Below are 83361 nucleotides of genomic sequence, written 5' to 3' on the forward strand. Positions count from 1 at the left end.
GTGGGTGCCGGCGGTGACCACCGAGGCATAGAGGGCGTCGATCAGGTCAGCGGCTTCCGGCGTGGACCCGGCAGTGACCTTGGTGATGGTCGCCAGGCGATGCTGCTTGTCGCCGGGGTTGGCCCGCTCTGGGCTGTAGCCGACAAAGAAGTCCTTGTTGAACGTCAGACCCGACACCTGCTCCAGGATCGGGACGCAGACCTCCTCGGTGCAGCCGGGATAGACGGTGGATTCATAGACCACCACCGCGCCGGGGGTCAGGTGGGCGCCGATGCTTTCACTGGCGTGGCGCAGGGCGGTCAGGTCGGGTCGCTTGGCATCGTCGATCGGGGTGGGGACCGTGACGATGAACAGGTTGCGGCCGGCGAGATCGGCGGCATCGTCGCTGAAGGCCAGGCGAGAAGCGGCGGCCAGCTCCTCGGCCGACACCTCAAGCGTGTGGTCCTCGCCCCGGTGCAGGGCGGCGATGCGCGGCTTGGAGAGATCGAAGCCGAGCGTGTCGTATCTTCCGCCAAAGGCCACGGCCAGCGGCAGGCCGACATAGCCCAGGCCGATCACGGCGATGCGGACATCGTTCAGGGACAGCATCGGATCGGGATAGTCACCGGGAGGTGGTGGAGCAAGAGCTCAACAGTGAAGGGTCCACTTACGCCGCTGAAGGGGTCCTTGGGCTTCCGATCATCCGGACACGGAAAGAGCCGCGAGGACGTTCATCCTCGCGGCTCTCCAAACTTGATCAGCGATCTGGCCGCAGCCAGCCGTCCTACGGGGAGGTCGGCTCGTCGCTATCGTTCAGCGCGACAGCGGTCACGCCGATGGTGATCACGCCGAAGGTCGCCCAGGTCCAGAAGTCCCAGCCTTGGCCGGGCGGGTCGGTCGGGCCTTCGCCGTAACCTTCTTCTTCGTCCTGGTAGGCGCGGACGATGTTGTTCGAGCCACCGGCGCAGGGCGAGGCGGCGGAGATGGTGGCCATCGAGCGGGCGCCGACGGTCACGACGCAGTCGGCGCCGTAGGTCACCTTGGCGGCGCCGTCCATGGCCATGACCTTGTCGCCGGCCTTCAGCACGGTCGAAGCGGTCATCGGCACGAAACGGCCGTTCTGATTGACCAGCACGGAACCTTCGACGCCGCCGAGGCTGACGGATTCAGCAGCCAGAGCCACTTGGCTCGACAGCAGGAGGCCGACCGATGCGGCGACAACAACTTTGCGGATCATCTCGTACCCCTCGAATGCGACTGCCTCTGTGCGACGTTGCGCCACAGGAGACAACCAAGCCAATACCTCAGGCCCCTCAACACTACAACCGGTCTAAGACCGAAAGATCGTGTTTTTCGAACCCCGCGCGGCGAATATGCCACGCCTTTAAGCGCCGGCGCCTCCCAATCGTTCCATTCGGCGGGAAGCCAACCATCACAAGGGCTTATACGCGCTTAATGTGACAGTCCGTCGCCGCGTTTCAAGGCAATCGCCTTCACAAACCGTTAAGTCTGCGTCGAAGGCGACCACCTTCCCCGCACGACGCCGCTGCAGTTTGGCGAAACCTCCGGCCAGATGCCGGCGCCGGCGAGAAAATAATTCCATCCCGCTACAGGACGGGGACGAACATGCTCATGATCGGCACCGAGGAGATCACATCGCGCCACAGGGTCTTGGCCCCGGAGCGATCGACGAAGATCACGTCATTGGGGAAGATCTGCGGGTCGTCCATGCGGCCGGTGCGGATCATGTTAAGGTCGAAAACCGCAACCATTCGTTGATTGTTGACCATCCGGAAGACGGCAACCTTCTTCTCGTTGGCCTGGGCGTTGACCCCGCGCGCCATGGCGATGGACTGCACCAGGGTGGTCTTGCCCATCAGGGGATAGACGCCGGGCTGGGTCACAGAGCCATCGACGGTGACCTTTTGGCTGGCGAATTCCTTCACCGAGACCGTCACCTCGGGCGACTTCAGATAGCGGGCCTTGAGCCGGACGGTGATGTCTTCTCGAATCTCGGGAACCGTCTTGCCGGCCACGGGGAACGAACCGATCAGCGGCATGCCGATCTGGCCGGCGGCGTCGACCTGGACCTCGCGGGTCAGCTCGGGGGCCTGGTATACGGCGACATCGAGCTTATCCATCGGCCCGACCCGGTACTCCTCGGCGCCGACCACGGCGCGTGTCGGGTCGGGGGGCGGCAGGTTCTGTCCGTAGACTGCGTTCTCGGTGAGCTTGCCCGCGCCGCCGCCGCTGCAGGCGACGAGCAGCAGACTGGTGGTGACCGCCAGAACCAGGGCCCGGATCATCGGATGCTCTCCAAAAGCGACATATGCAGGTCTCTATACGTCATTTCAGGCCGGGTGGAACAAACGACGCAGGAAACCGAGGCCGCCCGTCGGCTTGGCCGCGCCGACCGTGTCGGGCAGCCGCGAGGGCGAGGTATCGTCGAGCACCGCCTGGGGCCGGGTCAGAACCATGTCGATGGCGGCCTTCTCGCCCAGCCGGGCGGCCACAGCGTCGCGGGCCTGGGACATGAGCGGGCTGCGGTTGCGCAGGTTGTGGCCGTCGCTGGCAATGATGTGAACCAGCCCCTCGTCGAGCATCCGCTCTGACCAGTACTGCGGCCGCTTGCCGAAGCGGCCGACGATGGAGCCGCTGGTCAGCTGCATCCAGGCGCCGGCCTTGGCCATCCGCTGCATGGTCTCATAGTGGCTGTCGATCCAGTGCAGCCGCTCGGGGTGGGTGATGATCGGGTGATAGCCGGCGGCCATGGAGGCGAACACCTGGTCCTCGATGCGCGGCGGGGCGGTGTGATGCGGCGGCTCGAACAGGAAGTAGCGGGAATCGGCCAGGGTCAGGATGCGGCCGGACTTCAGGCCCGACACCAGGTCGCGGCAGAGCTGCACGTCGGCGCCGGTGGTCAGCTTCAGAGGGATCTCGGCCCTGTCGATTTCGACCTGCAGGACGGCGACCGCCTCGCGGATGCCGGGACCGGTGTTCTCGTACAGACCGGGGAAGATGTGGGGGGTGCAGGCGGTGACCTGGATGCCGTCGGCGACCGCGCACCGGGCCATGCCCAGCGCGGTCTCCAGGTCCGGCGCGCCATCGTCGATGGCCGGGACCATGTGACAGTGAAGGTCGATCACTCCGCCACTCCAACACGACGAACCGGCTTGCGAAATCGACCGATCCGGGGCGCGCGTTTCAAACGTGCGCCACCACCCCAATGCCAAGCCCCCACCCGACCGCTGCGTTATCCCGCCGCACCCCCGTGGGGTCAAGGCGCAAACACCGTCCGCAGCCCTTCTGGACGATATACGCACAGGTCCGGTGATCCCGGCGCTCGGATTTGGTCAAAAAGGGGGGGCGAAACCGCAAACACCACCCGGCCGGCGACAAATACATGAAGGATACCCGACAGTTATTGTTAGCATCCCGTTGGTTGCCATGCTCCGGCGGCGCCTCTAAGGGAGGGCGCGGAACGTCGGTCGCCAGGCTGCGTTTCCAAAAGCCAGACAGGCGGGGGCCCTCTAGTTTTGTTTCCGACAGCCGAGTTTCTAAAGACGGCGGCGCTGGCGTTCGTCGCGGCGTTCAGCGCCGTGACGGCGATCATCTTCCTGTTGCAGCCCTTCGCCGCGCGGCTGGGACTGGTCGACAAGCCCACTGGCGGGCGCAAGGATCATGGGGTGCCGATCCCGGTGACCGGCGGCATCGCCATTGCCGTGGGCACTATCCTGCCGGCCGTTCTTCTGACCCCTCCGGACGCCCAGCTGATCGGGCTGGGGGTGGCGGCGGTGATCCTGCTCGTCACCGGCGTGCTGGACGACATCTATGACATTCCCTGGCCGCTGCGAGTGCTGGCCCAGGTGGCCGCCGCCCTGGCCATCGTGCTGATCGGCGGGGTGAAGGTGGCCAACATCGGGCCGCTGTTCGGGCTGGGGCCGCTGGCATTGGGGTATCTGTCGATCCCGTTCACGGTGCTGGCCACCGTGGGGCTGATCAACGCCCTGAATATGGCGGACGGGATCGACGGGCTGGCCGGCTCGCTCTGCGTCTGCGCCCTGGCGATGCTGGTCGCCGCCTGCTTTTATTCGGGCAATACCGAGCTGGCCAACGGGCTGATGGTGATCATCGGGGCCGTGGCCGCATTCCTGGCTTTCAATATCCGGCTGCCCTGGCGAAAGCGGGCGCGGATCTTCCTGGGCAATTCGGGCAGCGCCTACCTGGGCCTGATCATCGCCTGGGCCACTTTCCGCCTGACCCAGAATCCGGTGCATCCGGTCACCCCGGTGCTGGCCCCGTTCCTGATCGCCCCGCCGGTGATCGACTGCCTGGTGCTGATCGTCCGCCGGCTGTTGAACCGCCAGTCGCCGTTCCACGCCGACCGCACCCACGCCCACCATCTGATGCTGGACGGCGGCTTCAGCGTCACCGGGGTGGTGCTGACCATGTGCGCCCTGTCCCTGATCCTGGGCCTGGGCGCGGCGGTGGCGCTGAAACTCGACGTGCCGCAGCCCTGGCTGCTGGCCGTGTTCGTCCTGCTGACCCTGTCCTACCTGTTGTTCAGCCGGCGTCCGGAATTCGCCATCGCGGTCTATCGGCGGATCACTGCGCCTTTCCGCAAGGCCTAAGGCCGCAAGGCGGCCTCGAGCGCCGAGACCACCCGGTCGACATCGGACTCCGCCATGCCCGGAAACAGCGGCAGGCTGAGGCAGCGAGCATACCAGGCCGAGGCGCCGGGCAGGTCCAGCTCGCCGTTGTGGGCGCGCCAGTAGGGCTGGCTGTCCACCGGGATGTAGTGGACCTGGCTGCCCACGCCCGCCTCGGCCAGGCGTTGCATGACCTGCGCGCGGGAGACGCCCAGCGCGTCGAAGTCGATCAGCACGCAGAACAGATGCAGCGCCGGGTCGGACCAGGCGGGGCGGGCGGCGATCGCCACTCGGTCGCTCAGCGGACCAAGGCGCTGGGCATAGAGGGCGGCGAGGGCGCGGCGACGGGCGGTGAAGCGGTCCAGCTTCGAAAGCTGCGATAGGCCCAGCGCACTGTTGATGTCCGCCAGGCGGTAGTTGAAGCCCGGCTCCGCCATCTCATAGACCCAGGGCTCGGCGCCCGGCGGACGGGTCATCCCGTGGCTGCGCAGGGTGCGCAGTCTTGCGGCCAGGGCGGCGTCGTTGGTGGTGATCATGCCCCCCTCCCCCGTCGCGATGGTCTTGACCGGGTGGAAGGAGAAGCTGGCCATGGCCGCGTGGGCGCAGTCGCCGACACGCTCGCGCCCGGCGCCGAAGTCCATGGTCGTGCCCAGGGCGTGGGGCGCGTCCTCGACCAGCACCGCCCCGGCCTCGGCGGCCAGCCGCGCCAGCGCCGGCAGGTCGCAGACATCGCCGCGCAGATGCACGGGCAGCACCGCGCGAACCGGCCCGTCGGCCCGGGCCAGCGCCGCAGCCAGGGTGGCGGGCGTCATCAGGCCGCTGTCCGGATCGACATCGGCGAACACCACCCTCGCGCCGACATAGGCGGCGCAGTTTGCAGTGGCCAGGAAGGTGATGCTGGGGACGATGCAGGTATCGCCCGGCCCCACCCCCAGGGCCAGCATGGCCAGGTGCAGCGAGGCGGTGCCGTTGGAACAGGCCACCGCATGGGCAGCGCCCACAGCCTGGGCGAAGGCCATCTCGAAGGCCTCCACCTTCGGCCCGGTGGTCAGGTAGTCGCCGCGCAACGCCTCAGCCACGGCGGCGATGTCGTCCTCCTCGATCGTCTGGCGACCGTAGGGCAAGAAGTCCATCAGACCCCGTTCGCCTCGAGCATGGCCCGCAGGCCGTCCGGGGTCAGCCAGTCGTCATTGCTGTCGCTGGCATAGGCGAAGTCCTCGGCCACGGGCGTGGCGCCGTCAGCCTGGCCGAACGGCTGGCGGGCGTATTCGACGAAGGCCGGCTCGATGACGTAGCGGTCGGCCAGCTCCACCGTCTGGCGGGCGTCGTCGGCCCCGACCATGGTCTCGTGCAGCTTCTCGCCGGGACGGATGCCGATGATCGAGATTTCCGCCTCCGGCGCCATGGCGCGGGCCAGGTCCGGCATGGTCATCGAGGGGATCTTGGGCACGAAGATCTCGCCGCCGCGCATGATCTCCAGCGAGGAGAGGACGAACTCCACGCCCTGGTCGAGGGTGATCCAGAACCGGGTCATGCGGGAGTCGGTGATCGGCAGGCTCCGCGCGCCTTGTGCGATCAGCCGGCGGTAGAGGGGCACGACGCTGCCGCGGGAGCCGACCACATTGCCGTAGCGGACCACGGTGAACCGGGCGCCGATATCGCCCGACAGGTTGTTGGCGGCCACGAAGGTCTTGTCCGAGGCCAGCTTGGTCGCCCCATAGAGATTGACCGGGTTACAGGCCTTGTCGGTCGACAGCGCCACCACCTGGCGCACCCGGTTGGTCAGCGACGCCCAGACCACGTTCTCGGCCCCCACCACATTGGTCTGGATGCATTCCGAAGGGTTGTACTCGGCCGCCGGAACCTGCTTCAGGGCCGCGGCGTGGATGACGATATCTACCCCCCGCAGGGCCAGGGTCAGGCGCGAGCGGTCGCGCACGTCGCCCAGGAAGAACCGCATGCGGGCGTAGTCCTCGGCCGAAAACCTTTCCCGCAGGTCCTGCTGCATCTCCGACTGCTTGAGCTCGTCGCGGCTGTAGATGATCAGCTTGCGGGGCCGGTAGCGGCTGAGCACGGTTTCCACGAACCGGCGGCCGAACGATCCGGTGCCGCCGGTGATCAGGATCACCTGTCCGTCGAGGTCGAGGGATTTGGGGGCGAATCGGGTCATTCGCGCGAGAATCGACCCTGCGGGCCGCCCTGTCGACTGCGCGTAAAGCGCGCGTCAACCAAACCCGGCTATCGAGACGGCATGAACCGTCGCCTCGCTCTCGCATTTGGCCTCACCATGATCCCAGCCGCCGCCATGGCCGGTGGCGGCGGCGAGAAGAAGAAGGGCGGCGGCGCCTCCTTCATCCAGATCCAGACCCTGACCGCCTCCATCCTTCGCCGCAGCGGCGCGCGGGGCGTGCTGACCATGGAGGTCGGGGTCGATGTGCCGAACGAACAGCTGCGCGGCCACGCCCAGGCCTCGGTCCCGCGGTTGCGGGCCGCCTATGCCCAGATCGTCCAGATTTACGCCTCCGGCCTGCCCACCGCGACCGCGCCGGATGCCGACTTCCTGGCCTTGAAGCTCCAGAGGGAGACCGACCGGGTGTTGGGCAAGCCCGGCGCCAAACTGCTGGTCGGGACCATCCTGATCAACTGATCCGGCTCACATCGCCGAAATGCCGCCGTCCAGCTTCAGCTCCGCGCCGGTCATGAAGCGGCTCTCGTCGGAGGCCAGGTAGAGCACGGCATCGGCGATATCCTTCGGCGTGCCGATCCGGCCGAGCGGCACCTGGCGGCCCAGCTTGGCCTCGCCCTCTTCCTTGCCGAACCGCTGGCGGATCGGGTCGAGGATGGGGGTGTCGATGAAGGTCGGGTGGATGGAGTTGGAGCGGACGTCGATCTTCTGCTTGGCGCAGTAGAGGGCGATGTTCTTGCTGAGCAGCCAGACCGCCGCCTTGGAGGCGTTGTAGGCCGGGCCGTTGTGGTTGGCGATCAGGCCGGCAATCGAAGAGATGTTGATGATCGAGCCCGGCTGGTTCTCCCGCAGGTACTTGATCGCGTGCTTGGCCCCCAGGAAGACGCTGTCCACATTGACGCTCATGGTCACGCGGAAGTCGTCGAGGGTGCAGTTCTCGATATCGGCGCCGCGGCTGATGCCGGCGTTGTTGAGCAGCACCGAGACGCCGCCCATGTCGGCATTGGCCCGCTCCAGGGTGTCGATCCAGCCCTGCTCGTCGGTGACATCCAGGCGATAGGCATAGGCCGTGCCCCGGCCGTGGGCGGCGTTCAGCTCCTCGGCCACCGCCTGCGCGCCTTCGAGGTTGAGGTCGGCGACCGCCACCTTCGCCCCCTCCTCGGCCAGCCGCCGCGCGGCGCCGGCGCCCAGGCCCTGGGCCCCGCCGGTGATGAACGCCTTCTTGCCTTCGACCCGCCCGCTCATTTCGCCGCCTCGTCCATGATCTTCGCCAGGGTGATGTCCAGTTCGGTGACGCCGTCCGCGTCGTGCGTGGCCAGCAGCACCTCGACCCGGTTGTAGACATTGAACCATTCGGGATGGTGGTCGAGCTTCTCCGCCGCCAGGGCGACGCGGGTCATGAAGCCGAAGGCGGCGTTGAAATCGTCGAATTGGAACGTGCGGACAATGGCGTCGCGCTCGCCGTCGGCGGCCTTCCACTCCGGCAAGGACTTCAGGGCCTCGGCGGCGCCGATCTTGGTGGGTCGGGTCATCTCAGGCTCCGAAGGTCAGGCCGGTGGCCTTGGCCAGGTCCGCCAGCGCCTGGTCCTGGCCGGTGACCTTGATGGCGGTCATGCCCAGCGCCGCGGCCGGCTTGCAGTTGATGCCGAGGTCGTCGAGGTAGATGCAGTCGGCGGGCTCCACCGACAGCAGCTCGCACATCATGTGGTAGATGCGGGGGTCGGGCTTGCGGATGCCGGCCTTGGAGCTTTCGATCACCGCGTCGAACAGTTCCATCACCCCGGCGACCTGGGCGGCCTTGTCGCTGGTCCCGGCCATGCCGGCGCCGTGGCCGGTCTGGACGTTGTTGGTGATACAGCCGACCTTGAACTGCTGCTTGCAGGCCTTGAGCGCCGCGACCATGGCCGGCCGCACATCGCCGGACAACAGGCCCAGCACCTCGGCCCCGCGCACCGGGTGGCCCAGCGCGGTGGATTCCTCGAGGAACATCGCATCGAAGCCGGCGCCGTCGATCTCGTTGCGCTCGAACAGGGCCCAGGCGTTGCTGTCGGGGTTGGTCGAATTGACCGTCCGGAACAGGTTGTGCGGCAACCCCTTCTCCGCCTCGTAGCGGTTGAACGCCTCGAACGGCGAGGAGGTGATCACCCCGCCGAAATCCCAGATCACCGCCTTGACCGCCATGCCTGTCCCTCCTCGATGCTGGCGGCAGCCTTAAGCGGCTTTCGGTGTGGAAGGCAAAGCCTCTGCGCTGAAACTCCACTTGCGGCTGGTGATGGAAACCCCACCTTGCCGCGATGTTCGTTGCCGCCCCCATCCGCATCGGCCTGTTCGCCGTCGCCTGCGCCGTCATTGCCTGGCTATCGCTGAGCCCGTCCCAGACCCTGCCGCAGGGCCTGACCTTCTGGGACAAGGCCGAGCATGCCCTGGCCTATCTGGGTTTGGCGCTGTTGGGCGCGTGCGCCTTCCCGACGCGCCTCGGGCGGCTGGCAGTCGGGCTGTTCATCGGCGGCGTCGGGGTGGAGATCCTGCAGTCGACCATGGGGCTGGGGCGGCAGGGGGACGCCTTGGACGCCTTGGCCAACAGCGTCGGGATCGCGGTCGGGCTTTCCATGGCCCTGGCGGCGCGGGTCGTGCAACGGGGACGGGTGGATTAACCCTATCCCTCCCTCGCCGGGTGAATGGCGCGGCCAGGGCGACGCGGAAGGCGCAGTGTTCAGGCGGACCGAACCGTCTGGCGAGTGTTTTTCATGCGTATCCTGCCTCTTCTCCTGGTCGGGCTGTCTGCCCTGGCGCTCAGCGCCTGTGACGAGCTGAAGGGCTCGCGGCAACAGGCGAGCGCCGACTGCTGCTGCAAAACCTGCCCGACGCCGCCGCCCGCCAAGCCAGCCGCCACGCCCGTGGCCGAAGACGAGGCCAAGGTGGAGACGGTGAAGGCGACGGAGGCGCGGACGACGGTGCGCAAGCACAAGACGGTCGGCCATCGCCGGGTTCAACGGACGGACGGCGGCTATCGCGCGGGGGGTTATCGGTATCGCACGGGGACCGAGGGGGGCGGCTATCTCGATGAAGAGTTGGCCGGCGGTCCCCGTGGCGGCTCCTACCGCCGGGTGGAGATCGATGATCGGGAGACCTATTCCGAACGCTACAGCAGCTCTGAGAGCGGCTATGCCTATGGCGGCTCGCGGTATTCGGAGAGCAGCTCTGGTTATGCCGGCGGCTATTCGGAAGGGTCCTACGAGAGCTACGACGGCGGCAAGCGGCGGGGGGGCCACAAGCGCCAGCGGGACCGCAGCTATGTCGGGACGGACCGCGACGGCTACCTGACCTGGCCGGGCAAGACGCCCTAGGGTTTCAGGAAGCCCTGGCCGCTGAATAGGCGCATCGCCTCGGGGCCTGAGAAGTAGTTCAGCACCGCCCGGCCAGCCGGGGTGTCACGCACCAGGGCGGCCGGATAGCGGATCGGCGGATGGCTGGCGGGCGGAAAGACCCCCACCACCCGCACCCGCCGCTCAGCTTGCGCGTCGGTGGCGTAGACGATGCCCAGGGGCGCCTCGCCCCGCGCCACATAGGCCAGGGCGGCGCGAACGTTTTCCGCCGGGGCCAGGCGGCCCTCGACACTGGACCAGACCTTCAGGTGGGTGAGGGCGGCGCGCGCATATCGGCCGGCGGGGACGGCGGCAGGATTGGCCACGGCCAGCCGGCCGCCGCCCAGCGCCTTGGCCAGGGGCATGCCGGGGGCGATGCGCAGGGATACGGTCGAATTCCGCGGCGCGATCAGCACCAGCCGGTTTGCCACCAGGTCGCGCCGGGTTCCCGCCACCACGAGACGACGCTGAGCTACCCAGTCCATCCATTCCTGGTCGGCGCTGATGAACAGATCGGCCGGAGCGCCCTGGGCGATCTGGCGGGCCATGGCCGAGGAGGCGCCGAAGCTGAGGCGCAGCGGGCCGCCGGGGCGAGAGCCGTAATGCCGGGCAATGGCGGTAAGGGACGTCTCCATCGAGGCGGCGGCAAAGACCGTGACCTCGCCGGCCCAGGCCGTGGCGGGAAACGCCGGGGCCAGCGCTAGGCCGGCGAGCAGGGAGCGGCGCGCGATCATCGCCGGACCCTGCCAGACGCCCACGGCCGCGACAACGGGCCGCTGGCGCGACCCTTGCGCTGACCTGTCCTGGTTGGATCAAAATGGGACAGGGGGAGTAAACCTCATGCGTTCGCCGAATGGGCCGATGTTCAAGCGTTACGAGATCGCCGCGATCTTGTGTTTCCTGGCCGCCGCCGCCGTCGTGACGGGGTTCCGGCTGGTCTACTGACTTTATCCTTCGCAAGCTGAGGGGAACCTCTGGGGCGGCCTCAAGGTTAGGCCACGATGGCGCATGGCGCGCCCCGAGGATTCCTTGAGCGAGGACACCGCACAGCCGAGGGGCGGTCGCCTGGACCGCGTCTCCGCCGGCCTGAAGGCGTGGTGGCGGCGCGGCTTCGAGGCCGAGACGCCGGAGCAGCGGGTGCAGCGCCGCGTCAGCCACGACCCGAAGCGGGGTCGGCGGATCATGATCGCCGTGGCCGCCGTGCCGGTGGCGCTGGTGGTGCTACTGGTGCTGTTCGACTGGAACTGGCTGCGCGGGCCGATCGGCCAGATCGCCTCGGCCCGGCTGAACCGGACGGTGGCCATCGTCGGCGACCTGGACGTGCATCCCTGGTCGTGGACACCGACGGTCGAGGCCCATGACCTGCGGATCGGCCAGCCCGCCTGGGCCAAGGACAAGAGCCCGGACGGCGGCCAGATGGCCACGGTCGGCAGGCTGGCGTTGCGGCTTCAGCTGCGCGACCTGCTGGGCGGCCGGACGGTGCTGGGCCTGATCGAGGTTCAGCGCGCCGATGTCCGCCTGGTCCGCGCCGCCGATGGGCGGGGCAATTGGGAGTTCGGCGGCAAGAAGGGCAGCTCGGCCAAACTGCCCGCCATCCGCCGCCTGATCATCGACCAGGCCAAGGTCCGCCTCGACGACCGGCAGCGCAAGGCGGTGTTCGAGGGGGTGGTCTCCACGCAGGAGAGCACCACCGGCGAAGGCGCGGGCCGGTTCCTGCTGATCGGCGACGGGCGGCTCAACCGCGCTAAGTTCACGGCCCGGATCGAGGGCCAGCCGCTGTTGGATATCTCGCCCAGCCGACCCTACCGGTTCAACGCCCGGGTCAGGGCCGGGGCAACCCGCATCTTCGCCGATGGCCAGATCGACCGCCCCTTCGACCTCAACCGGTTCGGAGCGCGGTTTTCACTGTCAGGCTCGGACCTGAACGACCTTTATGTGCTGACCGGCCTGGCCCTGCCCAACACCGGGCCATACCAGGTCAGCGCCGGGTTGGTGCGCGACTATGGCCGCTGGCACCTCAACCGCCTGAAAGGCCGGGTCGGGGATAGCGACATCGGCGGCCAGATCACCGTTGAGACGGCCCGCGAAAAGCCCCTGTTGATCGCCGATCTGCGCTCGCGCCGGCTGGATTTCGATGACCTGGCCTCGGTGTTCGGCATGGCCCCGGCCACGGGCGCCGGCGAAACGGCGTCCGCGGACCAGAAGGCCATGGCCGTCGAAAGCCGCGCCAAGGGCCGCTTCCTTTCCGACGCCACCCTGCAGGTCGACCGCATCCGATCGATGGATGCGGAGGTTCGCTATCGGGCCGAAGCGGTCAATGCGCCGGGCCTGCCGCTGCGCCGGGTCGACCTGACCGTCGATCTGAAGGACGGCGTCCTGACCGGCGATCCGGTCGGCTTCAGCCTGGACCGGGGCGACATCCGGGGCGTCTTCAAGCTGGACGCCAGCCGGGATGTGCCCAGAACCGATGTCGACCTGCGGATGACGGGCGCGCGGCTGGAAAACTGGATACCCACCAAGGTCCAAGGCCTGCCGGTGATCCAAGGCGGGCTGGTGGCGCGGCTGAAGATCAGCGGGACTGGCAACAGCGTCCACAAGACCGCCTCCAGCGCCAACGGCTCGATGACCTTCGTTTCCAACGGCGGCGAGGTTCGCCAGGCCTTCGCCGAGCTGCTGGGGGTCAACGTCTCCAAGGGGCTGATCATGCTGCTGTCGGAGGACCCGAAGAAGACGCCGCTGCGCTGCGCCGTGGCCGACTTCCAGGTCCGCAACGGGGTGGCCCGCGCCAACCGGATCATCGCCGACACCGGCGTGGTGCTGGTCGAGGGCAGTGGCACGATCAACTTCCGGCAGGAGACCATCAACCTGCGGATCGAGGGCGATTCCAAGAAGCCGCGCCTGTTGCGGGTGTTCGTGCCGATCACCGTCTCCGGCCCATTGGTGTCGCCGAAGGTGGGCGTGGAGACCGGCCAGGTCCTGGCCCAGGGCGGGGCTGCGGTGGCGCTGGGCGCCCTGTCGCCCTTCGCCGCCATCCTGGCCTTCGTCGATCCCGGCCTTGCGGACGACGCCAACTGCGCCGGCCTGCTCCGCGAAGGTCGCCGGAAGGGCGCGCCTTCGGTGGCGCCGACGACCTCGCCCACGGCAGACGCCAAGGCGGCGGAGAAGGATGCGGAGAAACGCGAGGACGAGCGCGAGGAGAAGCGAAAGGAAAAGCGGCGCGAGGATCGCGACCGCGAGCGCCGCGCGTCTCGGGAGCGGGATTAAACCCCCGTCATCCCGGACGGCCCGCAGGGTCGATCCGGGACCCAGGAGTGACGGAGCACGGCCCGAAAAGCTGCGTTCGATACCGAGATCACGCCCCCCCTGGGTCCCGGCTCTCCGCGCTTCGCGCTCCGGCCGGGATGACGGTCTATGGGGTTCGAGTCTCCCGCTTCGAAATCAAGCGCTTATGTGATATGGGGTCCGCTTCAACCCAAAGAACGCCGCCTTGACCACGACCCTCGATCTCTCCCGGGCCGCAAAGCCTGTTTCAGCCGTCAACCTGTCGGGCCTGACCCGCGAGGGCCTGCGCCAGGCGTTGGTCGAGGGCGGCGCCGTGCCGGCCGACAAGGCCAAGATGCGGGCCAGCCAGATCTGGCGGTGGATGCACCAGTTCGGGGCCACCGACTTTTCGGCCATGACCGACGTGGCCAAGGAGACGCGGGCGAAGCTGGCGGAGACCTTCACCATCGCCCGGCCGGAGGTGGTCGAGCGGCAGGTGTCAAAGGACGGCACCCGCAAGTGGCTGATCCGCACCGCCCCGGGCATCGAGATCGAGACCGTCTACATTCCCGACGTCGGCCGCAGCGGCGCCCTGTGCGTCTCCAGCCAGGTCGGCTGTACGCTCAACTGCACCTTCTGCCACACCGGAACCCAGGCCCTGGTGCGCAACCTGACCGCCGCCGAGATCGTCGCCCAGGTACAGGTGGCCAAGGACGATCTGGGGGAATGGCCGTCGGACAAGGCCGACCGGCTGCTCAGCAACATCGTCTTCATGGGCATGGGCGAGCCGCTCTATAATCTCGACGCCGTGGCCGACGCCCTGGACATCCTCAGCGACAACGAGGGTATCGGCATCAGCCGCCGGCGGATCACCGTCTCTACCTCCGGCGTCGTGCCGCAGCTGCAGGCGCTGGGCGAGCGCACTCAGGCGATGCTGGCCATCAGCCTGCACGCCACCAACGATGAGCTGCGCAACGAGCTGGTGCCGCTCAACAAGAAGTACAACATCGCCGAGCTGATGGCCGGCATCCGCGCCTATCCGGGCCTCAGCAACGCCCGGCGGGTGACCTTCGAATACGTCATGCTGAAGGGCGTCAACGACAGCCCGGCCGAGGCCCGCGCCCTCGTCGCCCTGCTCAAGGGCATTCCGGCCAAGGTCAACCTGATCCCCTTCAACCCCTGGCCGGGCAGCCCGTACGAATGCTCCAGCTGGTCGGCGATCGAGACCTTCGCCGCCATCCTCAACAAGGCCGGCTTTGCCTCGCCGATCCGCACGCCGCGCGGACGCGACATCCTGGCCGCCTGCGGCCAGCTGAAGAGCGAGAGCGAAAAGGTCCGCGCCAGCGCCCGTCGGAAGGCCGAAGCGGCGGCTTGAACTTGGTCGCGCGTCTGATCCGATAACCGGTTTCCACTTATCGGGACGCGCTCAGGCGCTCGCCCGCCGCTAGAAGCTTGTCAGACCTGTCCCGGTACGTGCTAACCATCGCACGCGCCAGCTTAGAGACCCGCGATGCCGCCTGAACTCCAGTCCCCGGAAATCGCCGCCTTCGCCAACGGCTTTCCCATCGCATTGCTGCAGGCGGGGATCACCCTGGTGATGCTGATCGCCGGCGCGGCCCTCTATGCGCTGCTGACCCCGCACAAGGAAATCACCCTGATCCGCGAGGGAAATTCGGCGGCGGCCCTGTCGTTCGCCGGGGTGCTGATCGGCCTGACCATCCCGCTGTCGACGGCGCTGAGCACCTCCTCCTCCCTGCTGGAGATCGTCATCTGGGGAGCGGGCGGCATCTTTGTGCAGCTGCTGGTCTTCCGGCTGACCGATTTCGTGCTTCACGGCCTGCCGCAACGCATCCAGGACGGTGAGATTTCCGCCGCCCTGCTGTTGGTCGGGGCCAAGGTGTCCACCGCCCTGATCCTGTCGGCGGCGATCACCGCCTGACGCCGCGATGAACTTTCCGCGCCTTCCCGACTGGACGATCTACGGCGCGGTGGTGCTGGCCCTGGTGATCGCCTCGATCGGCCGGCGCGAACGGGCCGACGCCCCCGCCCCGCCGCCGCCGGTGCCCGGCGAGGAAGGCGTGCCTTTGGGCCCCGCCTCCCCCTTCGACCCGGCTGTGGTGGTGGAGATGAACGACAAGCCGCAGCCCAGCAGCGGCACCGCCTTTTCCATCGCCGACCGGGGCGTCTGGGTCACCGCCCGACACGTGGTCGAGGGCTGTCCGGCCGTGGCCATCGTGGTCGCCGAGGGCCGAGGCGTGGCCACCCGCGTCAGCATCGACATGGCCGGCGACGCCGCCGTGCTGACCTCCGACGGCGGGGCTCCGGCCCTGCCGATCCTGCCGCAAGCCGAGGCCAGCAATCTGCGCCGCGGCGCCCGCGCCTTCCATCCGGGCTACCCGCAGGGCAAGGCCGGTGAGGTCACCTCCCGCCTGCTGGGCCGCGAGAACCTGGTGGTGCGCGGCCGCGGCGCCCGCACCGAGCCGGTGCTGGTCTGGGCCGAGGTCGGCCGCACCAATACCCTGAAAGGCACCCTGTCCGGCCTCTCCGGCGCGCCCGCGCTAGACGCGGCCGGCCGGGTGGTCGGCGTCACGGTGGCCGAGGCCCCCCGCCGGGGTCGCATCTACACCACCACGCCCGAGACCCTTCTGGCCGCCATGGAGGCCGCCCGCCAGCCGGCCTCCACCTTCGCGCCGGGCGAAGCGGTGAACACCGAGAACTACGGCCGCGTCGCCGACGCCCTGCGCCGGGACCTGCGGGTGGCTCAGGTGGTCTGCTTGGCCTAGGCTTTGGGGGCCTGATCCTCTCCGGCCCCATCTCCGACCGTTTCGGGCTTGGGCTGCCGCGCGGCCACGTAGAAGACCAGCATCATCCCGATGATGCCGACCACCGTGGTGTAGAGGTAGAAGACGAAGTAGCCGACGCCCAGGGCGGCGGGTGTCACCTGGCTCTTTTCCATGGCCGCCGCATAGCTCTCCGGCGGGACTCCGCTGAGCAGGCCGCGCAGGCCCGCGAGCGGCCCATTTCCCTCCGCCGCCTTTGCCGACTCCTCGACGATCCGGCCCGACTGGCTGGCCAGCAGCTTGCCGATCAGGGCATAGAGGGAACTGAACAGGGCGTACTGGGTGGCGGTGAAGCCCATGCTGGTCAGGCTGGACATGTAGGCGATCAGGGCCGTGCCGGCGTATCCGCCACCGATGTTGTCGGCCGCGATGGCCCCCATCAGGGCGTAGATGTTGTGGCCCTCCAGGGCCAGCCAGGCGAATGACAGGTTGCTGAGCGAGCCCAGGAAGGCGCCGATGATCAGGGTGCGCATCAAGCCGAGCTTGAGCACCGACCAGCCGCCCAGCGAGATGCCGACGATCGACATCACCGCCCCGAACACCTTCCGAACCTCGGCGATCTCGGGTTTGGAGAAGCCGGCGTCGAGATAGAAGGCGTTGTTGATATTGATGACGAAATCGCTGACCCGGTAGAAACAGATCAGCGCCAGGATGAAGAGGGCCATGCGCTTGTAGCGGTCGACGAAGTCGATCACCGGCTGGAACAGGGCGGTGAACAGGTAGGTCCCGGGCCGGGTCGGGAAGTTCCGGATCGGCAGGGCCGCCAGACCGATCAGGCCGAACCCGCCGATCACTCCGCCCAATTGCCACAGCGCCTTCCAGTCACTCTTGAAGGCCTCGACGATCCAGGCGCCGCCCGCCTTCTCACCCCCGAGCAGCCAGGCCGGCAGGCTGGCGTCGCCGGTCAGGCCGACCCCCAGGAACAACGCCCCCAGCAACAGCAGGGCGAAGCGGACGACGTACTCGGCAACCTCGAAGGCCGGGCGGACGGGCACACCCTCGACGGAGATCGGCCGGACGCGATGCTCGGCCTCGCGCGGGGCCGCCAGGGTGGCGGCGATGCCGATGCCCATGACGGCGGCCATCACAGCGTACGAGATGCGCCAGTTGAACACCTCGGCCAGGATCAGCGGCACGACCCCGGCGATGATCATCGCCACCCGATAGCCCCACTGATAGGCGGCGGCCATCGCCCCCTGCTTCTCGCTGCCGACCACCTCGATCCGCCAGGCGTCAATGACAATGTCCTGGGTGGCCGAGAAGAAGCCGACCATGACGGCCAGGGCGGCCATGGTGACCAGACTGTTCTTCGGGTCCTGGCCGGCGATGAGCCACAGGGCGACCACGATGATCGACTGGGCGACCAGCATCCAGGAGCGGCGGTGGCCCAGCCATTTGGTCAGCAACGGCACACGCGTGCGGTCGATGATCGGGGCCCAGAGGAACTTCAGGGCGGTGAACAGGGTCGCCAGGCTGAAGAAGCCGATCACCGTCAGCTTGATGTCCGACTCCCGCAGCCACAAGGACAGGGTGTCGTAGATCAGCAGGGCCGGCAGGCCGGCGGCGAAGCCGAGCACGAACATCGTGGAGACGCTGCGGATGTCGTGGGTGGCCTCGCCCTCGGCGCGGACCGGCTCGCCGAAACGGTTGGACTCCACGGCGCCGTCGCGCAGGCCGAGCTCCCAGATCAGCCAGGCCCAGCCGACCACCGGGACCAGGGCGGCCAGCATCCACCAACCGCTACGGCCTCGGTCGTGCAGCCGCTTCACCCCGATGGCGACCAGCGGCCAGATGAGGCCGATGCCGATGATCCAGGGCATGGCCTCGAGCAGCTCGGCGCCCGGCGGGCGCGGCGGCGGCGGGGCGCCCGGCTCCGGCGGCGCCTTCAGGTTCACCAGCGCCCAGAACAGGCCGAAGATGAAGCTGGCGCCGAGCATGACCAGCCAGAACTGCAGCCGGGCGGCGCGTCCCTGGAAACCGAACAGCAGTTGGTTGGCGCTGGGGCCCTTGGGCTTGTCGGTCTCGGCGGCGGCTGCGGCCATCTACGGTCCCCTCCCGAAGGCGGGACCCGCCCCGCGCTAGCCCGCCAACCTGCCTTGCGCCGGGGTTTCCGTCCAGCGGGCCCAACGAGCCAGGGCGGCGCGCAACGACGCAGGCGTCAGGGGTTTGACGAGAAAGTCGTCCATCCCCGCCGCCAAGCAGGCGCGGCGGTCGTCCTCGAAGGCGTCAGCGGTCAGGGCGACGATGGGCGTGGAGACACCGCGCGCGCGCAGGGTGCGCGTGGCCTCCAGACCCGACAGGCCGGGCATCCGCACATCCATCAGGATCAGGTCATAGGCGCCGGCCCCCATGGCGGCCAAGGTCTCCTCGCCGCTGGCTGCGCGGTCGACGACGCAGCCTTCGCGCTCCAGCAGGGTGCGGGCCAGGAGGGCGTTGATCGGGTTGTCCTCGGCCAGCAGGATGCGGGCGCCCGGCGCCGCGGCCGGGGCGATCCGTTCGTCGTCGGGGATCTGGGCCGGCGCCGGCGAGGCGGCGTCACCCCGGCTAGGCTCCGCCGCCGCCAGGACGCGGGCGGCCAGGGAGGCGCGTCGCAGGGGCTTGATCAGGTAGCCGGCGAACCCGGCGGCCCGCGACGGCTCGATCCGGTCGCGCTCATCGGGGCGCAGCAGGACGATGGCGGTGCGGCCGGAAGGGGCCCGGGCGCCGCGCCGGCCGGTCATCAGGGCCTGGTCGATCAGCAGCACTGCGTCCTCCGGCGCCTTGGCCAGCAGGCCGGCGACCCCGCCGGCGATCACCGCCGTCCCGCCGCAGGCCTCGACCTGCCGGGCGGCGGCCATGCGCAGGGCGACGTTGGGGCTGGCGATACCGACCACGCGCCCGGCCAGGCTGGCGTCGACGGCGCTGGGACCGGCCGCCGGCAGATCGGCGGTGAACCAGAAGCGGGCGCCGCCGCCGGACGCATCCTCCACCCCGATGTCGGCGCCATGCGCGTCGGCCAGCCGCCGCACGATGGCCAGGCCCAGGCCGGCGCCACCGAGGGCCGAGCCGCCATGGCTGGGGTCGGCATGGGTAAAGGGCTCGAAGATCCGCTGCTTGGCTTCGTCGGGCACGCCGGGACCGCTGTCGGTGACGGTGAACCGCACGCGGTCGCCATCAGCCTCGGCGGCGATGACCACCCCACCCTTGTCGGTGAACTTGACCGCGTTGCCGGCGAAATTGAGCAGCACCTGGCGCAGCCGGCCTTCGTCGGCCATCACCGCGCCCAGGCCCGGACTGGCCGCCCAGGCCACCTCCACCCCCTTCTCATGGGCCTTGGGGCTCATCAGCTCGGCCACCTGCCGCAGCAGGTTCTCGATCTCCATCGGCCCCGGATGCAGCTCGACCTTGTCGGCGCCCAGGCGCGCCAGATCCAGCACATCGTTGATCAGCCCCAGCAGGTGATCGCCGCTCTCCTTCAGCGCCGCCACGTAGGACCGCTGCTCGGGGCTCAGGTCCGTGCCGTCCAGCAACCGGGTCATGCCCAGAACCCCGTTCAACGGCGTGCGGAACTCATGGCTCAGGGTGGCCAGCTGCTCGGGGGTGATGGCGCGATCAGGCATGGGCAAACGCTATCCCGCCGGGAGTTAAAGCCGAGTATGGCCCCGGGTTGACAGGCCCTGCCCACGCCGGGACAAACCGGCCGGGCGCCCGGCAGAGGCGCGAGGGGACTTGAGGATCATGGCGCCGCGGCAGGCCGTATTGGGGATGGAGGGCGCCAGCTTCTTCCACGGCGCCGCCAGGGTGTTCGAGGACGTGTCCTTCCTGCTCGACGACGCCCGCACCGCCCTGGTCGGCGAGAACGGGGCCGGCAAGACCACCCTGCTCAAATGCCTGACCGGCGAGCTGGAGCTCGACAAGGGCCAGGTCCTGCGATCGCGCTCGCTGCGGGTCGGGACCCTGCCGCAGGACACACCGCAGGGGCTTAGCGACCTCACCGTTCGCGAGGTGCTGCGCCGGTCGCTGGAAAAGATCGGGGCGGGGGAGGACGACTGGCGAATCGATGTGTTGCTGGATGAGATCGGCGTCGATCCGGCCATGGGGGAGCAGCGGTTCGGGGCGCTGTCGGGCGGCTGGCAGAGGTTGATGCTGATCGCCGGGGCGGCGCGGCTGGAGGAGCCGGACATCCTGATCCTGGATGAGCCGACCAACCACCTGGATCTGGGCAACATCGGGGTGCTGGAGGACTGGCTGAGCGGGGCCTTCGACATCCCCATGCTGATCGTCAGCCACGACCGCGAGTTCCTCAACCGGGTGACCGACCGCACCCTGTTCCTGCGCGCCGACGGGGTGCATGCCTTCAAAAGCCGGTTTGATATCGCCCGCGAGGAACTGCTGCGCCGCGACGCGGCCGCCGCCGCCCAGCGCCGGCTGGAGGAGAAGGAGGTGCGCCGCCTGGAGGCCGCCGCCGCCCGCTATAAGGTCTGGGCGGTGAAGAACCCCGAGCTGAACAAGCGCAAGAAAGCCATCGAGAGCCGCATCGCCCGGATCGAGGAGGACCGCACCGAGACCTACAGCGGCCGGGAGCGGCGGCTGGAGCTGGCCGAGGGGGAGATCGACGCCAAGGTCGCGCTGCGGCTGGCGGGACTGACGGTATCCACGCCGGACGGCCGAAAGCTGATCGAGATCGACCGGTTGACCATCGCCGCCGGCGACCGGGTTGCGATTTTGGGCGCGAATGGCGCGGGCAAGTCGACCCTGCTGACCGCCTTGGCCAAGGCGTTTGACCCGGCGCTGGAGCACTACGACGGCCAGGCGGCGGTGCGGTTCAACCCGGCGACGCGCCTGGCCTATTTCGACCAGTCGATGCGCGAGCTGCCGCTGAAATCCAGCCTGCTGGCCTATATCGCCGCCGCGCCGGAGGCCACCGAGAAGGACGCCATCCGCCTGCTGGCCCAGGCCGGATTCGCCTATGTGCGGATCGGCGAACCGATCTCGCGGCTCAGCTATGGAGAACGGTCGCGGCTGATGTTCCTGCGGCTGAAGCTGGAGCGGCCCAACCTCTACCTCCTCGACGAGCCCACGAACCACCTGGATATCGAGGGCCAGGAAGCGCTGGAGGCCGAGCTGGAAGGCGGCGAGGTGTCCTGCCTGTTCGTCTCCCACGACAGGTACTTCACCCGCACGGCGGCGACGCGGTTCCTGGAGATCCGTCGCGGGCGGCTGGTCGAGGTGGACAGCCCCGACGCCTTTTTCGCGGCCCAGCATTCCTGAAAAAGAAAGCGCCGCCGGAGGGGGGATCCGGCGGCGCGGGTCCCGCGAACGGGACTTCTTTTGAGGGTCGTCTTCGGGGGGAGAAGAACGCCTCTTTGTCCGGGGAACAGGGGGGGAGGGGGCCCCGGACAGGACTACAGATAGTAACCGGCCTCCGGCGTTCAAGAGGCCGGTTTTCGGGGCTCGGGTGAATCTTTCTTAATGGTTTTCGATGCCGCCCGGGCGCGAGCATTGGGCCGGGACCTCTCCTCGTCCGCCAGGGCGCCGCGCCCGTGTGGTCCGGCCGGGTTGCCGTTGGAGGACAGCAGCACGGCGATCCAGTGGCTGCCCTTGAACTGGGCCAGGATGATCATCGCCATGACGGTCAGCGGGGTCGACAGGAACATCCCCGGCATCCCCCAGACCAGGCCCCAGAAGGCCAGGGATAGCAGCACCACCACCGGGTCGATGTTCAGGCTGTCGCCCTGCATCTTCGGCTGGATGACGTTGCCGACCACGAACTGCACCGACTGCAGCACCGCGAAGATGATGATCGCCGGGATGATGGTCGGGAACTGGACCAGGGCGAACAGCGGCGGCAGCGCCACCCCGATCACTCCGCCGATGATCGGGATGTAGGAGGCCAGGAAGATCAGGAAGGCCCAGAACAGGGCGTTGTCCAGGCCGACCACGGCCATGCAGATGTAGGAGCCGACAGCGATCATCAGCCCGGTCACCGTCTGGACCCAGAGGTACTGCTCCACCCCGTTGCGGATGCGCTGGAAGATGACGATGGCCTCGTCCCGCTCGGCATTGTGGGGGAACATGGCGACGATCTTGCGCCGGAAGCCCCGCCGGGCAGCGATGATGAAGGCCAGGTAGATCAGCACGAAGAAGGTGTCTGACAGGATCGACTGGGTCTGTTTGGCGATGTCCTGGGCGTACTGGCTGGGATTGGCCCGGCGGATCAGCTCGCTGAGGCTGGGCACGTTCTCGATCCCGACCGAATGGGCGGTGCTGGCCACCAGGCCTTCCAGGCGCGGGGCGTAGCCGGTCACCTGATTGGCGAAGCCGGCCCCCTGCAGGGCGATCAGCCACACCACCCCGATCAGCACCAGGATGGTCAGCACGATGGCGGTCGGCAGGGCGGCGGCCTTGGGGAATTTCGGGATGCGATGTTCCAGCACCCGGGAGAAACCGTCGATGGTCACGGCCAGGAATACGGCCAGCGCCAGCTGGGTGAGGATGCCGCGCAGCAGCCACAGCGCGCCGCCGACCGCGATCACCGCAATGATCACGACGGCGTTGCGGGCGACGCCGTCGGAAGTCGGCTGTGCGGGCATGGAGGCTCCTTGTTGCAATGCGGGAATGTCTGGCTGCGAAAAGGGTTCGTCAATGCCGCGCCGACTGGTCCGTTTGCGACGCCCGCGCTAAGCCTTGGCCGAAGCACAAGGAGCGCCCCATGGTCCAGGTCCCGGACGGAACCCTCTTCGTCGGTGCGGCGCCGCAGGGCGAGGGCGGACCTCAGCTGCTGCGGCTGGACCGGGCCAACCGGCACGGGCTGGTGGCCGGCGCCACCGGCACCGGCAAGACGGTCACCTTGCAGATCCTGGCCCAGGCGTTTTCCGACAACGGCGTCCCGGTGTTCGCCGCCGACGTGAAGGGCGACCTGTCCGGCGTCTGCATGCCCGGCGCCCCGAATGAGAAAATGCTGGCCCGCGCCGCCGGCATGGACCTGGAGCTGCGCCCTGACGCCCCGCCGACCGTGTTCTGGGACCTCTATGGCGACAAGGGCCACCCGGTCCGCACCACCATCTCGGAGATGGGGCCGGTGCTGCTGTCGCGGCTGCTGGAGCTCAACGAGGTCCAGGAGGGGGTGCTGAACATCGTCTTCAAGATGGCCGACGACGAGGGCCTGCTGCTGCTCGACCTCAAGGACCTGCAAGCGGCCCTGAAGTATGTGGCGGACAACGAGAAGGAGATCGACGTCAAGTACGGCAACGTCTCCGCGGCCACCATCGGCACCATCCAGCGTGGCCTGCTGCAGCTGGAAACCGCCGGGGCCGAGAACCTGTTCGGCGAGCCGGCGCTGAGCCTGAACGACCTGATGCGGGTGGATGGCTCGGGCCGCGGGATCGTCTCCATCCTGGCCGCCGACAAGCTGATCCAGAGCCCCCGGCTCTATGCCACCTTCCTGCTGTGGCTGCTGTCGGAGCTGTTCGAGGAACTGCCGGAGGTGGGCGATCCGGAGAAGCCGCGCCTGGTGTTCTTCTTCGACGAGGCCCACCTGCTGTTCCGCGACGCGCCCAAGGCCTTGCTGGAAAAGGTCGAACAGGTGGTGCGGCTGATCCGCTCCAAGGGCGTCGGCATCTATTTCGTCACCCAGAACCCCGCCGACATTCCCGAGACCGTGCTGGCGCAGCTGGGCAACCGGCTGCAGCACGCCCTGCGCGCCTATACGCCAGCCGAGCAGAAGGGGCTGCGGGCCGCGGCGGCCAGCTTCCGGCCCAATCCCGCCTTCGACACCGCCGAGGCCATCCAGGGCCTGGGGGTCGGCGAGGCCCTGGTCAGCGTGCTCGATGAGAAAGGCGCGCCGACGGTGACCGCCCGCACCCTGATCCGCCCGCCGGCCTCGCGACTTGGCCCGGCCACGCCGGAGGAGCGGGCGGCGGTGCAGTCACGCAGCCCGGTCAAGGGCCTCTACGACACCGCCCAGGACCGCGAGTCGGCCTTCGAACGGCTGAACCAGCGCACCGTCGAGAATGCCCGCAAGGCCGAGCTCGACGCGGCCGAGGCCGATATCGCCAAGCGTCGGGAGGCGCAGGAAAAGGAATGGGCCAAGGAGGAAGCCCGCCGCGACCGCGAGGCCAGCCGCCCTGCCCCGCGCGCCCGCACCTCCAACCGCCAGGGCATGGGCGAGGCCTTCATCAAGTCGATGCTGCGCACGGCAGGCAGCCAGATCGGGCGCGAACTGCTGCGCGGGGTTCTCGGCGGGCTGAAACGGCGGCGCTAACCCTGGTCAGTTGCCGAGCCGGGTCCAGGTCTGGCTCTGGCAAAGCGGCTTGGCGACACAGCCGGTCACCTTCAGCTTGCCGTTCGGCATCAGCTTGACCTCGGCCTTGTAGGTCTTGCCGTCCTCGGGATTGTAGACCCAGCCCTTGTGCCACTCCCCGGCCCCCGTGGGGCTGACCTGCAGGGTGCGCAGGCCCTTGATGGCGCGGCCGCGCAGGGCGGTGTTGGCGTTGAGCACGTCCTTCTGGTCAGGATTCTTGCTCAGGTGCGGCGAGCCGACGACGGTGCCGCAAAGGTCGGCGCCGCAGGGAGCCATGCGGATTTGTCCGCCGGCGGGGGTCTTCCACAGCCCATGCGGCGAACCGGCGGAAGCGGCCGCCAGGGCCAGGGCGATCAACGTCGACAGCACGGAAACCTCCTGGGCAGTGAGAGGCCGACTATGCCCGGCCGCTGCAACAGTGCAAGGGCGGAGTGTGGCGATGGATGTCAGCTTGACACGACATGATGTCTGGTTAAACGTACATTCAAGCCTGGGAGCCCCCCCTTGATCCGCATCGCGTTCGCCCTGTTCGGCAGCCTGGCCTTCGGCACCCTGCTGGCCGCCGCCGACTGGCCGTTTCCGGCGGGGGCGCTGGGGGCGGCGGCAGTGGTCGTCGGGGCGGTGGTCAGTCGCCGGGTCTGGGATCAGCGGCGCAAGGCCGAGCAGTCGGTTCCCGGATGGCGGGAAGTCGCCGCCTGGCATGCGCTGATCGGCTGGGGCGTGGTCTGCGGCCAGTTGGCCATGGCCCTGGCGCGCGGGGTCGACCTGCATATCGGCCAGGACGACAGGCTGGCCTTCGACAACTGGCTGCTGGGGGTGGCGGCGGTGGTCGCCTGGCTGGTGGTCCGGCCGCGCGACCGCACCCGCGACGAGCGGGACCGGGAGATCGACGCCCTGGGCGCCCGCGTCGGCTTCTGGACCCTTCTGGGCCTGCTGGCCGTCGCCTCGCCGCTCATCGGGCTGGCGCCGGTGGCGATCCAGGAACGGCTGACCCCGTTCGTGATCGGCAACATCCTGATCGTCCTGCTGCTGCTGGGCGCCCTCGCCTATTCGACGGCCCAGCTGGTCGGCTACTGGATCGACGCGCGGCCGGGCGACGGCCTCGATGCCTGACAGCCCGATCGGCAACCACCTGCGCCGCCTGCGCTTCGAACACGGCGAGATGACCCAGGAGGCCCTGGCCCGGGCCGTGGGGATCACCCGCCAGACCGTCATCTCGCTGGAGACCGGCCGCTACGCCCCCTCGCTCGAACTGGCCATGCGGCTGGCGGGCGTATTCGGGCGTGGGGTGGACGAGGTCTTCTTCTGGAAATCACCGCCCAAGGACTGACCATGACCCTCGACAGACGCCGCCTGCTGATAGGCGCCGCGGGCTTCTGCGCCCTGGCCGCGCCCGCCGCCGCCGCCGGAGCCCGGTTCCGCATCACCCCGGCGGAGGCTCTGCAAGGCCGCGCCGTTTCCGTGCGGCTGGAGGGCCTTCTGGCCGGCCAGCCGGTGGAGGTCCGCGCCGAGCGCCGCTTCGGCCGGCCCGCCGTTCGCCACCGGGCCGTGGCGATGTTCATGACCGACGCCAGGGGAGCGGTGGACCTGACCCGCCAGGCTCCGACCTCCGGGGACTATTCGGGCGCCGACGCGGCCGGCCTATTCTGGTCGATGCGGCCGGTGGAGGACCCGCTGCCCGCCGACTGGAAATCCGGAGAAGTTCGCTTTGAGGCGCGGATCGACGGGGTCGTGGTGGCGGAAGGCATGGTCCGGCTGCTGGGCGCCAAGCCCGAAGTGGTCGACGAGGCCATCCCCGGCTTCCCGGCCGCGCGTCTCTACAGGCTGCCAGGGGGCGGCAAGCGGCCCGTCGTGGTGGTGCTGCATGGGGCCGACGGCGGAACGGGGGCCAGCGAGCGCTATGGCCGCAAGCTGGCGTCCGAGGGCTATGCCGTCGTCGGCCTGCCCTATTACTCGCCGGACTGGGGACAGTTCGGCCCGCCCAAGGCCATCGCCGAGTTGCCCGGCAGCTTCATCGACATCCGCATCGACCAACTGGCCGAGTTGCGCGACTGGATCATGACCCGGCCGGATCTGGACGCCGGCCGCATCGCCCTGTTCGGCGGCTCAAAGGGCGCCGAGTTCGCCCTGATCGCGGCCAGCAAATACCCCTGGCTGACCTCGGTGGTCGCCTTCGCCCCGTCGGACCTGGTTTGGGAAGGCTGGGGCTTGGAGACCCTGGAGGCGGAGGGGACCCGGTCCTCCTTCAGCTTCGAGGGCAAGCCCCTGCCCTTCATGCCCTACAAGGGCTTCGTCGAGGGGCTGCTGGCTGGGCCCAAGGCCGACCTACTGAAGATCCACGAGGACGGCCGGGCCGCCCATCCGGAGCGCGAAGACGCCGCCCGCATTCGCATCGAGGCCTTCAAGGGCCCGGTCATGCTGGTCGCCGGCGACCAGGATCGCCAGTGGAAGTCCGGGACCATGGCCCGCAACCTGGCGGCGGCGCGCAAAGGCCTGCCGACGGAGCTGCTGCTCTATCCCGAGGCCGGCCACGACATCGGCGGCGATGGCTGGGTCCCGACCCTCGGCGAGGTGGCGCGTGGCGGCGGCACGGCGCGCGCCAACGCCCGGGCTCAGGCGGACGCCTGGCCCAAGGTGCTGGCCTTCCTGAAGAGGACCCTGAAGCCCTAAGCCGCCCGCCTGCGCCGGATGGCCGGCTTCTTCTGCTGTGGCGGCGCGGCGGCGGCCGGGACATCGGCATTGGTCCAGGCGCCAAGGGTTTCGGCCGGCGCGGGGCGACCGATGGCATAGCCCTGCAGCTCGGCGCATTCCTCTCCGCGCAGGAACTGCCGCTGTTCCTCGGTCTCGACACCCTCGGCGACCACCGGGATGTTCAGGCTGCGGCCCAGGCCCAGCACCGCCTTGACGATGACCGTGGCCCGCTCGTCCCGGTGGATGTTCTCCACGAAGCTCTTGTCGACCTTGATCTTGTCGAACGGGAACGACTGCAGGGTCGAGAGCGAGGAGAAGCCGGTGCCGAAGTCGTCCATGGCGATGCGGACGCCCAGGGCCTTGAGCCGGCGCAGGTTGTCCAGCGCCCGCTGGTAGTCCTTGAACAGGGCGCTTTCGGTGATCTCCAGCTCCAGGCGGGTCGGGGACAGGCCGGTGTTGATCAGCACTTCGTGCACCAGGGCCGGCAGGCCCGGATTGTTCAGCTGCAGCGGCGAGAGGTTCACCGCGATGCGCAGTGGCTTGTCCCAGCTGGCGGCGTCGGCGCAGGCCCGGCGCAGCACCCATTCGCCCAGGGGGGCGATCAGGCCGCTTTCCTCGGCCACCGGGATGAAGTCCAGAGGCGGGACCATGCCGCGCACCGGATGCTTCCAGCGCACCAGGGCCTCGAAACCGCAGACCTCGCCGTCCGAGGCGCGGGCCAGCGGCTGGTAGTGGACGATCAGCTCCTCGTCGGCGATCGCCTGGCGCAGCTCGCGGGCCAGGTTGCGGCGTTCGCGGATGGTCTCGTCCATCTCCCGCTTGAAGAAGCGGTAGGCGCCCCGGCCGCTGTCCTTGGCCCGGTACAGGGCCATGTCGGCGTTGGCCAGAAGGGCCTCGGCCGTCCGGCCATCGTCGGGATAGAGGGAGACGCCCAGGCTGGCGCCCATGGTCAGGTCCTGGCCCTCGTAGCTCATTGCGCCTTTCAGCGACTCGAGAAGGGCGCCGGCCAGTTCGGCGGCGGCGGTCGGCTGGTCCTGGTCGGTGATCTGGACAACCACGAACTCGTCCCCGCCGAGGCGGGCGGCGAAGCTGGGCGCGGACAGCTGGGCGGTCAGGCGCCGGGCCGCCTCGACCAGCACCAGGTCGCCGGCGATGTGGCCGTGCAGGTCGTTGGCTTCCTTGAAGTGGTCGAGATCGACGCAGATCACCGCCAGCGACTCATGGGAGGCCTCGACCCGGTCGAGGGCGGCTGCCAGCTTGACCTGAAGGGCGTTGCGGTTGGGCAGGCCGGTGAGGCCGTCGTGTTCGGCCAGGTAGCGGATCTTCTCCTCGGCCGAGCGGCGCTCGCGCAGGTCGCGGATGGCCAGCACGGTGAGGCCGGACGTCTCGATGCGGGCCCCATCGTCCATCAGGCGCGAGAACACCTCGACAGGGATGGGGGCAGCGGCTCCGACCGGCTGCAGGTGGGCCTCGCGGCGCTCGTCGCTGGCCTGGGGCTCGTCGTCGAAGACCAGCATGGCGCCGATCAGCGGCTTGTCGACCAGGTCTTCCAGCGGCGCGCCCATCAGGTCGCAGAAGGCGGAGTTGGCGTCGTTGATAAGGCCGTTCTGGACGACCACGATGCCCTCGTAGGCGGCGTTGGCCAGGGTGCGGATGCGATCCAGAGCCGAGCGGTTGGCGCCGCTCTCGATCAGCATGGCCCCGAGCCCGCCCAGGATGATCAGGCCGGTGATCGAGGCCACGGCCAGGGTCATCATGCCGACACCCATCAGGGCGGCGGGCACCTCGACGGCGCTGTCGGGCTGGATGGTGATGGCGCCCATGCCGGTGAAGTGCAGGGCGCAGACCCCGACGGTCAGCAGTCCGGCTGCCGCCAGTTGCTGCCAAAGCTTGCGGCCGCGACCGATGATCATCAGGGCCGAACTGGCGCCGGCGACGCTGAGCACGCCCGAGGCGGCGATGTAGGCCGGTTCCCATTGAATGTGGCCCTGGGCGACGAAAGCGCTCATGCCGGTGTAGTGCAGGGCCGCAACCCCGAACCCGACCAGCAGGCCGCCGGCGAATTTGCTGAACTTGTCGTCCTCGACCATGATCGAGGCGAAGAAGCCCGCGGCCATGAAGGGCACCGAGACCATCAGGGAGGCGATGGTGCCGGCAGAGGTGAAGCCGGTCTCCATGCCGGGCTGATAGGCCAGCATGGCTAGGAAGTGGGTCGCCCAGACCCCGGCGCCGGCCACCAGGGCGGTCAGCAGCAGCCAGGCGGCGCGCACCAGGCCCTTGGCCCCGGTCATCCGGCCATAGAGACGGAACGCTGTCAGCGTGGCGCTGAAACAGACGATGCCTGCGAGAAGCACCAGCCGCAGGTCGTGCTCGGTAACGAGACACGAAAGAACCTTGAACACACCCCACCCCTTCAAACGAGGATTATGAGGCGAGTATCAGGGGCAGTTACAAAAAAAGCGTTTCAGATCGGGACGGCGCGTCGCCACATCCTCAAAATAGGTGTGGCGCGCGGGCGTCCGCCGCCGCCGGCGAAACCGGGGCGGCGTCCAGGACAGCCGGTCAGGCCGCCTGGGCGGCCTTGCGGACTTTGCCGGTGGCCAGGGCGCGGGCCACGGTGACCACGGCGCCGCGCGAGGTGGCGTCGTCGATGGCCGTGTAGGCATGCAGCAGGTCGATGGCGCCGGGGAAGGCGAGCATGGTCAGCAGGGTCTCGTCGGTCGGGAAGCCGCCAGGCTCCTCGCCCACCAGGAAGGCCACCGGGCAGTCCAGCCGCTTGGCGGCGCGGACCAGCATCGAGGCGGACACGCGGTTGGCGCCGCGCTCGTACTTCTGAACCTGTTGGAAGGTGATGCCGAGGGCTTCGGCCAGCGCGGTCTGGGTCAGGCCCAGGGTCTTGCGACGCATGCGCATCCGGGCGCCGACGGCCACATCGATCGGATCGGGCGCAGAATGCTGGGAACGGGGCAAATCAATCTCTCCGGTTTGAACTCGTCCCTCGAAATCATGAACGAGCACAGTAGAAAGCTAGGGCAAGGAAATCGCTACACAACCACTGCCCGGCTTCTCAACCTAAACGGGGACCAACGCAAGGGGTTTGAAGGCCGATCAGCCCCCCAAATAGACCCGATTTGCGTACAAATACATCCACTTGCTGGTATTGCTCGCGCTCCGCGCGAGCGAACAATTGATACAGATTGGCGCCTCTTGTCATTCGGCAACATGACGTTGCGGAAGCCGTTCGGGCCTGGTCGCCTGTCGCCGTGGACAGCGGCCGACAGGCCTGCCCGTCGCCGCCGGCGAACCGGCGCCGGGTGACCTGATTTTGGGAAGGGATGGTGGACGTGACAGGGATTGAACCTGTGACCCCTACGATGTCAACGTAGTGCTCTCCCGCTGAGCTACACGTCCGTACCGGCAGGAAGGCGGGGTCTATAGCGGGGGATCCCGCCCCGCGCAACCGGCCTTTTGCAGCGACCTCAGGCGGCCGCCATCATCCGGTCGACCTCGGTGACGATCTCGCGCAGGTGGATAGGCTTGGACAGCACCTTGGCGCCGGCCGGGGCCCGCTCGCCGGCCGACAGGGCGACGGCGGCGAAGCCGGTGATGAACATGATCCGCAGGCCCGGATGCCGGGCGGCCGCGTGGCGCGCCACCTCGATCCCGTCCATGCCGGGCATGACGATGTCGGTCAGCAGCAGGTCCCAGTCCTCGTCGAGGCAGGCGGCGGCCTCTTCGCCATCGGCGCAGGCGCGCACGTCATAGCCGGCGCGCTCGAGGGCGCGGGCCAGGAAGTTGCGCATGGAATCGTCGTCTTCGGCCAGCAGGATGCGGGGCATGGGCGTTCTTGAGAGCCTTCGCGAGAATTTGTCGCCTTAACCTTATGCCGGCAGACGTAAAGGGCCGGTGAACTCTCCCGCCGGGCGATTTGGCGAAAGCCTTTGACGGGGCGCCGGGGGCGGATGAAATAGGCCCATGACCCTGATCGATCCGGCCCGCGGCAAGACGGCGACCGGTCCCGAGGCGCCCGTTTCCGGGCCGGACGCGGGGCCGGCCTTCCGCATCGCCAGGCCGGCGGCGGGGGCGGCGCGCACCCCGCTGATCTTCGCCTCGCCCCATTCGGGCAAGGTCTATCCGGCGGAGATGACAGAGGCCATGGCGGTGGCCGAGGACCAGGTGCGGCGCAGCGAGGACGCCTTCGTCGACCGGCTGATCGCCAGCGCCCCCCAGGCCGGGGCGAGCGTGATCACGGCGGGGTTCGGCCGCGCCTATATCGACCTCAACCGCGATCCCTGGGAGCTTGACCCGGCGATGTTCGAGGACGAGCTGCCGCCGCACGTGCAGGGGCGGACGGCGCGGGTCGCGGCGGGCCTGGGGGCAATCGCCAAGCTGGCCGGCGAGGGCCAGAAGATCTACGCCCGCAAGCTGCGGTTCGAGGAGGCCAGGACACGGATCGAGACCGCCCACCGGCCCTATCACGACGCCCTGACCCGGCTGATCGGCGAGGCCTGCTCGGCCCATGGGACGGCCATCCTGATCGACTGGCACTCGATGCCGTCGGCGGCGGCCAAGGGGGTGGTGACGCCCCGCCACGGCAAGGGCTGCGACATCGTGCTGGGCGACCGGTTCGGCGCCGCCTGCGCGCCGGGGCTGACCCGGCTGGTGGAGAAGACGCTCGAGGAGCTGGACTATAGAGTCGTGCGCAACGCCCCTTACGCGGGCGGCTATACGACCGAATTCTATGGTCGGCCGGGCCGGCGGGTGCATGCGCTGCAGATCGAGATCGACCGGGGGCTTTATCTGAATGAGACGACCCTGGAGCCGACCGAGGGGCTGGCGCGGCTGAAGGAGAGCGTCGAGCGGCTGACGGCTGTGCTGGCCGAGAGCTGGCAGGGGATTTAGGGGACTGGTTGGCCGCGTAGCGGCTACCTGTCCCCGGTCAGCGCGGAAGGTCAGCGATGGGGCGCGGTCCAGCCGCCAAGGGCGCTGACCGTCTTCAATGCGTCTGGATTGTGCGCGGCCCTTGAAGCCAGCGCTGATCGGGGACAGGTAGCCGCTGCGCGGCAACCGGTCCCCAGACAAAAAAACGGCCGAGCCCGAGGGCCCGGCCAGTTCATTAGGGAGGAAACGCCCAGGAAGGGCAGAGGCGGCGAGGCCGCCTCACGAGGTCAAAGTAGGTTGCGGCGCACAAAACGGCAAGGGCAAAATGTGCGGTGCAGCGAAGTTTTTCTGCATCAACCTTGAGGAAACGCCCGTAACGTAAGGGCATATCTTGCAACAATCCGTCATATTGCAGCGCACAAAAATAGGGCGACGGCTGCGCTTATTCACGGATCAGTGAATAAAAACAAGCGTTTGAAGGCGCCTCGGACCGCGCCACCAGGCGACCGCCTGCCCGGGGTGGCTTTGTGCGCCGCACTCAGGTAGAAGCGCGCGCCTCCCAAGAGCGCCTTTCGGCGCCGCTCCAAAATTCCCCCAGGTCTCTCATGTCCCTGCGAAATATCGCGATCATCGCCCACGTCGACCACGGCAAGACCACTCTGGTCGATCAGCTTCTGGCCCAGTCCGGCATCTTCCGAGCCAATGAGGCGACGACCGAGCGCGCCATGGACTCCAACGACCAGGAGCGCGAGCGCGGGATCACCATCCTGGCCAAGTGCACCTCGGTGTTGTGGAACGGCGAGGCGGGCGAGACCCGGATCAACATCATCGACACCCCCGGACACGCCGACTTCGGCGGCGAGGTGGAGCGGATCCTGGGCATGGTGGACGGCTGCGTCCTCCTCGTCGACGCCGAGGAGGGGGTCATGCCCCAGACCAAGTTCGTGCTCGGCAAGGCGCTGAAGATGGGCCTTCGCCCGATCCTCTGCCTCAACAAGGTCGATCGGCCGCACGCCGATCCCGACCGGGTGCTGAACGACGCCTTCGACCTGTTCGCCTCCATCGGCGCGACCGACGAGCAGCTCGATTTCCCGCACATCTATGCGTCGGGCAAGAACGGCTGGGCGACCCTGGACCTGGACAAGCCCAACGACACCCTGGCCCCGCTGTTCGATCTGATCGTCCGCCATGTGCCCGAGCCCAAGGCCGCCACCCGCAAGGACGAGCCCTTCCAGATCCTGTCGGTGCTGATCGAAAGCGACCCCTTCCTGGGCCGATTGCTGACCGGCCGGATCGAAAGCGGCAAGGCCGTTCCCGGCATGGCCATCCACGCCCTGTCGCGCGACGGCAAGGAAATCGAGCGCGGCCGCATCACCAAGGTGCTGGCTTTCCGCGGCCTGAAGCGCCAGCCGGTCGATGACGCCGAGGCCGGCGACATCGTAGCCATCGCGGGCCTCAGCAAGGCCACCGTGGCCGACACCCTCTGCGCCATGGACGTGACCGAGGCCCTGCCGGCCCAGCCGATCGATCCGCCGACCATCTCCATGACCGTCTCGGTCAACGACAGCCCCCTGGCCGGCCGCGAAGGCGACAAGGTGCAGAGCCGGGTCATCCGCGACCGGCTGATGAAGGAGCTGGAGCAGAACGTCGCCATCCGGGTGACCGAAACCTCCGAGAAGGACGCTTTCGAGGTCGCCGGCCGCGGCGAGCTGCAGCTGGGCGTGCTGATCGAAAGCATGCGCCGCGAAGGCTTCGAGCTGTCGATCAGCCGTCCGCGCGTGGTGTTCCAGCAGGACCCCGAGACCGGTGAGCGGCTGGAGCCCATCGAAGACGTGATGATCGACGTGGACGACGAGTTCAGCGGCATCGTGATCGAGAAGCTGTCGGCCCGCAAAGCCGAGCTGAAGGACATGGGCCCGTCCGGCGCCGGCAAGACCCGCCTGACCCTGAAAAGCCCCTCGCGCTCGCTGATCGGCTACCAGGGCGAGTTCCTGACCGACACCCGGGGCACCGGGGTGCTGAACCGGGTGTTCAGCCACTATGAGCCCTACAAGGGCGCCATCGAGGGCGGCCGCAAGGGCGTCCTGGTGTCGAACTCCGACGGCGAGACCCAGGCCTACGCCCTGTGGAACCTGGAAGAGCGCGGCGTGATGTTCGTCGGCGGCAACGAGAAGACCTATCAGGGCATGATCATCGGCGAGAACAGCCGCCAGGACGACCTGGACGTCAACCCGATGAAGGCCAAGCAGCTGACCAACGTGCGGGCCAGCGGCAAGGACGAGTCGATCCGCCTGACCCCGCCGCGCCGCATGACCCTCGAACAGGCCATCGCCTACATCGAGGAAGACGAGCTGGTCGAAGTCACGCCGAAGAACATCCGGCTGCGCAAGAAGGTGCTGAACCCCAGCTTCCGCAAGCGGCGCGTCAAGGAAGAGTAGCGGTTACCCAGGGACGATGCTGTCGTTGAGCGCCTGAACGCGGTCGACGAATGCAGCCCACTTTTTCCCAGGCTTCTTCTCGTTGAGCAGCAGTCGGGGGCACTGCTTGCCTGACCAGTGGTAGTGGGTCCGCAGCACGTCGCGCGGCTCGACCCCCATGTCGAAGGTCAGGCATGCCAGCAGCTTGACGGCCCGGTCGAACGCGGCGTCCTGGTCGCCATCGCTGTTCATGCAGACCTCGACACCGATGCTGGTGGCGTTGCCCTCCCTGGTCCCGGCATGCCAGCCGACTTCGTTCAACGGCAGGTGCCGATAGGTCTCCTTGTCGTCGACCGTGTAGTGCCAGGAAATCCAGACCTGCCTGTTGTTGTGCATGTAGTAGCCGGTCTCTCGGACGAACCGGGCATGGGCGGCCGCGCCGGCGCCGGCGTGGGTGTTGTCGGTGTTGTGGACGGTGATGAACATCGGCATCAGCGGCGTACCCGGTCGGTTGGGCCGCCCCGAGGCGATGTGGGCGATGGTCAGATTGAGTTGCTTGCCAAGTTCACTACGCAGCATCGGAGCCTCCGTGGTTTGCACGCAGATTCCTCGATGGCCGCCCGCCGTTCCGTGATGGCGGTCACGCTGAGCCGCTACTCTCCGAAACCCTCTCCCGGCGTCAGGGGCGCAAGCCGGATCAACCGGCTGTCCGCGACGCCGGCGGTGCGGTGCTTGACGATCTCCCGATAGGCAGGGTCGGTGACCATGGCCAGGAAGGCGCCGGCGTTCGGATATTCGGCGATGAAGGCCAGGTCCCAGCGCTCGTCGTTCGGCCCGGTGACCACGGCTTCCGGCCGGCCGGCCCAGATCTGTTTGCCGCCGACGCGCTGGAACACCTCGGCGCTCTCGCGGCCATAGGCGCGGTAGGCGTCGAGGCCGCTCATGCCCTTGCCGTGGTTGGGGTGATCGGCCGGATAGTCGGCCAGGGGTTTTACCCGGACTAAATTCAGCATCTGGATCGGCGTGTCGCGGGGCAGGGCCTTGAAGGCCTCGAACTGCGGGCGGGTTGGGTCGATGCTGCCGGTCATGGTAAGTTTTCCTCCTTCACCCAGACCGTGCAGCGGGCGATCCAGAGTTCGAGTTCCTGGATCAGCGCCGGGTAGGACCGGGTCTCGAAATGATGGACCACCTCCGCGTCCGCGTCGAATGCGAACGGCACGTTCTTCATCCGACGGCCTTTCTCGGACCGTGGCCAGGGCTGGTAGATGATCGTGATGTGAAAGGCGCCTGCCGGATCGAACTCGGGCAGGAATTCGACGTCGATGTTGAACCGCGTACCCCGGTTGGTGGCGTTGAACTGCGACGAGCCGCCGATGCCGGCCAGGTTCTCCGCCATGCCGACGTCAAGGGTGTTCCAGCCGATGGTCCAGCCGGAAGGGATGCGAAGGGGCTGCATGCCCCGATAGGCCGGGGAGTCCGGATAGCGGTCGGCGAACGGATCGGCGCCCATCAGTCCTTCGTCGGGTCCGCGCCGGGCGCGGCGTAGGTCAGGGACAGGAAGACGTCTTCCAGGTCCGGATCCTCGGTGGCGATGTCCTTGATGTGCAGGCCCTGGGCGCGCACGGCGGCCAAGACCTGTTCGACGCTGGACTCGCCGGTCTTGTAGGTCACCGCGAAAGCGCCGCCGGCGCGAAGCTTGGTCTCGAAGCCGCTCAGCGCGGGGGCGTTGTCGACCGGCTCGTCGGGGGTGACCACGACGTTGCGGGTGTCCAGCCGCTTGAGCAGGGTGTCGGTGGTCTCGCAGGCCACCACCTCGCCCCGGTTCACGATGGCGATCCTGTCGCAGAGCTCCTGGGCTTCTTCCAGATAGTGAGTGGTCAGCACGATGGTCACGCCCTGGCGGTTCAGCTCCAGCACATAGGCCCACAGCTGCTTGCGCAACTCGACATCGACCCCGGCGGTCGGCTCGTCGAGGATCAGCACCGGCGGGTTATGGACCATGGCCTTGGCCACCATCAGCCGCCGCTTCATCCCGCCCGACAGCTGCCGCACGTAGGCCTTCGCCTTGTCGGATAGGCCGAGCGCGGCCAGCAGCTCGGCGGTGCGGCGCTCCGATTTCTTGACGCCGTAGAGGCCAGCCTGGGTCTCCAGCGACTCCTCGGGCGTGAAGAAGACGTCGGCGGCCAGCTCCTGCGGCACCACCCCGATGGCGGCGCGGGCGTCGCGCGGACGTGCATCGATATCGCGGTCCCAGATCTTCACGGTTCCGGCGGTCTTCTGGGTCAGGCCGGCCAGGATGTTGATGAAGGTCGACTTGCCCGCCCCGTTCGGCCCCAAAAGGCCAAAGATCGAGCCGCGCGGCACCTGCAGGTCGATGCCGTTCAGCGCCCGCTTCTCCGGCGTGGTCTTGGTGGCGGCGTAGGTCTTGAAGACCCCTTTGGCCTCGATGGCGTAGTCGGGCAGGTCCATGGGTGTCCGATCAGGCAGAAACTAGTGACCCGGCGGCGAACAGATATTTCCACAGCCCCGGACCCGCTCTAGGTATGCTTCGCCGAGGCGCGCGCCAAGGCGCTGACGCGATTTTGCCCGAGACCGAGCCATGGCCCCCAAAGCCCCCGCCACCCGCCCGACCAACACGCCCAAGGCCGCGCCGGTCATGGCCGCGCCGGAAACGGTGACCGTGACCAGCCACCGGATCGCCTGCGACGGCGTCGGCGGGGCCCTGGGTCATCCGCGGGTGTGGCTGGAGATGGGCGCGGCCGGCTGGGTCGACTGCGGCTACTGCGACCGCCGCTTCGTGGCGGCGACCGGGCCGGGCGACGAGAACGAACGGCTGGCGCCGGGCGTCTATGAGGGCTCCGGCGGGCACTAGGCCCGCACTGGTCACAGCCGAAAACCGCCAGCGGATGTCACGTCCGCCTCCTATGTATCGTCCAGCGAACAAGGAGCACGACATGTCCAAGGCCCAGACCTTCCACGACCTTCACGCCGGCCCGGACGTGCTGGTGCTGCCCAACGCCTGGGACGCGGCCAGCGCCGCCCTGATGGAGGACGCCGGGGCGAAGGCGGTGGCAACCTCCAGCGCCGCCGTAGCCTGGGCGCGGGGCTATGCCGATGGCGACCTGTTGCCGGTCCCGGTGCTGCTGGATGTGATCGGCGGCATCGCCCGGGTGATCAAGGTCCCGCTCACCGCCGACATCGAGGGCGGGTTTACGGACGACCGGGAAACCCTGACCCAGACGGTGGCCGCCGTGATCGGCGCCGGGGCGGTGGGGATCAACCTGGAGGACGGCGGCCGCGACCCGGAGCTTCACGCCCGCAAGATCGAGGCGGCCCGCGAGGCGGGCGCGCGGAGCGGGGTGGATGTCTTCGTCAACGCTCGGATCGACGTCTACCTGCGCGGTCTGGCCGAGGGCGAGGCGGCCTTGGCCGAGACCTTGCGCCGGGCGGAACTGTACCAGGCGGCCGGGGCCAGCGGGATCTTCGTGCCCGGTCCCATCGAAGAGGGCCTGATCGCCCAGCTGGCCGAGGGGATCACCCTGCCGCTCAACATCATGGGCCGGGGCGGCGCGCCGAACGCGGCGCGGCTGAGCGCGCTGGGCGTGCGGCGTCTGAGTTCGGCGACGGGACCGTTCCGGGCGGCGTTCGGAGTCCTGAACCGCACCGTGGCGGAGTACCTGGCCAGCGGGGAGGCCAATGCCTTCGTCGAGGCCGGCCAGGGCCTGCCGGACCTCAATAAGCGGTTTGGCTGAGCTCTGCGGTGATTGTCCTCAGGCGCCGCCGGATGATGGTCGCCTACTTCGCCGCCTCATCAGCCAGGTTGAAGTCGATCGGAAGCTTGACCCTGGCCCCGACGACCGGGCGGCCCTTGTCGCTCCAGGGGTTCATCTGCATCAATTGGGCGATGGCCACGGCGGACGCGCCAAAGCCCATGTTCTCCGGCTTCTCACGCGCAACCTTGCAGTCGGTCAGCTTGCCGTCCTGCGCGACCAGGCAGTCGGCGACGCCCCGGCCTGACTTGACCCCAGCTTCGGCGGCCTTGGCTGGATAGACACTGATCACCTTCTCGGCGTCGATGGTGGTGATCCACCAGGGGTCCTTCACCGACGGGGTGCGGCCCTCGATGCTGGCCGGATTGAGAAAGTGGAAGCCGATCAGCACATCTGACCGGGCGTAGGTCTTGGCCTCCTCCGGCGTCAGCTTGACCTGGAAGCGGTCGACCAGGTTCCTGGCCGCCTTGCCGAAGCCCCCGTCGCTCTGCCGCACGACGTCACAGGCCTCCAGCTCGCCATCGGCCTTGAGCGAACAGCGCAGCACGGCCACGCCGTCCTCGCCATCACGGCCCTCGGGCCAGGCAGCGGTCATCTCCGCGAAGCCGGGCGCGCGGCTGAAGACCGGCTGGTAGATCACGTATCGGGCCCCCTGAGAGGGGGAGGAGAAGGCAAAGCTGACGGTCATTTCGGCGCCGTCGACCGGCTTGCCGTTGACCTTGCCGGGATAGAACAGCGACCGCTCGGCCAGCCGGATCGCCGCCTCGCCGAAGCCCAGGCCCCAGGGGCCTTCCTGCAGGATCTCGCAGTCGCGGGCCCGACCATTAAGGCCGATCTTGCAGCTCATCTTGACCCTGCCGCTGATGCTGCGATCCGCCAGGCTGGCCGGATAGGCCTTGGCGACCTCCATGCCGCTCGGCTTTGCGCGCCAGTCCGGCGCCTCGACGATATCGGCCGGTCGCTGAGCCATGGCCGGCGTACCGACGAGCAGGGCGAGCGTCAGGATCGGGACAATCTTCATGGCTGGGCCTTGGCGGCCGGTTCGTCGGCCTGGTTGAAGTTGATCGGCAGGCGGATACGGGCGCCGTCGACCGGGCGGCCGGCATCGGTCCAGGGGTTCATCTGCATGACGCCGGCGATCGCCACGGCGGCTTTGCCGAAGCCGAGGTCGGCCGGCTTCTCGCGGGCCACCTTGCAGTCGGTCAGTTTGCCGTCTGCCGCAACCAGGCAGTCGGCGACGCCCTGGCCCGACTTGACCCCGGCGTCGGCGGCGATGTCGGGGTAGAGGGCCAGCACCCGGTCCTGCTTGATCTGCACGATCCAGCGCGGATCGGCGACCTTCCGCGCCTGGCCGGCGGGCGTGGCTGGGTTGAGGAAGTGGAAGCGGACGTTGACCAGCCCGTTCTTGACCTGGGCAGCGCTCTCGGGGGTCAGAAGCAGCTGAAAGCGGTTCACCAGCCCCATGGCGGCGTCGCCGAAGCCCGGCTGGGGGCCTTGGGCCAGCCGGCGGCAGTCCTTAAGATAGCCGGTCGACATGACCTTGCAGCGCAGGGTGACCGAGCCTTCCGGCAGATCACCGGCCGAGGACGGCCAGGCCGCGGCCATGTCGGCGAAGCTCGGAGCCTTGGCCCAGATGGGTTCCAGCAGGGCGGGCACGGTTGCCCCCGAGACCTTGTAGCCGTCTCCCATGAAGTTCAGCGGGATGCGCACCGTGGCGCCCGCTACCGGCGCCCCGTCGACGGTCTGCGGTTTCATCTGGAATGAGCCCGAAAGCATCAGGGCCGAGACGCCGAAGCCATAGCCCTCGGGAGTCTCGCTGACGACCGTACAGTCACTCATCGTGCCGGTAGCGGTCACAGTGCAGGACAGCACTGCCTTGCCGCCGATGCCGGCCTTGGCGGCGCCGGCCGGCCAGACGGCGGTCACGTCTTCACCGCTGGGCTTTCGGATCCATTCGGGCTTGGTGACCACCGGCTCGCGCTTCGTCGATTGGGCGGGCGGCGTCTGGGCCGACACAGACCCTGCAAAGGCGGCCAGAAGGCCCGCCATCATGACTCTACGCACGGTGATATCCCCCTCCGACACACCCCTAACCCGTGGCGCAACCTGCCAATTTCCACACCGCTTGCAAAGGGGCGCTGACGTCGCGCGCGGGGGTGACTATCTTGGCCGCCATGACCGACACCACCGCCGACGCCGACCACCGCCACCTGACCCAGGACGGCCCGCCGATCCGGCTCTATCTGGTCGACGCCTCGGCCTACATCTTCCGGGCCTATCACGCCTTGCCGCCGCTGACCCGCAAGAGCGACGGCCTGCCGGTGGGGGCGGTCAGCGGCTACTGCAACATGCTGTTCAAGCTGTTGCGGGACACCAAGGAGGACGCGCCGACCCATTTCGCGGCGGTGTTCGACCATTCGGAGAAGACCTTCCGCAACGACATGTACGACCAGTACAAGGCCCACCGGCCGCCGCCGCCGGAGGACTTGATCCCGCAGTTCGCCCTGGTCAGGGACGCCACCCGGGCGTTCGGCGTGCCCTGTATCGAGCTGCCCGGCTACGAGGCCGACGACCTGATCGCCGCCTATGCCTGCAAGGTGCGGGACCTGGGGGGCGAGACGATCATCGTTTCCTCCGACAAGGACCTGATGCAGCTGGTCGGCGACGGGGTGACCATGCTGGACACCATGAAGAACGTCCGCATCGGGCCGGACCAGGTGGTCGAGAAGTTCGGGGTGACCCCGGACAAGGTGGTCGATGTCCAGGCCCTGTGCGGCGACAGCGTCGATAACGTGCCGGGGGCGCCGGGGATCGGCGTCAAGACCGCCGCCCTGCTGATCAACGAATACGGCGACCTGGACACGCTGTTGGAGCGGGCCGGTGAAGTCAAACAGGAGAAGCGGCGCCAGACGCTGATCGATTTCGCGGACCAGATCCGGCTGTCCCGCGCCTTGGTGCGGCTGGATTGCGACACCCCCCTGCCCGAGGCGATTGATGACCTGACGGTGCGCGATCCGGACAAGGACGCTTTGGCCGGCTTTCTGGCGGACATGGGGTTCAACACCCTGCTGCGCCGCATCGGGGCGGCGGCCGACGGGACCGGACCGGCGCCGACCCCGCTGCCGACCTTCGCCGGGACGCCGAGCGAGAGCGAGCCGGCGCCGGCCACGCCGGAAGATCCGGTCATTGAGATCGACGTCACCAAGTACGAATGCGTCAAGGACCTGGAGACGCTCGATCGTTGGATCGCCGAGGCCTACGAGGTCGGCGTCATTGCGTTCGACACCGAGACCGACGCCCTCGGCTCCGCCACCGCCGGCCTCTGCGGCGTGTCCCTGGCCACCGCGCCGGGCCGCGCCTGCTACATCCCCCTGACCCACGAGGCCCAGGGCGGCGATCTGTTGACCCAGGCCGCGCCGGTCGAGGGCCAGATCGACAAGGCCACGGCCCTGGCGCGCCTGAAACCCCTGCTGGAATCGCCTGCCGTTTTGAAGGTGGCCCAGAACGCCAAGTACGACATCGCGGTGATGGCGCTGCGCGGGATCAACGTGGCGCCGATCGATGACACCATGCTGATCTCGTACGTCCTGGAGGCGGGGCTGCATAACCACGGCATGGACGAGCTTTCCGAGCTGTGGCTCGGCCATAAGCCGATCCCGTTCAAGCAGGTGGCCGGAACCGGCAAGGCCCAGATCAGCTTCAAGCATGTGCAGCTGAACGAGGCGACCTGCTATGCCGCCGAGGACGCAGACGTTACCTTGCGGCTATGGCGCAAGCTGAAGCCGCGCCTGGCCCGCGAGGGCCTGCTGAGCGTCTATGAGACCCTGGAGCGGCCCCTGCCGCCGGTCATCGCGGCCATGGAAAACGCCGGGATCAAGGTCGACACCAACGAGCTGCGCCGGCTGTCCCACGATTTCTCCCTGCGCATGGCCGAGTTCGAGGCAAAGGCCCATCAGGTGCTGGGCCGGCCGTTCAACCTGGGCAGTCCCAAGCAGATCGGCGAGGTGCTGTTCGGAGAGCTGGGCCTGGAGGGCGGCAAGAAGACCGCCACGGGCCAGTGGGCCACCGACGTGGACGTGCTGGAGCGGCTGGCGAACCAGGGCGCGGAGTTGCCCCGCCTGATCCTCGACTGGCGCCAGCTGTCGAAGCTCAAGGGCACCTATACCGACAACCTGATCTCGGCCATCTCGGAGAAGACGGGCCGGGTCCACACCGCCTATGCCCTGGCCTCGACCACCACCGGGCGGCTGTCGTCCTCGGACCCCAACCTGCAGAACATCCCGATCCGCACCGAGGAAGGCCGCAAGATTCGAAAGGCCTTCATCGCCGAGCCGGGCCATGTGCTGATCAGCGCCGACTACAGCCAGATCGAGCTGCGCCTGCTGGCCCATGTCGGCGACATCCCGCAGCTGAAGCGGGCCTTCACCGAGGGTCTCGACATCCACGCCATGACCGCGTCCGAGATGTTCGACACGCCCATCGAGGGCATGCCGTCGGAAATCCGCCGCCGGGCCAAGGCGATCAACTTCGGGATCGTCTATGGCATCAGCGCCTTCGGCCTGGCCAACCAGCTGTCGATCCCGCAGGGCGAGGCGGCCGACTACATCAAGACCTACTTCGCCCGCTTCCCCGGCATCGGCGACTACATGGAGGAGATGCGCAGCCAGGTCCGCCAGTACGGCTATGTCCGCACCATCTTCGGCCGCAAGATCAACATCCCCGACATCAACGGCAAGAGCGTCGGCCAGCGTCAGTTCGCCGAGCGGGCGGCGATCAACGCCCCGCTGCAGGGGGCCGCGGCCGACATCATCCGCCGAGCCATGGCGCGGATGCCGGACGCGCTGAAGGACGCCGGGCTGTCATCACGGATGCTGCTGCAGGTGCACGATGAACTGGTGTTCGAGGCGCGGGAGGAAGAGGCCGAGGCGACCATCGCCGTGGCCCGCCGGATCATGCAGACCGCCCACGAGCCGGCGGTGGAGATCAGTGTGCCGCTGGTCGTCGAGGCCCGCGCCGCCGCCAACTGGGACGAGGCGCACTAACCGCGGGGCAGGTGGGGGCTGACCTTCGCCTTCAACAGGCGGACCAGCGCCTCGTCCATGAAGTCGTAGTCGTCCGGGATGTCGAGGCAGATCACCCGGCCGCGCAGGGCCTTGCGGTATTTCTGTTGCAGCTTGGTGCGGTGCATCCGCTCCATGACGAAGATCAGGTCGGCCCAGGCGACCAGTTCGGCGTCCAGCGGGTTCTCCGCATCGTGGTTCGTCCCGGCCGAGGAGGCCTCGATCCCCGGCCAGTCGGCGAACACCTGTTCCGCCGTCGGGCTTCTCAGCCGGTTCTGGCTGCAGACGAACAGAACCGTCTTCACCAGCGGCTACAGCCCGACGGTGGCCAGGACGTAGATCGCCTTGCCCAGGGCGCCGAACAGCAGCACCGCCGTGGCTAGAGCCTGGATCAGGAAACCCATCTCGCGCTTGCTCGGGTCCTTCACATAGCCCAGCGCATAGAGCACCCGCCCGACCACCCACAGCAGGCCGGCGCCGACAGCGATCATCTCGTTGAACGGAAAGCCCTTGTAGACCAGGGTGAACAGCCAGAGGCTGGTCAGGTAGATGGGCAGCCATTCCAGGGTGTTCAGCTGCACCCGCAGGTGTCGCTCCAGGTCCGCGTCGCCGGTCATGGCGGGGGCGGCGATGCCGCTGCGCCGCCGGGCCCCGCCGACCCGCAGGATCATCCAGACATAGACGAGCAGAGACAGGCAGGTGACGATCGCCACCAGGCTGTGCGGATGATTGGCCATGTTGTTCGCTCCCCGCCGGCTTCCTGCCGGTCCGCCGCGAAGCTGGCACGGTTCGGCGCCGATGCAAACCGGGGCAAACCGGGGGAAACCTTTGGCCATGCAGGCGTTAGGATTGGGTACGGAGCAATTCCGGGAGGACGCCCGATGCCCTCAGACGCCGCCCCCTCAACCGCCATCGCCAAGATTCGCTACAAGCCGACACACGGAAAGCTGTTCGTGCGTTTCCGCGAGGGCGGCGAGTACGTCTACGTCGGCGTGCCCGGCGAGGTGCATCGCAGCTTCGTCGAGGCGGAGTCCAAGGGTCAGTTCTTCCAGGCCGAGATCCGCGACCGGTATCCCTACAACCGCGTGGACGACGCCCCGTAGACGTCCCGCCTTGACGCCGCGCCTGGCCGGCCGCCCAATCGGCCTATGCGCGCCCTTGCCCTCTTTGCTCTCCTCGTCACCCTGTCGATCGCGGCGCCGGCCGCGTCACAGGTTCAGCGCACCTGCGACGGCTATCCCCGCGCCGACATCGGCATGGCGCCGGGCTTTTGCGCGGGGGTGGTGGTGGCGCCCGCCGCGCCGCGCCTGCTTCGCCGGCCCCGTTCGCTCGTCCAGCTCTCGAATGGCGACTGGATCGTCAGCGATCTCGGCGCCTGGGGCGCGCCGCGCGGCGCCCTCTATCGCCTCCGGGCCCGGCCGGGTCGGCAACCGGAGCTGACCCGGCTGATCGACGGGCTCTACCTGCCGCATGCCCTGGCGCTCGGCCCTGGCGGCCGGGTCTATGTGGGTGAGATGAGCCGCATCTTCCGGTTCGATCCGATGGCGCCCAACCCCGCCGCGACCATTGAGCCGGTAATCACCGGCCTGCCCGACAACCGGCTGCACGACAATCGCCACCCGCTATCGAAGTTCGTCTTCGCCCGCGACGGCGCCCTGATCGTCAATGTCGGGGCGCGCTCGGACCAGTGCCTGAACGCCGACGGACGCCGGCCGGGCGAAGCCTGCCCCGAGCGCAGCGTCGCCGACCGGGACGCCGAAGCCGGGGTCCTGCGCCGCTATGCCCCCAACGGGGCCGGCGGCTGGCGCAAGGACTTCACCATCCTGGCGCGAGGTCTGCGCAACTCCGTGGCGCTGGCGATGCATCCGTCCGGGACGCTGCTGCAGGGGGAGAACAGCTATGACATCCCGGCCCGCTGGGCGCCCTATGACGAGATCAACCTGATCGCCGGCGGCCATCGCGGGCCGCCCGACTTCGGCTGGCCCTACTGCGACGCCCAGAACAACCCCTCTCCGGGCTGGCCGGCGCCGACCCGGTCTCTGCCCCATTGCAGCGACCGAACCCTGCGCCCGGTCCTGCTGTTGCCGCCCCACGCCGCGCCGCTCGATATGCTCTGGTACGACGGGGCGATGTTCCCACAGCTGCGCGGCCGGCTGCTGATGACCTGGCACGGCTATCGCTCGACAGGCGGACGGGTGGTGGCGTTCGAGACCGATGCGCGCGGCGTGCCCATTGCCCGGCCGAACGCCCGCTATCCCATCTATGGCGGCGCGCCGCGCGCCTACCGCTGGTCGCCCTCCGCCGACGCCCTGGTCCTGACCCCGGGCTGGGGCGCGACAAAGACCCGCAAGCAGGGAACGCCCGTGGGTCTGGCGGTCGCCGCCGACGGGGCGATATGGGTGGCCGACGACAAGGCCGGCCGCATACTCCGGATCGCGGTCGACCGGCCCTAGAGCAGGCTCGATTTGATGGAATCAAATCCAGCCTGCTCCAGGCATTTTGCTGGTCGCGCGTTTGAACCGATTACCGGTCCCCACTAATCGGAACGCGCTCTAGCCTTCGCGCTTGTCCCGCTTGGCCGCCACGCGCAGGCGCAGGGCGTTCAGCTTGATGAAGCCGGCGGCGTCGCGGTGGTCGTAGGCCACGGCGCCTTCCTCGAAGGTGACCAGTTCCTGGTCGTAGAGGCTGTAGGGGCTGGTGCGTCCGATGATGCTGACGTTGCCCTTGTAGAGCTTCACCCGCACCTGGCCGGTGACCTTTTGCTGGCTGTAGTCGATCGCCGCCTGCAGCATCTCGCGCTCGGGCGCGAACCAGAAGCCGTTGTAGACCAGCGATGCGTACTTCGGCATCAGCTCGTCCTTCAGGTGCATGGCGCCCCGGTCCAGGGTGATGCTCTCGATGCCGCGGTGGGCGGCCAGCAGGATGGTCCCGCCGGGGGTCTCGTAGACGCCGCGGCTCTTCATGCCGACGAAGCGGTTCTCGACCAGGTCCAGGCGGCCGACGCCGTTGTCGTGGCCCAGTTCGTTCAGCTTGGTCAGCAGGGCGGCGGGCGAGAGGGCCACGCCGTCGATGGCCACGGGGTCGCCGCGCTCGAAATCGATGGTGAAGACATGCGGTTTATCGGGGGCGTCCTCCGGCGCGATGGTGCGCATGTGGACGAACTCGGGGGCCTCGACCGCCGGGTCTTCCAGCACCTTACCCTCGGACGAGGAGTGCAGCAGGTTGGCGTCGACACTGAACGGGGCCTCGCCGCGCTTGTCCTTGGCGATCGGGATCTGGTGCTTTTCGGCGAAGTCCAGCAGGGCCTCGCGGCTCTTGAAGTCCCACTCGCGCCAGGGGGCGATGACGTGGATGTCGGGCTCGAGCGCGTAGTAGCCGATCTCGAAGCGGACCTGGTCGTTGCCCTTGCCCGTGGCCCCGTGACAGACGGCGTCGGCCCCGACCTGACGGGCGATCTCGATCTGCTTCTTGGCGATCAGCGGCCGGGCGATGGAGGTGCCGAGCAGATACTGGCCCTCATAAACGGTGTTGGCGCGGAACATCGGGAAGACGAAGTCGCGGACGAACTCCTCCCGCAGGTCCTCGATGAAGATGTTTTCCGGCTTGATGCCCAGCAGCAGGGCCTTCTCGCGGGCCGGGCCCAGTTCCTCGCCCTGGCCGAGGTCGGCGGTGAAGGTGACGACTTCCGCCTGGTACTCGGTCTGCAGCCATTTCAGGATGATCGAGGTGTCCAGACCGCCCGAATAGGCGAGCACAACCTTGTTGATCTTCTTGTCGGCCACGGCGCAGTCCTTCGACGTCGGGGAGGGGGAATCGGCTGGCGCGCGTTCAACGCCGAAGGGGCCGCCCCGTCAACCCCGCCAGCGGAAATGGCCGACGATCGGCCAGGCGGTGATCACGTCCTCCCGCTTCGCCCCGGCGCCGACGTTGTGGATGGCGAACGGACGGCCCGGCGCCGCCATCCGGCCATCGACCACCAGGATGTGCGGCAGGTTCCCCGGCAGCCGCTGGGTGATCAGGTCCCCGGCCCGCCACGACGTCCCCGCCGGCAGGCCGGCGCCGGCGCGCTTCAGGAAGGTCTCGAGGTTGGGCACGCGGCGATGGTCGATATTGCGGTCGGGCCGGCGCAGGCCCCAGGTCTTCGGGTAGGCGGTGAAGTTGGCGGCCATGTCCTGGTGAACGCGGCTTTGCAGATCGATACCCAGCCCGTCGCGATAGGCCCGGATCACCACATCGGTGCAGACCCCCCGGTCGCGCGGCACGTCGCCGCCAGGGTAGGTGAGGGTCACGTAGGCCGGATCGTAGGTCAGGGTCTGGCCAATCTGCGCGGCGGCCGCTGAGACCAGTCGGTCGGCCCAGGCTTCTTGCGCCTGCCCCCAGGCAGGCAGGGCCAGGAAGGCGGGCGCGGTGAGGACCAGGCGGCGGGAGATCATCGGTCGATCTGGCGAAGGGATTGCGGCGCGGTTGGGGCGTCAGGTTCCCCGAAGCAATGCCGTCAGGTCCCGTCCGCCCCAGACGACGCGGACAATGGTCACAGCGCGGCCCTCGACGCGGTGCAGGACGACGTAGTTTCCGACCGGCCAAAGTCGCATGCCAGGCTCGAGGTCGTCACGCTGGACTCCAACCATCGGAAAGTCCGTGAACAGCCGCACCAAGTCGTAGAAGCGATCGATAACGCTCTCCGCCGCGCCAGGACTGTCCCTGGCGATGCGCATCCAGATTTCGTCGAGGTCGTGTAGAGCGGCGGGTGACCATTCAACGGTCATGGTCGCGCAGGGCCGCGAGTCGAGCCAGGTTGCGGCGAAGGAACGCCTCCTTCGGTTCCAGCGGTCGTGGCGGCCCGCTAGCGAGCCCCTCGTGCCAGGCTCGGACCAACTCGGCGTCCGAAGGGCCCGCTCTACGGTCGGACCATTCCCGCAAAGCCTCACGAACCACTTCGCTGGTCGAGGCATAGCCACCGCCATCGACCGCTTGCCGAACCGTTTGGGCTAGGTAGGGCGTGAGGGCCACCGAGAGCTTTTCGACCTTGCTCATATCGACCTCTGGTAGGAATTATTGCTACCAAACTACCATGGCGGGCCGAAAAATCCAGCCGTCAGGCGAGATCGCCCGGGTGATCGACGTCGCGCAGAATTCCATCCTTCGACACGGGTATGAGGGCCAGCCGCTCACCAAGTCCCGCCAGAATATGGCCCGCGCCATGATCGCCGGTCAGGGCCATAATCGGCTCGAACAGCGCCGCCGTCAGGAGCACGGGATGGCCCCGCCGCCCCTCGAACACCGGCGCGGCGGCCTGGGCGCCGCCGACCAGCGCTTCGGCCAGTCGATCCGCGACGCGGGCCGGAACCCAAGGCATGTCGGCCAGGAAGACGAAGACACCCGCCGCATCGACCGGCAGGGCGCCGATGCCGGCCCTCAGGCTGGCCGACAGGCCCTCGCCATGGTCGGGGGCGTGGACGACCCGCACCGGCCGTCCGAACGCCTCCACGGCCGCCGTGACGGCCGGCGCGTGGCCTCCGGTGACCACAGTCACCCCGCGCGCCGGAGCGCCGAAGGCGGCGGCCAGGGCGGCGTGGATCAGGGGTTGGCCATTGAAGGACGCCAGCAGCTTGGGCGCGCCGAACCGGACGCTCATCCCCGCGGCCAATACGATGGCCTCCAGTCCTCGGGCTTCGCCCCCTGTCGCCATCGATGCTTCGCGCCTATTCTAGCTTCCAGAGATGACACCCTACGACGACATCCCCGCCCAGGCGACCGCCGCGACCCAGCCGCTGCTGGACACCTTCGCGCGCCGGGTCTCCTACCTGCGGGTGTCGGTGACCGACCGATGCGACCTGCGCTGCGTCTACTGCATGGCCGAGCGGATGGTCTTCCTGCCCAAGGCGGAAGTCCTGACGCTGGAGGAGCTCGACCGGGTGGCCTCGGTGTTCATCGGTCTGGGTGTGAAGAAGATGCGGCTGACCGGCGGGGAGCCGCTGGTGCGCAAGGGATTCATGGGGCTGGTCGGCGGCCTGTCGCGGCATCTGGGCAACGGGGCGCTCGAGGAGCTGACCCTGACCACCAACGGCACGCGGCTGGCGCAGCATGCGGTCGAACTGGCGGCGCTGGGCCTGCGGCGGATCAATGTCTCGCTGGACACCCTCAAGCCCGACCTGTTCCAAACCCTCACCCGGGGCGGCGACCTGGCCCAGGTGCTGGCCGGGCTGGAGGCCGCCCGCGCCGCCGGGCTGGCGGTGAAGATCAACACCGTCGCCCTGGCTCGCGACAACGCCGCTGAGATCCCGGCGCTGATCCAGTGGGCCCACGACCTGGGCATGGACCTGACCCTGATCGAGACCATGCCGATGGGCGAGATCGAGGCCGACCGCACCGACCAGTACCTGTCGCTGTCCGCCCTGCGCGACGACCTGGCCAGCTACTGGACCCTGGAAGACCTGCCGCTGAACACCGGCGGTCCCGCCCGCTATGTCCGCGTCAGGGAGACGGGGGGGCGGCTGGGCTTCATCACGCCGCTGAGCCACAATTTCTGTGAGGCCTGCAACCGGGTGAGGCTGACCTGCACCGGCACCCTGCACACCTGCCTGGGCCAGGACGACGCCACCGACCTGCGGGCGGTGATGCGCGACGGCGGCTCGGACGCGGACCTGGCCGAGGCGATCCGCACCGCCATCCTGGGCAAGCCCAAGGGCCACGACTTCCGCATCGGCGGGGCTCCCGCCGTTGCGCGGCACATGTCGACCACGGGCGGCTGAGCATGGCGCGGGTGCTGCTGTTCGGCCGTCTGGCCGACATCGCCGGCTGGCGGGAGCGCGACGTTGCCGCCGGAACCCTCAGTGAGCTGCGGGCCACGCTGGCCGCCCTCGATCCGGATCTCGCCGAGGCCCTTTCCGGGCCGTCGGTGCAGGTCGCGGTCGACAAGGCCCTGCTGCGGGGCGAGGCGACCCTCAGCGCCACCTCAGAAGTCGCCTTCCTGCCGCCGATGAGCGGCGGATGAGCGTCACCCTCCAGGCCGAACCCTTCGATCCCGGCGCCCTGCTGACCGCCTTCGCCGCCGGCCGCGCCGAGACCGGGGCCATCGCCAGCTTCACCGGCCTGGCCCGCGCCGAGCAGGGTACGACCACCACCCTGGAGCTGGAGGCCTATCCCGGCTTCACCGATGCGGCGATCGCCGAGATGGTCGCCGCCGCCGTCGGCCGCTTCGGCCTGCAGGACGCGTTGGTCGTCCACCGCATCGGCCCCATCGCCCCGGGCGAGGCCATCGTCTTCGTGGCCACGGCCGCCGCCCACCGCCGCGCGGCCTTCGAGGCCTGCGACCATCTGATGGACTGGCTGAAGTCCCGCGCCCCCTTCTGGAAGAAGGAGGTGGGGCCCGGCGGCGCCCGCTGGATCGAACCCACACAGCAGGATAGGACCGACGCCGCGCGTTGGGATGGAGACCCGAAATGACCCTCAACATCGGCGGCAAGATTGACGAGGCCTGGGCGTTCAAGCCGGTGCGCGTCGCCGTGCTGACCATCTCCGACACTCGCGACGAGGAGAGTGACACTTCAGGCCACCTGCTGGCGGGGCGCGTCACCGACGCCGGTCACGAGCTGGCCGACAAAAAGATGGTCAAGGACGACGTGGCCGAGATCCAGGCCCAGATCCGCGCCTGGGTCGCCTCGAGAACGGTCGAGGCGATCGTCACCACAGGCGGCACGGGCCTGACCGGCCGGGATGTGACGCCGGAGGCCGTCCGCCCGCTGTTCGACAAGGAGATCGACGGGTTTTCGGTGATCTTCCACCTGGTCAGCTACCAGTCGGTCGGCCTGTCCACCCTGCAGTCCCGGGCCCTGGCCGGGATCGTCGGCGGGGTGTTCGTCTTCTGCCTGCCGGGCTCGAACGGGGCGGTCCGGGACGGCTGGGACAAGGTCATCGCCGCCCAACTCGACAGCCGCCACCGACCCTGCAACATGGTCGAGCTAATGCCGAGGTTGCTGGAGGCATGAGCAAGCTCAGCCACCTCGACGACCAGGGCCGCGCCCGGATGGTCGACGTGTCGGACAAGCCGGCAACCGCCCGCGAGGCCACGGCCAAGGGCCTGGTCCGCATGCCGGCCGAAACCCGCGACCTGGCCCTCTCCGGCGGCGCGGCCAAGGGCGATGTGGTCACCACCGCCGAGCTGGCCGGCGTCATGGCCGCCAAACGCACCAGCGACCTGATCCCCCTCTGCCACCCCCTGGCGCTGAGCAAGGTGATGGTGGCCGTGGCGCTCTGTGACGAGGGGCTGGAGGTTACCGCCACGGTCCGCACCACGGGGCCAACCGGTGTCGAGATGGAAGCCCTCACTGCCGTCTCGGTCGCCTGCCTGACCCTCTACGACATGCTGAAAGCCGTCGATAAGGGAATGACCATCGACGCCGTGCGGCTGATCGAGAAGACCGGCGGCAAGTCGGGCGTCTGGAGACGCGCGGCGATTTGACGTCTTTCCAAGGCTGGCACGTCGGTTCAACGAACGCTGATCGTCGGCTTCCTGGCCGGCCTCGCTTCCGCTGGAGCAGCCCGCCCCTTGGACCTCTATCCGCAGCGAAACCCCCTGCATCCCGCCAACCGGCTGAGCTTCTACCTCTCGGCCAGCAGGGCCTTCCTCGGCCACCTCAAGGTGGCGCAGGCGGCGCTGGAACTCGATGCGATCGATGTGATCATCGGCTACGCCATCCTGCACGCGGGGGTGGACCACCTGGATCAGCCGGGCGGAGACGGGCGGCGCTATGCAAGGCTGGACACGCCGCCGCCGGATGAGAGCCGCCGGCCGATCAGCGTATCGGCCCTGGCCCGATCGCTATCTCTGTCTCGCGAGACCGTGCGGCGACGCTCGGACCACCTGTTCGAGCGCGCCATCGTCAGCCGCGACGAACGGGGCCTGCGGGTCACCACGGCCTTTCTGACCACGCCGACCTATCAGACCATCGTCTTCTCGCAGATGGAGCCGATCCTCGGCTTCCTGTTGAAGCTGGGCTATCCGGATGAGCCCGAAATGGGCGACGCCCGCGCCTGGCTGGATCAGCAGGCGATGCTTGATCGGGCCCGCCAGTTCAGCCGCATCATGCTGCGCGTGCAGCTTCGGCACTACGAGACCCTGGCCAGGCTCGGAGGAGACCTGCACTCGGGGCTTTTGTTGAGCCTGATACTTTCCAACGCAGAGGGCGAGGTGGGACAGGATGGGGCGACGAGCCGGCTGCAGCTTGCCGAAGCCTTGGCCCTGAACCGCGAATCGACGCGACGACGCCTGGTTGCCTTGGCCCGGTCCGGGTCGGTTGTGAGGACGACCGCGGGCTACCGTCCAAGCTCCGACCTGCTATCCGGGGCCAAGCTGGAGGGGGCGCTGGCGGACACCAGCTTGAACATCCGGCAGATGGTCCGACTTCTCGCCGTCCATGGATTCGTCCACGAGCCCCACCCCGCCGCGGGCGTTGCCGGTCGCATCGCGGACTGAGGCCCCAGCGCGGCGCACGATTTGGGCGCCCTCAGGGTTGAATCTTACCACCGGCGTTGCACAAAGGGCCAAGCCTTGGACACCCCCCACTTCGTCCGAGGCGACAGGGCGGCCGGCGTTCGTCACCTCCGGCTCCGGTCGCCCTGGCCCCACTCCAGCCAACCTCGCGCACGGTTTGGGCGCCCTGCCGTTTGAAAACCTCCGGCCGGGGTCCTTAGAGCAACCGGTATGCCCGGGCGACGCCTGGGGGGATGCGACAGGGGGCTTTGGACCGGTGACAGGCAAGACATCGAAGATCGTTCGACTTCATGTGGCGGAGACTGCCGTAGAGCCGCTGCTGCGCGACATTCTGGAAGCCATCGCCAGCCACGGCGGCGCCGCCCATCGCGACCTGATCGTACGGACCGTGGCAAGCAGCCGGGCAGGTGCTTGGTCGGGCGCGCTGGACGCTTTGCGCGACCAGATCATCGACGCCTTCGACGCCTACATCGCCTTGGCGGGGCAATTGCCGGCTCCGCACCCCTACGCCCACCTGCCCTTCGGCCCCGACTCCCGCCGCTGGGCGCTGACCGACAGCGGTCGCACCCTGTTCGTCAACGCCGCCCGGCCCAGCGCGGCGTGATCGCCGCCCGAAGGCCCCTGAAGCTCCGCGCCGTCCTGGCCGGCCTGGCGTCGGCGGCGTTCGGCGCCGGGTTGATTATCGGTCTCTGTTTCTCGGGCAGTTGAGGCTGGTTCAGGCCGCCCGGCGCTCGGCCGCCATTTCGGCCGCCACGGCCTGCGCCGCCGCGCGGGGGTCGCTCGCAGCCGTGATGGGTCGGCCCACCACCAGGTGACTCGCGCCGTTGGCCAGGGCCTCGGCCGGTCCGGCCGCGCGGGCCTGGTCGTTCATCGCGGCGCCGGCGGGGCGGACGCCGGGGGTGACGACCAGGAAGTCCGGGCCGCCGATGCGCCGGGCGATGGCCGCCTCATGCGGGCTGGAAACCACGCCATCGAGGCCGGCGTCCACGGCCTGACGCACGCGGCGCTCGATCAGGGCCTCGACGCCCATGCCATAGCCCATCTCAGCCAGGTCCTGGCCGGTGAGGCTGGTCATTACGGTGACGCCGAGGATTTTCGCGGAGCGTTCGCCGGCCCGGCCGCGCACGGCGGCGGCCATCACCTGGGGCTCGGCGTGGACGGTAAGCAGGTCGCAGGCGCCGCTGGCCACGATGGCGGCGGTGGCCTTTTCCACGGTCGCGCCGATGTCGTGCAGCTTCCAGTCCAGGAACACCGAGCGGCCGCGGGCCTTGAGGTCCCTGGCCATCTCCATGCCGCCGCCGGCCAGCAGCTGCAGGCCCACCTTGTAGAAGGCCACGCTGTCGCCCAGCTGCTCGACCATGGCCTCGGCCTCGGCGCGGGTCGGCAGGTCGAGGGCGACGATGAGGCGCGGATCGGACATGCGGCTAGCTCCTGGCGGCCAAACAGCGTTCGGCGCGCGAATCTGAAAGTTTTGGGCTAGAGAGGTTGAATGAGCGCCACGGACCTCTTCGTCAACTTCTTCGTCGCCCTGTTCGCCCTGATCGACCCGATCGGCAACGTGCCCGTCTTCGCGGCGGCGACGGCCGGGGCGTTGGCGGCCGGGCGGCGGATGGTGGCCCTCTACATCTGCGTCTTCGCCTTCCTGTTCCTGCTGTTCTTCTACTTCACCGGCCTGACCCTGCTGGAGTTCTTCGGCATCTCCCTGCCGGCCTTCCGCATCGCCGGCGGGGTGATCCTGTTCCTGCTGGGCCTGGACATGGCCCGCGACGACTTCACCGCCAAGTTCGCCGACGCCGCCGAGGCGGGCGAGGTCGAGGGGGCGCGGGCCTATGCCAAGCGTCGGTTCGAGCGGCTGGTGGTGCCGTTCGCCATGCCGTTGCTGATCGGGCCGGGGGCGATCTCCACAGTGGTCATCTACGCCAGCGAGGCCAAGGCCATCGGCTGGATGGGCGACGCGGCCGGGGTGGCGGCCCTGTTCGCGGTGTCGGTGGTGACCATGATCTGCTTCTGGCTGACGCCGGTGATCAGCCGCATCCTCGGCCGGATCGGCATGACCATCATCGTGCGGGTGCTGGGGCTGATCCTCTGCGCCATGGCGGTGCAGTTCGTGATCGTCGGGATTTCCGACACCACCCGCAACCTGATCACGCCGGCGGCGGCTGCGCCCTACGCGGCGGAGCGCTAAGCCCGCGTATTCCGGAACCGTCCGCCCTGGCTGGCCAGCAGGGCCAGCAGCCATTCGTCGGGCAGGATCTTGGCCAGCGCCGCAATGGCCTTGTTCGGGGCGCCGGGCACGCAGACGGGCCGATTGGCCTCCGCCGCCTCATAGCCGTTGGCCGCCACCTCGTCGGCGCCCAGCCACAGCCAGTCGGGGGTCGAGCGGGTGACCAGCTCGCGCGTGTGGTTCACGTCGTGGAATTCGCTGTAGGTGAAGCCGGGGCAGAGGGCGGTGACATGCACGCCGGTGTTCTGGGTCTCCAGGTGCAGGCTCTGGCTGAAGCGGACCAGGTAGCTCTTCGACGCCGCATACAGGGTATGGCCCGCCGCCCCCGGCATCAGACCGGCCAGGGAAGCGACATTGACGATCCGCCCGAACCTTCGCGCCAGCATGCCCGGCAGCACCTTGTGCGCCAGGTCGGACGGGGCAGTCAGCATCACCTGGATGAAGTCGCGCTGGTCGGCCCAGGGCGTCTCCGCATAGAGGCCGGGCAGGCCGTAGCCGGCGTTGTTGACGAGGGCGTCGACCTCGCGGCCATGGGCGGCCAGCTGCGCCAGGATGGCGTCGGGCGCGGCCGGGTCGGCCAGGTCGGCGGTGACGGTGAGGGTTTCGACGCCAGACCTGAGACTGATTTCCTCGGCCAGGGCGGTCAGCTTGTCGGCGCGGCGGGCGGTCAGGGCCACGTCATAGCCGTGGGCGGCGTAGATGCGGGCGAAGGCGGCGCCGATGCCGGCGGAGGCGCCGGTGATCAGGGCGAGGCGACGGGCCATTGGGGTTCCGGAGTAAAGTTCAGACGGAAACTGACCTGCGCCGCCTTCGCGATCAAGCGGTGGCGGGTTCGGCCAGCAGATCGGCGACGGTGATCTTTGACAACCGCTCGCTGGCGGCGCTGTCGGCGGCGCGGATGGCGGCGCTTACCGCGTCGGGAATCCGTTCGCCCACAGGGCAACCCTTCACCCCGGCGGGGGCGACGCCTAGGTGGGTGCAACCGTCGACCGCCCGCAGCACCATATCGAGAGTGATGCTCTCCGGCGACCGGGTTAGCCAGGCGCCGCCGCCGGCCCCCATGCGGGTGCCGATCAGGCCGGCCTTGGCCAGCATCGCGGTCACCCGCCGCACCACCACCGGGTTTGTCGGCATGGAGGCGGCCAGCTGGGCGGACGAGACGGCGCGCGCCGGCGCATCGGCGTCCATATGCGCCAAGTAGGCCAGGGCGTGTGCCGCAACGGGGAATTTCTGGCTGTCTGACATCGTCGGTTGTTGAAAAGGTAGGCGCCCGAAGGGTTGCGGGCAATGGGCGCGGCGAATCCGCCTGAAACCGGCGGGCGATTGATGCGCTGTTGGAAAGGGTGTATCGCGCCCGCCGCGCCGTTGGTGGCGCTCCGCTCGTGGCCCTTCCAGGCCCTGGATACCTGATCGCATGGCCTCTGAGCCCGCCGATACCGCCGCCGCAAGCGCCAGCGCTGGGCCGGACATGACCCTCACCGTAGGCCCGGACGGCCAAAACCCGGAAAGCCAGACCGGCGCCGGCCATGGCCACAGCGGCTTCTGGATGCTGACCGTCGGCGCCATCGGGGTGGTGTTCGGCGACATCGGCACCAGCCCTCTCTACGCCATGCGGGAGGCTCTCGCGCATTCGAAGAGCGGCGGGACCAGCGAGCTGGCGGTGCTGGGCGTGGTGTCCCTGGTCATCTGGGCGCTGATCCTCATCGTGACCTTGAAGTACGTCGTGCTGCTGATGCGGGCCGACAACAAGGGCGAGGGCGGCACCCTGGCGCTGATGGCGCTGGCCCGGCGCACCCTGGCCAAGCCCAATGGCAAGCGGTCGGCGACGGTCTTCTTCCTGGGCGTCATCGGGGCGGCGCTGTTCTACGGCGACGGCATCATCACACCGGCCATCTCGGTGCTCTCGGCGGTCGAGGGCCTGAAAGAGGCGCCGGGCCTGGGCGGCCGGGTCGACAGCTGGATCCTGCCGATCTCCGCCGGGATCCTGATCGCCCTGTTCCTGGTCCAGTCGCGCGGCACCCATCGGATGGCGTCGCTGTTCGGGCCGATCACCCTGGTCTGGTTCCTAGTGCTGGGCGGGCTCGGCCTCTACCACCTATTTGACGATCTCTCGATCTTCCGGGCGCTCAGCCCCCACTACGGGATCGCCTTCCTGCTCAACAACGGCTTCCTGGGCTTCGTCATCCTGGGCAGCGTCTTCCTGGCGGTGACCGGCGCCGAGGCGCTGTATTCGGATATGGGTCACTTCGGGAAGAAGCCGATCCAGGCCGGCTGGCTCTACCTGGTGTTCCCCTGCCTGGCGCTGAACTACCTGGGCCAGGGCGCCTCGATCCTGGCGCATCCGGAGGCGCGGCTGAACCCCTTCTGGGAGATGGTGCCGCAGGTGGTCTACTGGCCGGTGCTGCTGCTCGCCACCCTGGCCACGATCATCGCCAGCCAGGCGGTGATCACCGGCGCCTTCTCGGTGACCCAGCAGGCGGTACAGCTCGGCCTGCTGCCGCGCATCGACATCCGCCGCACCAGCGAGACCCAGGCGGGGCAGATCTTCGTGCCGCAGGTCAACACCATGCTGATGATCGGCGTGCTGGTCTTGCTGTTCAGCTTCAAGACCTCCAGCGCTCTGGCCGCCGCCTATGGCATCGCGGTGACGGGCTCGATGTTCGTCGACACCCTGCTGGCCTTCGTGATCATCCGCTTCCTTTGGAAGTGGAAATGGGCCGCCACCCTCGCCGTGCTTGTGCCCCTGCTGGTCATCGACCTGACCTTCATCTCCTCCAACCTGCTGAAGCTCCCGCAAGGGGCCTGGATGCCGCTGGTGTTCGGCGCGGTGCTGGTGGTGATCATGTGGACCTGGACCCGCGGGGCGCAGATCCTGACCGAAAAGACCCGGCGCGATTCCGTGCCCCTGGCGGACCTGATCGGCATTCTGGAGGCCCGCGCCCCGCACCGGGCGCCGGGCACCGCCATCTTCCTGACCAGCGATCCGGACATGACCCCGGTCGCCCTGATGCACAATCTCAAGCACAACAAGGTGCTGCACGAGAAGAACATCATCGCCACGGTGCGCTCGGCCGAGACGCCGCGGGTGCCCGAGAGCGAGCGGGTGAAGATCGAGAAGGTCAATGACGACTTCAAGAAGCTGATCATCACCTACGGCTTCATGGAGAGCCCGAACGTGCCCAAGGCCCTGGCCCTGTGCCGCCGGCAGGGGCTGAAGTTCGACATCATGGCCACCAGCGTCTTCCTGGGCCGCCGGTCGATCGTGCCCAGCGCCAACAGCGGCATGCCCCTGTGGCAGGATAAGCTGTTCATCTTCCTGATGAAGAACGCCGCCAACCCGACCGACTTCTTCAAGATCCCGCCCGGACGGGTGGTGGAGCTGGGCGCGCAGGTGACGGTCTAGGCTCGGCCGCCTGCTTCGCGTAAGGAGCGCCAATGGTGATCCAGATCCTTTCCATCGCGGGCGACCTGTTCTGGATTCTGGCCCTGGCGATCATGGCCTCGCTGTCCTGGGCGGCGCAGAAGCGGATACCCAAGGGCCTGGCCGTACCGGTGGCCTGGCGCGGCGAGCAGGTGCTGGTCCGGGCGCCCAAGCCGGCGGCGCTCTGGGGGGTGATCCTGCTCGGGCTGGTGATCGGCGCCTGGCTGCAGATCGAGAGCAGCAATCGCGGCACGACCCTGAACCACGCGATCATCTGGCTCTGCGTCCGCGCCACGGTCGCGCCCCTGCTGGCGACCCTGCACATCACCCAGGTCCGCAAGGGCCTGGAGACGCTGGCCAAAGAGGGCGCGCTGTAGCCCCCTTGGGACCGCCCTAGATCTGCCCCGGCTTGACCATCGGCTGGTTCAGGGTCGCCGGCCTTCCCATCGCCAGCAGGGCGTTGGCCACCGCCGGGCCGATCACCGGAGTGCCCGGTTCGCCCGCGCCGGTGGGGGCGTTGTTGGAGGGCAGGATGTAGGTCTCCACCGTCGGCGCCTCGCCCATCCGCAGGACGCGGTAGCTGTCGAAGTTGGTCTGTTCGACCGCCCCGTCCTTCAGCGTGACTTCGCCGTAAAGAGTGGCTGAGAGGCCGTAGCAGGTGCCGCCTTCCATCTGAGCGGCGATCTGGTCGGGACTGATGGCGATGCCGCAATCGATGGCGGTGACCACCCGGCCGACCTTGGGCTCGCTACCCGGCACGATCTTCACCTCGGCGATCTGGGCGACCACGGAGCCGAAGCTCTCATGCACGGCGACGCCGCGGGTGAAACCCTCGGTCACCGTCTGCCCGGCCTTTTCCACCGCCAGGTTCAGCACCGCCAGGTGCCGCTTGGCGTCGGCCTTCGTATAGAGGGCGCGGCGGTATTCGATCGGGTCCTTGCCGGCCTTGCGGGCCAGCTGGTCGATGGTGTGTTCCATGACGAAGGCGGTGTGGGTCGCCCCCACCGAGCGCCACCACAGCACCGGCACCCCGACGTCGGGCAGGGCCACCGCAGCGTCGACGTGCGGCGTCGCCTTCAGGTAGGGCGAGCCGTGGGTTCCCTCGACCGCCGTCTCGTCCAGCTCGGGCACGCCCATGGGGGAGCCCTTCATGATCGACTGGGTGACGATCCGGTGGCGCCAAGTGGCCGGGAATCCGTCCTTGTCGAGCCGGATTTTCACATCGTGATGCACCAGGGGGCGGAAATAGCCGGCGCGCTGGTCGTCCTCGCGGTCCCAGACCAGTTTCACCGGCGTGCCCTTGCCGATCTTCTTGGCGATGTGGACGCATTCGGTGACGTAGTCGGACTGGAAGGTCGCGCGCCGCCCGAAGCTGCCGCCGGCGAAAAGGGTCTCGATCTGCACCGCGCCCGGCAGGTTGCCGACGATCTTGGCCGTGTTCAGCTGATCGACGGTCGGCATCTGAGAGCCGAAGGTCAGGGTGGCGTTGTTGCCCTTCACCCGCGCCACGCAGTTCATCGGCTCCATGGTGGCGTGCGACAGGTAGGGGAAGTCGTAGGCGACTTCGAACAGCTCGCCGTCGGTGACACTGTTGACGTCGCCCTTGCCCCCGAAGGCCGTCCATTTGACGTCCTCCGGCCCCTGCCCGGCGGCGATCTTCTTGAACTCGGCCAGGATGGCGGCGGAGCCGCGCTTCTCGACCTTGTCCTCGTTCCACTCGACCTTGAGCGCCTCGCGCCCCTTCTTGGCGGCCCAGGTGTTCTGCGCCACCACGGCCACGCCGCTGGGGATCTTGAACACATCGATCACGCCGGGGACCTTGCGGGCGGCAGCGTCGTCGAAGCTGGTCACCTTGCCGCCGAAACGGGGGGCATGGGCCACCATGGCGGTCAGCAGGCCCTCCTCGCGGACGTCCTGGGTGAACCGGGCCGTGCCGTTCGACTTGATCACGCTGTCCTTGCGCCGCACCCGGTCGGTGCCGATCAGGGTGAAGGCCTTGGGGTCCTTCAGCACCGGGGCCTCGGGCGGGGTCACCTTCTGGGCGTCGGCCAGCAGGTCGCCGAAGGCCGCCGATTTGCCGGAGGCGGCGTGGCTGGCCAGGCTGTCCTTGACGGTGATCTCGCTGGCGTTGACCTGCCACAGGTTGGCCGCCGCCTGGACGAACATCGCCCGGGCCGCGGCCCCGGCCTTGCGCAGCTGCTCCCAGCTGTTGGCGATGGCCGTCGAGCCGCCGGTCCCCTGCACCCCCATGCCGGTGTTGGCGTAGAGCTTGGTATTGGCGGGCGCCTGCTCGACCCGCACGCGGCTCCAGTCGGCGTCCAGTTCCTCGGCGACGATGGCCGCCAGGCCGGCGTGGTTGCCCTGGCCGAACTCGATGTGTTTGGAGACCACCGTCACCGCCCCGTCGGCGGTGATCTTCAGGAAGGGACCGAACTCGCCGACCTTGACCGGGCTGCCGGCGCTCATCGCGTCAGCCAACGAACAACCGACCAGGAGGGCGCCGGAGGCGGCCACACCCGTGACGATCACCTCGCGGCGGGTGGCGCCGGCCTCGACCGTGTCGGCGGCAGCGGCGGCGAGATTGCGGATATGACGGGTCATGGCCTTCCCCCTCAGCTGGTCGGCGCGGCGGCGGTCGGAAGCGCGGCGCCGATGCCGGCGGCTTCCTTGATGGCGGCGCGGATGCGCTGGTAGGTCCCGCAGCGACAGATGTTGCCGCTCATCGCCGCGTCGATCTCTTCGTCGGTCGGGGCCTTCTTCTCGGCCAGCAGGGCCGCGGCGCTCATGATCTGGCCGGACTGGCAGTAGCCGCATTGCGGCACGTCCAGCTTGGCCCAGGCCTGTTGCGCCGGATGCGATCCGCCCAGCCCTTCGATAGTGGTGACCTTCAGCCCCGCCGCGGCGCTGACCGGCAGCGAGCAGCTGCGCACCGGCTGGCCGTCCAGGTGCACGGTGCAGGCGCCGCACTGGGCGATGCCGCAGCCGAACTTGGTTCCGGTCAGCCCGACCTCGTCCCGCAGGACCCACAGCAGGGGCGTATCCTCAGCCGCCTGTACGGTCACGGCCTTGCCGTTGACCTCGAATGCGATCGCCATCGCGCCCTCCTCCAGAGCCTATCGGGGCTATCTTAACGCTGTTCACCCGCCCCATTGCCAGCGAAAAATTCGCCCCGCCGCGCGACGGGGGAAAGCGAAATCTTGCACGCGGCGAGCGACAGGTGGATGAAGCCCGCCATGCCCCTGATCCTTCCCGCCGGCGAGACCCTGATCGCCGCCACCCACAATCCCGGCAAGGCGCGCGAGCTGGCCGCCCTGCTGGACGGCCGGTTCAAGGTGATCACCGCCGGCGAGGCCAACATCCCCGAGCCTGACGAGACCGAGAGCACCTTCGTCGGCAACGCCCTGCTGAAGGCCCGCCACGCCGCCCAGATCGGCCGCCGCATCGCCCTGGCCGACGACAGCGGCTTGTCGGTGACGGCCCTGGAGGGGGCTCCGGGCATCTTCTCCGCCCGCTGGGCCGGGCCGACCAAGGACTTCGCCCTGGCCATGCGCAAGGTCGAGGAGCGGCTGGAAGAGGTCGGCTCCGACGACCGCGCCGCCTGGTTCACCTGCGCCCTGGCCGTGGCCTGGCCGGATGGGCCGGCGGTGGTGGTCGAGGGCCGGGTCGATGGCACGCTGAGCTTTCCGCCGCGCGGCAACCGGGGGTTCGGCTACGATCCGATCTTCGTCCCCGAGGGTCACAGCCAGACCTTCGGCGAAATGGACCCGGCCGCCAAGGACGCCATGAGCCACCGCGCCCGCGCGTTCGAGCTCCTGAAGGCGGCGCTCTTTGACTGACGACCCGGGCGTCCCCGAACTCGGGGTCTATGTCCACTGGCCGTACTGCGCCCGCATCTGCCCCTACTGTGACTTCAACGTCGTCCGTGATCGGGGCCAGACCGACCAGCAGGCGGCCCTCGCAGACGCCATAGTCGCCGACCTGACGGCCCAGCGCGCCCTGACCGGCCCCCGCCGGCTGGTCAGCGTCTTTTTCGGCGGCGGCACCCCCTCGCTGATGGATCCGGCGGCGGTGGCGCGGGTGATCGAGACCGCCCGCCGCCTATGGGACGCCGCCCGCGATCTGGAGATCAGCCTCGAGGCCAACCCCACGGATGGGGAAACCGGCCGCTTCGCCGCCCTGGCCGGGGCCGGCGTGAACCGCCTGTCCCTGGGGGTCCAGGCGCTCGACGGCGCGTCCCTGGCCTTCCTGGGCCGCAACCATGACGCCGCCGCCGCCCGCCGCGCCGCCGAGACCGCTGCCCGCCTGTTCCCCCGTCTTTCGCTGGACCTGATCTATGCCCGCCCCGGCCAGACACCGGACCTGTGGGCCGAGGAACTGCGCCGCGCCCTGGACTGGGGTCCCGAGCACCTGTCGCCCTACCAGCTGACCATCGAGCAGGGCACGGCCTTCGACCGGGCTGTGCGGCGCGGGTCGTTCAGGCCCGCCGACGAGGCCCTGGGCGCCGCCCTCTACGAGACCACCCAGACGGTGCTGGAGGCCGCCGGCTTCGACGCCTACGAAGTGTCCAACCACGCCCGGGGCGAGGCCGCCCGTTCGCGCCACAACCTGGTCTACTGGCGGGGCCGCGACTATGTCGGCGCCGGGCCAGGGGCTCATGGCCGGCTGACCCGGGCCGGCGCCCGCACCGCCACCACGGCCGCGCGCGGCATCGACGCCTATATCCGCCGGGTCGCCGACACCGGAGTCGGCTTCGAGGCCGAGACCCTGAGCCCCCTCGAGGCGGCCGAGGAGCGCCTTCTGATGGGCCTGCGCATCGACGAGGGCGTGGGTTGGGGCGAGGTCGGCGCGCTTGAACTCTCCCCCGATGCGCCCATCGTCCAGACCCTGGTTGCCGAGGGCCTGCTGGCCGACGACCCGGCCCGCCTTCGCGCCACCCGCGACGGGCGGCTGGTGCTCGACTGGCTCACCGGCCGCCTTGCCGGCGCCTGACGTCAATGCCCGCTTGAGCCTGTTCGCCGGCCGTTGTATCCCCGCCCGGCAAGTTTCAAATCCCGGGACAGACGATGGCTGACGAATACCACCGCGGCGAGATGGACATCCACGAGCAGGTCGCGACCTACAATGCGGTCATGGCGCTGACCAAGTGGGGCTCGCTGGCCATCGCCGTGTCGGTGCTGGCCCTGACCCTGTGGTTCTGCACCCCGTTCGGCTTCTTTGGCGGCCTGATCCCCTCGCTGGTGGTGCTGGTGGTCGGCATCCTGATCCTGCGGGACAAGAAGGGCGGCGGCCACTAGGCCTTTGCCGATAAGGCTTTCCGAACGCCGGCGCGCCTCAGGCCCGCCGGCGTTCGCATGTCTGGAGCCAGGGTTACGCTGCGTCGCGGCATAATTTTTCGCACTGCACATCCCCCGGCTCGACAAGGGGCAAGAATATCCCCTAAACAGGCCTCGTCAGGCGCGTCAGTCGCCAGGGGACGGGGAGACAGCCGGCATGGCCGTGATCGCGGTGACCAGGGAACGTCGCGCGGGTGAGACGCGGGTCGCCGCCACGCCGGAGACGGTGAAGAAACTGATCGCGGCCGGCTGGAGCGTCACCATCGAGGCGGGCGCGGGGATGGCCTCGGCCTATCCGGACGCCGACTACGAGGCGGCCGGCGCCAAGGTGGAAAAGACCCTCAAGGCCACGCTGAAGGACGCCGACCTGGTGTTCAAGGTGCGCGGTCCGGAGGCCGAGGAGATCGCCGCCCTGAAGCCCGGCGCCTTGGTTGCCGCCACGCTCAACCCCTACCAGGACAAGGACACCTTGAACGGTCTGGCCACGGCCGGCGCCAGCGCCTTCGCCATGGAGTTCGTGCCTCGCATCACCCGCGCCCAGGTGATGGACGTGCTGTCCTCCCAGGCCAACCTGGCCGGCTATCGCGCGGTGATCGAGGGGGCCGAGGCCTTCGGCAAGGCCCTGCCCATGATGATGACCGCCGCCGGCACCGTGGCTGCTGCAAAAGTGTTCATCATGGGGGTCGGCGTCGCGGGGCTGCAGGCCATCGCCACCGCCCGGCGCCTGGGCGCGGTGGTCACCGCCACCGACGTTAGGCCCGCCACCAAGGAACAGGTCGAGAGCCTGGGCGCCAAGTTCCTCGCCGTCGAGGACGAGGAATTCAAGAACGCCCAGACCGCCGGCGGCTACGCCAAGGAGATGAGCGCCGAGTACCAGGCCAAGCAGGCCGAGCTGCTGACCGGCCACATCGCCAAGCAGGACATCGTGATCACCACGGCCCTGATCCCCGGTCGCCCGGCGCCGAAGCTGGTCAGCGCCGCCCAGGTGGCGTCGATGAAGCCCGGCAGCGTGCTGGTCGACCTGGCCGTCGAGCAGGGCGGCAATGTCGAGGGCGCAAAGCTGGGCGAGACCGTGATCACCGCCAACGGGGCCAAGATCCTCGGCGCCGCCAACCTGCCCGGCCGCATCGCCACTGACGCCAGCGCCCTCTACGCCCGCAACCTGATGGCCTTCGCCACCCTGCTGCTGGACAAGGAGGGGGCGCTGAACCCCGACTATGAGGACGAGATCCTCAAGGCCGCCCTCGTCACCCAGGGCGGCAAGGTCGTCCACCCCAATCTGGCCGGCTAGGCCTTAGAGGAGCCATCGATGGACGCCGTCGATCCCACCATCTTCCGCCTGGCCATCTTCGTGCTGGCCATCTTCGTTGGCTACTATGTGGTCTGGAGCGTCACCCCGGCCCTGCACACCCCGCTGATGGCCGTGACCAACGCCATCAGCTCGGTGATCATCGTGGGCGCCCTGATTGCCGCCGCCGCCGATCCCTCCACGGCCGCCACCACCGGCGATGGTTGGATTTCCAAGGGCGCGGGCGCGATCGCCGTGGCCCTGGCGGCCGTCAACATCTTCGGCGGCTTCCTGGTCACCCAGCGGATGCTGGCCATGTACAAGAAGAAGGACAAGGCGTGAGTCTCGATCCGGACGACATACTGGACGGCATCCTCCTGGCTCAGATGGTGCTGAGCTTTGGCTTCCTGGCGGCCGGCTTCCTTCTGCTGCCCTGGCGCTCGAAGGCGGTGGGCCTCCACCGCGTGATGCTGTTTGGTTTGGCCCTGGTCGTGCTCAACATCTACAGCATGGTCGACGTGACCTTGACACTCGAAGCCGACCGTCACTGGCCCTACTTCGCCCGCCTTCTCGCCCTCGACCTGATCCTCACAGTCGTTGCGGCCTGCATTGTTCACCTCGGACGCCAGGCGGCAGGTCAGGCGCCGTCCAACGAACAGGCTGCGCGCCCTTGACCAACCAGCTCGCCTCCCAGCTTCTTGGCTATCTCTGCGGGATCGGCGGGCTTGTCGGCGTCGGCGCCTATATCTGGGTGGTGCTCAAGCGCCGCCGCTGGCTGAACAGCGCAGGACTGCTGCTGACGGGCCTCGGGCTGATGCAGCTGTCGCTGATGATCCATCAGAACCTCGGCATGACCGGGCTGATCCAGGCGGGCCTGGCCGTGGCCCTGCTGCTGGCGGCGGTGATCGTCCAGCTGGTCGCGGCCGTGCGCGCCCGCACACCCTGGGACGGGACCGAACGGCGGAGCGGCGCTGAATGACCTGGGCCAAGCTTCCCAAGGGTCTGAGGATCTTGATCGGCCTGATGCTCACCGCCACGGCAGTGGCCGTCGGGATCGCGGCGGGGTCCGGGCCTGGGTCCCGGCTGTTCTTCGAGGGCCAGTTGGGCGCCATGCCGTTCCGGACAGGGCTATTGGCCGCCATGGCAATCGGGATGATCGCGACCTTCACCCTGCCATCTCTACGGGAGAAGCGCGCCCGCTGTCTTATGGCCCTTCAGGGACTGTTGTTCCTCAACCTGGCCCTGACCGAGGTCTATACGCTCACGCCGTTTAAGCTCTTCGCCGGCGCCGGCCTGATCTGCGTGCTCGCTTACCTGGCGCTCGGCCGGTTCGAGCCCAAGCCGCCGGAGACCCGGCCGTGAGCCCCTTCAACCTGTCTCCCCTGGGCCTGGTCGCCAGCCTGTGCGGCCTGGCGATCCTGGCCTTTGCCGGATACTTCGCCACCAAGCGGCTGCGGCGGGAGCTGGGCGGGCCTCGCCACGCACAGGCCGCCTGGGGGATCGTCGCGATCTCCTTAGCCGGTCAGGCCGTCGTCCTGGCCATCGGCTGGAGCGAGCGGAGCCTGATCACGCTTGCGCCGTCCGCGATCATCGGCGGCAGCCTGTTGCGGATCGCGCCGGAGCTGACGCCCCGGTTCATGCCGCTGTTGGCCGTGGCGGCCGGCGCGCTGCCGCCGCTGGCGCTGACGGCCGTTCATGTCGCGCGCGCCTACAGCGGCAGCGACCGGGTCGACATGTTCATCTGCGCGGTCGTTCTCGCGGCGATCCTGCTGCTCGCCGTCACCCGACTGTGGCTGATCCTGCGACCCACAGAGACCAACAACGCCCCCACGACAGGGACGGGAACCTCCTCATGAACGCCAACCTCGCCGCCGTCCTCTACATCGTCTCGGGCGTGCTGTTCATTCTGGCCCTGCGGGGTCTGTCCAGCCCGGTGACCAGCCAGGCGGGCAACCGCAACGGCATGATCGGCATGGGCATCGCGGTGTTCACCGTGCTGGCCACCCTGTGGAGCGAGGGCAAGCTCGACACGGTCACCATCGGCCTGATCCTGGGCGGCGTCGCGGTCGGCGGGACCATCGGTGCGGTGATCGCGCGGCGGGTGGCCATGACCGCCATGCCGCAGCTGGTGGCGGCCTTCCACAGCCTGGTCGGCATGGCCGCCTGCCTGGTCGCGGTGGCCGCCATCTATGCGCCCGCCGCCTACGGCATCGGCGATGCCACGGAAATCCACGCCATCTCGCTGATCGAGCTGTCGGTGGGCCTGGCCATCGGGGCGGTGACCTTCACCGGCTCGGTGATCGCGTTTGCCAAGTTGAACGGCAACATGAGCGGGGCGCCCATCCTGCTGCCGGCGCGCCACCTGCTGAATATCGTGATCGCCCTGGCCATCGTGGCCCTGGTGGTCTTCCTAGTGATGAGCGGCGGCCAGGCCAAATGGGCCTTCTGGGCCATCTTCGGCCTCTCTCTTCTGATCGGCGTCACCCTGATCATTCCGATCGGCGGGGCGGACATGCCGGTCGTGGTGTCGATGCTGAACAGCTATTCGGGCTGGGCGGCGGCGGCCCTGGGCTTCACGCTCGAGAACGTCACCCTGATCATCACCGGCGCCCTGGTCGGCAGCTCCGGCGCCATCCTCAGCTACATCATGTGCAAGGGGATGAACCGCAGCTTCATCTCGGTGATCCTCGGCGGCTTCGGGGCCGATGACAGCGCCGCCGCCGGCGGCGGCCATGTCGAAACCCGCCCGGTCAAACAGGGCAGCGCGGACGACGCCGCCTTCATCATGAAGAACGCCAGCAAGGTGATCATCGTGCCCGGCTACGGCATGGCGGTCAGCCAGGCGCAACATGCCCTGCGGGAAATGGCCGACAAGCTGAAGGAGGAGGGCGTCGACGTGAAGTACGCCATCCACCCGGTGGCCGGCCGCATGCCCGGCCACATGAACGTGCTGCTGGCCGAAGCCAACGTTCCTTACGATGAGGTGTTCGAGCTGGAGGACATCAACAGCGAGTTCTCCACCGCCGACGTGGCCTTCGTCATCGGGGCCAACGACGTGACCAACCCGGCCGCCAAGACCGACCCGACCAGCGCCATCTACGGCATGCCGATCCTGGACGTGGAAAAGGCCCGCACCGTGCTGTTCGTCAAACGCGGGATGAGCTCGGGCTACGCCGGGGTCGAGAACGAGTTGTTCTTCCGCGACAACACCATGATGCTGTTCGGCGACGCCAAGAAGATGGTCGAGGGGATCCTCAAGGGGCTGTAGCGGCATGGCCAGCCGGTCGCCGAATCGGCCGCTGATCAAGGCGGCGATTGTGGTCGCCCTGGTGCTGGCGGCGGTTTGGGCGGCGGGCGTGGGCTACATCTACGCCAACCAGCGGCGCTATCTCTACTATCCCGACCCCAGGCCACAGGTCATCGACCCCGACGGCCCTGCTATTCAGGCCGTGCGGCTTAAGACCGCCGATGGGGAGAGCCTGGTCGGCTGGTGGCTGCCGCCGGAGGACGGCCAGCCGGTCTTTCTGTTCTTCCCCGGCAACGCGCTCGGGCTGTCGGTCTACGACTGGCGCTACCGGCTTTGGTCGGAACGGGGCGCCGGCTTTCTGGCGTTGGGCTACCGCGGATTCAGCGGTTCGACCGGCAAGCCCAGCGAGACCGGCCTGACCCTCGATGCCGAAACGGCCTACAGCTGGGTGGCCGCCCACTATCCGGCCGACCGGATCGTCATCAACGGCTACAGCCTGGGCACGGGCGTGGCGGTCCGGCTGGCCACCAAGCGGCCGGCCCGCGCCCTGGTGCTGGAAGCCCCCTACACCAGCACGGTGGACGTCGCCCGGCCTCACATGCTCTGGGCGCCTGTCGATCTGCTGATGCATGACAAGTTCGACAGCCGGTCGCTGATCGGCGAGGTCCGCATGCCGATCATGATCGTCCACGGGGACCGCGACCAGACCATCCCCTTCGCCCTGGGCCAGGCGCTCTACGAAGCCGCGCCGCAGCCCAAGCGGTTCCTGCGCATGGAGGGGGTGGACCACAACGGCTTGACCACCGACGCGGAGATGAACGCCATCTGGAGCTTCATCGGCGCGGACAAGCCGACCATCAGCCCTTAGGCCGCCGAAGGCTGCGCCTGGCGTTCCAGCAGGGCGAGGATGGCCTCGGCGGAGCGGGCCTGGCGCAACTGGGCGCGCAGGTCGGCCTGGCGCATCAGGCGCGAGACCTTGGCCAGGGCGCGCAGGTGGGCGCTGTCGGCCGACGCATCGGCCGGGGCCAGCAGGGCAAACAGCAGGTCCACCGGCTGGCCGTCGACGGCCTCGAAAGCGATCGGGGTTTCCAGCCGCACGAACACCGCGCGCATCGCATCCAGGCCCTCGATCCGGGCATGGGGCACGGCCACCCCGGCGCCGACACCGGTCGAGCCGGCCGCCTCGCGCTCCAGCAGGCCGTCGAGCACCGTCACCGCATCCAGGCCCAGGGTGCGGGCGGCGACGTCGCCGATCACGGAAAGAACCTGTCGCTTGGACCCGCCGCTCGCCCGGGGAACGATGGCGCGGGGGTCCAGGATGTCGCGGATGGCCATGTAGGGAACGCAAACCTGCAAGGGTGAAACCAGTCGGGCGCTCGGTGAACCGGCGCCCGGGAGGCCCTACCCCCGAACGCCCGAACCGTTCCCTTTGGCCCCGTTGACTCGGGTGCGTTCAGGATCGATCCAGCCGATATTGCCGTCCGCCCGTCGATAGACGACAGACAGCCCGCCGTGCGCGGCGTTCCTAAACACAATTGTTTGCGATTCAGTCAAGTCGAGTTCCATAACCGCCCCCGAAACGGTCAAAACTTTCACCTCAGTGTCATTCTCGGCAATGACCATGGCGCTGGGGGCGCCGTCGGCGGCGCGTTCGTCCTCGGCCCAGGTCTCGTCGTCCTCGCCCTCGTCGGGGGAGCGCAGGGTCGTATAGACCGCGAAATTCCGCTCCTCCTTGGCCGAGGCGGCGGGGCTGTAGTCCTTCAGCCGGCGCTTGTAGCGACGCACCCGCGTCTCGATCTTGTTCAAGGCGTCGGTGAAGGCCGCATGGGCGTCGCCGCCCATGCCGTGGCTCTGCAGCCGTTGCCCGGAGGCGAGATTCACCGAGCAATCGACGCGGAATCCATGACCCGCGCGGCTGACCGTCACGTCGGCTGCGCCGCCGCGATCGAAGTACTTGCCAATGCCTGTGGTGAGGTCGTCGGTGATGCGGTCCCGAAGCGAAGTCCCGACGTCAACTTGCTTACCAGCGACTTGGATCTGCATTCGCCTACAACGCGCTAGGCTCCGGATGGTGTCAAGGAATCGACACAGACCTCGCCCTTTTGTGAGGTCACCCCATCATCCGCTCGAGCATGGCGATCAGCTTTTCCAGGCCTACGATCGCCGCCCGGCCGCCGATGAACAGCAGGCCGATGCTGACCGCGGAAATGGCGTAGGCGATCAGGGCCAGGATGCCGTCCCGCTGCAGCATCGCCAGGCCGAACAGGGCGATGGCCGCCGCCGGGGCCATGTTGCCCAGTGGGATCGGCAGGATCAGCACCAGCGCCAGGAGAAAGCAGACCAGGGCGATCACCCGGTCGCCCACCGAGCCGAACAGGAAGGTCAGCCGAGGCTTGGAGATCTTCTGAACCTTCTCCAGCCAGGGGATCATCTTCTCGAAGGCCTGGGCCACCCGCTCGCGCTTGATCGGCCGCTCGTCGATGAAGTTCGGCAACCAGGGCCCGCGCACGCCGAACAGCATCTGCGGCGACAGCAGCACCAGGGGCAGTCCCAGGAAGGTCGAGGCCCCGGGCGGCATCGGCAGCCAGTTGGGCGCCGCGAACAGGAACAACATCGCCCCGAACGCGCGGTGACCCAGCCGGTGGATGATCTCCCCCAGGGTCACGGTCGGATCGGGATCGTCGGCGATTTCCCGCATCACCTCGGAGAGGGCGAGTTTTCGGTCCTGGGGGTCCATGCAGCCTCCGCGGCGATGAACGCACGACGGCGGCGTTCGGTCCGCAAGACGGTGTTCTTAGGCGTTCGCGCGCAACATCCGCCGCCGTTCGACGGAGGACGGAATCCGCATCGCTTCCCGATACTTGGCGACGGTGCGGCGGGCGATATCGACGCCGGCTTCCTTCAGGATCTCGACGATCGTGTCGTCGGAGTGGACCTCGGCCTCGTTCTTCTCGGCGTCGATCAGCTGGCGGATGCGGTGACGGACGCTCTCGGCCGAATGGGCCTCGCCGCCGTCGGCCGAGGCGATCGCGCTGGTGAAGAAGAACTTCAGCTCGAACAGGCCGCGCGGGGTGGCGATGTACTTGTTCGAGGTCACCCGGCTGACGGTGCTCTCGTGCATGCCGATGGCGTCGGCCACGGTCTTCAGGTTCAGCGGCCGCAGGTGCTGCACCCCGAAGGCCAGGAAGCCGTCCTGCTGGCGGACGATCTCGGACGCCACCTTGAGAATGGTGCGGGCCCGCTGGTCCAGGCTGCGGACCAGCCAGCTGGCGTTGGCCAGGCAGTCGCTGAGGAAGGCCTTGTCGGCGTCGGTGCGGGCGCCGCCGGAGACGCGGGCGTGATAGCGCTGGTCGACGAGCACCCGGGGCAGGGTATCGGTGTTGAGTTCCACGTGCCACAGCCCGCCCGGCCCCTCGCGCACGAACACGTCCGGGGAAACGGGATGCGCCGGCTCGCCGCCAAACGCCGCGCCCGGCCGGGGCGTCAGGGCCTTCAGCTCGGCGATCATGTCGCGCAGGTCTTCATCGTCGACTCCGCAGGCCTTCTTCAGCGCGCTCATGTCGCGCCGGGCCAGCAGATCGAGGTTTTCCAGCAGGCAGGCCATAGCCGGGTCCAACCGGTCGCGTTCCTTGAGCTGCAGCGACAGGCACTCGCGCACGTCGCGGGCCATGACTCCGGTCGGCTCGAACCCGTGCAGGACCGTCAGCACGCTCTCGACGAAGGCCTGGCCGCAGCCCAGCCGCTCGCCGATCTCCGACAGGTCGGCGCGCAGATAGCCGCCGTCATCGACCGCATCGATCAGCACAGTCGCCACGCCGCGCTCGGCCTCGGTCAGGCCGGCGACGTTCAGCTGGTCGTGCAGGTGCTCGGCCAGGGTCTTTTCGCGGGACAGCCGACCCTCGAAATCGTCCTCGCTCTCGAAACTGCCGCCCTTGCCGGCGCGGGACCAGTCGACCTGGCCGCCGGCGTCGCCGACCGCTTCGCCGCCGTCGCGCTCGCCAGGGCTGGAATCATCCTGGCCGCCGTCCATGTCGGCGGTGGCCACGGCGTCGGGCATCTCGTCGGCGGCCGCTTCGCTGCGGTCGACCTTGGGTCCGTCTTCCTCGCGCTCAGGCTCGGCCTGATCGCGCTGGAGCAGCGGATTGCGCTCCAGCTCGGCCTCGACGAAGGCCTCGAGCTCGATGTTGGACAGCTGCAGCAGCTTGATCGCCTGCTGCAGCTGGGGCGTGATGACCAGCCCCTGTCCCTGACGAAGCTCCAGTCTCGGACCGAGCGACAAAGTTCGACCCTCCCCGAGCCGCGCCAAATGAGACGCGCACCATCGGGCCGGGTTGGTTAACAGGGCGCTTAAGACGGCGCCCTTCTTGCAGCGATGTGGTCAGTCGCCTCGCTTGGCCGCCGTCACCTGGGTCACGATCTCGTCCGGCAGATTGTAGGGCAGAGGCCGCACGAACCGCCCGCGGGGGTCCATCAGATAGACCACGGTCGAATGGTCCATGGTGTAGTCGCGGCCCTCGCCGACCTTGTTGGCCACCGCGCGATAAGCCTTCACCGCCCGGTCGACCTCGGCCTGGGTCCCGGTCAGGCCCAGGGTGCCGGCCGGGGCGTCATTGGCTGCGAGCCAGTCCTTGATCGCCGCCGGCCGGTCGCGGTCCGGATCGACCGAGATGAAGACGATCCGCACATCTTCGCCCTTGGTCCCCAGCTGGTCCTTGGCGCGGATCAGGGCCTGGAGGGTGCCCGGGCAGATGTCGGGACAGAAGGTGAAGCCGAAGAAGACCATGCTCCATTGGCCGTTCAGCACGGTCTCGTCGACCGGCCGCCCGCTTTGATCGACCAGGTCGAAGGCGCCGCCGACCGCCGCCGGCTGGGGCTTGGCGCGGAACGCTCCGGTGTTCAAGGCCAGGGCCCCGACCACCAGCAGCCCGACCGCCACCAGAGCCCAGAGGATCAGCCGTGCACGGGCGATCTTCGAATCGCGGCCGCCCGGACTGGCGTTGCGGTCCTTTTGGGTGGATTGTGCCGCCATGACGATGCTGTCGCCTCCATCTTCGGCGAACGGAGCCGCCCAGCGCGGTCTCGATAGGCCGGGCGAGGACGAGGCGCAACCGGGGGCCGGGCCGGCGCCGCCCTGGTGGGGCCTGCGCGACTCCCGACGGGCCCGCCTTCGCATCCGCACCCTGGTGTTCGTCCGCTGGCTGGCGGTGTTCGGTCAGCTGGCGACGGTGATCTTCGTGGCCGGGGTGCTGCGCTTTCCCCTGCCGCTGGCCGCCTGCCTGACCCTGATCGCCCTGGCGGCCTGGATGAACGTGCTGGTCTGGCTGGCCTCCTCGACCGGACAGCGCCAAGCGGCGGACTGGGAGGCCACGGCCCAACTGGCCTTCGACATTCTTCAGCTTTCCGGGATGCTCTATCTGACCGGCGGATCGATCAATCCCTTCTCCCTTCTGATCATCGCACCGGTGGTTCTAGCCGCCGCCACGCTGCCGCTGCGCCACGTGCTGGGCATCGCCATCCTGGCCATCGTCTGCATCGTGGGTCTGTCCATGACCTCCCTGCCCCTGCCTGGCCCATCGGCGGTCGCGCCCGACATTCCCCTGGTGAACCGGGTCGGCAATGTGATCAGCCGCATCCTCGGCATCGCCTTCTGCGCCGGCTATGCCTGGCAGGCGGCGAGCGAGGCGGCCAGGATGGAGTTGGCGCTGGACACCACCAACGCCGTGCTGGCCCGCGAACAACGCCTGAGCGCGCTGGGCGCCCTGGCGGCGGCGGCCGCCCATGAGCTGGGCACGCCGCTGGCCACCATTTCCATCGTCGCCAAGGAGATGGCCCGCGGCGCCGGCGAGGGCACGACCCTCAAGGAAGACGCCGACCTGCTGGTCAGCCAGGCGGAGCGATGTCGCGACATCCTGCGTCGCCTGACCTCCGATCCCGACGCCACCGACGACGTCCACGGCCACATGAGCCTGGGCCAGCTGGTGGAGGAGGCCATCGCCCCCCATACCAAGGATACCGAGGTGCGGGTCGAGGCGGTGATCAGCGGCCCGCGCGGCGAGGATCCGCCGGAGGTGCGCCGCCTGCCCGAGGTGCTGCATGCCCTGACCAGCTATGTGGAGAACGCCGTCGATTTCGCCCGCTCGGAGGTGCTGATCACCGCCCGATTCGACGATCGCGCCATCACCCTGGAGGTCAAGGACGACGGCCCGGGGTTCTCCCCCGACATCTATGCCAAGCTGGGCGAGCCCTATGTGACCAGTCGTCCGGGTGCGGAGGGATCGCGCAGCGGCCACATCGGCATGGGGCTGGGCTTCTTTATTTCCAAGACGCTGATGGAGCGGACCGGCGGGGTCGTGACCTTCCGAAACGGCAAGGCCGGGGGGGCGGTCGTGACCGTCCGGTGGCCGCGCGAGGCGCTCGCGGCGGTCACCGACGGGAACGGAACGTTGAGTTGAACGCTGCTCGCCGAGGGCAGCCTGAATCGAGTATTACTGTACGAATCGTAGTGGTGGGAGAGGCTCTGCAACCATGACGGACGTTTCCGAGACCATCGCCGCTCTGGAAGACCGCAGCCTGCTGGTTCTCGACGACGATGCGCCGTTGCGCACGCGGCTCGGCAGGGCGCTGGAGCAGCGGGGCTTTGACGTGACCCTGGCCGGCAGTGTCGCCGAGGGCATCGCGGCGGTCCGCGCCAATCCGCCCGCCTTCGCGGTGGTCGATCTGAAGCTGGACGACGGGTCCGGCCTGAAGGCGGTGGAGACCATTCGCGATGTGCGGCCGGAGGCCCGGGTCGTCATGCTGACCGGATACGGCAACATCGCCACGGCCGTGGCGGCGGTGAAGGCCGGCGCGATCGACTACCTGGCCAAGCCCGCCGACGCGGATGACGTCGTCCGCGCCCTGATGGCCCAGAGCGGCGAGGCGCCCAGCCCGCCTGAAAAGCCGATGAGCGCCGACCGCGTACGCTGGGAACACATCCAGCGGGTCTACGAACTGTGCAACCACAACGTCTCGGAAACCGCCCGGCGGCTGTCGATGCACCGGCGGACACTGCAGCGGATCCTGGCCAAGCGGGCGCCGAAGTAGCCTCGGCCCCCTGGCCGCGCTTGCCGCCATCCCCGGCGCCCGCTAGACGCCTTGCATGGTCTCATTCCTGACCAATCCCAGGTCGTTCATGACCTTTTCGCGGATCGCCGCCCCAGTGCTGGGCGTGGCGACGGCCGTCGCCATGGCCGTGGGCCTGTGGCTGGGCTTCACCGCGCCCGAGGACGTGCTGCACGGAGACACCGTGCGGATCATGTTCATCCATGTGCCGGCCGCCTGGACGGCGATGTTCGCCTACCTCTGCCTGGCGATCGCCAGCCTGCTGAACCTGGTCTTCCGCCAGGCCCTGGCCGACCTGGCCGCCCGCGCCCTGGCCCCCCTGGGCGCCGGCTTCACCGCCCTGGCCCTGATCACCGGCTCGCTCTGGGGCCGGCCCACCTGGGGGACCTGGTGGGAGTGGGATGGGCGGATGACCTCGGTGCTGGTGCTGCTCCTGCTCTATCTGGGCTACATCGCCCTGCGCGCCTCGATCGACGACGAGGCGCGGGCCGGGCGCGCGGGCGCGATCCTGGCGATGGTCGGGATCGTCAACCTGCCGATCATCCACTGGTCGGTCTATTGGTGGAACAGCCTGCACCAGGGCAGCTCGACCTTCGAGGCCGACAAGGGCGATGCCCTGCCGGCCGCCTATGGCATCCCACTGGCGCTGATGGGGCTGGCCTATCTGGGCCTGTTCGGCGCCCTTTGGCTGGTGAGGATCCGCACCGAGGTCAGGCGGCGGAGGCTGCGCGCGGCGGCCCTGCGGGCGGCGGAGGACTAGATGCTCGACCTCGATTTCGGCGCCTACGCCCCCTTCGTGATCGGCGCCTATGCGGCGACGGCCGTGGTGCTGGGCTGGATGGTGGTCGATACCATCCTGGCCGCCCACCGCTGTCGACTGGAGGCCCGCGACAAGGGGCTGGAGGACGACTGGGCGTGAAGCGCCCCTCGCTCATTCAGTTGGCGGCCCTGCTGCCGCTGATCGCCCTGCTGGTGCTGGGCGCGATGTTCGCCGGCCGCTCTTTGTGGCGCGACAGCCAGGTGCAGACCGACGCCATGGTCGGCAAGCCCGTGCCCGCCCTCAGCCTGCCGACCCTGGACGGCGGACCGCCGGCGTCCCTGCGGGGCGATGGCCCCTACCTGGTCAACTTCTTCGCCAGCTGGTGTCCGCCCTGTGTCGTCGAGCATCCGACCCTGATGGCGCTGGAGGCGGCCGGGGTGACCATCGTCGGGGTGGCCTACAAGGACGATCCGGCCAAGTCCCGGGCCTTCCTCGACCAGCGGGGCGATCCGTTCGCCCGGGTGCTGGTCGATCGCGACGCCCGGGCCGGGATGGAGTTCGGAGTCACCGGACCGCCCGAGACCTACCTGGTCTCTTCCGACGGCGTCATCCTGGCCAAGCATGTCGGCGCCCTGGACGAAGCCAGCGCCCGGGCGATGCTGGCCAAGGCGCGTTAAGACCCGGTTAACCATAACCGCCGAAGGCTGGCGGCATGGCCGACATACGCCCGACCAGCTTTCCGCCGCCCACGGCCGCCCCCTCTTCGCCCGCCCGCACCGCGGCCCAGCGGGCCTTCTTCGATTCGGCGATGGGCCGGGCCGGCGCCGCGGCGCCGGCGGCGGAACCGGTAAAGGCAGCCGCGCCGGTTGCGCAGCGGGTGGTGCTGGAGAGCATCCCCGAGGAACCGCCGAAGAAGATCCTTCGGCCGGGGTCGCTGCTGGATATCCGGGTCTAGGTTTTTGCTGGTCGCGCGTTTGATCCGATTACCGGGTCCCACTAATCGGAACGCGCTCTAGCGTTCTTCGTCGAACTTGCGGGCGATCAGCTCGCACAGGGCGGCCAGGGCTTCGTCCGCCTCCGCCCCTTCGGCGGTGATCTCCACCCGCGAGCCGATGCCGGCGGCCAGCATCATCAGGCCCATGATGGAGCGGGCGTCGACCTCCTGGCCGTCGCGAGCGACCTTGATCTCCGCATCGAAGCTGGCGGCCAGCTTGACGAACTTGGCCGAGGCGCGGGCGTGCAGGCCGCGCTCATTGACGATTTCGACGGTGCGCCTGGAGCTCACTTATCCGCCGCGAGCATGTAGGAGGCGACCGCGATGTATTTCCGCCCGGCGTCCTGGGCGTGATGCACGCAGGCCTCCAGGGTTTCGCGGGTGCGCAGGGAGGCCAGCTTGATCAGCATCGGCAGGTTGAGGCCGGCGATCACCTCGGCGCGGGTCTGTTCCATCACGCTGATGGCCAGGTTGGAAGGCGTGCCGCCAAACATGTCGGTCAGCAGGATCACGCCCTGGCCGGTATCGACATCGCGACAGGCGGCCAGGATGTCCTTGCGGCGCTTTTCCATATCGTCATCGGGGCCGATGCAGATGGGCGCAACCCGCTCCTGCGGGCCGACCACATGCTCCATGGCGAGGATGAACTCCGCCGCCAGTCGCCCGTGGGTGACGATCACCAGACCGATCATGCCCGCTTTCTCACCGACATCCCCATCCCGCCCCAAACCCTCTGGTCGTACCCTCAGGTCGTGTGCGGGAGGCCTTGATAGCCCTCTCAGCCCCGGTGTCCAACCCTATCGAGAAGGCTGAGCAGTTTCGTCGCGGCGGCGGGTTCGAATGGCCACAGGGGACGGACCGGCAGGCGGACCCCCAGCCGCTCGGCGAAGGCCTCGCGCGGCATCCGCTCGACCGCGGCGGCGCGGGGCTGGCAGTCGATGATCAGGGCGATGGGGCAAGAGGCCAGGGCGGGGCGGCGGACGATGCCGACGCCCCGCACCTCCATCAGGCCGGCGAGCGGATCGGGCGCCCGGCCCCAGAGCCGGCCCTGGTCGGTCCAGGCCAGGACCCGGTCGTCGGCGACAAGGGTGGCCCCGGCCTCCAGGCAGCGCAGGGCCAGGTCGCTCTTGCCGATACCGGAAGGGCCCTCGATCAGGGCGCCCAGCCACCGGCCCTTCACCCGTCTGGCGACGAGGCCGGCGTGGAGGATCAGGCCTTCATGGCTCACGGACGCGCACTGGGCAGGCTGACCGCGAACCGGGCGCCCGCCACCTGGCCGTTCTCGCCGGCGCGGTTGGCGGCGAACACCGTGCCGCCGTGGGCCAGGACGATCTGGCGGGCGATGGACAGGCCGAGCCCGGAGTTGCCGCCGAATGCCGCCCCCTTGGGCCGGGAAGTGTAGAACCGCTCGAAGACGGTCTCCAGATTGTCGGCCGGAACACCGGGGCCGTCATCCTCGACCGCCCCGAGCACACGGCCCTGGTCGTGCCCGAGGATCACCCGCACCTCGCCGTCAGGCGGGCTGAAGGAGCGGGCGTTGTCGATCAGGTTGCGGAACACCTGGCTGAGCGGGCCCTCCTGGCCGAGGACCAGGATCGGCTCCTCCGGAGCGACCAGGACGACCCGCGCCTCGCCGGGCTTGCGGGCGGCGTCGTAGATGGCCAGGACGTCGGTCAGGAGCCGCGTCAGATCCAGGCGTTTGAACGATTCGCGGGACAGCTCGGCGTCCAGCCGCGAGGCGTTGGAGATGTCGCCGATCAACCGGTCCAGGCGGCCGACATCCTGCTTAAGAATGCCCAGCAGGCGTGCGCGGCCGGGCCCCTCGGGGACCAGCTCCAGGGTTTCGACCGCCGACCGAATTGAGGTCAGGGGATTGCGGATCTCGTGCGCGACGTCGGCCGCGAAGCGTTCGATGGCGTCCATCCGCTCCGACAGGGTGTCGGTCATCTCCTCCAGCGAGCGGGACAGATCGCCGATCTCGTCCTGGCGGCGGGCCAGGTCCGGCAGGGAGATGGCGCGGGCTCTGGACAGCCGCACCCGGTCGGCGGCCTCGGCCAGCCGCAGCATCGGCCGCGCCACCAGGGCGTAGAGCAGCACCGAACTGAGCAGGGTGACGATCACCGCGATGATCACGAAGGGGATCAGGGCGCGGCGCTCGGCGGCGATGATCTCGTCCACATCGTCCGCCTCCATGGTCAGGACGCCCAGGACCGCCTTCACCCGCTGGACCGGGAGGGAGACGCTGACCACGGTCTCGCCGTTCTCGGCGATGCGGGTGCCTCGGTAGGGCTCGCCGGTGACGGCCTGGCGCCATTCATCGGCCAGGGCCTGGCGGGCCTTGGCGATCTTTGCCGGGTCGGCGTCGGCGTCCCGCATGCTCAGGCGGGGGCCGGACTGGCCGCGCTTCACCGCCGGGGGCAGGACGCGCCACTCGACCCGGTCGTCGACCACGTAGGAATCCGCCAGCAGGCGGCCCTGGGTGTCGTAGAGGCGCACCCGCTGGGACTTGCCGACGTTGAGCAGTTGCAGGATGCGAGCGGCGCGGTCGGCCTGGAGGTAGGGGACAGGCTCGCCCATGGTGGCGGCCTCGGCCAGGATCTGCCCGATCAGCTCACCCTGCAGGGTCAGACTGTCGATCCGGGCGTCGACAAGGCCGCGGCGGATCTCGTTGAGCACCAGGGCGCCGGAGACCAGCACCACCAGCCCGATCAGATTCAGCCCGACGATCAGCCGGCCGAGCCGCGAGCCCCGCGACCAGAACCGCCACCGGCTGATCCGGGGCCTGTCCAGGCCGGGTTCAGGACTCGCGGTAGCGGTAGCCGACGCCATACAGGGTCTCGATCGCGTCGAACTCGTTGTCCACCTGGCGGAACTTCTTGCGCATCCGCTTGATGTGGCTGTCGATGGTGCGGTCATCGACATAGACCTGATCGTCGTAGGCGGCGTCCATCAGGTTGTCGCGACTCTTCACGAAGCCGGGCCGCTGGGCCAGCGACTGCAGCAGCAGGAATTCGGTGACGGTCAGCCGGACCTGCTTGCCGTCCCACAGGCTCTCGTGGCGTTCCGGATCGAGGGTCAGCTTGCCCCGCCGCATCATCTTGGCGCTGGCGGCGGCCTGGGCCTCGGCGCTGATACCGGACTCCTCCGGCGCGGCCCGGCGCAGCACGGCCTTGACCCGCTCCAGCAGCAACCGCTGGCTGAACGGCTTGTGCATATAGTCGTCGGCGCCGAGGTTGAAGCCGAGGATCTCGTCGATCTCGTCGTCCTTGCTGGTCAGCATGATGACCGGCAGCTCGCTGGTCTGGCGCAGGCGCCGCAGCAGCTCCATGCCATCCATGCGCGGCATCTTCACATCGAGGATGGCCAGGTCCGGCGGGTCGTTCTGCAGCGCCTCCAGGCCGGAGGCGCCGTCGTAGTAGGCCTTCACCGAATGGCCATGGCTTTCCAGCGCCAGGGAGACCGAGGCGACGATGTTTTCGTCGTCATCCACGAGGGTGATGTTGGCCATGATGTCCTTTTGTCCGCGGGCGCGTCGATTTGTAGAGGAAACTAACGCCCGTTACGCCCAAAGCAACGCATGGAGGGGCTTGGTGGCCTCAATGGGACCGGCAATGAGGCGAGAAATCGGCGGTTTAATGCAGGGCGACATCTTCGTCAGGCTAAACGTGGCCTTAAGGCGACTGATCTAGGGTAGCCTTCTCTAGGTGAGCGCCCATGGACCGCAATCAGATCCATTACGAGCTATTCGTGCGCCGGCAGCCGGCATCGGGCTGGGTGCTCGATCTCGCCGGCGAGGATCGCGCTCGAATCGTCGAGCAGGCCGAGGAGCTGCTGGCCGCCGGGGTCGTGGCGGCGGTGCGGGTGACCAAGGAGTCGCTCGATCCGGAAACCCGCGAATTTCGCTCGGTCACCATCCTGAACAAGGGGGCCCCCGAACGGAGCAGGCAGAAGAAGGTCATCGAGCAGCGCGAGCCGCTCTGTGTTTCGCCCCAGGACCTCTACACCCTGCACGCGCGGGAGCGGATCGGACGGTTGCTGGACAACTGGCTGGCTCGCAATCGGGCCACGCCGTTCGAGCTGCTGCACCGGGCCGATCTGGTCGAGAAGCTGGACGCCTCGGGCGTGGAATTGCAGCACGCGGTGCAGAAGATCGCCGTTCCAGAGGCGCAGGCGCGCGGCGTGGTCGTGCATGAGATCATCCGGACCTTCCAGTCGCTGATCGAGCGGGCCATCTCGCGGCTGATCAAGGACCAGCGCCGCGGGGCCTTTCCCGACTTCGCCAAGGAAGGCTTGGCCAAGGCGGTTGAGCGGCTGTGGAACGAGCCCGAGCGGGCCTATCTGCTGGGGGCCGGGGTGGCCGGCTACCTGGCCGGCGCCCCGAGCTGGAAGGACAAGATCGACCGGCTGCTCGACCTGGCCGACCAGACGCCTGCGGAGGCCTCTCGGCGGGCGGCCGCCCTGGCGGCGATCGAGCAACCCCTGACCGAGATTCTCGGGGGTCGGGCCGGGCTGTCGGACCTGCTGGGGGCGGAGCTCGACCTGGGCGACACCCTGGCGGCCATCACCCGGTTGGCTGGGGCGCGGGCGGTGGAGGCGCTGATCGGCATCGAGCCGGGCGTGGCCAGGATAATGCCGCAGCTGCCCCAGGCGGCGGCGCGGCTGGCCACCTGGCTGGACAGCGGCCATTTCGAAACGGTTCGCGCCGCGCTGGGCGGACGGGTGCTGCGCGAACTGGTCGGTCCCAAGCGGCTGAAGCCCTCCGACGCGGAGGCGGAGATCGCCTGCCTGCGCGGGCTGGCCATGGCCCTGACGGCGGCCGAGGGCCGGATCCTGCAGATCGACGACATCTACGCCGCCTTCTCGACCCGGTCGGCCATGATGGTGACCAGCGACTTCGTCGAGTCCCTGCTCGGCCATGAGCGGTCGGCGCGCGGCGAGGTCGAAGCGCTGGCCCACCTGGCGGAGAATGTCACCGGGGCCGCCAACAAGCGGGCGGCGGCGCGCTGGCTGGCGGCCAACATCTCGGCCCTGAAGTTCGAAAAGGACCTGCGCTACGGCCCCGACACGCCTCCGGCAAAGCTGGCGGCCCTGGCGGGGATGCAGCGGGGCCTGGACCGCCTGGGCCTGCCCGACGAGGACCGCCAGGCCCTGCAGACCAAGCTCGGGGATATCGGCGGGCTGATCGAGGCCGACACCAAGCTGGTCGCGCTGCTGGCGAGGGCCAACGCGCCGGTCGTCCACCGGCTGAACCTGCTGCTGCGACTGGCCATCGGCGAGGCGGCGCCCCTGGGACCGGCGGCCGACCGAGCCAAGGCCGAGGCGCTGAAGCTCACCCGCGCGCCGGAACTGCGCGAGGAGATCACCCGCAGCCCGCAGGCCGCGGAGAAGGTTCGCGACCTTCTGAGGACGGCGGGCCTGGCGGCTTAGAGCGCGTTCCGAGTAGGAACCGGTAATCGGCTCAAACGCGCGACCAGCAAGAGCCCCCCAGGCGCGAAGCGCCGCGGAGGTGAAGTTGGCCGCCGCGGATGCGCGGCGGTCGAGGAGGCCGCGCCGCTGATATCGCGGCCGAACCAGCCAAGTTCAGTTGAGGTATCTGGGCGGAAGCCCCCTCCGTCCGTCGCCTATGGGCGCCGGCAACATCCCCCTCTACGCGCGCAAGCGCGCTGGGGGAGGATCCCATAGCAAAAGGGCCGGTGTTTCCACCGGCCCTTCGCTTACTTGGGTCGTCGATCGGATCAGAAGTTGATCGAGATCGTCGAGCGGCGGTTCAGGGGCTCCTTCACGCCGTCGCCGGTGGCGACCGCCGGAGCGGATTCACCCTTCCAGTCGACGGAGAGCTTGGAGCCGTCCACGCCCAGGCCGACCAGGGCGTCGGCGACGGCCTTGGACCGGCGCTGCGACAGGCCGACGTTGTAGGAGGCCGAGCCCGAGGTGTCGGCGTGACCGACGACCACGATCTGCGTGGCGTTACCGGACTGAGCGTACTGAGCCGCGGCCGAGACCACTTCCTGCGCATCGGCCGTCAGGATCGACTGGTCGAACGGGAAGTAGACGATGAACTCCTTGGCTTCCGGCACGGCCGGCGGCGGGGGAGGCGGCGGTTCCGGCGGCCGTGCCGGAA

The 83361-nt window shown here is 68.7% G+C and carries 94 protein-coding genes and 1 tRNA gene (1 of these 95 running past the window's edge); 49 read left to right on the forward strand and 46 right to left on the reverse strand.

Annotated features, from left to right (window positions below; translation table 11 throughout):
* The 4 genes from GVN21_RS00750 to GVN21_RS00765 all read right to left on the reverse strand — a co-directional run.
* Positions 1 to 588, reverse strand: partial view of a nucleotide sugar dehydrogenase gene (locus GVN21_RS00750; RefSeq protein ID WP_166572783.1) — the 5' portion only. It extends 690 nt beyond the left edge of the window; the window shows 588 of its 1278 coding nt (coding positions 1-588); it begins with the start codon at positions 586 to 588; its stop codon lies off the left edge, out of view.
* 175 nt (positions 589 to 763) lie between these two features.
* Positions 764 to 1216, reverse strand: coding sequence for a hypothetical protein (locus tag GVN21_RS00755; RefSeq protein WP_166572784.1), 453 nt, complete (start codon positions 1214 to 1216; stop codon positions 764 to 766).
* Positions 1217 to 1586: 370 nt separating this feature from the next.
* Positions 1587 to 2285 carry a polysaccharide biosynthesis/export family protein gene (locus GVN21_RS00760; RefSeq protein ID WP_166572785.1) on the reverse strand — a complete coding sequence of 233 codons (699 nt, stop codon included), beginning with the start codon at positions 2283 to 2285 and terminating at the stop codon, positions 1587 to 1589.
* A 45-nt stretch (positions 2286 to 2330) separates the two neighbouring features.
* Positions 2331 to 3125, reverse strand: coding sequence for a CpsB/CapC family capsule biosynthesis tyrosine phosphatase (locus GVN21_RS00765; RefSeq protein ID WP_205689859.1), 795 nt, complete (start codon positions 3123 to 3125; stop codon positions 2331 to 2333).
* Positions 3126 to 3515: 390 nt separating this feature from the next.
* Here GVN21_RS00765 and GVN21_RS00770 point away from each other — a divergent pair, with 390 nt between their 5' ends.
* Positions 3516 to 4610 (forward strand): MraY family glycosyltransferase, encoded by a 1095-nt coding sequence (locus GVN21_RS00770; RefSeq protein WP_166572786.1) that lies wholly within the window; start codon positions 3516 to 3518, stop codon positions 4608 to 4610.
* On the opposite strand, the gene pseC is transcribed toward GVN21_RS00770, so the two are convergent.
* Positions 4607 to 5761, reverse strand: coding sequence for a UDP-4-amino-4,6-dideoxy-N-acetyl-beta-L-altrosamine transaminase (pseC, locus tag GVN21_RS00775; RefSeq protein WP_166572787.1), 1155 nt, complete (start codon positions 5759 to 5761; stop codon positions 4607 to 4609). The genes GVN21_RS00770 and pseC overlap by 4 nt on opposite strands.
* Positions 5761 to 6798, reverse strand: coding sequence for a UDP-N-acetylglucosamine 4,6-dehydratase (inverting) (pseB, locus tag GVN21_RS00780; RefSeq protein ID WP_166572788.1), 1038 nt, complete (start codon positions 6796 to 6798; stop codon positions 5761 to 5763). Before pseB ends, pseC begins: the two co-directional genes overlap by 1 nt.
* An 81-nt stretch (positions 6799 to 6879) precedes the next feature.
* Between pseB and GVN21_RS00785 the strand changes: the two genes are divergently transcribed.
* Positions 6880 to 7275 carry a hypothetical protein gene (locus tag GVN21_RS00785; protein ID WP_166572789.1) on the forward strand — a complete coding sequence of 132 codons (396 nt, stop codon included), beginning with the start codon at positions 6880 to 6882 and terminating at the stop codon, positions 7273 to 7275.
* 6 nt (positions 7276 to 7281) lie between these two features.
* Here the strand turns inward: GVN21_RS00785 and GVN21_RS00790 are convergent, their stop codons facing one another.
* From GVN21_RS00790 to GVN21_RS00800, 3 genes are read right to left on the reverse strand one after another with little or no spacing between them, the layout of a single operon-like run.
* Positions 7282 to 8058, reverse strand: coding sequence for an SDR family oxidoreductase (locus GVN21_RS00790; RefSeq protein ID WP_166572790.1), 777 nt, complete (start codon positions 8056 to 8058; stop codon positions 7282 to 7284).
* Complete coding sequence (locus tag GVN21_RS00795; RefSeq protein WP_166572791.1) at positions 8055 to 8345, reverse strand: 4a-hydroxytetrahydrobiopterin dehydratase; 291 nt, start codon at positions 8343 to 8345, stop codon at positions 8055 to 8057. The genes GVN21_RS00790 and GVN21_RS00795 overlap by 4 nt, the downstream gene beginning before the upstream one ends.
* Position 8346: 1 nt before the next feature.
* Positions 8347 to 8994, reverse strand: coding sequence for an HAD-IA family hydrolase (locus tag GVN21_RS00800; protein WP_166572792.1), 648 nt, complete (start codon positions 8992 to 8994; stop codon positions 8347 to 8349).
* A gap of 113 nt (positions 8995 to 9107) precedes the next feature.
* On the opposite strand from GVN21_RS00800, the gene GVN21_RS00805 reads away from it, so the two are divergent.
* Together GVN21_RS00805 and GVN21_RS00810 are read left to right on the forward strand one after the other, a co-directional pair.
* Positions 9108 to 9467 (forward strand): hypothetical protein, encoded by a 360-nt coding sequence (locus GVN21_RS00805; protein WP_166572793.1) that lies wholly within the window; start codon positions 9108 to 9110, stop codon positions 9465 to 9467.
* A gap of 93 nt (positions 9468 to 9560) precedes the next feature.
* Complete coding sequence (locus tag GVN21_RS00810) at positions 9561 to 10160, forward strand: hypothetical protein (protein WP_166572794.1); 600 nt, start codon at positions 9561 to 9563, stop codon at positions 10158 to 10160.
* Here GVN21_RS00810 and modA read toward each other — a convergent pair.
* Positions 10157 to 10912, reverse strand: a complete 756-nt coding sequence (modA, locus tag GVN21_RS00815; RefSeq protein ID WP_166572795.1) for a molybdate ABC transporter substrate-binding protein — start codon at positions 10910 to 10912, stop codon at positions 10157 to 10159. The genes GVN21_RS00810 and modA overlap by 4 nt on opposite strands.
* Positions 10913 to 11018: 106 nt before the next feature.
* Here modA and GVN21_RS20645 point away from each other — a divergent pair, with 106 nt between their 5' ends.
* The 5 genes from GVN21_RS20645 to GVN21_RS00835 all read left to right on the forward strand — a co-directional run bounded on the left by GVN21_RS20645 (position 11019) and on the right by GVN21_RS00835 (position 16222).
* Entirely contained in the window at positions 11019 to 11123 is a 105-nt protein-coding gene (locus GVN21_RS20645) for a hypothetical protein (RefSeq protein WP_240902688.1), read from the forward strand.
* A gap of 84 nt (positions 11124 to 11207) precedes the next feature.
* The gene (locus tag GVN21_RS00820; RefSeq protein WP_240902689.1) at positions 11208 to 13442 is read left to right on the forward strand and encodes an AsmA family protein; all 2235 of its coding nucleotides are present in this window, start codon (positions 11208 to 11210) and stop codon (positions 13440 to 13442) included.
* 223 nt (positions 13443 to 13665) lie between these two features.
* A complete protein-coding gene (rlmN, locus tag GVN21_RS00825; RefSeq protein ID WP_166572796.1) occupies positions 13666 to 14814 on the forward strand; it encodes a 23S rRNA (adenine(2503)-C(2))-methyltransferase RlmN in 1149 nt (382 codons plus the stop codon).
* A gap of 135 nt (positions 14815 to 14949) precedes the next feature.
* Positions 14950 to 15378: a DUF350 domain-containing protein gene (locus GVN21_RS00830; protein WP_166572797.1), complete on the forward strand. Its 429-nt coding sequence runs from the start codon at positions 14950 to 14952 to the stop codon at positions 15376 to 15378.
* A gap of 7 nt (positions 15379 to 15385) precedes the next feature.
* On the forward strand, positions 15386 to 16222 hold the full coding sequence (locus GVN21_RS00835; RefSeq protein ID WP_166572798.1) for a serine protease: 837 nt from the start codon (positions 15386 to 15388) through the stop codon (positions 16220 to 16222).
* Here GVN21_RS00835 and GVN21_RS00840 read toward each other — a convergent pair.
* Positions 16219 to 18321: an MFS transporter gene (locus GVN21_RS00840; RefSeq protein WP_166572799.1), complete on the reverse strand. Its 2103-nt coding sequence runs from the start codon at positions 18319 to 18321 to the stop codon at positions 16219 to 16221. The genes GVN21_RS00835 and GVN21_RS00840 overlap by 4 nt on opposite strands.
* Positions 18322 to 18357: 36 nt before the next feature.
* Positions 18358 to 19878: a response regulator gene (locus GVN21_RS00845; RefSeq protein WP_166572800.1), complete on the reverse strand. Its 1521-nt coding sequence runs from the start codon at positions 19876 to 19878 to the stop codon at positions 18358 to 18360.
* Between the two features lie 118 nt (positions 19879 to 19996).
* Here GVN21_RS00845 and GVN21_RS00850 point away from each other — a divergent pair, with 118 nt between their 5' ends.
* On the forward strand, positions 19997 to 21529 hold the full coding sequence (locus tag GVN21_RS00850; RefSeq protein ID WP_166572801.1) for an ABC-F family ATP-binding cassette domain-containing protein: 1533 nt from the start codon (positions 19997 to 19999) through the stop codon (positions 21527 to 21529).
* Positions 21530 to 21690: 161 nt separating this feature from the next.
* On the opposite strand, the gene GVN21_RS00855 is transcribed toward GVN21_RS00850, so the two are convergent.
* Entirely contained in the window at positions 21691 to 22851 is a 1161-nt protein-coding gene (locus tag GVN21_RS00855; protein WP_166572802.1) for an AI-2E family transporter, read from the reverse strand.
* A 119-nt stretch (positions 22852 to 22970) separates the two neighbouring features.
* Here GVN21_RS00855 and GVN21_RS00860 point away from each other — a divergent pair, with 119 nt between their 5' ends.
* Positions 22971 to 24521: a helicase HerA-like domain-containing protein gene (locus GVN21_RS00860; protein WP_166572803.1), complete on the forward strand. Its 1551-nt coding sequence runs from the start codon at positions 22971 to 22973 to the stop codon at positions 24519 to 24521.
* A 6-nt stretch (positions 24522 to 24527) separates the two neighbouring features.
* On the opposite strand, the gene GVN21_RS00865 is transcribed toward GVN21_RS00860, so the two are convergent.
* On the reverse strand, positions 24528 to 24929 hold the full coding sequence (locus GVN21_RS00865) for a DUF2147 domain-containing protein (protein WP_166572804.1): 402 nt from the start codon (positions 24927 to 24929) through the stop codon (positions 24528 to 24530).
* A gap of 135 nt (positions 24930 to 25064) precedes the next feature.
* Between GVN21_RS00865 and GVN21_RS00870 the strand changes: the two genes are divergently transcribed.
* The 3 genes from GVN21_RS00870 to GVN21_RS00880 are packed head-to-tail and all read left to right on the forward strand — an operon-like array spanning position 25065 to position 27230.
* The gene (locus GVN21_RS00870; protein WP_166572805.1) at positions 25065 to 25673 is read left to right on the forward strand and encodes a hypothetical protein; all 609 of its coding nucleotides are present in this window, start codon (positions 25065 to 25067) and stop codon (positions 25671 to 25673) included.
* Positions 25666 to 25890, forward strand: a complete 225-nt coding sequence (locus GVN21_RS00875; RefSeq protein WP_166572806.1) for a helix-turn-helix transcriptional regulator — start codon at positions 25666 to 25668, stop codon at positions 25888 to 25890. Before GVN21_RS00870 ends, GVN21_RS00875 begins: the two co-directional genes overlap by 8 nt.
* Before the next feature lie 2 nt (positions 25891 to 25892).
* Positions 25893 to 27230: an acyl-CoA thioesterase/bile acid-CoA:amino acid N-acyltransferase family protein gene (locus tag GVN21_RS00880; RefSeq protein ID WP_166572807.1), complete on the forward strand. Its 1338-nt coding sequence runs from the start codon at positions 25893 to 25895 to the stop codon at positions 27228 to 27230.
* On the opposite strand, the gene GVN21_RS00885 is transcribed toward GVN21_RS00880, so the two are convergent.
* The 4 genes from GVN21_RS00885 to GVN21_RS00900 form a co-directional block, all read right to left on the reverse strand.
* Entirely contained in the window at positions 27227 to 29653 is a 2427-nt protein-coding gene (locus GVN21_RS00885; protein ID WP_166572808.1) for an EAL domain-containing protein, read from the reverse strand. The two genes, GVN21_RS00880 and GVN21_RS00885, sit on opposite strands and share 4 nt — an antisense overlap.
* A 160-nt stretch (positions 29654 to 29813) precedes the next feature.
* Positions 29814 to 30221, reverse strand: coding sequence for a helix-turn-helix transcriptional regulator (locus GVN21_RS00890; protein WP_240902690.1), 408 nt, complete (start codon positions 30219 to 30221; stop codon positions 29814 to 29816).
* Between the two features lie 366 nt (positions 30222 to 30587).
* A tRNA-Val gene (locus GVN21_RS00895) sits at positions 30588 to 30662 on the reverse strand.
* A 68-nt stretch (positions 30663 to 30730) separates the two neighbouring features.
* Positions 30731 to 31090: a response regulator gene (locus GVN21_RS00900; RefSeq protein WP_166572809.1), complete on the reverse strand. Its 360-nt coding sequence runs from the start codon at positions 31088 to 31090 to the stop codon at positions 30731 to 30733.
* A 136-nt stretch (positions 31091 to 31226) separates the two neighbouring features.
* On the opposite strand from GVN21_RS00900, the gene GVN21_RS00905 reads away from it, so the two are divergent.
* Both GVN21_RS00905 and typA read left to right on the forward strand, forming a co-directional pair.
* Positions 31227 to 32153: an N-formylglutamate amidohydrolase gene (locus tag GVN21_RS00905; RefSeq protein WP_166572810.1), complete on the forward strand. Its 927-nt coding sequence runs from the start codon at positions 31227 to 31229 to the stop codon at positions 32151 to 32153.
* A 584-nt stretch (positions 32154 to 32737) separates the two neighbouring features.
* The gene (typA, locus tag GVN21_RS00910; protein WP_166572811.1) at positions 32738 to 34570 is read left to right on the forward strand and encodes a translational GTPase TypA; all 1833 of its coding nucleotides are present in this window, start codon (positions 32738 to 32740) and stop codon (positions 34568 to 34570) included.
* Between the two features lie 3 nt (positions 34571 to 34573).
* Here typA and GVN21_RS00915 read toward each other — a convergent pair whose 3' ends face one another.
* The 4 genes from GVN21_RS00915 to GVN21_RS00930 all read right to left on the reverse strand — a co-directional run bounded on the left by GVN21_RS00915 (position 34574) and on the right by GVN21_RS00930 (position 37018).
* Positions 34574 to 35128 carry an N-acetylmuramoyl-L-alanine amidase gene (locus GVN21_RS00915; RefSeq protein ID WP_166572812.1) on the reverse strand — a complete coding sequence of 185 codons (555 nt, stop codon included), beginning with the start codon at positions 35126 to 35128 and terminating at the stop codon, positions 34574 to 34576.
* 74 nt (positions 35129 to 35202) lie between these two features.
* Positions 35203 to 35637 carry a DUF1330 domain-containing protein gene (locus tag GVN21_RS00920; protein WP_166572813.1) on the reverse strand — a complete coding sequence of 145 codons (435 nt, stop codon included), beginning with the start codon at positions 35635 to 35637 and terminating at the stop codon, positions 35203 to 35205.
* Positions 35634 to 36059 carry a hypothetical protein gene (locus GVN21_RS00925; protein WP_166572814.1) on the reverse strand — a complete coding sequence of 142 codons (426 nt, stop codon included), beginning with the start codon at positions 36057 to 36059 and terminating at the stop codon, positions 35634 to 35636. Before GVN21_RS00925 ends, GVN21_RS00920 begins: the two co-directional genes overlap by 4 nt.
* Positions 36059 to 37018, reverse strand: a complete 960-nt coding sequence (locus GVN21_RS00930) for an ABC transporter ATP-binding protein (protein WP_166572815.1) — start codon at positions 37016 to 37018, stop codon at positions 36059 to 36061. Before GVN21_RS00930 ends, GVN21_RS00925 begins: the two co-directional genes overlap by 1 nt.
* Positions 37019 to 37205: 187 nt before the next feature.
* Between GVN21_RS00930 and GVN21_RS00935 the strand changes: the two genes are divergently transcribed.
* Together GVN21_RS00935 and GVN21_RS00940 are read left to right on the forward strand one after the other, a co-directional pair.
* Positions 37206 to 37421 carry a zinc-finger domain-containing protein gene (locus tag GVN21_RS00935; RefSeq protein WP_166572877.1) on the forward strand — a complete coding sequence of 72 codons (216 nt, stop codon included), beginning with the start codon at positions 37206 to 37208 and terminating at the stop codon, positions 37419 to 37421.
* An 82-nt stretch (positions 37422 to 37503) separates the two neighbouring features.
* On the forward strand, positions 37504 to 38301 hold the full coding sequence (locus GVN21_RS00940; protein WP_166572816.1) for an isocitrate lyase/phosphoenolpyruvate mutase family protein: 798 nt from the start codon (positions 37504 to 37506) through the stop codon (positions 38299 to 38301).
* A gap of 43 nt (positions 38302 to 38344) precedes the next feature.
* Here GVN21_RS00940 and GVN21_RS00945 read toward each other — a convergent pair whose 3' ends face one another.
* Positions 38345 to 39340: a TonB family protein gene (locus tag GVN21_RS00945; RefSeq protein WP_166572817.1), complete on the reverse strand. Its 996-nt coding sequence runs from the start codon at positions 39338 to 39340 to the stop codon at positions 38345 to 38347.
* On the reverse strand, positions 39337 to 40383 hold the full coding sequence (locus tag GVN21_RS00950; protein WP_166572818.1) for a TonB family protein: 1047 nt from the start codon (positions 40381 to 40383) through the stop codon (positions 39337 to 39339). The genes GVN21_RS00945 and GVN21_RS00950 overlap by 4 nt, the downstream gene beginning before the upstream one ends.
* A 110-nt stretch (positions 40384 to 40493) precedes the next feature.
* Between GVN21_RS00950 and polA the strand changes: the two genes are divergently transcribed.
* Complete coding sequence (gene polA / locus GVN21_RS00955) at positions 40494 to 43361, forward strand: DNA polymerase I (RefSeq protein WP_205689861.1); 2868 nt, start codon at positions 40494 to 40496, stop codon at positions 43359 to 43361.
* On the opposite strand, the gene GVN21_RS00960 is transcribed toward polA, so the two are convergent.
* The gene (locus tag GVN21_RS00960) at positions 43358 to 43684 is read right to left on the reverse strand and encodes a low molecular weight protein tyrosine phosphatase family protein (protein ID WP_166572819.1); all 327 of its coding nucleotides are present in this window, start codon (positions 43682 to 43684) and stop codon (positions 43358 to 43360) included. The two genes, polA and GVN21_RS00960, sit on opposite strands and share 4 nt — an antisense overlap.
* A gap of 6 nt (positions 43685 to 43690) precedes the next feature.
* Positions 43691 to 44116 carry an MAPEG family protein gene (locus GVN21_RS00965; protein ID WP_166572820.1) on the reverse strand — a complete coding sequence of 142 codons (426 nt, stop codon included), beginning with the start codon at positions 44114 to 44116 and terminating at the stop codon, positions 43691 to 43693.
* A 144-nt stretch (positions 44117 to 44260) separates the two neighbouring features.
* On the opposite strand from GVN21_RS00965, the gene GVN21_RS00970 reads away from it, so the two are divergent.
* Both GVN21_RS00970 and GVN21_RS00975 read left to right on the forward strand, forming a co-directional pair.
* Entirely contained in the window at positions 44261 to 44482 is a 222-nt protein-coding gene (locus GVN21_RS00970; protein WP_166572821.1) for a KTSC domain-containing protein, read from the forward strand.
* Positions 44483 to 44527: 45 nt separating this feature from the next.
* Positions 44528 to 45832, forward strand: coding sequence for a PQQ-dependent sugar dehydrogenase (locus tag GVN21_RS00975; RefSeq protein ID WP_166572822.1), 1305 nt, complete (start codon positions 44528 to 44530; stop codon positions 45830 to 45832).
* 99 nt (positions 45833 to 45931) lie between these two features.
* On the opposite strand, the gene GVN21_RS00980 is transcribed toward GVN21_RS00975, so the two are convergent.
* From GVN21_RS00980 to GVN21_RS01000, 4 genes are all read right to left on the reverse strand, one after another.
* Positions 45932 to 47161 (reverse strand): argininosuccinate synthase, encoded by a 1230-nt coding sequence (locus tag GVN21_RS00980; RefSeq protein WP_166572823.1) that lies wholly within the window; start codon positions 47159 to 47161, stop codon positions 45932 to 45934.
* A gap of 69 nt (positions 47162 to 47230) precedes the next feature.
* Positions 47231 to 47812: a DUF1287 domain-containing protein gene (locus GVN21_RS00985; protein ID WP_166572824.1), complete on the reverse strand. Its 582-nt coding sequence runs from the start codon at positions 47810 to 47812 to the stop codon at positions 47231 to 47233.
* Positions 47813 to 47851: 39 nt separating this feature from the next.
* Complete coding sequence (locus tag GVN21_RS00990) at positions 47852 to 48145, reverse strand: type II toxin-antitoxin system RelE/ParE family toxin (RefSeq protein ID WP_166572825.1); 294 nt, start codon at positions 48143 to 48145, stop codon at positions 47852 to 47854.
* 329 nt (positions 48146 to 48474) lie between these two features.
* Entirely contained in the window at positions 48475 to 49068 is a 594-nt protein-coding gene (locus GVN21_RS01000) for a nucleotidyltransferase family protein (RefSeq protein WP_166572827.1), read from the reverse strand.
* A gap of 31 nt (positions 49069 to 49099) precedes the next feature.
* On the opposite strand from GVN21_RS01000, the gene moaA reads away from it, so the two are divergent.
* From moaA to GVN21_RS01035, 7 genes are all read left to right on the forward strand, one after another.
* Complete coding sequence (moaA, locus tag GVN21_RS01005) at positions 49100 to 50131, forward strand: GTP 3',8-cyclase MoaA (protein WP_166572828.1); 1032 nt, start codon at positions 49100 to 49102, stop codon at positions 50129 to 50131.
* A gap of 2 nt (positions 50132 to 50133) precedes the next feature.
* Positions 50134 to 50373, forward strand: a complete 240-nt coding sequence (locus GVN21_RS01010) for a MoaD/ThiS family protein (RefSeq protein ID WP_166572829.1) — start codon at positions 50134 to 50136, stop codon at positions 50371 to 50373.
* Entirely contained in the window at positions 50370 to 50825 is a 456-nt protein-coding gene (locus GVN21_RS01015) for a molybdenum cofactor biosynthesis protein MoaE (RefSeq protein ID WP_166572830.1), read from the forward strand. Before GVN21_RS01010 ends, GVN21_RS01015 begins: the two co-directional genes overlap by 4 nt.
* Positions 50822 to 51367 (forward strand): molybdenum cofactor biosynthesis protein B, encoded by a 546-nt coding sequence (moaB, locus tag GVN21_RS01020; RefSeq protein ID WP_166572831.1) that lies wholly within the window; start codon positions 50822 to 50824, stop codon positions 51365 to 51367. The genes GVN21_RS01015 and moaB overlap by 4 nt, the downstream gene beginning before the upstream one ends.
* Positions 51364 to 51840, forward strand: coding sequence for a cyclic pyranopterin monophosphate synthase MoaC (gene moaC, locus GVN21_RS01025; RefSeq protein WP_166572832.1), 477 nt, complete (start codon positions 51364 to 51366; stop codon positions 51838 to 51840). Before moaB ends, moaC begins: the two co-directional genes overlap by 4 nt.
* 87 nt (positions 51841 to 51927) lie before the next feature.
* A complete protein-coding gene (locus GVN21_RS01030; protein ID WP_166572833.1) occupies positions 51928 to 52854 on the forward strand; it encodes a hypothetical protein in 927 nt (308 codons plus the stop codon).
* 274 nt (positions 52855 to 53128) lie between these two features.
* Entirely contained in the window at positions 53129 to 53476 is a 348-nt protein-coding gene (locus GVN21_RS01035) for a hypothetical protein (RefSeq protein WP_166572834.1), read from the forward strand.
* Positions 53477 to 53587: 111 nt separating this feature from the next.
* Here the strand turns inward: GVN21_RS01035 and pyrF are convergent, their stop codons facing one another.
* A complete protein-coding gene (gene pyrF, locus GVN21_RS01040; protein WP_166572835.1) occupies positions 53588 to 54292 on the reverse strand; it encodes an orotidine-5'-phosphate decarboxylase in 705 nt (234 codons plus the stop codon).
* Between the two features lie 69 nt (positions 54293 to 54361).
* Here pyrF and GVN21_RS01045 point away from each other — a divergent pair, with 69 nt between their 5' ends.
* Positions 54362 to 55057: a MarC family protein gene (locus GVN21_RS01045; RefSeq protein WP_166572836.1), complete on the forward strand. Its 696-nt coding sequence runs from the start codon at positions 54362 to 54364 to the stop codon at positions 55055 to 55057.
* Here the strand turns inward: GVN21_RS01045 and GVN21_RS01050 are convergent.
* A complete protein-coding gene (locus GVN21_RS01050; RefSeq protein WP_166572837.1) occupies positions 55054 to 55860 on the reverse strand; it encodes an SDR family oxidoreductase in 807 nt (268 codons plus the stop codon). The genes GVN21_RS01045 and GVN21_RS01050 overlap by 4 nt on opposite strands.
* A gap of 52 nt (positions 55861 to 55912) precedes the next feature.
* Positions 55913 to 56341: an Rrf2 family transcriptional regulator gene (locus GVN21_RS01055; protein ID WP_166572838.1), complete on the reverse strand. Its 429-nt coding sequence runs from the start codon at positions 56339 to 56341 to the stop codon at positions 55913 to 55915.
* 169 nt (positions 56342 to 56510) lie between these two features.
* Here GVN21_RS01055 and GVN21_RS01060 point away from each other — a divergent pair, with 169 nt between their 5' ends.
* A complete protein-coding gene (locus tag GVN21_RS01060; protein ID WP_166572839.1) occupies positions 56511 to 58499 on the forward strand; it encodes a potassium transporter Kup in 1989 nt (662 codons plus the stop codon).
* 35 nt (positions 58500 to 58534) lie between these two features.
* Complete coding sequence (locus tag GVN21_RS01065) at positions 58535 to 58894, forward strand: hypothetical protein (protein ID WP_166572840.1); 360 nt, start codon at positions 58535 to 58537, stop codon at positions 58892 to 58894.
* 16 nt (positions 58895 to 58910) lie between these two features.
* Here GVN21_RS01065 and GVN21_RS01070 read toward each other — a convergent pair whose 3' ends face one another.
* Complete coding sequence (locus tag GVN21_RS01070; RefSeq protein WP_166572841.1) at positions 58911 to 61118, reverse strand: xanthine dehydrogenase family protein molybdopterin-binding subunit; 2208 nt, start codon at positions 61116 to 61118, stop codon at positions 58911 to 58913.
* An 11-nt stretch (positions 61119 to 61129) separates the two neighbouring features.
* A complete protein-coding gene (locus GVN21_RS01075; RefSeq protein ID WP_166572842.1) occupies positions 61130 to 61612 on the reverse strand; it encodes a (2Fe-2S)-binding protein in 483 nt (160 codons plus the stop codon).
* Positions 61613 to 61750: 138 nt separating this feature from the next.
* On the opposite strand from GVN21_RS01075, the gene rdgB reads away from it, so the two are divergent.
* The 11 genes from rdgB to GVN21_RS01130 all read left to right on the forward strand — a co-directional run bounded on the left by rdgB (position 61751) and on the right by GVN21_RS01130 (position 69253).
* Positions 61751 to 62353 (forward strand): RdgB/HAM1 family non-canonical purine NTP pyrophosphatase, encoded by a 603-nt coding sequence (gene rdgB / locus GVN21_RS01080; protein WP_166572843.1) that lies wholly within the window; start codon positions 61751 to 61753, stop codon positions 62351 to 62353.
* Entirely contained in the window at positions 62346 to 63506 is a 1161-nt protein-coding gene (gene hemW / locus GVN21_RS01085) for a radical SAM family heme chaperone HemW (RefSeq protein ID WP_166572844.1), read from the forward strand. Before rdgB ends, hemW begins: the two co-directional genes overlap by 8 nt.
* Before the next feature lie 74 nt (positions 63507 to 63580).
* A complete protein-coding gene (locus GVN21_RS01090) occupies positions 63581 to 63811 on the forward strand; it encodes an aa3-type cytochrome c oxidase subunit IV (protein ID WP_166572845.1) in 231 nt (76 codons plus the stop codon).
* A gap of 196 nt (positions 63812 to 64007) precedes the next feature.
* On the forward strand, positions 64008 to 65141 hold the full coding sequence (locus tag GVN21_RS01095; RefSeq protein ID WP_166572846.1) for a Re/Si-specific NAD(P)(+) transhydrogenase subunit alpha: 1134 nt from the start codon (positions 64008 to 64010) through the stop codon (positions 65139 to 65141).
* A gap of 18 nt (positions 65142 to 65159) precedes the next feature.
* The gene (locus GVN21_RS01100) at positions 65160 to 65480 is read left to right on the forward strand and encodes a proton-translocating transhydrogenase family protein (protein ID WP_166572847.1); all 321 of its coding nucleotides are present in this window, start codon (positions 65160 to 65162) and stop codon (positions 65478 to 65480) included.
* Positions 65477 to 65812, forward strand: a complete 336-nt coding sequence (locus GVN21_RS01105) for a hypothetical protein (protein WP_166572848.1) — start codon at positions 65477 to 65479, stop codon at positions 65810 to 65812. The genes GVN21_RS01100 and GVN21_RS01105 overlap by 4 nt, the downstream gene beginning before the upstream one ends.
* Entirely contained in the window at positions 65809 to 66117 is a 309-nt protein-coding gene (locus GVN21_RS01110) for a hypothetical protein (RefSeq protein WP_166572849.1), read from the forward strand. Before GVN21_RS01105 ends, GVN21_RS01110 begins: the two co-directional genes overlap by 4 nt.
* On the forward strand, positions 66114 to 66500 hold the full coding sequence (locus tag GVN21_RS01115; protein ID WP_166572850.1) for a hypothetical protein: 387 nt from the start codon (positions 66114 to 66116) through the stop codon (positions 66498 to 66500). The genes GVN21_RS01110 and GVN21_RS01115 overlap by 4 nt, the downstream gene beginning before the upstream one ends.
* Positions 66497 to 66994: a hypothetical protein gene (locus GVN21_RS01120; RefSeq protein ID WP_166572851.1), complete on the forward strand. Its 498-nt coding sequence runs from the start codon at positions 66497 to 66499 to the stop codon at positions 66992 to 66994. The genes GVN21_RS01115 and GVN21_RS01120 overlap by 4 nt, the downstream gene beginning before the upstream one ends.
* Entirely contained in the window at positions 66991 to 68406 is a 1416-nt protein-coding gene (locus GVN21_RS01125; RefSeq protein WP_166572852.1) for an NAD(P)(+) transhydrogenase (Re/Si-specific) subunit beta, read from the forward strand. The genes GVN21_RS01120 and GVN21_RS01125 overlap by 4 nt, the downstream gene beginning before the upstream one ends.
* Positions 68407 to 68410: 4 nt before the next feature.
* Complete coding sequence (locus tag GVN21_RS01130) at positions 68411 to 69253, forward strand: alpha/beta hydrolase (protein ID WP_205689862.1); 843 nt, start codon at positions 68411 to 68413, stop codon at positions 69251 to 69253.
* Here the strand turns inward: GVN21_RS01130 and ptsN are convergent.
* The 5 genes from ptsN to GVN21_RS01155 form a co-directional block, all read right to left on the reverse strand.
* The gene (gene ptsN / locus GVN21_RS01135; RefSeq protein ID WP_166572853.1) at positions 69250 to 69720 is read right to left on the reverse strand and encodes a PTS IIA-like nitrogen regulatory protein PtsN; all 471 of its coding nucleotides are present in this window, start codon (positions 69718 to 69720) and stop codon (positions 69250 to 69252) included. The genes GVN21_RS01130 and ptsN overlap by 4 nt on opposite strands.
* Positions 69721 to 69786: 66 nt before the next feature.
* A complete protein-coding gene (gene raiA / locus GVN21_RS01140; protein ID WP_166572854.1) occupies positions 69787 to 70428 on the reverse strand; it encodes a ribosome-associated translation inhibitor RaiA in 642 nt (213 codons plus the stop codon).
* A gap of 67 nt (positions 70429 to 70495) precedes the next feature.
* A complete protein-coding gene (locus GVN21_RS01145; protein WP_166572855.1) occupies positions 70496 to 71122 on the reverse strand; it encodes an exopolysaccharide biosynthesis protein in 627 nt (208 codons plus the stop codon).
* Between the two features lie 57 nt (positions 71123 to 71179).
* Positions 71180 to 72664, reverse strand: coding sequence for an RNA polymerase factor sigma-54 (gene rpoN, locus GVN21_RS01150; RefSeq protein WP_166572856.1), 1485 nt, complete (start codon positions 72662 to 72664; stop codon positions 71180 to 71182).
* 99 nt (positions 72665 to 72763) lie between these two features.
* Positions 72764 to 73414, reverse strand: a complete 651-nt coding sequence (locus GVN21_RS01155; protein WP_166572857.1) for an SCO family protein — start codon at positions 73412 to 73414, stop codon at positions 72764 to 72766.
* On the opposite strand from GVN21_RS01155, the gene GVN21_RS01160 reads away from it, so the two are divergent.
* From GVN21_RS01160 to GVN21_RS01185, 6 genes are all read left to right on the forward strand, one after another.
* Positions 73413 to 74837: an ActS/PrrB/RegB family redox-sensitive histidine kinase gene (locus tag GVN21_RS01160; RefSeq protein WP_240902691.1), complete on the forward strand. Its 1425-nt coding sequence runs from the start codon at positions 73413 to 73415 to the stop codon at positions 74835 to 74837. The two genes, GVN21_RS01155 and GVN21_RS01160, sit on opposite strands and share 2 nt — an antisense overlap.
* Positions 74838 to 74910: 73 nt before the next feature.
* Positions 74911 to 75468 carry an ActR/PrrA/RegA family redox response regulator transcription factor gene (locus GVN21_RS01165; RefSeq protein ID WP_166572858.1) on the forward strand — a complete coding sequence of 186 codons (558 nt, stop codon included), beginning with the start codon at positions 74911 to 74913 and terminating at the stop codon, positions 75466 to 75468.
* Positions 75469 to 75523: 55 nt separating this feature from the next.
* Positions 75524 to 76246: a heme ABC transporter permease CcmC gene (ccmC, locus tag GVN21_RS01170; RefSeq protein WP_166572859.1), complete on the forward strand. Its 723-nt coding sequence runs from the start codon at positions 75524 to 75526 to the stop codon at positions 76244 to 76246.
* Positions 76247 to 76405, forward strand: a complete 159-nt coding sequence (ccmD, locus tag GVN21_RS01175) for a heme exporter protein CcmD (protein ID WP_166572860.1) — start codon at positions 76247 to 76249, stop codon at positions 76403 to 76405.
* Between the two features lie 65 nt (positions 76406 to 76470).
* Entirely contained in the window at positions 76471 to 76923 is a 453-nt protein-coding gene (locus GVN21_RS01180; RefSeq protein WP_166572880.1) for a DsbE family thiol:disulfide interchange protein, read from the forward strand.
* 35 nt (positions 76924 to 76958) lie between these two features.
* Positions 76959 to 77201, forward strand: coding sequence for a hypothetical protein (locus tag GVN21_RS01185; protein WP_166572861.1), 243 nt, complete (start codon positions 76959 to 76961; stop codon positions 77199 to 77201).
* A 57-nt stretch (positions 77202 to 77258) separates the two neighbouring features.
* Here GVN21_RS01185 and GVN21_RS01190 read toward each other — a convergent pair whose 3' ends face one another.
* The 5 genes from GVN21_RS01190 to GVN21_RS01210 form a co-directional block, all read right to left on the reverse strand.
* Positions 77259 to 77531 carry an HPr family phosphocarrier protein gene (locus GVN21_RS01190; RefSeq protein WP_166572862.1) on the reverse strand — a complete coding sequence of 91 codons (273 nt, stop codon included), beginning with the start codon at positions 77529 to 77531 and terminating at the stop codon, positions 77259 to 77261.
* Positions 77528 to 77932 (reverse strand): PTS sugar transporter subunit IIA, encoded by a 405-nt coding sequence (locus GVN21_RS01195; RefSeq protein WP_166572863.1) that lies wholly within the window; start codon positions 77930 to 77932, stop codon positions 77528 to 77530. The genes GVN21_RS01190 and GVN21_RS01195 overlap by 4 nt, the downstream gene beginning before the upstream one ends.
* 86 nt (positions 77933 to 78018) lie before the next feature.
* Positions 78019 to 78468, reverse strand: coding sequence for an HPr kinase/phosphorylase (locus GVN21_RS01200; RefSeq protein WP_346764196.1), 450 nt, complete (start codon positions 78466 to 78468; stop codon positions 78019 to 78021).
* Positions 78465 to 80069: an ATP-binding protein gene (locus GVN21_RS01205; protein ID WP_166572864.1), complete on the reverse strand. Its 1605-nt coding sequence runs from the start codon at positions 80067 to 80069 to the stop codon at positions 78465 to 78467. The genes GVN21_RS01200 and GVN21_RS01205 overlap by 4 nt, the downstream gene beginning before the upstream one ends.
* The gene (locus GVN21_RS01210; protein WP_166572865.1) at positions 80038 to 80748 is read right to left on the reverse strand and encodes a response regulator transcription factor; all 711 of its coding nucleotides are present in this window, start codon (positions 80746 to 80748) and stop codon (positions 80038 to 80040) included. The genes GVN21_RS01205 and GVN21_RS01210 overlap by 32 nt, the downstream gene beginning before the upstream one ends.
* Positions 80749 to 80954: 206 nt before the next feature.
* Between GVN21_RS01210 and GVN21_RS01215 the strand changes: the two genes are divergently transcribed.
* On the forward strand, positions 80955 to 82667 hold the full coding sequence (locus GVN21_RS01215; RefSeq protein WP_166572866.1) for a hypothetical protein: 1713 nt from the start codon (positions 80955 to 80957) through the stop codon (positions 82665 to 82667).
* A gap of 308 nt (positions 82668 to 82975) precedes the next feature.
* Here the strand turns inward: GVN21_RS01215 and GVN21_RS01220 are convergent.
* A partial coding sequence (locus GVN21_RS01220; RefSeq protein WP_166572867.1) for an OmpA family protein occupies positions 82976 to 83361 on the reverse strand: 386 nt, incomplete at its 5' end.

Origin of the sequence: Caulobacter sp. SLTY (assembly GCF_009905535.1) — a bacterium.
Taxonomy (GTDB): Bacteria; Pseudomonadota; Alphaproteobacteria; order Caulobacterales; family Caulobacteraceae; genus Caulobacter.

Excerpts from the sequence above, each read along its gene's own strand:
- GVN21_RS01090 (WP_166572845.1), top strand. The coding sequence starts at position 63,581 with ATGGCTGACGAATACCACCGCGGCGAGATGGACATCCACGAGCAGGTC.
- GVN21_RS01155 (WP_166572857.1), bottom strand. The coding sequence starts at position 73,414 with ATGGCGGCACAATCCACCCAAAAGGACCGCAACGCCAGTCCGGGCGGC.
- GVN21_RS01125 (WP_166572852.1), top strand. The coding sequence starts at position 66,991 with ATGAACGCCAACCTCGCCGCCGTCCTCTACATCGTCTCGGGCGTGCTG.
- raiA (WP_166572854.1), bottom strand. The coding sequence starts at position 70,428 with ATGCAGATCCAAGTCGCTGGTAAGCAAGTTGACGTCGGGACTTCGCTT.
- GVN21_RS00930 (WP_166572815.1), bottom strand. The coding sequence starts at position 37,018 with ATGGACCTGCCCGACTACGCCATCGAGGCCAAAGGGGTCTTCAAGACC.
- GVN21_RS00945 (WP_166572817.1), bottom strand. The coding sequence starts at position 39,340 with ATGAAGATTGTCCCGATCCTGACGCTCGCCCTGCTCGTCGGTACGCCG.
- GVN21_RS01195 (WP_166572863.1), bottom strand. The coding sequence starts at position 77,932 with ATGATCGGTCTGGTGATCGTCACCCACGGGCGACTGGCGGCGGAGTTC.
- GVN21_RS00755 (WP_166572784.1), bottom strand. The coding sequence starts at position 1,216 with ATGATCCGCAAAGTTGTTGTCGCCGCATCGGTCGGCCTCCTGCTGTCG.
- moaB (WP_166572831.1), top strand. The coding sequence starts at position 50,822 with ATGACCCTCAACATCGGCGGCAAGATTGACGAGGCCTGGGCGTTCAAG.
- GVN21_RS00880 (WP_166572807.1), top strand. The coding sequence starts at position 25,893 with ATGACCCTCGACAGACGCCGCCTGCTGATAGGCGCCGCGGGCTTCTGC.
- GVN21_RS00975 (WP_166572822.1), top strand. The coding sequence starts at position 44,528 with ATGCGCGCCCTTGCCCTCTTTGCTCTCCTCGTCACCCTGTCGATCGCG.
- GVN21_RS01015 (WP_166572830.1), top strand. The coding sequence starts at position 50,370 with ATGAGCGTCACCCTCCAGGCCGAACCCTTCGATCCCGGCGCCCTGCTG.
- GVN21_RS01000 (WP_166572827.1), bottom strand. The coding sequence starts at position 49,068 with ATGGCGACAGGGGGCGAAGCCCGAGGACTGGAGGCCATCGTATTGGCC.
- GVN21_RS00915 (WP_166572812.1), bottom strand. The coding sequence starts at position 35,128 with ATGCTGCGTAGTGAACTTGGCAAGCAACTCAATCTGACCATCGCCCAC.
- GVN21_RS01210 (WP_166572865.1), bottom strand. The coding sequence starts at position 80,748 with ATGGCCAACATCACCCTCGTGGATGACGACGAAAACATCGTCGCCTCG.
- GVN21_RS00940 (WP_166572816.1), top strand. The coding sequence starts at position 37,504 with ATGTCCAAGGCCCAGACCTTCCACGACCTTCACGCCGGCCCGGACGTG.
- GVN21_RS00835 (WP_166572798.1), top strand. The coding sequence starts at position 15,386 with ATGAACTTTCCGCGCCTTCCCGACTGGACGATCTACGGCGCGGTGGTG.
- ptsN (WP_166572853.1), bottom strand. The coding sequence starts at position 69,720 with ATGGCCATCCGCGACATCCTGGACCCCCGCGCCATCGTTCCCCGGGCG.
- GVN21_RS01075 (WP_166572842.1), bottom strand. The coding sequence starts at position 61,612 with ATGGCGATCGCATTCGAGGTCAACGGCAAGGCCGTGACCGTACAGGCG.
- moaA (WP_166572828.1), top strand. The coding sequence starts at position 49,100 with ATGACACCCTACGACGACATCCCCGCCCAGGCGACCGCCGCGACCCAG.
- modA (WP_166572795.1), bottom strand. The coding sequence starts at position 10,912 with ATGATCGCGCGCCGCTCCCTGCTCGCCGGCCTAGCGCTGGCCCCGGCG.
- GVN21_RS01070 (WP_166572841.1), bottom strand. The coding sequence starts at position 61,118 with ATGACCCGTCATATCCGCAATCTCGCCGCCGCTGCCGCCGACACGGTC.
- GVN21_RS00805 (WP_166572793.1), top strand. The coding sequence starts at position 9,108 with ATGTTCGTTGCCGCCCCCATCCGCATCGGCCTGTTCGCCGTCGCCTGC.
- moaC (WP_166572832.1), top strand. The coding sequence starts at position 51,364 with ATGAGCAAGCTCAGCCACCTCGACGACCAGGGCCGCGCCCGGATGGTC.
- GVN21_RS01160 (WP_240902691.1), top strand. The coding sequence starts at position 73,413 with ATGACGATGCTGTCGCCTCCATCTTCGGCGAACGGAGCCGCCCAGCGC.
- GVN21_RS00830 (WP_166572797.1), top strand. The coding sequence starts at position 14,950 with ATGCCGCCTGAACTCCAGTCCCCGGAAATCGCCGCCTTCGCCAACGGC.
- GVN21_RS00800 (WP_166572792.1), bottom strand. The coding sequence starts at position 8,994 with ATGGCGGTCAAGGCGGTGATCTGGGATTTCGGCGGGGTGATCACCTCC.
- GVN21_RS01115 (WP_166572850.1), top strand. The coding sequence starts at position 66,114 with ATGACCTGGGCCAAGCTTCCCAAGGGTCTGAGGATCTTGATCGGCCTG.
- ccmC (WP_166572859.1), top strand. The coding sequence starts at position 75,524 with ATGGTCTCATTCCTGACCAATCCCAGGTCGTTCATGACCTTTTCGCGG.
- pseB (WP_166572788.1), bottom strand. The coding sequence starts at position 6,798 with ATGACCCGATTCGCCCCCAAATCCCTCGACCTCGACGGACAGGTGATC.
- typA (WP_166572811.1), top strand. The coding sequence starts at position 32,738 with ATGTCCCTGCGAAATATCGCGATCATCGCCCACGTCGACCACGGCAAG.
- GVN21_RS01185 (WP_166572861.1), top strand. The coding sequence starts at position 76,959 with ATGGCCGACATACGCCCGACCAGCTTTCCGCCGCCCACGGCCGCCCCC.
- GVN21_RS01215 (WP_166572866.1), top strand. The coding sequence starts at position 80,955 with ATGGACCGCAATCAGATCCATTACGAGCTATTCGTGCGCCGGCAGCCG.
- GVN21_RS01050 (WP_166572837.1), bottom strand. The coding sequence starts at position 55,860 with ATGGCCCGTCGCCTCGCCCTGATCACCGGCGCCTCCGCCGGCATCGGC.
- GVN21_RS00970 (WP_166572821.1), top strand. The coding sequence starts at position 44,261 with ATGCCCTCAGACGCCGCCCCCTCAACCGCCATCGCCAAGATTCGCTAC.
- pyrF (WP_166572835.1), bottom strand. The coding sequence starts at position 54,292 with ATGTCCGATCCGCGCCTCATCGTCGCCCTCGACCTGCCGACCCGCGCC.
- GVN21_RS01060 (WP_166572839.1), top strand. The coding sequence starts at position 56,511 with ATGGCCTCTGAGCCCGCCGATACCGCCGCCGCAAGCGCCAGCGCTGGG.
- GVN21_RS00860 (WP_166572803.1), top strand. The coding sequence starts at position 22,971 with ATGGTCCAGGTCCCGGACGGAACCCTCTTCGTCGGTGCGGCGCCGCAG.
- GVN21_RS01010 (WP_166572829.1), top strand. The coding sequence starts at position 50,134 with ATGGCGCGGGTGCTGCTGTTCGGCCGTCTGGCCGACATCGCCGGCTGG.
- ccmD (WP_166572860.1), top strand. The coding sequence starts at position 76,247 with ATGCTCGACCTCGATTTCGGCGCCTACGCCCCCTTCGTGATCGGCGCC.
- GVN21_RS00810 (WP_166572794.1), top strand. The coding sequence starts at position 9,561 with ATGCGTATCCTGCCTCTTCTCCTGGTCGGGCTGTCTGCCCTGGCGCTC.
- GVN21_RS01095 (WP_166572846.1), top strand. The coding sequence starts at position 64,008 with ATGGCCGTGATCGCGGTGACCAGGGAACGTCGCGCGGGTGAGACGCGG.
- pseC (WP_166572787.1), bottom strand. The coding sequence starts at position 5,761 with ATGGACTTCTTGCCCTACGGTCGCCAGACGATCGAGGAGGACGACATC.
- GVN21_RS00850 (WP_166572801.1), top strand. The coding sequence starts at position 19,997 with ATGGCGCCGCGGCAGGCCGTATTGGGGATGGAGGGCGCCAGCTTCTTC.
- GVN21_RS01100 (WP_166572847.1), top strand. The coding sequence starts at position 65,160 with ATGGACGCCGTCGATCCCACCATCTTCCGCCTGGCCATCTTCGTGCTG.
- GVN21_RS00760 (WP_166572785.1), bottom strand. The coding sequence starts at position 2,285 with ATGATCCGGGCCCTGGTTCTGGCGGTCACCACCAGTCTGCTGCTCGTC.
- GVN21_RS00990 (WP_166572825.1), bottom strand. The coding sequence starts at position 48,145 with ATGACCGTTGAATGGTCACCCGCCGCTCTACACGACCTCGACGAAATC.
- GVN21_RS01045 (WP_166572836.1), top strand. The coding sequence starts at position 54,362 with ATGAGCGCCACGGACCTCTTCGTCAACTTCTTCGTCGCCCTGTTCGCC.
- GVN21_RS20645 (WP_240902688.1), top strand. The coding sequence starts at position 11,019 with ATGCGTTCGCCGAATGGGCCGATGTTCAAGCGTTACGAGATCGCCGCG.
- GVN21_RS00900 (WP_166572809.1), bottom strand. The coding sequence starts at position 31,090 with ATGCCCCGCATCCTGCTGGCCGAAGACGACGATTCCATGCGCAACTTC.
- GVN21_RS00840 (WP_166572799.1), bottom strand. The coding sequence starts at position 18,321 with ATGGCCGCAGCCGCCGCCGAGACCGACAAGCCCAAGGGCCCCAGCGCC.
- GVN21_RS00845 (WP_166572800.1), bottom strand. The coding sequence starts at position 19,878 with ATGCCTGATCGCGCCATCACCCCCGAGCAGCTGGCCACCCTGAGCCAT.
- rdgB (WP_166572843.1), top strand. The coding sequence starts at position 61,751 with ATGCCCCTGATCCTTCCCGCCGGCGAGACCCTGATCGCCGCCACCCAC.
- GVN21_RS01205 (WP_166572864.1), bottom strand. The coding sequence starts at position 80,069 with ATGGCGTCGGCTACCGCTACCGCGAGTCCTGAACCCGGCCTGGACAGG.
- GVN21_RS00795 (WP_166572791.1), bottom strand. The coding sequence starts at position 8,345 with ATGACCCGACCCACCAAGATCGGCGCCGCCGAGGCCCTGAAGTCCTTG.
- GVN21_RS00965 (WP_166572820.1), bottom strand. The coding sequence starts at position 44,116 with ATGGCCAATCATCCGCACAGCCTGGTGGCGATCGTCACCTGCCTGTCT.
- GVN21_RS00985 (WP_166572824.1), bottom strand. The coding sequence starts at position 47,812 with ATGATCTCCCGCCGCCTGGTCCTCACCGCGCCCGCCTTCCTGGCCCTG.
- polA (WP_205689861.1), top strand. The coding sequence starts at position 40,494 with ATGACCGACACCACCGCCGACGCCGACCACCGCCACCTGACCCAGGAC.
- GVN21_RS01145 (WP_166572855.1), bottom strand. The coding sequence starts at position 71,122 with ATGGACCCCCAGGACCGAAAACTCGCCCTCTCCGAGGTGATGCGGGAA.
- GVN21_RS01055 (WP_166572838.1), bottom strand. The coding sequence starts at position 56,341 with ATGTCAGACAGCCAGAAATTCCCCGTTGCGGCACACGCCCTGGCCTAC.
- GVN21_RS01165 (WP_166572858.1), top strand. The coding sequence starts at position 74,911 with ATGACGGACGTTTCCGAGACCATCGCCGCTCTGGAAGACCGCAGCCTG.
- GVN21_RS01180 (WP_166572880.1), top strand. The coding sequence starts at position 76,471 with ATGTTCGCCGGCCGCTCTTTGTGGCGCGACAGCCAGGTGCAGACCGAC.
- GVN21_RS00920 (WP_166572813.1), bottom strand. The coding sequence starts at position 35,637 with ATGACCGGCAGCATCGACCCAACCCGCCCGCAGTTCGAGGCCTTCAAG.
- GVN21_RS00925 (WP_166572814.1), bottom strand. The coding sequence starts at position 36,059 with ATGGGCGCCGATCCGTTCGCCGACCGCTATCCGGACTCCCCGGCCTAT.
- GVN21_RS00790 (WP_166572790.1), bottom strand. The coding sequence starts at position 8,058 with ATGAGCGGGCGGGTCGAAGGCAAGAAGGCGTTCATCACCGGCGGGGCC.
- GVN21_RS00905 (WP_166572810.1), top strand. The coding sequence starts at position 31,227 with ATGACCCTGATCGATCCGGCCCGCGGCAAGACGGCGACCGGTCCCGAG.
- GVN21_RS00875 (WP_166572806.1), top strand. The coding sequence starts at position 25,666 with ATGCCTGACAGCCCGATCGGCAACCACCTGCGCCGCCTGCGCTTCGAA.
- GVN21_RS00935 (WP_166572877.1), top strand. The coding sequence starts at position 37,206 with ATGGCCGCGCCGGAAACGGTGACCGTGACCAGCCACCGGATCGCCTGC.
- GVN21_RS01130 (WP_205689862.1), top strand. The coding sequence starts at position 68,411 with ATGGCCAGCCGGTCGCCGAATCGGCCGCTGATCAAGGCGGCGATTGTG.
- GVN21_RS00785 (WP_166572789.1), top strand. The coding sequence starts at position 6,880 with ATGAACCGTCGCCTCGCTCTCGCATTTGGCCTCACCATGATCCCAGCC.
- GVN21_RS00855 (WP_166572802.1), bottom strand. The coding sequence starts at position 22,851 with ATGCCCGCACAGCCGACTTCCGACGGCGTCGCCCGCAACGCCGTCGTG.